The organism is Pseudoalteromonas sp. NJ631, from assembly GCF_000276645.1.
Lineage (GTDB): Bacteria > Pseudomonadota > Gammaproteobacteria > Enterobacterales > Alteromonadaceae > Pseudoalteromonas > Pseudoalteromonas piscicida.
In genome coordinates this window covers 57672-173014 of sequence record NZ_AKXJ01000003.1, presented here as the reverse complement: position 1 = coordinate 173014, position 115343 = coordinate 57672, and the positions used below count along the sequence as shown (strand labels likewise).

Sequence of the window (115343 nt, the reverse complement as noted above, 5' to 3'; positions counted from 1 at the left end):
TTTTACAAATACTAGTATTGGGGCAAGCCGTTAATGTTGTAACCGGTTCGGTTGGCTTTTTATTGCAAATGACTGGTCATGAGCGCGATATGCGCTTGGTCACACTTATTAGCGGTTTCGGTGTTTTAATAACCGTACCTATTTTTACAAAGTTATATGGGGCAATTGGGGCTGCAACAGCTACAAGCTTTTTTATAAGTTTGCAAAACTTATTAGCGGTTTATTTTGTAAAAAAACGCTTGGGTTTTAATACCTTAAAGCTTTGGCAGAAGATTTAAGTTGTAAGCTGTGAGTTAGGTATAAGGATGTTTGCATGGTTTTAGAACAATGGTTGATGGTGGTTATTTTTTTATCAACCATTGTAGGGTTAATTAAATATCAATACTTCCCTGAACGAGTATTTGCAGCGGCGAGCTTAACCTGCTTTGCAACTTCATTAGTATCTACCGAACAATTGCTTGCAAATGCCGTCAATCCAGGTTTGGTTACTTTGCTGTTACTTGTGGTGTGTGCATTTGCTTTTGAACGCACAGGTTTTTTGCGTAGGCTTGCCAATGTGCTTTTCAATGGTTCGGTAGTTAAATCCTATGTACGTACTTTACTGGCTACAGTACTGGCATCTGGTTTTTTAAATAATACTGCAGTGATAGCTACGCTTATTAGCCCAGTTAAAAACAACAAATTAATAGCCCCGAATAAACTATTATTGCCGTTGTCATATGCCGCTATTTTGGGTGGAACATTAACGCTCATCGGCACATCTACAAACTTGATCGTTAACTCAATGCTGATTGAGCGAGGTGTTGACGGGTTTGCTTTTTTTGACTTTCTTCCCATCGGTCTCACCGCTGTTGCCGCCTGTATGGTAGTTATTGGGTTTACCGTTAAGCGTTTAAATGGCAAAGTTAACGATTTTGCTGAGGTGGCTGACTATTTTGTAGAAGCACAAGTTAATAAAGGTTCTGCGCTCATTGGTAAAACAGTAGAGCAAAATGGTCTAAGAAGCTTAGAGTCATTGTTTTTAGTCGAGATTGTAAGAGAGAGTAAGTTGATATCTCCAGTTACTCCTTCGCATATTATCCGCGAAGGAGATAAGCTTATTTTTTCAGGAGATATCACTAAAATTTTAGTACTGCAGCAGTTTGAAGGGTTAACACTATTTGCAGAAAAAGACGGTTTGCTTCGTGAAAACCTAACCGAAGTGGTCGTTAAACCTGGTGCAGCGGTAGTGGGAAAAACATTAAAGACGGCTGGTTTTAGGGCCCGATTTGATGCTGCCGTCGTTGCGATTAGGCGAGAAGGTGAAAAGCTTTCAGGAAAGCTAGGTGACGTGTCGATTCAGGCTGGAGACTTTTTAGTTTTGGCCGTGGGGCCTGATTTTGCTAAACGTACTAATCTTACTAAAAACTTCTTTATACTCAATGGCGTAAAAGCAGAAAATATGCTCTCAGGCGTAAAAGAACGGATTGTTACTTGGGGGTTTGTTGTTACTCTTGGGGTAGCATTAATACTAAACATAAGTCTATTAAAGTGCTTTATTTTTTATTTAGCGATACTAATAGCGAGCAGATGCTTATCTCTTAATGAGATAAAGCGACGATTCCCTCTTGAATTGTGGCTAATAGTTATGAGTGCTCTTACCTTAGCAACAGCTTTAGATAACACGGGAATTGCTTTGTTAATAGCTGAGCAGTTTAAATCTCTTTTAACTGAGCAAAGCGCATATGTGGCTTTTATTGGTGTTTTTATTCTCACGCTGTTGTTTACAGAGCTAATTACCAATAATGCAGCTGCTGCATTAACATTTCCAATTGCCTTTGCTATTGCTCAGGGATTGGAAGTCAGCTATTTACCATTTGTATTGGCAGTAGTATTTGCTGCCAGCGGTAGTTTTATGAGCCCCTATGGCTACCAAACAAACTTAATGGTATACAATGCCGGAAACTATAAATTAAAGGACTTCGTACTGTTTGGCCTACCTGTCTCTATCACATACAGTGTGGTTGTACTGGTTTTAATTCCTATATTCTTTCCATTTTAGGGGATGAATATAGGCAATATTAATGAGTCACAGTTGCGAAATTGTAATTAAATATCATTTCAAAGAAGCTAGAATCTGGAAAAGCGATGACAGAAAACATTGTATGGCACTCTCAGACGGTATCAAAAGCACAAAAACAGGCACATAAAGGACATAAACCTGTACTGCTATGGTATACCGGGCTCAGTGGCTCTGGTAAATCAACAATTGCCAATGCAGTAGAGGCTAGATTATTTGAGTTAGGGTGCCACACTTATCTTCTTGATGGCGATAATGTGCGCTTAGGATTAAACAAAGGGTTGACTTTTAGCGATGAAGATAGAGTTGAAAATATTCGCCGGATCAGCGAAGTAGCCAAGCTTTTTGTCGATGCTGGAGTGATTGTCTCTACCGCGTTTATCTCACCATTTAAACAAGACAGAGAGCAGGCGCGTAACCTTATGGAAGAAGGTGAGTTTATTGAGGTGTTTGTCGATACTCCTTTAGAGGTCTGCGAGAGCCGGGATCCAAAAGGGCTTTATAAAAAAGCGAGAGCAGGGGAAATACCAAATTTTACTGGAATTGATTCAATATTTGATGCACCAGAAAAACCTGAGCTGCATTTAAAAACAGCAGAGCAAAGTGTTAAACAATGCGCAGAGCAAGTTATAAAGTACTTACATCAAAAGCAGATTATTACTTAAACTTTTCAAGCTAAGAGCATATATGTATTACGATATTTTTAATGGCGATGCCGATGGTATTATTGCGCTGTTACAGCTCCAACTGGCGAATCCTGTCGACAGTATAAAGATCACAGGGGTGAAGCGCGATATTGAGCTAATGAAAAAAATAACGCCAAAGGCAGGTGATAATATTCGTGTGCTTGATGTGTCTATGGAGAAGAACAAGCCGGATCTCTATCATGCGTTGTCTGTTGGTGCTCGTGTTATGTATGTGGATCATCATAGGTCTGGTACTGTTCCAGAACATTGTAACCTGTTTGCTCATATCAACCTGGATCCTGATGTATGCACGAGCTTAATTGTAAGCGATATATTAAATAGGCGCTTTCATTTATGGGCTATCACTGCAGCATACGGCGATAATTTAATTAGCAAAGCTAATAGGGAAGCTGATGTTTTGGGTTTAACAGAGCAAGAAAAGTCTAAACTAAAAGCGCTTGGCACTTATATTAATTACAATGGTTATGGTAGCGAGATAACAGACTTGCATTTTCATCCTGTAGCATTATTTAACGCTTTGCTGCCATATACATCCCCCTTCGAGCTAATTGCAGATAAACAGTCAGTCTATTATCAACTTGAAAGAGCCTATAAGGCAGATATGCTTAGTGCAGAGTCGGCGCAAGTACTTCATGAATGCCATTTTACTAAAGTGATTCTATTAGACGACAAAGCTTGGTCTCGACGAATAAGCGGTGTACTAGGCAATGAACTCGCGAATAAAACACCACACAAAGCGCATGCTGTTATTACATATAACAATAAAGGTAGTTACACTGTTAGTGTGAGAGCGCCACTAAACAACAAACAAGGGGCCGCCCATGTATGCAGCCAATTTACAACCGGTGGTGGCCGCGAGGCTGCGGCTGGTATAAATGAGTTGAAAGCGGAGCGATTAGACCTTTTTATAGAAATACTCGTAGGCTATTACAAAACCTAATCATTTACTAACGTATCTTCATCTGTGTTAGTCTAAGCCAACTTACATAGCCAAGCTTTATTTGGCGATAAAATTACAAAAACTCTTATGTGGACTAGGGATATGCTTAAATCGAACTTTATTATGCTAGGCAGCTTATCAATATGTTGCTTGCCTGCAGTGGCTAGTGAGCGTCTAGATTCTTTTCAGTCTTTTGCTGGGTATACTGGCTTATTCAATACACCAACTGCAGAAGTATTAGAGAAGGGTCACGTAGATCTTGGTTACAATAATCAGCTTTTTGATAATAGTCGTACCTTTGTTGATGGCCATAACTTTATTTTCTCCGCTGGCCTATTTGATGGTTTTGAGGTGAGTGGTTTAATTGCTACTAATACAATGCATGAAAACCTGTTTTCTAAAGGAAGTGGACAGATCAGGGATCTTTCATTTAATTTAAAATATCAAATTCCCTACGTCCCAAAAGGTTGGTTTGATTTAGCTATTGGAGCAAAAGATTTAGGAGGGGCCGTTAATTTCTATGAAACTTATTACATTGCAGGTTCTAAGGAGTGGCGTAATTTTAGGTTTTCTGCCGGGGTTTCAGCAAGTGATAGATTAAATGGTCAGATGGATGGTGTTTTTGCTGGTATAGAATGGCTGCCACTGGACTGGTTTGCATTGCAGGTTGAGCATGATGCGGATGCAGTGAATGCGGGCGTACGTTTAACTGTACCTAAGGAGTGGATTTACGATGTAGGTACACTCACGTTAACCAGCAAGTTTTACAGTAATACTGATCATGCAGAAAAGGATACCTTTTGGGGAATAAACTTTTCTATGCCGCTTTTTGAGCAGGCAAAGCTAAACGACCCTACAGAAGTGGCACCAGCACCGATTTTAGACAACCATAAAAAGCGTGAGGCTGCATTTGAAGCGCACTATCAACAGCAACGAGAATTGGCTCAAAAGCCGCTAGAAGAAGCCAAGCAAGAAGTAACTGAGCGTGATGAATACAGAAAGTCACTTACACTGCAAACTCGAGAACTTAAAAATGCACTAATCGACGACGGTTTAGAGGCGATTAGTGTGGGCTTTAATCGTGACCCACATATTGTTGTAAGCTTTGAAAACTATGTTTTTAATCGTAACGATATAGACGCTATTGGTCTTGTGTTAGGTCGTATTGCTGAACATATAGATGAGCCTGAGGCTAAATATACGATTCAGTTATTAAACCGTGGTATTCCAATGCTTTCTGTGCGTGGTGATATCGATAATTACCGTGAGTTTATCAATACCAGTAGTACGCCAGATATGGATATTCGTCGCGGTGAAATGGATCCGATTGGCAGTGTGTCTTGGGTGGGAATGCCTAAGGCCAACAGTCCATATTTTAAGCCTCGTGTAACTATAGGGCCATCATTAGACTCACACTTCGCGACTGAAGTTGGAGTTTATGACTTCTCACTCGCAATTCGAGCCGATGTAGAGTTGCCCATGTGGTATGGTGGCGGTGTAAGTATTAGTGCTGAGACTGAAGTTGCGAAAACCAGTGATTATGAGAATGGTAAAGCATATGGGCGCTTTGCAAAAGACAGTGGCGTTACGCAAGCGACAATCTATCAAACGTTAGATTTACCGTATGGAATTTATAACCAAACTCACATTGGTTTCTTCAAAGAATTTAACGACTATACCGGTATTAAAAATGAAACGACTTGGCTTAGTGAGAACGGTCGTCACCAGCTTAATGCTGAAATTGGCTATTTAGAATATGATGACTATGACTTAGATAGAGACTATCAAACGTTGTCTTATCGCTATAACTGGGTTGAGCAGGATGTGAGTTTTCATGCAACGGCAGGTCGGTTCTTTTATGAAGATAGTGGTGTAAAACTAGAAACTCGCTTCTGGTTTGGCGATAGCTATATCTCAATATTTGCCCAAGATACCGATGTACAAGTCGCAGGTATTGCATTTAGCATCCCACTTACTCCACGTAAAGATATGGCACCGATCCGTTATGGCCAGATAAAAGGGAATGAAGCTTGGCGTCATGAGGTAAGTACACGTATTGGTGATACGTTGAATTACTTGGCTATTGGACGAGCTCATTCAGTTAAAACGCCTGTGAATTTGGATAAGACATTCCTTAATCAAGGACGCTTGTCGAGTAGCTATATTTACAGCAATTTGGCAAGGTTACGAGAAGCGTATCTAACCTACAGATAACAGTAACAGCGACTTTTTGTCGCGATGTGCTTGTCGCGGGATAAACCCGCTGCTACGGGAGTTGTGTTCTGGTGCTTTTGTCGCGGGATAAACCCGCTGCTACGGGAGTTGTGTTCTGGTGCTTTTGTCGCGGGATAAACCCGCTGCTACGGGAGTTGTGTTCTGGTGCTTTTGTCGCGGGATAAACCCGCTGCTACGGGAGTTGTGTTCTGGTGCTTTTGTCGCGGGGATATGTATTCGTAGCAGCGACTTTACGTCGCGATGTGCTTGTCGCGGGATGAACCAGCTGCTACGGGAGCTGCGTTTCTATGCTTTTGTCGCGGGGTTATGTATTCGTAGCAGCGACTTTACGTCGCGATGCTCCCGTCGCGGGATGAATCCGCTGCTACGGGAGAGGCGTTTCGATGTTTTTTGTCGCGGGGTTATGTGTTCGTAGCAGCGACATTGTGTCGCGATGCTCCTGTCGCGGGATAAACCCGCAGCTACGGGAGAGGCGCTTCGGTGCACTTGCCGCGGATTATGTATTCGTAGCAGCGACTTTATGTCGAGATGCACTTGTCGCGGGATAAACCCGCAGCTACTAAAATCTGCGGGAATCATTCAACCATCTCATTCACACTCTTAAATTTATATACCTTGTTAATAAATAAGCACTATATTGCAACTTTTTGCTATAAATTTGACTTCATTCATTGTCTATTTAGTGTTCTAAAGGTATCCTACTTTCAACTTATTACAGGCGGTTGGAACTACCGCTTTTCTGTGATAAATTAAGGCAGCTAACTCCGACTATATGGTTGTTTTTCCGCTAGATTGGTAGAATAACTGAGTTGGCTTTAGTCAGGGAGCGACTTAGTTCCTGTCTGTCTTATTAAATGATTTAAAACTTAAGCTTATATTGTTCGCAATATGGCTTTTTTTATGAGTTAACGCGTCAAATCGACGTAAGTTAACAGAAGGAAAACAAGGACTAATCATGATTGCAAATAAAAAATCTCTTCTTGCGCTCTCTGTAGCGTCTGCGCTAACGCTTTCTGGCTGTTTTAGCGATGACGATAACAACGTAACTATCACGCCTCCACCAGAGCCTACTGATCCAGTAGTCGTTGCTCCGGATGCACCAGATGCACTTTCTCTAGTTGTAAATGGTAGTGTGGTTGATAAAAAATCAACTAACGTTGTTCCTGCGACAATCGCTTTCCTTGAAAACGGTGAAGCGTCTGCAAACATCGTAAACACTAAAGGCGAAGCAATCGCAACAGTAGAAACTGGTGAAGCAGGTAATTTTGTATTTTCTGTAAAAGAAGGCGCAGAGCTATCTCAAATTACAGCTGTTGTAACAGCTGACGGTTACTTCTCAAAGAGCTTTAATATTGACCTAACAACAGAAGCAGATACCGCTGAGCTTGCAGTTCAGTTGGCCCTTGTTTCTAAAGATCTAGATACAGTTGTTGAAGAAGTTGTTGAAGTGGCAGTGGAAGGCGGTGCAGTAGCAGAAGCAATCACAGCTGAAGCTGCAAAAGGCAAAGCTGGTGCTGATGTAACAATCCCTGCAGGTGTTGTATTACGCGATGCAAGTGGTGCGGCTATCACTGGTACTGATATTTCTCTAAATGTTGGTTCTGCAGATCCAACTTCATCAGATGCGGGGGCCGTACTTCCTGAAGGTCTAAACGCTGATAGCGCTGCAACTTTAGCGGCTCCTGTAGGTGTTGCTAACGTAACAATGACTGACGAGAATGGCGTTAAGATCAAACAGTTCAGCAACCCAATTTCTATTTCTATCTCAATTCCAAAAGACACAGTATTAGCATCTGAAGGCCGTGCTGTTCAAACTGGTGACGTACTAGGGCTGTCTTCTCATAACGAAGACACAGGCGTATGGACAAAAGAAGTAGACAATCAAGTAACGGTTGGCGCACTAAACGAAGCTGGCACTGCTTATAAAGCTTCTTTCATGACTGAACACCTTACATTCTTCACCGCAACTGATGAAGTTGCAGTATGTAATGCGGATGTGTCAGTTAACATTAATGGTGACGTACCAGCTGGTGGCCTATTCGTAGATGTTCAATCTTCAGACATCAACGCAACACGTTCTATCGCTGCTGGTTCAACTTCTAAAGTGATTTACACAGCTGCAAATGCGGGTAAAAACAACGTAAGTGCTGATGCAACTGCACGCATCGTTTTACGTGACGCTGAAGGTACCGTTTGGTTCGACTCGGTAGACGAAGTAGCGGTATGTGGTGAGCCAGTAAATGCAACTCTTGTGGCTCCTGAAGTTGAGTACACAACTACGTCATTTGCATTAACTGGTGTGTGTTCGAACGAAGCTGACACAGCTGTTCCTGTAGAAAACTCGGTAGTAACTTACCGTCGTGCTGGTAAGGCAACTTACCAAGCTGCAAATGCTTCAGGTACATACACACTAAACAACTTAGTTGTTGGTGAAACATACACTGTTAACATCGATACGCTAACACTTGAAGTAGCATCAGGACAAGCAACTTCATTTACATTTGAAGCGGGTACAGATGCAGCAGATCAGCAGTTACAAATGGTTTGTGAAACTGTAACAGGTGCATAATAGTCTCTAGCAAGACTTAATTTGCTTAAAAGCCGCACTTTGATGCGGCTTTTTTATACCTACCGTTTATCTGCCATTATTTGTTTTGTGGTGACGAGATCCTGTGGCTGCAACTTTATGTCGTGATTTTTTGTTGCAAAGAGCGTTAACAGATAAAGTAATTTACCAAAAAATCACAAAAAAATATTTTAATTACTAGCTGGACAATCTTTGAACTTTCTCTATATTTAAGTTTCGATGTAATAAAACGCGCGTTAGTGCCGCTTGGCACTTTCAAAAAAGGGAACAAGGACCAATCATGATTTCGAACAAAAAATCTTTACTCGCTTTATCTGTAGCTTCAGCTTTAGCACTTTCGGGCTGTTTTAGCGATGACGATAACAATGTGGTGATCACTCCGCCACCTGAGCCAACAGATCCGGTAGTTGTTGCACCAGAAACGCCTACAGCTTTAGCATTTGTTGTAAGTGGTAACGTAGTTGATGTTGATACTGTTGATATCGTTGCGCCGGCGACAATTACCTTTTTTGAAGATGGAGAGCCAACCTCAAATTTGGTTAACGTCAATGGCGACGCAATCACTCAGATCACAACAGAAGATGGTAGCTACACCTTTACTGTAAAAGAAGGTGCGAATGTTGGGGTTGTAACTGCCGTAGTAGCTGCTGATGGCTATTTTTCAAAAAGCTTTGACATCGACTTAAGTAACGAAGATTCTGCAGCAACGCTAGAAGCAGAATTAGCACTTGTGTCAAAAGGCGGTGACGAAGTTGTTGAAGCAAGCGTTTCTGAAAGTGTGGCTAATGCAACAACAGCCTCTCCTGTTACAGCTGCGGCTGCAAAAGGTAAAGCAGGTTCTGATGTAACAGTTCCTGCAGGCGTGCAACTTAGAGATGCAAGTGGTAATGCAGTTACAGGTACTTCTGTATCATTAACTGTTGGCTCTGCGGATCCTACGTCTAGCAAGATTTCGGCTGTTTTGCCAGCAGGGTTGAGTGCTGGTAGTACAACTAGCATTAAAAAGCCAGTTGGTGTAAGTAACATCGTTATGCAAGATAATAACGGAACTAAGATCAAACAATTTAGCCAAGAGATCGATGTTTCTGTTTCACTTCCTGTCGCAACCTTAGCACCATCTGGTGATAGAACAATTCAAACAGGAGACCAGTTTGATGTTTCTTCAAATAATGAAGATACTGGTAAATGGCAGTCAGAAACGAATAAAGCAACTGTTGGTGCGTTGAACGCTGAAGGTACGGCTTACAAAGCATCTTTTAAAACCGATCACCTTACGTTTTTTACACTGTCTCGCTCAGTTCCAATCTGCACGCAAGGTATTACTGTTAATGTGACTGGCGATACTGTGCCGAGTTCAGGGCTATATGTGAGTATGACCTCTGCTGATGCGAGCGTATCAAGTTATTTACGTGGTGGTACTACGTCAAAAACAGTTGTTTCAGCTAGCACTTCAGCGCGTTATGGTATTAGCTCATCAGCAACAGCACGTGTAGTTATCCGTGACGCAGCAGGTAACGTGTGGGGGAATGCTTCATCAACAAATGCTGAAGTTCAGGTATGTAATGGCCCAGTTTCGATCACGCTAGCAAATCCAATTCAAACCACTGTTAACGAAAATGTAACTGTTAGAGCTGTGTGTTCTAATGATACAACGGTAACAGAAGTTATCCCAGGTGCGATTGTAAAGTATAGATCAAGTACGACTAAGCCATTCCGCACAGCAGCGAACAATGGTGACGGTACTTTTGCATTGTCAGCACTAAACGGTGATGTTGCGTCATATGCCGTTAGCGTAGACCCTCGAATTTCAGCTCCATTTACAACGTCTATTACGCCAGATGGAACAGATGAAACTATCGATGTTTCAGTAGCTTGTGACACTGTAACGGGTAGTTAAGTACAGAATGATTAGTCCAATCAGTTAAGCCGCGGAGACGCGGCTTTTTTCTTGCCTAAATCTTAAATATTTTTATTCATAAAATCATACTTCCAGAATTAACCTTTCTTTCGTAGCTGCGACTTTACGTCGCGACTGTTTTCATGCCTTTATGCCGAGGGGCTTATGTTACGGTCTTTTTTATTGTGAATAATATGGCCATTATTGGTTTTCTATCGCGGGATAAACCCGCTGCTACGAGTTTGGCGTAGCAGCGACTTTATGTCGCGACTGTTTTTATGCATGTATGCCGAGGGGCTTATGTCACGGTCTTTTTTATTGAGAAGAACCTGGCCGTTATTGGTTTTCTATCGCGGGATAAACCCGCTGCTACAAGTTTGGCGTAGCTGCGACTTTATGTCGCGACTGTTTTCATGACTTTATGCCGAGGTTCTTTCTGTAGGCTTATGTCACGGTCTGTTTTATTGAGAAGAACCTGTGGCCGTTATTGGTTTTCTCTCGCGGGATAAACCCGCTGCTACGGATTAGGCGTAGCAGCGACTTTATGTCGCGACTCATTTTATGCCTTTATGTCGAGGTTCTTTCTGTAGGCTTATGTCACGGTCTTTTTTTATTGTGAAGATCCTGTCGCCGTTATTGGTTTTCTATCGCGGGATACACCCGCTGCTACGAATTAGGCGTAGCAGCGACTTTATGTCGCGACTGTTTTCATGCCTTTATGTCGAGATTCTTTCTATGAATTTAAGTGAAGGTAACCCCATGACGCTTCTGCTGACGGACAAGCCTGGGTCTAGGCGGGAAGGTGACTATCAAACTTCCGAAAAAGACTAAAAACCGTTAAACTTAAGATCTTTAGTATACTCAATACGTTGACTACAGTATGAAATCTCATTTAGGCCGAAGAGCATTTTCCACTATGGAGCTTCATACCTTGTTTAACGGTTATATCTACTCAGATGAAAAACTAAAGCGTGAACAGCCTAAACATTGGCATTTTTGGCTACCTTTACTGAGTTATTACACCGGTGCGTATAGTGATGAAATTGGCTCACTCACACTTGATGATGTTTACTACAAAGACCACGTTCATGTATTTCACTTTAACACCCATGGTAAAATTCAACCGCGAGTGGTGCCTATTCATCCTGCATTATGGCAAGCAGGTTTAGAGCAATATCTAGCATTAGTAAAACAACAAGAATATCGACGTCTTATGTTTGATTTACCTGCAAAAACTGGTCGTTATAGCGAGAAAGTTAGAATATGGTTTTCTGGAGAGGGTGAAAGACAAGGGTATCTACAAAAATGTGGTTTACCCAATGTTGATCAGCAAGGAATGAAAACGGCGATCAGCAGTTTACGACTAAACTTCGAGCAACAAATCAGAATATCAGCTATTCAGCTCGGGACTAAAGACAGTTTTCAATATTTATTGGGTTTAAAGCAAGATGGACATGAAGTTACGCGCCCACCTTTTCACTTGCTCAAGCAGGTTATTTCTCCGATCCGGGTTATTAATCCCAATATCACATGGCAACGCTTTTTGGAGCGGCACTAAAACGTAGTACTCAGTTACTACCACTTCTTACGTCAAGCGCATTATTATTTGCAAGATAAGTTAAGCAAGTAACACGCAGCATAGACGCCAAGTTTTTGATCTCACCATGACGTTCAATCACTTCTTGGTAAAGTAAAGAAATAAACTCGGCAAGACCCAGATCTTCCCGTTGAGCTATGGTTTCTAATACTTGCCATATTTCATTTTCTAACGCGAGGCTAGTAACAGCTCCTTGAATACGAATAGAGCGTTTGGCTACTTCGTAACGATGAGGCTCAGTTGATGCGTAGAGTTCACACATATAAATTCCGTAGGTAAAGTAATGGCAAAAATGATCCACTCAATGATCAGAGTGAAAGACGCTGATCGCTCAATTAAATTTTATCATGATGTATTTGCGTTGGTAGTGAAACGACGTATCGACTTTAATGATTTTTCTCTTATCTACCTTGGCAACAATGAAACTTCGTTTGAACTGGAGCTAACTTGGAATCATGACACCACTGTAGGTTATACAATCGGTAATGGCTATGGGCATTTGGCTTTCGCCACGGATAGCTTGCAGGCTATCTACAGCAAGGCTCAAGAGAATAGTTATTGCCCTAAAGAAATCAAAGATTTTTATAATCAAAATGTATTAATAGCAAGATTCTTTTTTATTAAAGACCCTGATGGTTATGATATTGAAGTAATTGAAAAAAGCGATGTGTATCGGTAGTAACGGGTTTATCCCGCGAACAAGGTTGGTGAGTTGTGACGTCAAATCTTACAGGATTCGTGACGCAAAGGCGTAAAAACAATCGCGACCTAAAGTCGCTGCTACGAATGTGGATAAACCCGTATCTGGGGGGGATCCCGCGACCAAGGTTGCTAATTTCGATATAAAATCGTTAAAGATGCCACGACGTAAAGGTATGAAAACAGTCGCGACGTGAAGTCGCTGCTACGAATGTACACAAATCTGTAGCAGCGGGCTTACCCTGCGACCAAGGTTGGTAATCTCGATATAAAATCGTTAAAGGTGTCACAACGTTAAGGCGTAAAAGCAATCGCGACCTGAAGTCGCTGCTACGGATGTGGATAAACCTGTAGCAGCGGGTTTATCCCGCGACCAAGGTTGGTAATTTCGATATAAAATCGTTAAAGATGCCAAGACGCAAGGGCGTGAAAACAGTCGCGACCTAAAGTCGTTGCTACGAATATGGATAAACCTGTAGCAGCGGGTTTATCCCGCGACCAAGGTCCAATTAGCTTGCCCTTAGACAAACATACTCTATTCTTTAAGTATGCAGGGTTATAAGGATATAACAGGTACAAAAGTCAAAACTTGAGGAATAAGCGGGTCTCACTCGTAAATCATTTCTATGCAATTACCTTAACGTGCAAAGATAGAAAATCGTACTTTAACTCCTTTTCGATTTGTGCCGAGGCCGCTAGGACGATCATGGCTTGTGAACAGGGGCAGCTTTTTAAAGTCATTGCTTTCGTATTAATGCCAGATCATCTTCACTTAATCATTCAATTAAATGGTTCTTCAAAGTTACCAGATTCTATTCGAGCGATAAAAGGCCGCATAGCAACCAGTCTGCGCTCTTTCGGAGTATTTGGCTTATGGCAAAAAGGTTATTATGAACATTTAATTCGAAGCGAAGACGACTTAAAAGAACAAGCAAGATATATAATTCAGAATCCAATTAGGGCTAAGCTTGTTACGCGGGTAGGTGAATATCCATATTGGTTTTGCATTTGGGTGTGATTTATTAAGGTGATTGCAGTTAAACAATCGCGATGTAAAGGCATGAAAACAGTCGCAACGTAAAGTCGCTGCTACGAATGTGGATAAACCTGTATCTGAGGGGAATCCCGCGACCACGGTTGGTAATTTCGATATAAAACCGTTAAAGATGCCACGACGTAAAGGTATGAAAACAGTCGCGACGTAAAGTCGCTGCTACGAATGTACACAAACCTGTATCTGGGGGGGATCCCGCGACCACGGTTGGTAATTTCGATATAAAATCGTTAAAGATGCCACGACGTAAAGGTATGAAAACAGTCGCGACCTAAAGTCGCTGCTACGAATGTGGATAAACCTGTAGCAGCGGGTTTATCCCGCGACCAAGGTTGGTAATTTCGATATAAAATCGTTAAAGATGCCACGATGTAAAGGCATGAAAACAGTCGCGACCTAAAGTCGCTGCTACGAATGTATACAAACCTGTAGCAGCGGGTTTATCCCGCGACAAATTAAGAAGCTAGGCTTAATTGATGAAAGCGTTTCAAAAATTGCGAAAACTCTTCACCTAATTGCTCATCACGAATCGCATATTCAACTATGGCTTTAAGGTAACCAAGCTTGTCGCCACAATCGTGCGAACGACCGCTCATATGAAAAGCCTCAACGGTTTCCTGTTCCATCAGCATATCGATAGCATCGGTTAACTGGATTTCTCCACCAGCACCGACAGGCGTTTTTCTTAGCAGCGGCCAAATATTTTTAGAAAGCACATAGCGACCAACAACTGCTAGATTAGAAGGAGCTTCTTCTATGGCTGGCTTTTCTACCATATGTTTAATGGCGCTACTTTCACCTGGGCGTAGCGACACACCGTTGATATCAGCAATACCATACTTGCAGACATCCTGCTGTGGTACAGGCTCTAACATAATTTGGCTAGCTTTCGTTTGGTTGAAACGAGATAGCATTGCAGCTAAATTTTCATTTCCCTGATCGGCTGTGTATTCATCCAAAATGACATCGGGCAGTACAACAACAAAATCATTATCCCCAACAATAGGTTGTGCGCACAAAACTGCATGGCCAAGACCTTTGGCTTCACCCTGCCGGACATGCATAATCGTAACGTCTTCAGGGCAAATCGAGCGTACTTCTTGTAAAAGTTTACGCTTAACACGCTTTTCAAGCGTTGCTTCCAATTCAAAGCTGGTATCAAAATGGTTTTCAATTGCATTTTTTGAAGAGTGAGTCACTAACACAATTTCTTTAATACCTGCAGCGACACATTCTTTGACAATATATTGAATGAGTGGCTTATCTACTAAAGGCAACATTTCTTTAGGAATGGCTTTGGTCATTGGGAGCATGCGAGTACCAAGGCCCGCGACAGGAATAACTGCTTTCATAAAAAGTCCATATTTTGACTGGTTTCCAATTTTCACCCTGCATTGTAGCGCTTCATACAAAAGTTGCAAACCAGATTAAGTTGCAATTTCTTCAATAGTATTTAAGAGTATACTCTAATACTTCATTTTACGCCGTTGCTTCGCTTTTTCGCTATTTTAGAGCTATTTGTTCAAGCCACTAGGCGAATGAAAACATCATGAACGACGAGAGCTGAATGAACACTGATTTTGTAGATTACAGCTTTGATCTTTCTACATTTTTTTATATCTCAATTGAGAGTTACTGTGCATAAGAAAGTAAACTGATTTTGTCTTGCATGTTAGGCTCTATCTAGTGAAGCATTAAATAAGGCTTAATTTTTTATTAAGTTCGACTTTACGGTAGGAATGTGGGTTGAATGTGAACGCTTAGCATAGTTATCTCACCAAACCGATGTTAGCTTGCATTACAACTGTTTTTAATCGTGATCTGTAAAAATATCATATCTATTTTATTCGGCTATTTTTAAGCTGTACTTTAAATTGGATAGTAGGAATAAAAAAGCCCCTTTCGGGGCTTAAATTAACCTTTAGATATGGAATTATTAAAAGTTAACTGTGATTTCGTTTGAGCAGATTTCACCAGATTGACATACTTTATATGTGTAGCTGGTGGCTTCTAAATCACGTGAGAAGTCTCTGAACTTACCTGTGTTTGTAACCGTTTCAAGTGCTTGACCATCACGGTAAATTGTTACTTCATCAGCACTGCTGCCTTGCCATGAAAGCTCTACGCGGATAAAGCCTAAGCGAGACTTATTTGCGCGAACTAGTGATAGCTCAACCTCATCAGTGCTAACCGCAACAGATTGAGTGGTTGTGTGGCTGTTGCCTTCACTATCAGTCACCGTTAGAGAAACGCTGTACTCACCAGATGCTGCAAATTCATGAATTGGGCTGGCGTCAGTACTGATGCTGCCATCACCAAAGTCCCATGCCCAGCTAACGATATCATCATTCGGATCACGGCTTTCATCAGTGAATGTCACGGCAAGGCCTGAAGCTGCAAAGCTAAAGCCCGCGACAGGAGGTTGAGGTGATGCTTCGCCTAGACCTGTTAGGTTTAGAGTCCAGCTGTTCAATGTACCAGTATCGATACCTGCATTATCTGAGACAGACAATGTCCAATCACCCGTTGCAACTTCACCATTAAATGCCGCAGAGTTAAAGGTTTGGTTAATGTCATCAGCACCGCCGCCTTGACGGTTATGTAGTGTTGCTACGGTTCCAGCAGGAGAAGTAAGCGTAACAATTAAGTCGCCGATGTAGGTGTGTGTAATATCCACTAAAGTATTGCTATCAAATACGGTAACGGTGTCAGCTACAGTGATCACAGAAGTAATACCTGAAGCATCGTTATCTGGAATGTCTACCGCGGTAGTATTTTCATAGCTGAAATCACTTAACCCTTGAGGTAATACATACAGTCCTACTTGCTCATGATCCGCAAGCTCGCCAGATGTTGCATTAAGCGTGAAGCTATACTCACCCCACTGAGTTGAAGCTGCAGTTGGTACAGAAAGTGTTACTGTATCGCCTGGCATTGCAGTAGTCGCAGACAGCGTTGCACCTGCAATTGGTGAAGTAACAGACAAATCAATAGTGCCCTGCCAGTCAGCGACTGAAGCAAAAGTAAATTCGTATGTTGCAGTATCGCCCGCTGTGATTTCTTGATTAGCTGGACGAGCTGATACTCTAAAGCCTGGCTCTGGATCCGCATCAATTACAGCTTGATTCACATTTAAGCGCTTACCAGACACAGTTTTATCTGTAAGATCAGCATTAACATCACCACTTTGCATCAGTAGGTTTTTAAGCTCAATTGCAGAGAGGGTTGGGTTGATAGAAAGTACTAGAGCCGCGGCACCAGCAACGTGAGGCGTCGCCATTGAAGTACCCGAGTAGCTTGAGTAACCACCACCCGGAACGGTAGATAAAATTGCGCTACCTGGTGCACCCATATCTACAGACGTTAGACCCCATTGTGAAAATGAAGACATCGCGTCAGTATGGGTTGTACTTGCGATAGAGAATACGCTGTCGTGCTCGTAGCTTGAAGGATAATGAGGGTTTACATCGTTGTCTACCGCACTGTTACCGGCCGCTGCCACAAATAAGATGTCCGCATTTTCACTTGCAGTGATCGCATCAGAGAGTGCTTGGCTAAAACCGCCGCCACCCCAACTGTTATTAGTAACGCGAACGTTGTGACCGGCATTTTTAAGCGCTACGATATAGTCAATACATTCAATCGCATCTGAAGTTGAGCCAGAGCCTGATGCATCTAGGAATTTACAGCCCACGATTGAGACTTCATGGTTCACACCAGCAACGCCTGTTGCGTCGTTGCCAGAGGCACCGATAGTACCTGAAACGTGTGTACCGTGACCTTGGTCGTCCATCGGGTCGCCACTGCCTGTGATTGCGTTGATACCGTGAACATCATCAATATAGCCGTTACCATCATTATCAATGCCATCTCCAGCGATCTCTCCTGGATTGCGCCATGCGTTTGCCGCGAGATCTGGGTGGGTATAATCAATACCCGTATCGATCACACCGACGATAACATCACGTGAGCCAACCGTAATATCCCACGCTTCAGGAGCGTCAATATCGGCATCAGCGGTACCACCAGTTTGACCTGTGTTATGCATACCCCAAAGCTCATCAAAGCGACTATCGTCAGGAATGCCAAGTGCTTTTACTTGATAGTCAGGTTCGACATATTCAATGGCCGGGTGGTTAGCTAGTTTTTCAATTGCTTGCTTTGCTGTGATGCTATCTAGTTTAAAGTTTGCTAGGCGACCTTTTAAAACATGGCGATATTTGTCGTCTACGCCATCAGCGTTCAAATCCGCCATCTTTGCTTTTACAAGGTTTCTTGCATTGGCACGAAGCGCTGCAGAAGTGTTTTCTTTAAACACAACTAAGATGCTGTCATCAGCGGTTGCTGTTGTAGTTTCGATTTGAACTGCTGCTTGAGAAGTGAAAGCAAGTACAGGAAGCAAAGCCAAAGACAATGCAGAAAGTTTAGATCTCATATTAATAACCTTTTTAATTTCAAGCGTATCCATCAATACACAATTTTTGAGTTGGTAGTTTTTTCTGGTAGTGGCTGTGGTCTTTTTGGCAACGTCTTAAAACCTAGACCCAGATATTGAGCAGTGCAATGTAAAAAAAGAGTTAACTAATAAAATCAGTTTTTTTTACTGATTTTTATTTTTTGGAATAGATTATTTGGTTCTTTTTTATGGGGTGGGTGGATATGGGTACGATTGAACTTTAGTCATACTTTTTTTGTACCTCCATATTTTATTCGTAATTTTGTGTGAGTTTATCCTTGTACTATATTGAAATTAATGAAGTATTTTTTTCATAAAATCTTCTTATTTATCTTCAGTTGTTCCCATCTTAGAGTTAAAGGTGACAAGACGTAATAAAATATATTATTTCAACATATGAATTTGCTGACTTTGATATAGATTATGTTTTTCACTAAAAATGTAACACTCTGGTAACTGGCACAGGTGGGAGCGACTCAGGAGTAATGAGTCATAACAGGACGTTAGTTAAGTGAAAAGTTGCAGTTGGCTGAGTTCGGCAACAACTCGATGCCTGCACCGATCACTTAATTGAAAAATAATATAATAAATCTCTAAGGAGAACAGTGTGAAGTTTTCAAAATCAATCGTGAGTTGCGCTATCGCGCTTGCGCTAACACATTCAGTTACAGCACATGCTGAGGCAAAATCAGATAATAAATCACTTTCAACTTCTGCACTTTCACAAGTGGAGCGTGCAAGTGGAACAAGTAACGAACTCAAACTTTCACAAACTTCAGGTAGCCAAGGCGGTAACGAGTTAGCCTCGGTGCAACTGGGTACTTCTAACCTGACAGATGTGACTACGATTGGCGACAACAATATTACTGAGGCCGATCAGAATGGTACTGGTAACGTCGCTATTATTACGACCACCGGAAATAACAATAACCAAGTATATAGCCAAGATGGCGAATCTAACGGCGCATTAACGGAAGTTACTGGCGATGATAACGCGATTGACATTCAGCAGTCAGGTAGCGGGATCCTTGGGATTAACAACGAAGCCATCAATGTCATTAATGGCGATCAAAATACGATTACAGTATCTCAAGGTTCTGGCGGCCAATGGTTCTACAACCTAAATATGCAAGGTAGCCAAAACGAAGTAACAGCGACACAAACAGGTACGTGGAACGAAGCGACACTTGAGTCAGTACAAGGTGACATGAACCAAATCACCTTAGATCAAGATGGTGTGTACAACCAATATAAAGTAGTTAGTCTACAAGGTAATGAAAACGAAATTGAATCGAGCCAAAGCGGCAACTTCAATGTTATCTCTGTAGAAACTGTGATTGGTGATGACAACCAAGTTGAGATCGAGCAATCGGAAGGTGATAGCAATACGGTTAATGTATTTGAAATTACTGGAGACAATAACGAGCTTAGTATCGATCAGGAAGGTTCAACTAACACCTTCGCGTCAGATTTATTAGTTGGTAACGACAACGAAGTGATGACTGAACAACGTGGCGACGAGAACAAAGCCCAAGCAGACGTGATCGGTGATAATAACGAATTTACTGCGATGCAGATAGGTAATGGTAACGAGATGTATCTTGGCGTTGCTGGCGAGAACAATGAATTCTCAGCAACTCAAGTAGGTGATGCGAACATCGCACACATTGCGAACTTCAACGGTAGTAATAATGATGTTGATGTTACCCAAACGGGTGATGAAAACGAGGCAGTGGTGCAGTCATCTTATCCAGACGTGAGCCTTGCAAGTAATGATAACGCAGTTGATATTTCACAAAGTGGCACAGGCAATGGTGTTGTTGTGACAATGAGCAGCGTATTTGATAGTAGCTCAAACCAAGTAGATATTGCGCAGTCTGGCGAGTTCAACGCGATTGATCTGATGCTTGAAGGTAGTCGCAATATGCTAGACATCACACAAAATGGTAGCAACAACTTTGTGATGGGTATGGGTTCTGAGGCATTCATCATCAATGGCGATGATAATGCATTTACAGTAAGTCAAATTGGTGACGGCAACTTAGTCCAAGGTGGAATTACAGGTAGTGGTCAAAACATTACCGTAACTCAGGTTGGTGACAACAACGTTGCGACTATCACTCAGCAATAACTAAGTAATTTAGATAGGGGGCAAAATCAGCCCCCATATTTTGTACTATTCAGCTAACCAAAACATCAATGTGAATCTCGTCAGCAAAGACATTCTACGCCGTGAGTAAACAAATAATGATAAGAATAATAACACTCTTAAGCGCTATGCTCGTTTCTACGTTTTCACTTAGTGCACAAGAAGATGTAGAAATTGATGGTTTAGTGATGGATCAGAGTATTAGCCGGTTTGGTCACCAGTTTTACTTTCAATTTTCACAGTTGTGGAGAGATGTTCCTAACACCTCGGGAATTAATATCACGGTTAAAGAAACGGTTTTGCCAAGAGCAGGCACGCGGTTAGAAGTATTAATGAACAGTCGCGCAGTGTACGCAACAGCAATGGGGAGAAGGGGCGGCTCCGTTGATGAACGAGTTGAAACGGCTATTTTCACCATTATGGATGCGATGGCGAGAGAACAATATCAACAAAATGGCTCTGAAGATCTAGCCGCGAGCGGGTGGTAAAATGACAACAACAAAAACAACAACAATCATGTTCGCTGGTTTAATACTACTTGGTAGTACTCATGTGGCAGCGACTGAGCTTGTATATAAACCAATTAACCCTGCATTTGGTGGTAATCCGTTAAATGCCAATATGTTACTGAGTAAAGCACAATCTCAAAATAAACATAGAGCACCTATCATAGAAAAAACCTATGACGAAAAGTTTCAAGAATCACTCGAGCGTACGTATCTCAACCGTTTGGTAAGAGAAATCACGGATGTTGCGTTTGGTGAAGATATTCAAGACAGTATCTTTAACCAAGACGCGACCTTTATGAGTGGTGACTATCAAATTCAAGTGATCACCAGTACACCCGACACCATCACGGTTAGGATCACGAATACAGCATCGGGTGAAGAAACCATTCTAGAGGTACCCAGATTTGCCTCATCTGCTGGTGGAGGATATTAAATGCTCCGCGTAATTTTATTGGTATTTTTATTACTGCTTGGCGGTTGTTCTAGCATGTCTCGCGTATTGCCACCTTCGCAAAGTGTAGCAATTGAGTTGACCAACACTGAAACTTTTGCAGAACTAAAAAACTTACCCGCACCGAAAGGGCGAATCCCCGTTTCTGTTTATTCATTTCGCGACCAAACAGGGCAATACAAACCACAAGATAATGTAAGTTCATTTTCAACAGCGGTGACTCAAGGCGCTAACTCTATTTTAATGCAGGCACTACACGAAACGGATTGGTTTATTCCGGTAGAACGTGAAGGACTGCAAAATCTGCTGACTGAGCGCAAAATTATTCGTGCAGCAAGTGATGATAATGACACAAATGCTTTGCCACCTTTAATGACTGCAAAGATCATTTTAGAAGGCGGGATCATCAGCTATGACTCTAATATCCGCACAGGCGGTTTAGGTATGGAGTATTTCGGCATAGGTGCATCCGAGCTTTATCGTGAGGATGTTATCTCTATTTATATGCGCGCAGTTGATGTTCGTACCGGGCAAGTGCTGCTTTCTGTCGCGAGTAGCAAAAAGGTGCTATCCATGGAGGTTCGGGCAGGGTTTTTCCGCTATGTGAGTTATAAACGGTTGGCTGAAGCCGAAGCGGGGTTTAGCGATAATGAACCGATGCACATTTGTGTTACCCAAGCGATAGAAAAAGCGCTGACTTTGATGGTACAACAAGGCATTGAAAAAGGCGTGTGGTCGGCCGCTACCGCATCGTAGGTCGCGCTTTAGCGCGACAAACCTTTACCACAACGCCCCTCTTTTTCATGGAGCGTACCACCAACGGTAGATCGTGCTTTAGCGCGACAAACCTTCACCACAACGCTTCCTTTTGAATGGCACGCACACACCAACCGTGTGTCGCGCTTTAGCGCGACACATCTTTACCACAACGCTTCCTTTTATATGGCACGTACATCAACCGTAGGTCGTGCTTTAGCACGACACATCTTTAAGCACGACACAACCTTGAGCACGTGCTCACACCACCCACTTTAAAATAAAGAATAATACTGGTGCATGAGATTCAACAATAAAGTCAGCCACCAATAAGCTGAGTATGTTAATCTAAACAGCAATGAAATAATAAAGAACGCTAACATCATGCACGTACATATTTTAGGGATTTGCGGTACCTTTATGGGCGGGATCGCAGCCATCGCTCAATCATTGGGGCACAAAGTCACAGGTTCAGATCTCAATGTTTACCCGCCGATGAGTACACAACTCGAATCACTCGGTATTGAATTAACTCAAGGGTACGACCCTAAGCAACTCATCGATGTTGAGCCTGATGTGGTGATCATCGGCAATGCCATGAGCCGTGGTAATCCGTGCGTTGAATATGTTTTAGAAAAAGGTATGCGTTATACCTCAGGCCCTGAATGGTTAAAAGACCATGTTTTACGCCAGTCATGGGTGCTGGCTGTGGCCGGTACGCATGGCAAAACAACCACTGCAAGCATGTTAGCGTGGTTACTCGAATACGCAGGATTGCGTCCGGGCTTTTTGATTGGTGGCATAGTGCAAAACTTTGGTGTGTCGGCGCGCACGTCAGATACGCCATTCTTTGTTATCGAAGCCGACGAATACGATACGGCGTTTTTCGATAAACGCAGCAAGTTTGTCCATTACTTACCTCGCACGTTAATACTTAATAATCTTGAATATGATCATGCTGATATTTTTCCAGATTTAAATGCCATTCAAACCCAGTTTCATCATTTAATTCGCACGCTACCCAGCCAAGGTAAAGCCGTATATCCAGCGGATGATACTGCGCTACAAAACGTTATTGAACGCGGTTTTTGGAGCGAGCAGGAATCGCTTGGTAAAGAATGGTCGTATAACTTGCTCAAGGCTGACGGCTCTCGCTTTACAGTGTTATTTGAAGGCGAAGAAAAAGGCGAAGTAAATTGGCAAGCAATTGGTTTGCATAATGTCAAAAATGCCATGATGGCGATTGCGGCGGCAAGACATGTGGGCATTCCAATCGAGGTAAGTATCGAAGCGCTGGGGCAATTTATTTCTCCCAAACGCCGTATGGAAGTTAAAGGGGAGGTCAATGGCGTTACTGTCTATGATGACTTCGCGCATCACCCCACGGCAATAGCAACGACCCTAGCAGGGCTTAGAGCCAAAGTGGGAGATGCACCTATCATTGCTATTTTAGAGCCGCGCTCAAATACGATGAAGCTGGGCATTCATCAAGAAACCTTATTGCAATCTCTTGATGTGGCAGATGAAGTGTATCTATTCGAGCCAGATGGCTTATCTTGGTCTCTTAAAGCACAAGCCGAAGCCGCAGATCGTCAGTGTTTTGCAAGCGTAGATGAGATTGTCGCACAGGTTGTGACAAATCAAGCACCAAACCAACATGTGCTGATCATGAGTAATGGTGGTTTTGGTGGCATCCACGACAAACTTTTAACTGCATTGAAAAAGTAATCATTATGTCAGAACAAACATTTAATGGGCCAATTACGCTGGCCTTTAGTGGTGCGTCGGGCGCCCCTTACGGACTGAGATTACTCGAGGTATTGGTGTCGTTAAACTATCAAGTTTACGTGCTAATCTCGAGCGCAGCCAGAGTGGTGTTGGATACTGAATCTAATTTAAAACTCTCAGGAAATGAACAAAAAGCAACGGAGCAACTACAGACGCTTTTCTGTGCTAAAGATAAGCAAATTCAGGTGTTTGGTAAAGATAACTGGTTTAGCCCTGTGGCATCTGGCTCGGCCGCACCCAAGCAGATGGTGGTGTGTCCGTGCAGTGCAGGAAGTGTGTCAGCCATTGCACTTGGAGCATCTGACAATTTGCTTGAGCGTGCAGCAGATGTGGTGATCAAAGAACGAGGCCAATTAATATTAGTGCCGCGCGAGACGCCCTTTAGTCCAATTCATCTTGAAAACATGCTCAAGCTTAGCCGCTTGGGGGTGACTATCATGCCTGCAGCGCCTGGTTTTTATCATCAGCCACAAAGTATCGACGATTTGGTCGACTTTATGGTGGCCCGTATTTTAGATCATCTACACATCGAGCATACTTTAGCTAAGCGCTGGGGTTATGGAGAATAATAAAATATGACAATAGCACTGAACATCAAAGGGTTAAAAAAAGTTTATAGTAACGGCGTCGAAGCCGTTAAAGGTATTGATCTCGAAGTTCAAGAAGGGGACTTCTTTGCGCTACTTGGTCCAAACGGGGCTGGTAAATCTACCACGATAGGGGTTATTGCCTCACTGGTGAATAAGACCCAAGGCAGTGTAGAGGTTTTTGGTCATAGTATTGATACTCATTTGGAAGACGCTAAGTCGAACTTAGGCTTAGTACCACAGGAGTTCAACTTTAGCCAATTCGAGACGCTTAACCAAATTCTAGTGACTCAGGCGGGCTATTATGGTGTGCCAAGAGACGTAGCCCACCAGCGAGCCGAGAAGTACCTCAAGCAGCTGGGATTATTTGAGAAAAAAGATAAGCAAGCCCGCACGCTATCCGGCGGTATGAAGCGTCGCTTGATGATTGCAAGAGCATTGATGCATGAGCCTAAGCTTCTTATTTTGGATGAACCTACCGCTGGTGTGGACATTGAACTACGCCGTTCTATGTGGGACTTTTTACGTGAAATTAATAAGCAAGGCGTAACGATTATACTCACAACACATTACTTAGAAGAAGCAGAGCTATTGTGCCGTAACATTGCGATTATCGATAAAGGCACGATTGTTGAACACACGACCATCAAGGCATTACTCGCTAAGTTAGACAAAGAAACGTTTGTACTTGATCTTAAGCCACCTATGCAGCCTGTGGCACTCGATGGTTACCAATTTACCACCGTTGATGACCATACTATTGAGGTAGAAGTAGCTAAGTCTCAAGGGCTCAATGGGGTATTCACACAACTCACAGAGCAAGGTAATCAAGTATTAAGTATGCGTAACAAAGCTAACCGTTTAGAAGAGTTGTTTGTTGGCTTACTGGAGCAGGGGAGAGGGGCATAATCGTGTTGAAATATGGCGTCGCGTTAAAAAGTATTTGGATAAAAGAGTGTATTCGGTTTTTACGTATTTGGGTGCAAACCTTAGTACCACCAGCGATCACCATGACACTTTATTTTGTGATATTTGGCAGTTTAATTGGTTCACGCATTGGTGATATGGGTGGCTTTAGCTACATGGAGTTTATTGTACCTGGCTTAATCATGATGTCGGTGATCACCAACTCCTATTCGAATGTTGCTTCGAGTTTTTATTCCACCAAGTTTCAAAAGAGCATTGAAGAGTTGCTCGTCGCACCTGTGCCTAACTATATTATTGTACTTGGCTATATGGGCGGTGGTATGGCGCGAGGTATGCTCGTTGGCCTTATTGTTACTATCGTCAGTCTGTTTTTTGTGGATATTCAAATTCACAACCTAGCGGTTATCGTCATCACGGTTATTTTAACGTCAGCCGTATTTGCATTAGGCGGTTTGATCAATGCGGTGTTTGCCAACAGTTTTGACGATATTAGTATTATTCCGACTTTTGTGCTGACACCTCTGACTTACCTTGGTGGTGTATTTTACTCAATCACATTACTGCCGGAGTTTTGGCAAGGTGTGTCGCAGGTAAATCCAATCATTTATATGGTAAATGCCTTCCGTTTTGGCTTTTTAGGTGTTTCGGACGTTGATATTGGCGTCGCCTTTACGGTGTTAGGTGTATTTATATGTGGTCTATTTTGGTTGTCACTGCACTTAATTAAACGCGGTGTTGGACTAAGACACTAACGTAAATAGCATTAATTTGGAAACATGGGCGCTGTCATCAATTGCGGCGCTCTTGCGTTATTTCAGGTAAAATCCTTACCATTCCCCCTTAATAATGACTGGTTATGACAGAAGCAAACTCTCGTAGTATCACCACTAATCAACAAGGGCTACACGAAAAGCTCGATGAAATCGTTACCAAGCATCTAACCGCTGAGTTTAAAAAACCCATTGCGGCACATACACAAAGTGCTTTCGATGAGGTTAACGCACGAGTGCAGGCCTTTAATGGACCGATTATTTTGGACTCATGTTGTGGTGTTGGTGAAAGTACTGCAAATTTGGCGAAGCGACATCCTGATGCCTTGGTAATTGGCATCGACAAGTCTGCGCATCGACTAGATAAACACGATGTTGAATATAAGCAAACGGAACAAGGCCAATATATTTTGGTGCAAGCCGATCTTAATGACTTTTGGCGATTAGCGCTGGAAGCCGATTGGCAGCCAACTCACCATTATTTGCTGTATCCTAATCCGTGGCCGAAAGCTAAACATATTCAAAGACGCTGGCATGGTAGCGCGGTGTTCCCTTTTATCGTTAAGTTAGGCGGCAAGTTGGAGCTGCGCAGTAATTGGGATATTTATGTACAAGAATTTGCCAGAGCTTTGGCGCTTAGCGGCGTTGATGCTGAAGTGGAAGCCTACGAAAGTGATGAAGCTATTACACCCTTTGAGCGTAAGTATTGGGCAAGTGGTCAATCAAGTACCCGCTTAGTCGTAACACTTTAATTTAATCCGGCACTTCAAGTTGATAAAAGCGGCTTAAAGATGGCCGCTTGCTTTGCCTATCCAACTCCCCTCTAATCTTGCAACGCCCGTTGCTTCCAATTGTTTTGCCTGTTTGCTGGTGGCAACACAGGGTACAATCAAGTCGATCCGCTTGGCATTACAATGACTTGCAAGATATTCAATGGAGCTCAGCAGCATCTCATCTTCATCCAAGTTTTCACAAATACTGGCTTCTAAACAAATGGCATCCAGTGGGAGTTTTAAGATCCGGTTGATGGTAAGAAAACCGCTATTCACACCCGTTACCGCAACATTTGCACCTTTTGCTTTTAACGACTGCATCATTAAGCTCATATCGCTAAAGTTTTTGAGCACATCTGTTTCATTAAACTCAAATGTGATGAGCTGCGGCTGCGGGTAACGGCGTAGGATCTGGCTGATATATTCAAAATATTCCGCATCCGCGATTTCACTGTGGCTTAATTGCATGCTCCAAGCATGGTTTGATTTACGAAAACGGGTGACGCATAACTCAAGTAGCTTCATGCTAATTTGGGCGCGGAGTTTTGGTTGCTTCATCACTGGATAAAAATGTTCAGCATCAATGATAGCGCCGCGCTCATTAAGGACGCGTGCCGTGCAGTGGTACTGAATGTCAGCATGGTCGTGACAAGCTTTACGCGGCGTAAAAAAAGGAATAATGCGGTCTGATTCACACGCGCTTTGCAGTAAGCGGGTGAGGTGGAGGTTTTTTGATTGTTGCTGGGGGTTTATTTGTAGCTGAGAATCAAAATAACACACTTGGGTATTTTGCTGTTGAGCCTGACGTAGCGCGAGAAAGGCATTTTCAAGTAACAGCGCGCAATTGCCTTTAGCAACACCCGCACACAAATTAACGTATAAATGCGGCGCGTCGTATATGGGTTTTGCACAAGGGAATGACTCGGTTAAGTTCGCCAAATAATGCTCACCATTTTCGATACTGGTAACTAGCGCAATTTTAGAGGTGGTAAGGCGATAAACTTCAAACGGATGGGTAAACTCGCTAAAGTAGCTCATGACTTTTGCCATCACGTTATCGCCGACTTCCGTGCCATAGAAGCTAATGATATCCTCAAGCTCTTTAACCCACACTACGCTTAAGCATAGGTGTTGCGATTTAGAATATTTAAGTGCTTGCTCAAGGGCGATTCGGTTGCCAAATCCGGTGCGACTATCTGTTGTTAAGGTCTTCTTGTAGTACATAAAGTACAAGCTCACGACAACCAAAAACATCACAAAGAAGAAGCTAGCGTCAATGGCGGCATCCATTACACTTTCTTGTAACCGACTTTCTAAATCGTGAATGGTTAAGTCGGCACCAGCTATATAAGTAGTGCCATCGGGTAGTACAAAAGGAATAAATACACTTTTAAAGTGACCCCATTTGTCTTTGGCGATTTCAAACACAGGTTCGGTAGAGTGAAAGGCGCTTTTTAGGGTAATCGAAGCCTCGGAATAAACATCTTGATAACGTGTAAGTCTGTTGAGTTTAAGATCTTCTCGGGTGTAACTGGACGCGGTAAAGTGCACATAAGGTGGCTTAAGCACCATGGTATAGACGTATTCAACATTTAGAGCACGGGCAAGCTCTGTGAGGGCATGACTTTTTTGCTTAAATTCGGCAGGGGTTATTTGTTCCGGTGACTCGTGATATTTTTTACCTACAATGACGTTGGCGCTGGTGGCTGCATTGACTAACTGGGCGTCGATCCTCGCCATGATATCGCGGCGCGTATCGTAATAGTTGGCGATAACATAAATCGATAGGGCCGCTAAAAAGATAAAAGAGGCTAAAACGAGCCAAGCAACTGGGAGTCGGGAAGTATAACCTGTGAGCCCTAAAAGCTGAGTTGCTTTTGCCGTAGGATGTTTTGGTTTAGCTTTGAGTGGTTGAGCTATACTCCGAGTATTCATGATAATCCTTTATCCACAATATCGTTATTTAGCAACGATAAGAATGCCAAACTGGCGCGGCTTTGCTACATAATATAAACAATACAACATAAATTGACGTCTTGAGAAGAAATAAAGCAAAAAACTTTTTCTTCAATGATCAATAAAATGCATTGTTGCGGGCAAGTCGGCAATATACCGTTTTGCTGGGTTTATGTCCCCATTTTATACCTTATTTTTGACGAGAATGTAAAATAGAAACGCCCGAATACTGAGGGATTTTTCACTGAACTTTCGTTGGGTTTTCATAAAATTGTCAATGTTTCATGAATTTTAACTAGACAATAGAAGACAATTCCCTTTCTTTACAGTAAAGTTAGCCATTTCATGTATCACAATCTCTTGTGCAATTTGTATCTACTCAATTTCTACAATGGGTAGATAGGCTACTGCACCGTTTGATGTTTAGGTAGTATTGATGGGTCCAAAGCGTTGCGCCGTTGCGTCTGAAGAAAGCTTAATGCGTATATTTACCGTGCCTGAGGCGCCTGATTCAACTTTAAGCAGAATCGAGCAAGAAATCTCGAGCAATTTGGCTGGCTTTTTAAATGAGAATATTGCGGCAATCGAAAAGCCACTGCACGAAGTTGAAAAAGACTTTCAGTCGGCGGTGATCCCCGAAGTGCCAATGTTTGTCTCAGACTATGCGCAAGATATCATGGAGCAATTAGTTGCCCACTCAGTGCATACCGCAGCCCCAAGTTTTATTGGGCATATGACCTCAGCGTTACCGCATTTCGTGTTGCCTCTGTCGAAGTTGATGGTGGGACTCAATCAGAACCTAGTCAAAATTGAAACGTCAAAAGCCTTTACTCCACTTGAACGTCAAGTGTTGGGAATGATGCATCATTTGGTTTACGGCAGTGATGATGCTTTCTACGATAAGTGGATGCATAGCGCAAAAACGTCACTTGGTGCTTTTTGTTCTGGTGGCACAATTGCCAATATAACCGCACTTTGGATTGCAAGAAACCGCTTATTAAAAGCGGATGGTGAATTTAAGGGTATTGGTGCATCGGGTATTGTGGCTGCAATGCTACATTATGGTTACCGAGGCTTAGCGGTATTAGTTTCTGAAAGAGGCCATTATTCACTAGGTAAGGCCGCAGATGTGCTAGGTATTGGCCGCGATAATTTTATATCAATCAAAACAGCTGGCAACAATAAGGTAGATGTTGATGCCATGCGAGCTAAAGCTCATGAACTTGAAGCACAAGGGATTAAAGTACTGGCTTTAGTTGGTGTTGCTGGGACGACCGAAACGGGTAATATTGACCCGTTAGAAGAGATGGCTGATTTAGCCGAAGAGCTCAATTGTCACTTTCATGTTGACGCCGCTTGGGGTGGAGCAACACTACTATCGAATAACAATCGCCACCTTCTTAAAGGGGTGGAGCGAGCAGATTCAATAACCATAGATGCGCACAAGCAAATGTATGTGCCTATGGGGGCGGGTATGGTGCTATTTAAAGACCCTGCAGCATCTGATGCAATCGAACATCACGCCGAATACATCTTACGGAAAGGCTCTAAAGATCTGGGTAGTCATACTTTAGAGGGGAGCCGCCCAGGAATGGCGATGTTAGTGCACGCATGTCTGCGTGTCATTGGTCGTCAAGGCTATGAGATGCTCATTGATAAAGGGATTGAAAAGGCACGGTATTTTGCTGAACTAATTAAACAAACCCCTGATTTTGAGCTGATCTCTGAACCTGAGCTATGTTTGCTGACTTACCGCTATGTGCCTGAGCAAATAAAAGCGGCAATCGCACAAGCGGATGAACAAGAAAAGATAGAGATTTATGCCGCACTGAACCGTTTTACTGCAAGCATGCAAAAGCGTCAGCGTGAAGCGGGCCGCTCTTTTGTTTCTCGAACACGCTTAACACCAGAGCAATATGACCGCCAACCTACGGTGGTATTCCGAGTAGTTTTAGCCAATCCTCTGACATCGGAGTCTTTGCTTAAAGAAATCATGGATGAGCAACGACAATTGGCAATGTCAGATCCGGTATTTAAAAAATACCTCGCAAAATATATTAAATAATCCAACGAATAAAGTGGCCTCGTGCCACTTTAATAAACTCAGGCTTATTACCTTTTAGCATTACCTCCTTTACGGATTGCTCTACTTATATTCTTATTTCTTACATAATCGTGTGAAAATATTCCAAAACATAGGTTAATTCTAGTATTTAAGACTATGCTTAAAAATTATGGCGCGTTATGCTAGCAGAAAAGAATAAAATCTTCGTATTATGTTGAAGAACTTTAGCAATGTCACTCAGAGGCTTCGGCGGCTCAGTTCGCAGGAGCTTGACGTATCGGGAACATTTCAAAGCTTCCTGATTGATTTACTTGATGAAGGTAAGCTTACCTTAGACGTCACTCGGGTTTCTGTTTGGTTGTTTGACGATCTCGATAAACCTTCTGAGCTTATCAATGTTGCTAACACAGATTGGCAGGGTGACGAGTTACCAGTGCAATTGCCAGCCTTAACGTATGAAAACTTTCCCGCTTATTTTTCTGCAATCAACAGTGGTCAATCGATAGATGCGAACGACGCTGCCGCCGATCCCAGAACGTCCGAATTTAAAGAATGTTATTTAACCCCAAACCACATAGTAACCATGTTAGATACGGTGATCTTTAAAAATGGTATTCCTCACGGAGTGGTGTGTTGTGAGGGGAATAACGGTGTACGTACGTGGCACAAAGATGAAATCGCTTTTGCGGAGATGATTGCGGACTGCTGCAGTCGCCGATTACTGGTTAAAGAGTTATGGCAGTTACAGCTGCAACTCACTGACATGGCGTTTAAAGATCCACTCACTGGGTTGAGTAATCGACGTTTTTTAATGGATAACGCAAAACGTGAGATCAGTCGTCATGCACGCTTTGATCATCCATTTAGTATGATGATGCTAGACATAGATCACTTTAAAAAAATCAACGATAACCATGGTCATGAAACCGGTGACTTAGTGTTAAAAAGCTTTGCTGAGATCTGTGTAAATACCTTGAGGTTAGAAGATTGTATGTGCCGCTTAGGGGGTGAAGAGTTTATTGTGCTGTTACCTAACACGCCGGTAAATTCAGCGATGGTGATCGCCGAGCGCCTGCGACAAGAAATAGAGCAATCGGTTATCTCTACGCCATCAGGGAAGATCTCCATTACATCAAGCTTTGGGGTTGCCGAAGTCAATACCAATTTGCCTTTTGGTCACTCGCTAAAAGCCGTTGATCACGCGGTGTATCAAGCCAAAGCTGCAGGCCGCAACTGCGTGATCCCCGCGCAGTAAAGGTGGTGTTGAATACACCAACCACAATCGCAGCCAAGTTGCTATTGCAGGCTCAAGTTAGTTGAAGCGTCCGGCTCTGACGCGCCTTACCCTTTGGTTTATCCAATGTCTAAAGCAGTGTGCATAGAGCCATTGCTTGATGCCAGTTAGATTTTTGTGTTGCTGATAAAGCGCATCTGGACTTGTATAAAGCCCTAAATCGCGTGTGATACTTTGCTTTTGAATATATGCACCATTTAACGAAAAACGATTATCGGGTTGCTGCAAACAGGGAGTAGAAATACCAAATCCAGTAAAGTTTTTTGCCATTGAGAACTGTTGCTGAACTTGTTTTAGATAGCCATCATCTATTATGTAACCTTCAAGCTCTACCCAGCGCTCCTCTAAATAAACCTCAACCCAACTATGGATAATACTTTTTGGGGCAAACCACGTCAGTAGGGTAGGAATTAACCCTTGCTTAAGATCGTTGGCTATCTCAAATCCATGAACTCGTGTTGGAATACCACAAGCCCTTAGCAGTGCAACCAGTAACGTTCCTTTGGTATTACACTGGCCATAGCCTTGCTTAAATACTTGGCTTGCAGTTAGTGTATCTGTTTCACTATAACCAAATTCGATGTCGTCTTTGACGAAGTTATAGATTCGCTCCGCTGCCGTGATAGCATTAAGTTGCCGCCAACCTTTTGCTTCTATTAAACTTTGGATCTCTGAATGTTGATAATCAACTAAAGGGGTAGTTACTAAAAATTGCTTCATGGTTATGCTCCTATTTTGGTAGCAGTGTGATGCAACTTAGGTAACTAAGCTTGAATAAACTGGCTAAGTTTATGGTTAGTTAATGGGTATACAATTAGGTTTTTTATTTTGTATTTAGGGAAGGAGCCTATGAGAAAAACAACAAAGATTGTTGATAAGATATGTACTGAGAAAGCACGGAAGCAGCGACCAAGTGACCGCGATGACATATCTTACGATTATGGAGGGGTTCTCGCATGAAATGGAAAGTCTTATTTTATTTCTTACTACTGACGTTTATTGCCTCAATCTATGATGCATTTACGCTGCCTGATCATTTAGCAATAGAATCAAGCATGTTTACTGGGATTGTGTTATTGGTCGCAGATCTCTTGAATGTATTTGGCGCCTTTTGCGTCGCTTATGGCAAGCGTCCTATCACAGATGTGTGGTTTTGGAGCGTGTCATTAGCACTATTTATTGCTGCCAATGTTTACATTCAGATCCAAGCATTTATTCAGTTTCGTATTGGCTACACGGTCGATGAGATGATTGTTCATTCGATTATTTTTCTCGTCGTATTAATCATATCGTCGCTACCTATGGTCAAGTTGATTGGTGAAGCTTATAAACGAGGTAACAAACAGACGGCTTAGTTTAGTCCAATTAACTTAGTCCAAAGTATTTTGTGTTTTTAATGCCTCAGTCGGTGTAATGCCAAACTGCCGTTTAAATGTTCGGCTCAAATGAGCGCTATCTGCAAACCCTGCGAGCATGGCTGCTTGTGTAAGGTTGTTGCCTTGCTGTATGGCGACAACCGAGCAGATCAGCCTGCGCCACAGCACATAAGGTCGCCATGCTATCCCCACCTGCTCGGTAAACAGGTGTAAAAAGCGACTTGGCGAGAGATAAAGTGACTCGGCAATTGTATTGGCGCTGAAGTGACTGGGTTTCAGGCAAGTTTGTGCGTTAAAGCACGCATCTAATTGCGCCAATACACGGTCAATTCGTGGATCTAAATCTGTTGTCGGGAGTTCGGTCAGCTCTACTGCGCGTAATAACTCGGCAAGCTTGGCATTGCTCTTTGGTGCGGTATTTATCTTGATTGCTGCGCAGCTATTGCCTTGTAGTTGCTTGCCATACAAGCTTTTTGGTTCGACTAATATCACCCAGCCTGAGGTCATTTTTAAGCTATGTTCTACGCCACTCGCAATTACGCTTGGGCCAGATAGCGTCTTGTCACCGATTTTCGCGATACAGTCGCTCAAGGGCAGGTTGATTTGAATTAGGTGATGTGAATGGCGCGCGGCATTCAAGTCTTTGACAAAGGAGGCGAATATACCCGGAGTGAGGTGCAGCATAAAAACAGCCGAGACTTTCGTCTCGGCGAGCAGTATTAACCAGCGAATGCGTCTTGCAATGGTGGTACAACTTGCTTTTTACGGCTCAGTACGCCGTCCAACCATACTTTGCTTGCTTCAGGCTCAACGTTGTATGCTTTTGCGATGATCGCTTCATCATCTGAAGCGATCAGCATTTGTGATCCTTCTTTCATGATATCAGTAAGTAGTAGCATCACACTGTGGCGATTACCTTCCTCTTTTAATTTCGCTATATCGGCATGTAGCTCATCTTTGATCTTATCAAATACAGCAAGATCAACCACTTCAAGCTGGCCAATACCAACAAGGTTGCCATTCATGTTAAAGTCTTTGAAATCACGCATGACCAAGTCACGAATTGGTGTGCCTTCAACTGCTGACTTCACTTTGAACATTTCCATGCCAAGCTCTTTAGCATCATCAACACCCGCGATTTTTGCAAGCGCTTCAACACATTTGATATCCGCAGTGGTACAAGTTGGTGATTTGAAGATGACTGTGTCGCTTAGGATTGCACACATCATGATACCAGCAATGTTTGCTGGGATTTCTACATCGTAGAAGTCGTACATCATTTTAATAATCGTGTTACTACAGCCAACTGGGCGGATCCAACACTCAAGCGGTGTTGAGGTTGTAAGGTCGCCTAGTTTGTGGTGATCAACTACGCCAACTACAGTTGCTTTATCGATGTCGTCTGGTGCTTGCGTTTTTTCAGTGTGGTCAACGATATACACATCTTCGCCAGCATAGCTCATCTTAAGCTCTGGTGCTTCAAAACCAAAACGGTCAAGAATAAACTGAGTCTCCGGTGAGACTTCACCCAAACGCGTAGGGATTGCTTCTTCACCAATTTGGTTTTTTAAATAAGCAAGTGCGATTGCACCGCAGATTGAATCTGAATCAGGGATCTTATGACCCACTACATACATTGCCATTGACGGAACTCCTTAAAGTTTTGCCCACATTCTAGCAAAATAACTTGTCATTTAAATAGTGTAAATGCGCAATTTGGCGTAGATAGGGTGCGGTAACGACAGATTGTTGAACTAGGCGAAATAGCCTCGGTGAGCAAGGGCTAATTGAGCATGTATAAATGCAAATTAGTATTATACACTAACCGTTCAAACGCTTAGGAGGTGGGTATGATTCAAATGAGCCGTAAGGCGTGGAATAACGTGGTGATCTTTTCCATGTTACTGATGATCTTTTTTCTCAACGGCCTCCACTATAAATTGAACCCCAGTGACGATAAAGCAAAGATACAAGCTGTGCTACCAGAGCAAAGCTTTGTCTTAACCGTGGCATTTCCTGGCTATAAAATTGAACGCATTGGCACGAGCTGGCGTATAGAGTTACCGCAAGGTTCAAACCAGACCTTTAGCGAAGATGCCTTACGCGCGCTTGTCGCCAAGTGGCAAAGTTTACAGCTATTGGTTGTTGAGGCGCCAAGGCAGTTGGAGCCTGCGCTGAGCGCTGCGCAGTTTTGGCTGGCAACTCAAGAGCTTCCCCTTAGCTACCAACTGTATCGAAGCGATAATGGCATTGTATTATTTGATAAACAGCAACAGCGTTGGTTTGAACTTGATAGCGTGCAAGCCAAAGCATTATTTCTACCGATAGAATTGTAATACCACAAACCACACAGTAATAGAGTGAATTATGCCTGAGTTACCAGAAGTCGAAGTGAGCCGTTTAGGTATTCAACCGTATTTAGAGCAACATATTATCCAAAGCGTAAAAGTACACAATGGTAAGCTGAGATGGCCTGTACCAGAAGAAGTACAATTGCTTGAAGGTGAGAAGGTGCTTGCGGTTAAGCGACGGGCAAAATATTTGCTTATCGAATCCAAGCATGGCACTGCGATTTTGCATTTGGGGATGTCAGGAAACTTGCGTGTTGTTGATAGCAAAGAGCCGCTAAAAAAGCATGATCATGTGGAGATCATTCTGGCCTCAGGTAAGTCGCTCAGATTGAACGACCCGCGTCGCTTTGGCGCCTTTTTATGGCAAGGTGCGGGCGAAGATCATAGCGTTTTTGATAAGCTGGGTCCTGAGCCGTTGACCGAGCTTTTTACAGCAGAGTACTTATTTGAAAAAAGCAGAGGCAAAAAGCAGCCGATTAAACAATTTGTTATGGATAATCATGTAGTGGTTGGTGTGGGTAATATTTATGCCAATGAATCTTTGTTTAAAGCGGGCATCCACCCCAAAAAAGAAGCAGGTAAAATTTCACTTAAACGCTACCAATTACTGACACCGATCATCAAGGAAACCTTGAGTGCAGCTATCAAACAAGGGGGAACGACACTCAAAGACTTTGCTCAAAGTGATGGTAAACCGGGTTATTTTGCTCAAGAATTACTGGTGTATGGTCGCAAAGGTGAGCCTTGCGTAAGTTGCGAAACGCCATTAAAAGAAATACGTCTAGGGCAACGCAGCACAGTGTATTGCTCTAAATGTCAGCGCTAAATAAAGTGCAGGCTAGGAGCCTGCGGTTTTAAAGTCTATTTTAACTTGGTTTTCTTGCAGTGTTGCTGAGCAAGGGGGATAACTGCGGGTTGTTTTATACACGCGGTCAAAAATATGGATTTCAACCCCTGAATGAAGCGCTTTGTTTGCTGCAAGTTTCGTGTTCTCGAGTAGATCGTGTAAGTCGTGATCAAGCTGGCTGAGCTTTTGCTCAAGGTGCTCGGCTTGTTGACAGTAGTGCATCTGTGTCGCACCAATTTTAGTTTTGAGTTGTTGCTTTTTAGCGGCGTCTTTAACTAACTCTGCTTTTTCAATCGCTTGCTGTAGTTGATCTAGGGCATCATTAGTTGCGGCAACTTCTTTGAACAGGGTGTCGGTTTCCTGGGTGATTTTAAGGCCTTTGCGTGCAAGATAAATCATCATTTTAGCACCAGACTCACTGCCAATCTCTCCTGCAACCACCATTTGTGCATCGATAATTGAGCCGCCTATCAGCTTGCCATTTGGATGATCGCCTGCGCCAACTTGTATCAGCTTTTGCGCTTTAATATCGCAGTGGTTGCTTTGCTTATTGATAATAATGTTATCGCCTTCAAGGTAAGTATATTGCCCATGGGCAATCTCAACATTGCCTTTGGCGATAAGTTTGCAAGTTAAGCCTTGCTCATTATTTTGATGGTCAACATGGCCTATCACGCCACCTCGCACTTCAATATGACCACCAGCGATAAGTTCTCCAGATTCTACCGTGCCGAGCACTGTGATATCACCTTGTGCGGTAACGCGCATACCAGGTTCTATATTATGAGTGACTATGACGCTGCCATTAAAGTCGACATGGCCACTTTTTACTGTGACATCGGCAATCGTAAATACGTCATCCACGCGCATTCCATTGGCGATATCTGAGGGGCAACCTGCGATAGTTGCGATAAGCTCTAGTGGGTTGTTGGGGTTGATCTCGGTGCCTTCACCCGCCATAAGCTGGAACGATTCGCCGGGCTTTGCTTCAATACTTTCACCGCTAACCGTAAAGCCTTCTTTACCTGGCGTTGCGGGCTTTTGAGTGACCAGTAAATCTCCCGGTGCAACGCTTGCAAGCTTACCAAAATCACGCATATCAACGGTGCCATCTTCACGCATTCTAGGCTGCTTGAGCCTTTCTTTTAAAGTTTGTACGTGCGGCAGTAATTTCGCTGACTGGCCGTCTTGTGGGGGTCGGCCTTGGGCGATTAACCCAGATGCCTCTTCACCTGGTGGAAGTTCAAATTGTTTGCGCAGGATATTTTCTAGGTAAGCTTGCTTATAGCCACGACTGACGCCTGCTTTGACAATCGCTTTTTTAGCTTCTTCTAATGATATCGCTTTACCACCACGAGCCGTTTTAAGTTGCCCGAAGGCCTGCATTTTATCGTCACTTAAGGTGACTTCAAATTCAGCATCATGTTGTTTAGCAACAACAATTTGGCTCTCGGGGAAGTCGCTTTGGAAAAAGGCATTAATCGAGTCGTGATCGATTTCGCAATCGGCAAATTGTGACTTTTCAAGGGCTTCAATCACAAACGCGGCACTGGGCGGTGAAGCAGACTTCACATCCATTAAGATATTGCCATTGTGCGCAAGCTTGAACACGATAACTGCCTCGTCGAAATTTTACCCTATAGTTTCAGCTTGCTAAATAAACATCAATTGGTCAAGTGCTTAGGCCAATTTTCTTACGTTAATATGGGTTAAGTTAAAAAACAGAAATAAATCGTGATTTTCTAATACTTTCAGGTGAATAAAAATCAGCGCGCTTAAAAATGTGCGGGCTTATCACGCGCTTCTTGCAGCAGGATTTTAATCGCTTCAGGAACAACCTTTTTCTGTGTTGAAATCGCATAAAAATACTCATAAATATTAGGTAGTTCCTGATATTGCTGTAGCACCCCTTGGGCTATTTCGTCTTTTACTACTACGGCTGGTAAAACAGCCACCGCGCCACTGTCTCGTGCCAGTAGTCGCATCATCGCCATATCGTCGACCTCTGCCAAAATGTTGGGGAAATACTGATACTGAGCGCACAGTGCATTAAATGCGGTGCGTAAATCTGAGTTGGCAGGTGGCAAGATCCAGCGTGTTTTTTCAAAGCCTTGTGGAAATGGCGTGCTTGGCTTGAGCGCAGGCGGACCAATGATCGCCAGCGGTTGCTTGGCTACTAGTTGGCACTGCCAATAGGGGTCTGAAGTATCTAGGTTTATTGTTCGATTGGTAAGCACTAAGTCCAGCTCATAATTAGTTAAGCCGTTGAGTAGCTCTGAAATACTGCCTGACTTTAACTTAAATTGTACATCGCTGCGTCGCATCAAAGGGCTAATAAAAGCTTCTACAAAATTACGTGACAGAGTGGTCAACACCCCAATAGTCACGTGGGTAGTTGACTGTACGCCTTTGCTTAGCAAGGCTTCGAGCTCTTGCCCTGTGGTAAAAATATCATCGGCATAGCTCAACACCTTTTTACCCTGATCGGTAAGCATTAGGCTGCGGCCTACACGCTCAAATAGCGATACTCCGACATTATGTTCCAACTGTTTGATTTGCGCAGAGAGCGCAGATTGCGAAACATGTAATTCTTTAGCTGCTTGAGTCAGGTTTCCGAGCTTGGCAACCTGCCAAAAGTAGTAAAGGTGGTGATAATTAAGTCGGCTCATCTATGTATAAGTAAAACAGAACGAATAGTTAAATTATATCTATTTTTATTAAATTAAAAAGGTTGGAATAATGACCTAATTCAATACTTAGGTAAGAACCATAGAAAGTGATGATTAATATCTTAGTGGTGTTGTTGCTATTACACTTTTTGATTGCGGCGTCTTTCATGAGCAAAGCGTCTCGTAGTAACGCTGGGTTATTTCGTATCGCGAACGGTTTTGCCATCGGTGTGGCAGTTTGTATCGCTCTTGGCTGGGGGTGTTGGGCAACGCAAGGTGATATTGCTAGTGGCCTGTTTGAAATAAACTTTTTACGGCTTAGCGTGGTGTCATTAATTGGCTTTATGAGCTTTATTTTACTGCGTTACTCCATTCACTATTTACATGGTGAAAAACACCGGGGCCGCTATTTTCGCTATCTACTCACCACATTACTGAGCGTGACTATTGTGGTGCTTAGTAATCACCTAATCCTATTTTGGTTGGCTTGGGTCGGCATTAGTTTGAGTCTGCATCGTCTACTGCTGTTTTATCCTAACCGCCCGAGAGCGGCATTGGCCGCACACAAAAAGTTTATTTTGGCGCGCTTGGCAGAAAGTGCATTGCTTGGGGCTTTTATTTGTATCTACCTCAGCACTGGCATGCTCCAGCTTAATGACATCACCGACTATTACTTAACTCACGCAACGACACTAACTGTGCTAGAGCAATCTGCAGCTGGCTTACTTGCAATTGTGGCGCTGATAAAGTGTGCGCAACTGCCAGTGCATGGTTGGTTGATGCAAGTGGTTGAATCGCCCACACCGGTGAGTGCTTTGCTGCATGCAGGGATCATTAATTTGGGCGGTTTTTTGGTGATGATGTTTGGCCCTTTGATTTTACGTGTAGAAGCTGCGAAATGGCTGATCTTAATCGTGGCAGGAATAACGACATTATTGGCCGCGCTTATCATGACAACGCGGATCAGTTTAAAAGTGCGCTTGGCTTGGTCAACCTGCGCACAAATGGGACTGATGCTAGTGGAGTGTGCTTTGGGACTTTATGAATTAGCGCTGCTGCACTTATTAGCGCATTCAGCCTACAAGGCCCACGCATTTTTAAACTCAAGCCAGTGGATCCATGAAGATTTGACTCGTCGCTTGAGCGACCAGCTTGAACCGCCCTTGTGGCAATGGCTCATTGCACTTTTCGTGGCAACTAGTCTAACTACAGCAGCTGCAGTTGTCATTGAATATCAAGGTCCTATCAGTATTTGGGGATTAATGGTTGGTGCATTAACGGTGTGGCTAGCGCTGCGTTTTGAGGTGCAAGCCCCTAGTAGCTATTTTAGAATTATCACCGCAGCCGTTGTGTTATTGGCAGCCTATAGTGCGCAAAAGTGGCTATTGCACTTGGTGGTCGCGCTACCAAATGAGCTCAGGGCGCAAGCACTCGATGTTGCTGATATTTGGTTGCTCAGCCTAGTAGTGGTACTCATCGTCGTAAATTATCTGCTCTATTACCGCGCACATTTGGTAACAGTGCAAAAACTCTCTCGAGTGTTGTATGCCGGGCTGTACTTAGACGAGTGGATGACGCGATTAACCATATTACTTTGGCCCGTCCATTTGCCAAGTATTAAAAAGCAGAAACACCTAGCCATTCATCGCTATGCTGCAGGGCACGAGGAGCAGAAGTAATGATAGACATACAAAATAACAAACAGACTCAGCTATCCAAGCCGCAACAGCAACAACTACTGAATGCTGAAACACGTATTGCGCCAACTTGGCCGCTCGATCAATTGATCGCAGTGAATCCATTTTGGGGAATGCGCGATCTGCCTTTTGATGCTGTGATCAATAAAATGAGTGCATTGGCACAGGTTAGAATGCTGATGCCCGTAGCATTTTATCTAGAAAAATGGCAGCAAGAGGCGATTTCAGAGCAAGCATTGCAGCAATCTGCGGCACATTATGCGGTGGATCGTAGCACCAATGCGCTACTTAATTGGCTCAAAAAAAGTCACTGCGGCGAGTTGCCACATTGGCATACATTAGCGGACTTGCTTGATCGTTATCGCTCTGAGCATAAGATGCCTTGGCAGGAGGAGATCAGCCACCAAATCAGCCAATTTTGCGCCGCGCATTATCAACAGGTACAGCCTATTCTCAAACAAACCCAAGGTGAAGAGAGACTCTGCTTGTATCGTCACTGGCATGAAACTGTATCACGAGATTTGGGAATAAGCATCGTTATGGGGGAGTCGGGCTTAGTAGATTACTTTAAGGCTTTGCCAACGTCTCCTGAGTCTTTAATTGCACTCGCTGTTGACACCTTAGGGATTGGTTTTAATGAGCTGAGTGATTATGCGCACATGCTCCTATTAGATATTAATGGTTGGGCATCTTGGGCGGCTTATGAACGCTGGCAAGCCGATCTTGCTCAGCATCCGGCTTCCGATATGCGTGCGTTATTGGCCATTCGAATGGCGTGGGAGCTGGTGATTTGGCGTTATGTGAGTGAGCGTCATCCAACGACCTTTACCCGTATTCAATACCATTGGAACAAGCAAAAGCAGCAACTTGCTGAGATTGTGCTTGAACATAAAAAAGCATTGTTGCCGCGCCTGGTATTTCAGCGGGCACTCGAGCTCAGTTATCAAGCCACTTTAGTGGGGCAGCTAAAGACTCAACAGGTAAAATCTGAGGGGGCTCGTGAGCAAGCCACACCGACCTTACAAGCGGCTTTTTGTATTGATGTGCGCTCAGAGGTGATCCGCCGTGCGCTAGAAGCTCAAAACGGAGGCATTCAAACCATAGGCTATGCTGGATTTTTTGGCCTACCGATTGATTATCATGCGACTAACTGCCGTTTTAGTCGGCCACAGTTACCCGGATTACTAAAAGCGCCAATCACCGCAATACAAACGCCCGCACCCCAGCACCTTGCCACAAAACGCCAGCAAGCTGGTCGTTGGCATAGCTGGTCTCATTCTGCTGCGGCTTCATTTTCGATGGTGGAGTCGATGGGGATGAGTTACTTTTATCAGCTATTTAGCAAAGTGTTTTCATTGCAAAAAACTCGGCACCCCGTCGATAGCCATATTGATTCAAGGAAGTGGCAGTTAAAGCAAGGCGAACACGAAGTTACTGTTTTGGAGCAAGCTAAACTCGCAGCTGGCATAGTAAAAGGGATGGGACTGACCGAATTTGCTGATACGGTCCTACTGGTTGGCCACGGAGCGCATACCACCAATAATTTACATGAAGCCGGGCTGCAATGTGGTGCATGTGGCGGGCAGTCGGGAGAAGTGAATGTTAAAGTACTTGCGCAACTTCTTAATGACCAAGCGGTACGCGCAGAGTTAATCGTGCTTGGCGTCGCTATTCCGCTGCAAACCCGTTTTGTTGCAGCGCTGCATAATACCACCACTGAAACAATTACCCCCTATGGCGAAATAGATACAGAGTTATCCCGCTGGTTAAAGCAGGCAGCGCATCTGGCTCGAGTAGAGCGCGCTCATACACTCGCGATAACTGGTAAAGAGTTATCAGAACAGCAATTAGAGCAGCGATTTATAGCCCGTACTAAAGATTGGTCTCAAGTTAGGCCGGAATGGGGCCTTGCCAACAATGCAGCATTTGTGGTCGCGCCGAGACAAGTTACGCAGGGGATTGACCTGCAAGGCCGAGTCTTTTTACACGAATACAGCGCGGAGCAAGACCAAGACTTTAGTCAGTTAACTGCTATTTTAACCGCTCCTATGCTCGTCACTAACTGGATCAATATGCAATATAACGCTTCGGTAACCGATACCCACAAATACGGCAGTGGTAACAAGGTGTTGCACAATGTAGTGGGGGGCAGAATTGGAGTGTTTGAAGGCAATGGCGGAGACTTGCGAATTGGCCTGCCAATGCAATCCGTTCACAACGGTGACAAATGGATGCATACCCCACAACGCTTGAGTGTGATCGTACAAGCACCAACCGAAGCACTAGAGCAAATCATGACAGCACACCCAATTGTAAAACAATTGGTAGAAAACGAGTGGCTTTATCTTCTGTCTATTTCGCCTAATTGTAATGAAGTTAGACGATTTGATAACAGTAAGTGGGAACTTCTTTGAATTCAAACAAAACTCGTTGCAACTTAACAAGTTATTGTGCAGAGTATTGCAGAAATTGAAAGGTGTGGCTGGACGCTACGTAAACAAGACGACCTCCTAGCCACCGACATTGGACTGTTTATACAAGGAGGCTGCTAGTGGCTTTTGATTATGGCTCTATTGATTTAGGGCTTAAAAACCCATTTAAAACGGAAGGTAAAATCACTGCTATTCGTGGTGCAATACAAACTATTGCTGGAATTGCATTACTGGTGATTGCAGCCAGCTCCGTTAAGAGCGATGCGGGTATGGGTTGGATCATCATGCTATTTGGCATGTTGATTTTAGGTCTTGGGATCACCTCTCTTGCAAAAGGAATATATGCAACGCTGCGTTTTTTTGTGGGTCGTAACCATCCTACCTCTTTAGCTTATAACTTCAGTAAATCAGAAACTTCAACCGCCCAGCAAGAAAAGGCTGATGTGGCTTACCGTGCTAAAACGCTAGAAGAAATGTTGATTGGCCGAAAGAACAGCACGTTTGTAGAGCCGAAAGGGTTCTTATCGCGTTTACTTCACAGCATTGCACCTAAATTACTCTTTCTCCCTTACCCTATCAGAAATATGAGCCAACGCTTATTTGGTGCATGGGTGAGTACATTAACCGCACTTGTGCTTTATGGTGTGGTGGCGTTTGTATCGCTTTCTGGCTTTGCCGGTGATGCTGGGGAGCTGACTTTCCCAATCTATAGCACCTTACTGATGATATATATTTTGTCATGTTGGTATAGCGCGGCTAAACCGATTTCACGCAAAGCGGAACATGCCATTGAATCTTTGGGGAGTGCGACCCTCACTAAAGTGATTTCGCTCTCTTTTGTGCTACCAATCCTGATTGGTTTAACTTTGTCTTACATCATGGATGAAGGAAAGTTAAGTAAAGCCGATATTGAGCTCTTTTTTGCGCCTTTGCCTAGTCTTCATACTTGGGCTTATCTCACGGGTGTTATCGTGCTTGCACTTGGCTGTAGCGCGATTATTGCTGTTATGCTTAAAGCGCGTTTAGACAAAGTAAACCCAGTGGTTGAAGTGTCTGAGTTAAGAGAAAACTGGCAAGAATCAGTACATCCAAACGAGATATTTATTAACTTAGACAACTTGGTGATGGCTAATCGCCGTTATAAAGAAGTACCAAACCGGGTTTATCGGGAGCTAGATCCCAGCTTGCAAGAACAAGTTGATGGTAAAGGTGGCTTTAAAGGCGAAATGATCCAAGAAGTACAACCTAAAGTTCTGCCCCTAGATTTAGGTAGATCATTCGAACGCTGTAGGTTTTTATCCTTACTTGGTGGTAACTTATTGCTGCTAGTGACTCTTGGATTAAGCGTCTTTTTTGCTTATGCCGTAGTAGATATTTACCACTATGTAACGAGCGCCAATATCAGTAATTTTTCTAGTGCTTTCAGCGAAGAGAACATCGCGTCATTCAGCGCTGTTGTGATGGTAGCCGTACATTTACTGCTAAGTGGCTTATTGATTAAATCGTTTGCGTCAATGCTAAACAATGCTGCACACGTATTCTATGCCGAGATGCAGTTTGAATCTCTGCTGGTTTATTTTAAGTGTGAAGGGACATTTACTGAGTCTAAAATATCAACAGGTACTGGTATTCACGATTCCACACGCTCTGAAAATACGCTAGTACGCAGCAGTATTACCCCTTGGGTAGTGGTGTCGAGAATTGTATCAACGACCTTCGCTGCCACGGGCATGAAAAACCTAGAGCACCCAAGACATATATTAGAAATGCATAAAGACGATGCACAGCTAAGCGACATCCGTAAAGATGTGATTAGCTTCTTAAAAGACCGAGAATCCATCGCCGCAATTACCAGCGAGCGTGATTTAGGTAACGCCTCACAAGTGTACCAACTCAATCAGCAAACGAGAGCGGTGGATCAAAACCACCAACTGCGTGCAAGTAGTGATGAAGCCGGTGCTTATCTACGCCGAGAAGAAGCACTCGAAAATAAAGAAGAGTAAAAGACAAATGCCACCCGAGGGTGGCAATCTAAACATCTAAAAATTCAAAAACTTACCGAAAAAACGGCTCAAAAATGCCTGTTTTCCCACCAAACTGCCCACCACTTGTCTATGGCTTTTACTAAATCTTAGTGGTGCTCCTTGGCTATGACTACGGAAAAACAGTGCCGTTTTTATGCTGCTGCTAGGACTTAAAAATAGCAGTTTTAAAGGGCTTTATCGAGCACTATATCTGTCGATATAGCTTTGCCATTTTTTACGCTCAAAATGCGCTGATACTATTACTATCTTTTGTCATTAACGTCATCAGTCGCGGGTGTACAAATAATTTTTCCTTACCGGAACTTATTTCTTGCAGCACACCAATATCCGCTAACTGTTTTAAATACGTTGAAGCAGTTTGGCGTTTTGCAATGTCACGTTCAACTAGATTATTGATACGGCAGTAGGGCTGTTCAAAAATAAGCTGAACAAGCTCATAGCTATATATTTTAGGTAGCTGTGTTTTTATGTAATCGGTTGTACTTTCCATCAGTGCCCTAATCGCTGTGATTTTATCACTAGTCCATATGGCAGTTTGCTCGACACCTTTTAGCATAAATAACAGCCAATCTTCCCAATTCTGATCTTTGGTCACTTGGTTCAATAGGCGATAATAGTTTTGTTTGTTATGAACGATGAAACGGTTTAAGTACAAAATAGGTAGCGTTAAAAGACCGCATTCAATAAGGTACAAAATATTTAAAATACGTCCTGTTCGACCATTCCCATCATAAAATGGGTGTATAGCTTCAAATTGATAATGGCAAACAGCCATCTTTATTAATGGATCTATATCATCGTCATCATGAAAAAATCGCTCCCAGTTAGTTAACAAGTCGCGTATAACGTTCTCTCCCGAATGCGGGGTATAGATAATTTCTCCAGTCGTCTGGTTGCCTATAAAAGTCCCCGGTACTTTACGAATATCCATTTCTGAGTGCTTTAACGTACTACATACTTCAATGGCAGTCGCTGTGCAAAGTGGTTTTCTTTCAAGTTGTATATAACCTTGATATAACGCTGTTCTATAGCGTAAAGCTTCCTTTGTTGCATGATCAGCGCCTTTATCTTCTAGCGCATACTGAAAAAGCTTATCGGTAGTGGTGACAATATTTTCAATTTCTGAACTGTCTTTTGCTTCCAGCAAAGGCAATAAGTTAATTAGCATGCTTTGGTTAGGTATGAGTTCCCCTGCCTTTTTTAATTCTGCTACAGCGGCGCGTGCAGAAATACAGGCTTTCAGAACGGTCTTCGTTTCTATGGAATCTAGATTTGGCGGTAATGTGGGTAATTGGTTGTAAGGCTGCTCTGCTTACCAGGTCATGTTTAAATTTCCAATCTAAATCGACATAAATGAACTATTAAGTCAGTTTATGCCGATTAGATCGACACATCAATTTTATGTGTCGATTTTTTGCTGTTTTTTCGACATGACTTTCTTGAGTGTCGATACACTCTACATATCAACACTTAATCCATACGTCTCACCAAAACCGAGTTTTGAGTAGAAAAATTCAAAGCAATATGCCATCCCTTCGGCTTTGGGGGGGCAGTATGGGCAAAGCCTTAACTCACGCCACTTAGTCACACACCAACCCTGCCTACTGCGTCGGTTTAACTCTTGGGGCAAACTCCTAAGAGAACTAAACAGAGCAGTGAGGCTTATTTTGGAAAAATAGAAACGATGAACCCAACTACACAATCACCCACAAACTCAGTACACCCAGCGCGTCAGCAGCGGATTAAAGGCCAAAACTAGCTTTGGCCGCAGTCCATTTATGTTCTTTGCTTGTTTGCAGAGATACTTGCAGAGAATTTCCGCGATACATTCGGATTGGCGTGCGACGTAGCTGTGACTTTAGTTGTGGTAACGCCATTATCCTTGGACGTAACTTTAAGCTTGTTTATAAATATTAAGAGCCAGATTGAAGAGCTAGCTATTAGCTTAATGCACGACTACGACCGTCTAATTGGGTTAGTTTTGAATGTGCTGGTGGTAGAGGTGTTAATGGCTAAAAAGCCCTTAAAAAATCAAACCACACTTTTAACTGAATGCGAGAGCGTGTAAATTTATCTTCATAATTAAAGGAATAGCAGTACTTATGAATCAAACCGGCATTTACGAGCAAATGATCACCAATTTGATCACGGGTCGCCTCAATAAAGAGCAATTCTACATTGGGGAGCGTGTACTTGAACAAGCCGAAGCCGCAACATGGCTATCGCGGTTTCTAAGTAGGGTGATTGAGTATGCGGTTAATTGCTTGCCTGCTGGAGACGACCAATTACAGCGTCAAATTGAGCTATCAAATCAATTGATATTATGGCTTAAAGATAGGGTTCAAGAAGATGAATTCTTCGATGAAAACTTACTAGCGGGACAAGGAAAAATACTTACGGCTTTATACGGAATTGAGAATCCTGTCGCCGCCGATTTAAAGAAGTATGTTGAAGATATATCTCCGCTAACAGGCTTAACACAAAGCGAATTATTTTGTGGCAGCAATGCAGGTTTATCTCTCGAGAGTGAGTTAAAGCGCGAAATAAAATCGTCAGACAAAATTTATTGGCTGGTCTCATTTATAAAATGGGCGGGGATCAGGATTTTCAAAAATGAGCTAGAGGAATTTACCCGCAGCGGTAAGCAGCTCAAAGTCATCACCACTTCTTACATGGGCGCAACCGATGCCAAAGCGGTTGAGTTTTTGGCTTCACTGCCCAATACAGAGGTTAAACTCAGCTACAATACTCAGCGTGAGCGACTGCATGCAAAGAGCTATTTGTTTCTTCGAGATACAGGCTTTCATACTGGTTACATTGGTTCGTCTAATTTATCGCACTCCGCTTTAACCAGTGGCCTTGAGTGGAACTTAAAGATCACGTCACAAGAAATTCCGCACATTATTGAGCGTTCAATTAATACATTTGAAGGCTACTGGAATTCGAGGGAATTTGAAGTTTTTGATGGTCAAGTTAAGGCACGAGAAAAGCTCAATATAGCGCTCAAAAATGCCAAAATGGGTGGCACTCAAGAGCCAAACCATTACTTTGAAATTAAGCCGTTTACACACCAGCAAGAAATCTTAGAGCAGTTAGAAGTTGAGCGAGCTTTACACAAGCGCTTTAAAAACCTAGTTGTGGCGGCAACAGGCACTGGTAAAACGCTCATTTCGGCGTTTGATTTTGCAAAATTTCTAAAACATAAACCCGATGCTAAATTTTTATTCATTGCCCATCGAGAAGAAATTCTTAAACAGGCTCGTCAGGCGTATCGAGGTGTTTTGAAAAACTCGACCTTCGGTGAGCTTTGGGTGAGTAACTACACGCCAGAGCGCTATGAACAATTATTTGCATCGGTGCAAACGTTAAATAACCGACTTAGCAGCTTATCCCTTTCTAGTGACTACTTTGATTATATTGTCATTGATGAAGTACATCATGTTGCAGCTAGCTCTTATCGCAGTATTTTAAATAAGTTTGCACCAAGTATTTTACTGGGTTTAACCGCAACGCCAGAGCGTCATGACGGTGCAAATATTCTTGATGACTTTTGTGGCGTAATTGCAGCTGAGATCCGCTTACCTGAAGCAATCAACCGTCGCCATTTATGTCCGTTCCAATATTTTGGCGTTGATGATGATACCGATCTCAGAAGTATCAGTTGGAGTCGTGGAAGGTACGACATAGCTGCGTTAACTAATTTATATACGCATAACCAGCAACGAGTTGAGAAAATTTATCAAACATTAAACGAGCTTATAACGTCTATGTCTTGCATGAAGGCATTGGCATTCTGCGTCAGCAAGGAGCACGCAGAATTTATGTGTAAGCAGTTTATGCTCAAAGGTATATCTTGCGATTATTTGACCAGTGATAACAGCCAAGATAGAACTCAAAAGCAGCAAGCGCTTCGTTCTGGTGATATTAACGTTTTATTTGTGGTGGATATTTTTAACGAAGGAGTCGATATTCCAGAAGTTGACACCTTACTATTTTTACGACCTACAGAAAGTTTAACGATATTCTTGCAGCAATTGGGGCGAGGCTTGCGCTTAGCCGACGGCAAAGAGGTGTGCACGATTTTAGACTTTGTCGGTAATGCCAATGCTGAATATGACTTTGCTCATAAGTTTAGAGCTTTGGTTGGCAAAACTGATAGTGCAATAAGCGATGAAATTAAAAACGGCTTTCCTCATGCGCCTTTAGGTTGCCGAATCGAGCTCTCGAAACAAACGCAAGACATGGTGCTGCGTAACATTAAGCAGGCGACCTTGAGTAGACAGAGGTTAATTGGTTTAGCTGGTTCGTTTTCTCGAGACTCAACCTTAGAAATGAACTTGGTAAATTTCATCAAGGTATACCCACAAGTTGAAGTAGAAGCTTTGTATAAAAGACTAAGCTGGACAGAGCTTTGTTTAGAAGCTGGCTTGTTAAACGATGTGGATCTTGAGCTTGTTCGTAACTTTGCTCGAATGGTAAAGACAAGGTTGCTAATGTGTGATGATCATGACTATCTAAGCAAATTAAAAGAATTCGCTACTAATGGAGCGATAACTTCAGAATCACACCAACTCATGTTGCATTATGATTTCTGGCAACAATCAGGTGAAAAGCTAGGCTTCCAAGATATAAAAGACAGTTTAAAGCGACTAGAGCTTCAGTGGTTAAAATCGGAATTAGCGAGTCTAACCTCTTTGTTAATTGACCGTATACACCATAACCAAGAAACCATGCCTATGATGGGCAATCACCCGATAAAGCTTCATGCTCGTTATGCCAGAGAGCAAATATTGGTTGGATTTGGTGTGTCTACTTTTGAAAAACAGCCTAATTCTCGAGAAGGTGTGTTTAACATTCGAGAGCAAAATATTGAGTTGTTATTCGTTACGTTGAATAAAAACGAAAAGCAGTTTTCGCCCACTACCATGTATCACGACTACGCGATAAATGAACAGCTTTTCCATTGGCAAAGTCAAAACTCAGCAAGGCCCGATAGGGGCAAAGGCTTAGACTATGTTATTCATAAAGCAAAGGGTAAGCGACTTTTTCTGTTTGTTAGAGAGCAAGCAAAAGACGAATTTGGCAAAACCATGGGGTTTGTTAATTTTGGCGAAGTTGATTATGTATCACATACTGATAGCCAGCCCATGAACATCACTTGGCAGTTGCGAAATACCATGCCAACATTTATGTGGAAACAAGCGGCTAAGTTAGCAATGGCTTAGCAGGTTGATATTGGAGCGTTAGCTTAATAAAGCGAGCATTTCCTTAATTGGCCAAATACAGTCTTTTTGTCCTTTAACCATGCAAGGGCGTTCAGCTAACCAGGCAGCAGTTCTATAAGGCGAACAATCCATGATGTTAATTTGGTCGAACCAAAGTTGATGTTCTATATCGCCTTTCATTTGATTCATCGTCCCTTGCACACTACGGTTATTGGCTTTGGCGATTGTTAGCGGGCCGAGTAATGAAGCTGCTTTTTGTAATTGCTGGTTAGTTGCACCTACTTTTAGCAAGGTATTCATAAAGCTATCAGCAAATAGAAAATCTAACTTTGCAAAATCTGGTTTGGTGAGACCAATAATAAATACCGGAAAGCGGGTTTTATTATGCATCAGGAGCACACAGTTTCTGCGTTGTATTGTGAGCAAATTAGCATGCCAATCTGACAAAGGGTGAGTGTTTGGCGTGCTTAAATCAGTCAGCTTTGCATCGGAACAAGCGGGTATAACTCCTTCATAGACAGGGAGCTTTGCAATGAGTTTTTGTGTACAGAAAAGGTTAATCATGCGGTTGCTTTTTTGTTCTAATAACAGTTGAAGTTTAGCGAAATTATGAAGGTTAATATACTCCATAAAATGAACCCAATAAAAAACCGCCGAGAGGCGGTTTTTCAAAGCTGATAGAATATCGGCGTGTTATTCAATATTCTGGATCTGCTCGCGCATTTGCTCAATTAACACTTTAAGTTCAACGGCGGCGTTGGTGATGTCGCTGTTGATTGACTTTGAGGCCAGGGTGTTAGATTCGCGGTTGAATTCTTGCATCATAAAGTCTAAACGACGGCCACAAGCGCCTCCTTTTTTGAGGATTTTGTGGGTTTCTTTGACGTGTGACTTTAGGCGGTCGAGTTCTTCTGCAACATCTTGCTTTTGCGCAAGGTAAATCAGTTCTTGCTCTAGGCGGCCTTCGTCGATGTCGGTTTTTAGTTCTTCTAACTTTTGTGAAAGTTTTTCACGTTGCCACTTAGTGACTTCAGGCATGTAGCCTTCAACGATGGCAACTTGCTCTAGAATACCTTCAAGACGAGTGGTGAGCATGGTTTCTAGGTTTTCGCCTTCACTTGCTCGTGCAGCTTTAAAGTCTTCTACAAGTTCATCAAAGCCACCCAACAGTTCGCTGTTTACGGTGTCTAAATCGACTTCTTCGGCTTCCATTACGCCTGGCCAGCGTAGAATATCTACAGGGTTAATATCACCGCCGCTTTGTGATTGTAGCCACTTTGCGCTTTCAACAAGTTGCTTTGCGAGCGATTCGTTAACGGTTAGTTGGCCAACGTGCGCAGGATTTGCGGTGAACTTTAGGAATACTTCAACTTTGCCGCGTTGTAGGTGTTTACGCAGGCGTTCACGTATTACTGGCTCTAAGCCTCTAAATTGTTCTGGTGCGCGGATAAAGGTTTCGAGGTAGCGTTGATTCACTGAACGAATTTCCCAAACCCCAGTGCCCCAGTCACCTTTCACTTCTTTGCGGGCGTAGGCGGTCATACTATGGATCATATAAAGTCCCTAAATTAGCTTGGTTTAACCGGGGCATTATAGCCGAATTTCCGCACAGCCCTAAAGTGAATTTTATTTTTAGTCGGATCGCGTGGCATAGTCTCTATGATCCCTTTATAATGTACGGCAAATTTTGATGATGGGGGAACGTGGATGCGTCCAAGCGAAAGAACTGCAAATCAGATCAGGCCGGTTACATTTACTCGTAACTATACAATGCACGCTGAAGGCTCAGTAATGGTAGAGTTTGGTAACACAAAAGTGTTATGTACGGCTTCTGTAGAAGCGGGTGTGCCACGCTTTATGAAAGGTCAAGGCAAGGGCTGGATCACCGCAGAATACGGTATGCTTCCGCGCTCTACACATACGCGTAACAACCGTGAAGCGGCACGTGGCAAACAAGGCGGCCGTACCATGGAAATTCAGCGCTTAATCGCGCGCGCATTACGTGCCGCAGTTGATTTAAAAGCGTTAGGTGAGAACACCATTACTATCGACTGTGATGTTATTCAAGCGGACGGTGGTACACGTACGGCATCAATTAGCGGTGCTTGTGTGGCATTGGTAGATGCACTAACGCACATGCGTGCCAAAGGCATGATCAATGTAAACCCGTTAAAATTTATGATAGCGGCAATCTCGGTTGGGGTTTATAAAGGTCAGCCAATTACCGATCTTGAGTATCTTGAGGATTCAGAAGCTGAGACAGACATGAATGTGATCATGACTGAAACTGGCAAGCTAATTGAAGTACAAGGGACAGCTGAAGGCGAACCGTTCTCGTTCGACGAGCTAGATGAGTTACTTGGTCTTGCGAAACACTCAATTCGTGAAATCATTGATCTACAAAAGCAAGCGTTAGCGTAATCAACACTCAGTAGGAAAAACATGAAACCGTATCAAAAAGAGTTTATTGAATTTGCCTTAGAAAAGCAGGTGCTTAAGTTTGGTGAGTTTACGTTAAAGTCTGGTCGTACTAGCCCTTATTTTTTCAATGCAGGCTTGTTTAACACAGGTCGTGATTTGGCGCGTTTAGGTCGTTTCTATGCTTCGGCATTAGAAGATGCTGGCATTGAGTTTGATGTGTTGTTTGGCCCAGCGTACAAAGGTATTCCTATTGCGACAACGACTGCCGTTGCACTTGCCGATCATCACAATAAAGATGTGCCTTACTGCTTTAATCGTAAAGAAAAGAAAGAGCACGGTGAAGGCGGTAACTTAGTAGGTTCGGCGCTTGAAGGTCGTATTATGCTTGTTGATGATGTGATCACAGCGGGTACTGCTATTCGTGAGTCGATGGAAATTATTGCTGCCAATGGTGCTGATCTTGCTGGCGTATTAATCGCATTAGATCGCCAAGAAAAAGGCAAAGCTGAGCTTTCTGCTATTCAGGAAGTTGAGCGCGACTTTAATACTCAAGTGGTGTCTATCGTGAAATTGGCTGATCTGATCACATACCTTGAGCAACAAGGCGGTATGGATGCGCACTTGGATGCAGTTAAAGCATACCGTGATAGCTACGGTGTAGCGTAAGGGTAAGACCTACGATTTTCTGCTGATGGCTAGTACCATGCTAGCCATCTATTTAACCTGAGCTGCGGATAATTAATGCCTTTCTAGCAGCCAGTTTTAGCGCTAACTGCGTTGAATTCACTTCCAATAGCCAGCTATTGGTGCGTAAATTCGCCTTGTTTTCCCTAAAACTCTCTGGCTAGACAAGGAGAAAACTAAGTTGTGCTTTAGCAACAATGAGTTGGAACATTCCTTATCCAAACCTCAGGTTATTTACTTCTCTCTCATCTCAGTTTTATTGTGTGTCTTTACACAGCTCTTAATTCAAACTCACTATTGGTATATGGCGTAGCGCCCAATTAGCAAGTTCAACTCGGTTGCGCGAATTGGTTTTTTTAAATGCGCTGTAGATATGCGTTTTAACTGTGTGACTACTGATGTTTAGTCTATCAGCGATATCTTCGTTTTTAGCACCAGCAGCAATAAGCTTGATCACAGACTTTTCTCTGCCGGTAAGCATATTTAACTCTTCATTACTTAAGATAATGTCGCTGTTAGGCAATGCTTGTGGCATCGCGGCAATCAGTTCGCTAAATGCCTCTGAGATGGCGCTGCGACAAAACCAAAGCTCGCCTTTGAGCACACTGCTTAATCCTTGAAATAACGTCTCTGGCGGAGCATTGTGATAGAGTATGCCTTTCACATTGCCAAGTAGCGCCGTTTTTTCATTAACGCTGTCTTCATTGGCATTAAAGAGCAGTACTTTGTGTTTAGCCGCCAATAGCTTTACTTCAGCACTGATAAGTTCATTGCAATCTCGATGCTCGGTATCTACCAAAAACAACGCAACCTTTTCACGTTGTGTAACTTCAGGTAGCCGAGTGTCGACTTTTACCGTATGTCCTAACGTCTCTAGCACTTTGATAAGCACAGTATAATTGGTGGAGCTGGTATTGGCTCGAGCATGAGTCAGAATAAAAAATGCTCGATCTTGCCATGCTAGCGAGTTGTTGGAATATTCCTTTGCAAACATAGAAGTATTAAATCCTTTTTTATTCCAGATTAAATTTAATATACATTTGTTTTACAAAAAATTTAAGTTATTTATTAGGCTCCAGCTAAAAAGCTGAGCCTAATACCATGCTTGTGTAAGCTAAGGTTGTTTACTTGTACAATGCACGCCATGCACAAGTACGATAGCCGTTCTTCTCAAAGAAGAAGCGATTACAGTTATCGTCATAGTTGGAGTTACCCACATCTATACGATAGCCGCTGATGTACCAGTTATGCAGCGAAATATGCCCACCGTTGTACAGTAGCGAAAAGTGAACGTGAGGGCCGGTTGATTGGCCTCCTTGGCACAATGCCGTTGCTTTATCATCCGCATAACGGCCAAGCCAAGCGCCTGCAGAAATGACATCACCAGTGTTATATTGCAAACTTTCCATATGATAATACTGAGTTGAATAACCGCTTGAGTGAGTCACGCGAATATTACAAGCTGAGTAACGAGTCACTGTGCCGCCATGCGCTGCTTGAACCCAAGGTGTATTACTTCCCCAGCCACCTGAGCCGTTATTAAAATCAAGCGATGAGTAAGGGTAACCAGAACCGGTATTTGAGTGTGCACCACCGCTATACCAAGCGTAACCGGATGGCCATGGGAAGCTCATGCTAAAGCTAGCAGCTGATACTGCTTGTGTTGACGCCTGCTCACTAAAAGCGATGCTGTTGTCCGCTTTTAATGCCAACGACTCGCCGTTAAATAACGCTTCGTATGTATTGAATAGGGCATCTGCCGATGCGTGTGTCAGATCAGCAAGTGCGACAGTTGCTTCGTTTACCGCTGGTAACTTTTTGGCTTTGCCTTCATCACGAAGTTTTTGGAATGCGTAGTATCTCGCACTTAGATTAAGCGCTACATCTTTTACTTGCGCATCAAACCCTTGTTCATGAGAAAGTTTACCAAACGGTGCTGAGAGAGAGTGTTTATCAGGATTGCTTACCACACCTGACTCAAGCTCCATTAGTGCCAGCAATAACTTAGGGTTGATACTGGCATATCCTGCATAGTGCAAGATCACTTCGAGCTTATCACTTAAATGCGGTGCCGTGCTATCAAGCACTTGCTGCCAATCAACTTGCTGTAAAGCATTGCTGAAAAGAAACCGTTCAGGGTTTACTGCCATTATACTTGAAACAGGTAAGGCACTGATGTGTTCAGCAGTAAATTCAGGCATAGCTACTGAGTCATGTTGACCAGCAGCTGTTGCCTGATGTGAGAGGAGCGCGACTAAACACGCTGATAGATAGTGGCGTTTCATGTTGTATCCTTTTTGTTTGTTTTTTGTTCAATTAAGTTATACTAAATTGTGATTATTTTGTAAAATAAAAGTTTAAAATGTGGTTTTTATTGATGTGGATCATATGTTTCTTATCCGATAAATTGGGGTTTAGTGTAAAAGCGACTATAGAAAAGAAAGTAATGTGGTGTGGAGGTTGCTATGAAAAGGCAAATTACTCTGTCTCAACTAGAAGAGTTGCTTGAAGAAAGGCAAGGTGGAGAGCGTCGAATACAACGAAGTAATGTTTTGCCTTTCGTTGAAAGGCGCAAACATGTTAGGCGAAAGTCTGATAGGCAATACTTGCACGATAGAGTTGAATAGTATCCGCTATTCCTGCTTTGTTGAGAGTCCCGCATCTGAGTACAACGCATACGGTAATTGATTTGTCTTAGCGTGGTACATGGCTTTATCTGCTTTAGCAACTAACTCTTCGGCTGATGTTGCGTCAGTTGGATAAATCACAGCGCCAATGCTTAAGTCCAGCTTTACTTCGCGGATATTTGCGCTTTCATCTTGGAGACAGTAATTATCACTGAGCAAGTCATACTTATGCTGAGCAAGTTTCCGTAACTGATTTTTTTCGGTTAGGTGAGGGGCGATAACCACGAATTCATCACCACCATAGCGTGCGACAAAGTCCGAGGCACGTTTATACATTTTAAGTTTTGCCGACAGTATTTTTAATAATTGATCGCCCGCTTGATGACCAAGCTGATCATTGACTGGTTTAAAGTTGTCGAGATCAATAAACAACACACCGAAACCATGACCATATCGCTCTGATTCACTAATTGCTCTTTCTAGTTCGCTATCAAATGCGCCACGGTTATGTAGCATAGTGAGCCTATCCATCACCACCAGGTTCTCTAGATTCCGCTGCATTTCGTAGCGTTCTTTTGAGAAGGTTATTGTACGTGCTAGCAGTGGGCCGCTCACTTCGTGTTTTGGGATATAATCTTGCGCACCAAGTTGAATGGCTTTTTCGCCAAACAGCGTTTCAGATACCCCAGTTAGCACAATTATTGGGGCGCTAATGGGCAATTGTTTTACTTTAATTAGCGTGGTAAGACCTTGGCTCTCATCGATGTTCAAATCAATAAGGATGGCTTCTGGCTTAACTGTGTTTAAGGCGGTTTCAAGTTGCTCTAAATTTTTGAAGTGTTTAACGTTAAACTTTTGTCTACCATCAGTACTTGCAAGTGTGCGCTTTACTAAGTAAGCATCTTCATCGTTATCTTCAAGTAGATAAATCAGCCATGTATTCATAGTTACCCTTGCACGACACAGTTATTGTCAAACCAATACTGCTTGATTAATTTGATCAACGACTCTAAATCACTCAAGCGTCCTGGCTTGGTAATATATGACTTAGCACCCAATTGATATGCTTTACGAATGTCACTGTGGTGAGTGGAGGTGGTATAGCATACCGTTATTAATTTATCGGCAACTTGTTCATTTTTTAAAGCTTCCATGACTTCAAAGCCACTCATTTTTGGCATATTTAAATCCAGCAAAATAACTTGGTCGTAGGTTGCGATAGAATCTAGGTAATGCAGCAGCTCATGACCGTCAGAAAAAATTTTGAGCTGTGGTGCATTGGTAATACTGCTGTATGCTCTTTTAAAAAAGTAAACATCATCTGGATCATCTTCAACTAATAACAGTTCCATTATTACTCCTTAACTTCTTTTGGCAGTATGATTTCAAATAAAGCGCCATCATCACTTTGCAGGCATTTTATTGTGCCGCCATGTAGTTTTACTATTTGTCGGCACAGCGCAAGTCCAATACCACTGCCATACTCTTGTGTGGTGCCAAAACGCCTGAACGGTTCAAAGATTTGCTGACGTCGAGATTTTGGGATCCCAAGTCCATTGTCTTTGTAATGGATCACCGTTTCATGGCCGGTTTGGCTGGCGTAAATTTGGATTACGGGCGTAACCTCTGGTGACTTAAACTTAATGCTGTTACTGATTAAGTTTTGCAGCACTTGAAGAAAAAGAGAGGGATCAAGTTCGATAGGTAAATCACCATTCTCTAGCTTAATTTCTGCGCCGCTTTCCTCGATACTAAAGCTCATCACTTCACAGATATCTTCTAACAATAAAGTGAGATTGGTTGTTTGTAGCTTCAACTCATGGGAATGCAAGCGTGATAGCTTGAGTAGGTCTTGGATCATGATCCGCATTCGTTGACTGGCATCTACCAAGCGTTCTATTTCAAACTTTGCATCGTCGTAGTCTTTTAAATCTGGCGTAATTCTTTGCGCCAAACTGTCTGAAAAAGCGGTGATTTTTCTGAGTGGCTCTTGCAAATCATGAGAAGCAATATAGGCAAAGTGCTCAAGGTGTGCGTTAGATTCTTGCAGCTGTAATAGCAATTCGGTGTGCTCGGTCATATCGACAAAAGTACCCAGCATCAACTCTGGCTCGCCATTGTGATCTCGAGTGATCACGGTATCGACAGAGTAGCACCAAACCCAATGCCCCTCTTTGTGTCTAAAGCGATACTTTATTGGGATAAGCTCACCATCTTGGCTAGCTCTCACTTCATCAATATGCTCGTAAACGAGTGCGTGTTCACTTTCATGAAAACACAGCTCTAAATTTGTGCTTTCTAATTCTTGAATTGTATAGCCAAGGAGTTGAGTATAACGCTTGTTTATCCGGGTATTCTTGTGGAGTTTTAAGTCGTAGAGATAAAGGCCGCATACCGCTGAGTCTATCATTCGCTGTAAAAAGCGCTGGTTGTCTTCCAGTTCTTTTTCTGCGAACTTTCGCGCCGTAATATCAACAGCGATACCGACTATTCGCTCGACTTGGTTTTTACCGTCTTTAAGTGGATAAAGAGTCGTTTGGTACCAATATTCTTTATTTTTGAAGGGGACCATTTCGGTATAATCTACGGGTTTTGCAATCTCAACACAAAGTTGGTAGTTTTTTTCAATCCTATCTACTAGCTCAGCCTCTAACGCTGTACCTCTGAGTTCATGGAGGGTTTTACCTAGTATTTGGTCGAGTTTTACGCCTGTGCGTTGACAGGCAAACTTATTGTACTCAAGCACTCGAAATGTTTGGTTTTCTTCTACCTTTAATAGCCAAATAGCCTGACTTGCGCCTTCGTAGATGGCATTGAGAATTTTGTTTTTTTCCGCGATTTGCAGCTCAAGAGATTTTTTCTGATGGATATTTCTTAGTGCCCCAGACATCACCACAGCTCTACCTTGGTCGTCAAATTGGCTGTTGCCAACGGCGGAAAACCACGCGTATTCTCCTTTGTTGTCTCGCCCTAAGTACTCTACAAAATATTGATCTTTGGTGGCAAAGTGATGGTCTATGGCATCTTGCACTTTGCCCTGATGGTCTGGGTGGATATGTGCAAACCAGTCGTCATAGGTGACTTTTTCGTCGTCGCGTTTACCTATCATGGTTTTTAAACGAGATGAATAGCTGACGCTGTTGTCGACAACGTTCCACTCCCAAATGCCATCTTCGGTTGCCCCGATTGCACGCTTCATTTGTTCGGTGGACTCCGCGAGTGCTTGCTCTGTGCGTTTAAGTGACGAAAGGTTATTAAACACCGCTAAAATGAGATTAGCACCGTCATGGGGTTCTTGTACTAAGCGCATCTCCATCGGGATTTGATTGCCAAATTTGTCTTTCACATGGCACAGTGCTTCTTTACTGTAATCGTTTTGGTTGAGTAGAGATTGGCTAATGGACTCTAAGCTGTCGAACGGATCATCCAAACTGACGATATCGTGTAATCTCAGTCCAATTAACGCATCTGGCGTGTCGTACCCAAGCTCGCGATAAAAATAAGGATTGCACTTACTCACGGTGAGTAGCTGGTCAAGCAGCAAGGTACTGGTGGGTAAGGCATCGAGCATAAACTCGGTGACTCTGTGTTGGTCGAGTTGCGAATGAAGTGCCTGCTTTTCATCGGTAATACGTTTGAGCCTTGCGGTCACGCCATGGAATTGATTGGGGGTTGGGATTGCGACGGCGCTTGGGATCAGTCTAAAAAGATAAACTGCTGTTACCATTGAGATAAATGCCGTGACTGCTTTTGAAATGCCATGAATACCATAAGCGCCATGCCAAACGGTATAAACGCCAATTAAGTGCGTGAGTCCACATAAGGTGATGAAGCTACAGAACAACACAAAGACCCAATTTCTACCAACGTCAGGACGTTGTTTTGCATAAACCATAATCGCCATGGGAATAGAAAAGTAGGCGGCGGCTATCAAGATATCGGAGATAACATTGGTCCATAGCAGGTGAGGTTGCCACAAATAGCAATGACCATGCGGCATGTACGCGCTATTAAAAAATGACTCAAATGAGTTCAAATCCATGTTATTTCCTTACCTCAACGTAAAGCCGATTCATATAAAAACATCCGCCGTTAAGACGGTAAAAGCGCACTCAAGCTGCGATAGTAAAATACGCTTTAAAAGTCCTAATGCTCTGCTTTAACTGTAGTATATCTATTTGAAATTTCGACAAGAGGCGTAAGAAACCTGAACTTCGGATAATTAATGCCTTTCTAGCAGCCAGTTTTAGCGCTAACTGTGTTGAATTCACTATCAATAGCCAGCTATTGGTACGTAAATTCGCCTTGCCTACAGGATGTAGGTACCAGGGCGGTAGCAGGACGCGAGAGCGGAGTTATCCCCAAAACTCTCTGGCTAGATAAGAAAATCATTTAATGTGATTTTAAAAACAAAGGGTTAGATCATTCCTTATCCTAACCTCAGGTTTGGAAATCTTTATCGCGAGGTAGGGAAGAGGCTTGTTGAGAGGTTAATAAGGTGAAGCGCGCAGCTTCACCTTATTATTCGGTGAGTCGAAGGTACTTTTCGGCTAACTGATCAAGGCTTTCTTTGTGGTTTGGATCTGGTTTGATGCAATCAATGGGACAGACACTCACACAAGTTGGTGTGTCGTAATGGCCGACGCATTCAGTGCATTTGTCAGGGTCAATTTGATAAATTTTATCGCCCATGTAAATGGCTTGATTAGGACACTCAGGGTCGCACATATCACAGTTAATACATTTATCATTAATAAGTAGTGCCATCGTTATGCCTTTTTAAAAGGATTACGAGTGTCCTCACTTTGGCCCAAATTGCGCATTAAAATGGCGTGACTTAAGTCTATGTCTTCTGGCAGTGGAATTTTGACGATATGACCAGAGCCCTTGGCGTCATCTATCGCTTCACCTTTTTTATTTTCCATGTGTTCCAGATTAAAGTGAATATTGCCCTTAGGCGTCATCAATTCCAAGCTGTGACCAGTACAGAACTTGTTTTTAACCTCAATCTCAACGAGACCATTATTAGTGCGACCTAGCACTTCACCAACAAACTGCTGTTGGTCAGACACCGAATGACCGTAGTCGTAATTTTGATAGTCTTGATGTACATGACGTTTCAAGAAGCCCTCGGTATATCCGCGGTGGGCTAGGTTTTCTAGGGTTTTCATTAGGCTTGGGTCAAATGGTTTACCCGCAACGGCATCATCAATGGCTTTACGGTAAACTTGTGCGGTGCGAGCAACATAATAGAATGACTTGGTTCGGCCTTCGATCTTAAGGCTGTGCACGCCCATGCGGGTCAGTTGATCAACATACTGGACAGCACGTAAATCTTTGGAATTCATGATGTAAGTACCATGCTCATCCTCAAATGCTGGCATGTATTCACCTGGGCGACCTTGCTCTTCGAGCATAAACACTTCGTCGGTGGGTTGACCTTCCCCTAAGGTTGGAATAATTGCTTTTGGATCGACCTTATGGACAACATCGCCAGTTTCGTTTTCTTGACCCGGTTTGACATCGTAGCTCCAGCGGCAGGCATTGGTACAAGTGCCTTGGTTTGGATCACGCTTGTTGATATAACCCGACAATAAACAGCGACCAGAATAAGCCATGCATAAGGCGCCATGAACGAACACTTCAAGCTCAGTATTTGGGCACAATGTACGAATTTCTTCTATTTCTTGTAGCGACAACTCGCGAGAAAGAATAACGCGCTCAACCCCTTGTTTGGCCCAAAATTGCACCGCCGCATAGTTAACAGCATTCGCTTGTACGGATAGGTGAATTGGCATGTCTGGCCACTTATCGCGCACCAGCATAATTAGCCCAGGATCGGACATGATAAGCGCATCTGGCTTCATCTCGATAACAGGCTCAATATCACGTAAGTAAGTTTTCACTTTGCCGTTGTGCGGCGCAATATTTGATACGACATAGAGCTTTTTGTTTTGCTGGTGGGCTTCATTAATACCGACTTCGAGGTTGTTTAGGTCAAATTCGTTATTACGTACGCGCAGACTGTATCTTGGTTGTCCGGCGTAAACAGCGTCGGCACCGTACGCAAAAGCGTAACGCATATTCTTTAAACTGCCGGCAGGAGAGAGAAGTTCTGGTACAAACATGGTTTACCTCATACATTGAACTAGGGCCTGTTGACCTTTGTTGTTTGATTTTTGTTCTCCTGAGTGTGTTTTGGTCGCGACGCTCGACTTGCCGCCTAGTAATCTAGGCAAAAGTTGAGCAACAATGAACAAAGCGCACTCAGGAGAACCCAAAGGGCAGCGCTTGATTGGCATTTCTACTGTGTTCTCGCCTGATTCACATAGAACAACTATGCTACGCAGGCTCTGCCTTGTATAAATACCAATCAAACTGCTGTAAAAACAAACTTGAAAGATAAACAGGCCCTAATTACGGGTCAGCTGTTGAGTGATTTCGCGTGCTGATTCTAAAAAGCGGCGCAGTATAGAAGAAAGCTAAGTAAGTAATTTTGATGTAGATCAGGTTTTTTGACATTGTGCAAGGAAGGGCAAGTGACCTTGCTATTAAGGCTTCTGCTGGCAATTCTGCGTATTTAATCGACAAATAATTCACCAAACTTTCGTTTCTTCGCAAAGAAAGCGGCGCGAGATAGTAGGTTTTTTCTACCAAAACACGTATAATTCGCGCCCGTTAATATTCACAATAATATTTTGGAGCAAAAAAGATGGCTTTAGAGCGCACTTTTTCAATCATCAAGCCTGATGCTGTAGCTAAAAACCACATCGGTGCTATCTACAACCGTTTTGAGTCTGCTGGTCTTAAAATCGTTGCATCAAAAATGGTTCACCTTTCTCAAGAGAAAGCTGAAGGTTTCTACGCAGAGCACAAAGAGCGTCCTTTCTTTGGTGCATTAGTTTCTTTCATGACTTCTGGTCCAGTAATGGTTCAGGTGCTTGAAGGTGAAGACGCAGTTCGTAAAAACCGCGAAATCATGGGTGCTACTAACCCTGCTGAAGCGCTAGCTGGTACACTACGTGCTGACTACGCAGACAGCATCGACGAGAACGCAGTACACGGTTCTGACGCGCCTGAGTCTGCTGCTCGCGAAATCGCTTACTTCTTCGCTGAAGAAGAAATCTGCCCACGTACTCGTTAATTCGAGACTTGGTGCCAAAGAAGGGCTTTCGAGCCCTTTTTTTGTCCCGTAGCTAAGTTGCGGGATAAGCGTGCTTTGTAAAGTAATCACACTACTTCACAAAACACGTTACATTATTTGTGATGCTTGCTGCTTTTTTGTACAATGCGTTGTTGGCAATTTAGCTGTTCTTACCGTCTTTAACCGAGGTTGTTCATGACCACTATTGAGAAAAAAATTAACTTACTTGATTTAAATCGCGAGGGGATGCGCGAGTTGTTTGCATCATATGGCGAAAAGCCGTTTCGCGCGGATCAGGTGATGAAATGGATTTATCATTTTGGTATCGACAACTTTGATGACATGAGCAATTTGAACAAAAAGTTGCGTGCGCGGTTGCAGGCTGAGTGTGAGATTAAAGCACCTGAAATTTCAGTAAAGCAGGTGGCTTCTGATGGTACCATTAAGTACGCACTAGTACTTGAAGGCGGCCAAGAAGTTGAAACTGTGTGGATCCCAGAAAAAGACCGAGCAACACTGTGTGTGTCTTCTCAGGTTGGTTGTGCTTTGGAATGTACTTTCTGCTCAACGGCGCAGCAGGGCTTTAACCGTAACTTAAAAGTGTCAGAGATCATTGGTCAGGTTTGGCGCGTGGCAACCGACATTGGTCTGCATAAGGGCGATAGCACTAAACGCCCAATTACTAACATCGTTATGATGGGGATGGGTGAGCCTCTGTTAAACCTAAATAACGTTGTACCAGCGATGGAACTGATGATGGACGATTGGGCATTTGGTTTATCCAAGCGCCGCGTTACGCTAAGTACATCGGGAGTGGTACCTGCGCTTGATATCTTGAAAGAAAAGATTGACGTGGCACTGGCGATTTCGCTACATGCACCAAACAATCCACTACGTGATGTGCTTGTACCAATCAACAAAAAGTATCCGATTGAAGAGTTCCTTGCAGCATGTCGTCGCTATATCGATGGTTCTAAAGCAAATAAAGACGTCACCATTGAGTACGTGATGCTACAAGACGTTAATGACAGTACAGATCATGCCCATGAATTAGTCGAAGTACTCAAAGGCACGCCGTCAAAAATTAACTTAATCCCATTTAACCCGTTCCCGGGTAATGAATATGGCCGCTCTAGCAACAGCCGCATCGATAGATTTTCTAAGGTGTTACAAGCTGCAGGACTGACGTGTATTGTTCGTCGCACCCGTGGCGATGACATTGACGCTGCATGTGGACAGCTAGTGGGTGATGTTGTAGACAGAACCAAACGTTTAGCTAAGAAAAAGCAGCGTGACGACAACGCCATTGCTGTCAATGTGAGCGCACAATAATATTCATGAGCTGGGTTTACCCAGCTCATTTCATCTTGACCACAGATAAGTTCTGACTATCTGGTAAAAAATAGATGAATCTCTTAGCCTTTTGGGTAATATAGGGCACACATAGAACCCAGTGGCATTCAAAGGTGAGTGATGCAATCGCGAAATTATCGCAAAACAGGATTGGCTGCATCCATTCTCGCAGGCGCGAGTTTAGTTCTGTCAGGTTGTGTGACGGAGAGTAGTTATCGCTCCGACGGGCGTCCTGTGGCCGAACAACAAGTCAATAACACCAATGCCGCAAGAACTCGTATTGCACTGGCACTTCAATATCTCAATTCAGGTAACACTACCTCAGCCAAATTTAATTTAGAGCGGGCATTACAACTAGCGCCAAAACTGGCCGAAGCCCATTATACGTTGGCGTATTATTACGAGCAGGTGGGTGAGCAACAACGTGCTGATAATGCCTATCAGGCGGCTTTGGATATTGAGCCAGATAACCCCGACACGCTAAATAACTATGGCACTTTTCTTTGCCGCGTTGGTCAGTATGACAAAGCGAGCCAATATTTTTTCAAAGCGATAGAGGTACCAAGTTATTTGCGGGTATCGGCAAGCTATGAAAACTTGGCGCTGTGTGCGCTGAAACAAAATGAGTATTCCCTAGCCGAGGAGTATCTGCAAAACGCGATTAAGCATAACGCTCAGCAGATGTCGTCGCAACTTGCGCTCGCGGGCCTATACTATGCTCGCAGTGATTTCTTAAGAGCAGAAGATGTACTTGATAATGTTGCCAAGCGTGGATTTATTTCACCAAGAAGCTTAATGCTTGGGCACTTAGTACATATGCAAATGGGGCACTTACAGAAGGCGCAAGACATCGCCACGACTTTGGTGCAAAGCTACCCTAAATCTGCTCAAGCAGGGCTCATCTTAACGAATAATATCGCTGCAAGTGAATTTGAACGGTTGCGCAATCGCTACCGAGAAGCGCAGTTAAATAAGCTTGCCGAGGCGTCGCCTAGTCATATTGTAGCGAATCCAAAAATTAAAATTAAACGTAAGAAAACGCAACCGAATTCAACGCAATCATTCACCGTTGATTCACCCGTTGAGGCCAATAATTTTGCGCCTTCGGCAAAACCTGAAGTGGTAAAAAGTACGTCTTTAGTGAACGTTAGCTCGGACTCTGAAGCTCGGGTTGAGTTTTATCAACCGGACCCATCGGAAGTTACATTTAGTCCTCGCTCACGTGAGCCTCAAGTGTTAGCGACTACCTCATCAAGCAGTTCAAGTGTACCGTTATTAAATCGTGACGTTGCGCCTCCTCAGGTACCTTTTCATACTGTGATTGCAGGTGAAAACCTATTTAGTATTTCAGTCAAATACGACATTAAAATGGTTGAATTGATGGAATATAATCAAGTGCGGGAATCTGCAAGATTGTACGCAGGTCAAAAGGTGTATCTTAACAATCCCAATGTCGTGCATGAAATTGCGGCGGGAGATACTTTGCTCAGTATTGCCGATCGATATGGTGTGTTGATCGATGAAATTATGCGATGGAATAAACTCACTCCTGATGTGGCACTGCAAGCAGGCCACGGATTATTAATTGTAGACCCAACAAATTACGTTTTATGAACCAAACAATGAAAGAGCAGGAAGCACCTGAACAAGAGCAGCCTTCACTCGGGCAAACTTTAGCAACGGCAAGACAAAATGCCGGGATCAGCTTTGCTGAAATTGAATCGCGCTTAAAGATGACCCATGCCCAACTTACCAAGCTCGAGCAGGATGACTATCAAGACCTAGGGCCTGAAACCTTTGTGCGTGGCTATATTAAAAATTACGCCGCGTTACTGGGGTTGAATCCGACGGAAGTACTGGCTCGATATCAATCTCCGGAGTTGCCGCCACAGAAAAAGCGGATGCAAAGCTTTTCTCGCCGTACTCATAAAGAAGCCCACGATAACCGCCTAATGATGGTGAGCTACATTGTGCTGGCTATCGTACTGGGGTCGTCGGCATTTTGGTTTTGGCAGACCAATAGCTCAGAGCAAGAAGTGGTGCCTGAAACGTCGGTTACTCAGCTTGAAACGCCAGTTGAAAATGTCCCAACACCAAAGATTGATGAGTTAGCATTATCTACTGAGCAAAATGATGAGGCAGTCCCGCAAAGTGAGCCGCAAGCGAGCGAAACGGAGGTTTCAGTGCCAGTTGAAGCGAAACCACAAGCGGCAAAACGAGACCCAGCATTGAGCACGGTAGTCATGCATTTCAACGAAGAAAGTTGGGTTGAAATGTTTGACGCAACACAAGAACGTGTTGCATTTGGTGTTAAAAAAGCGGGATATACCATGACAGTTGAAGGTAAGGCCCCTTTTTCTGTTATACTCGGCAAGCATCAGGCCGTAGAGGTCACGCTTGACGGTAAACCAGTGTCATTGCCTGCGTTTACTAAGAACCGTCTAGCTAAATTCAATTTACCGTTAACAGAGTAGTCAGCATGTTTTCAGAACCACCTATAAAGCGTAGAAAATCAACAAGGATCTATGTCGGTAATGTGCCTATTGGTGATGGCGCACCGATAGCTGTACAGTCTATGACGAACACCAATACTCTAGATGTTGATGCGACGGTGGCACAAATTAAAGCTATCCAAGACGCCGGAGCGGATATTGTCCGTGTTTCTGTGCCGACAATGGATGCAGCTGAAGCATTCAAAAGCATTAAAGAGCAAGTGGATATTCCACTCGTCACGGATATTCACTTCGATTATCGTATTGCATTACAAGTGGCTAAGTACGGTGCCGATTGTTTGCGGATAAATCCTGGGAATATTGGTAGTGAAGACCGTATTCGTGCAGTGATTGATGCGGCGGGTGAGCACAACATTCCAATTCGTATTGGCGTGAATGGCGGCTCACTAGAGCGCGATTTGCAAGAAAAGTATGGTGAACCAACACCTGAAGCCTTACTTGAGTCTGCGATGCGACATGTCGAAATTCTCCAGCGCCATAACTTTGATCAGTTTAAAGTCTCGGTAAAAGCTTCCGACGTATTCTTAGCCGTTGGCGCTTATCGTTTATTGGCAAAAGAAATTGATCAACCTCTGCACCTTGGGATCACCGAAGCAGGTGGTTTTAGAGCCGGTTCGGTTAAATCGGCAGTTGGTCTAGGGATGTTACTTGCTGAAGGGATTGGTGATACATTACGTGTTTCACTTGCGGCTGATCCGGTGCAAGAAATCAAAGTGGGTTTTGATATTCTAAAGTCACTGCGAATTCGTTCGCGCGGCATCAATTTTATTGCTTGTCCAAGTTGTTCACGCCAAGAGTTTGATGTAGTGAATACAATGAATCAGCTGGAAGAGCGATTAGAAGATATCGTCACACCAATTTCGGTGTCTGTGATTGGCTGCGTGGTAAATGGTCCTGGTGAAGCACTTGTCAGTGACTTGGGCCTTGCTGGCGCAAATCGTCGCTCAGGTCTTTATATCAATGGCGAGCGCCAGAAAACACGGATTGATAATGATGATATCGTCGCTCAATTAGAGTCTCAGATCCGAGAATATGTAGAGAAAAAAGAAAGTGAAGAAAAAATCGATGTAAAAATCATCGACTGACACCTGCGTAATCGTTAAGATAAGCGAATTTTCGCGCTTTCTCACGGCGTGCTAAACTGCACGACGATAAATGGCATTAAAGAAATAAAACCAATGCGATGAGGCTGTTTGAGCGCATTTAGTCAAAGACTCAAGCAGCATTAAATCGATTGGTGACAAATTTAAGTTAGGGTTTTCAGTGACTAAACAACTTCAGGCAATCCGTGGAATGAATGATTGTCTGCCAGGTGACACGCAAGTCTGGCAGAAAGTAGAATCGGTATTAAGAGAGACGGTAGCGGCATTTGGCTACCAAGAGATCCGTTTTCCAATCGTTGAGTCGACCGATCTATTTAAGCGCTCTATCGGTGAAGTAACCGATATCGTAGAAAAAGAGATGTATACCTTTGATGACCGCAATGGCGATAGCTTAACGCTACGCCCGGAAGGCACTGCTGTGTGCGTACGAGCGGGAAATCAAAATGGTTTGCTATATAACCAAGAACAGCGCCTTTGGTACATGGGGCCAATGTTCCGCCACGAAAGACCGCAAAAAGGCCGTTACCGTCAATTCCATCAATTTGGTGTTGAAACTTTTGGTATGGCAACACCAGATATTGATGCTGAAGTGATCCTAATGACGGCGCGCTTATGGCAGCAATTTGGTATTCAAGACCATGTAAAGCTTGAGCTCAATTCTTTGGGGTCAAATGAAGCGCGTGCTGAATATCGCGATGCTCTGATTGCATATCTGGAGCAACACAAAGAAGCGCTTGACGAAGACAGTTTGCGCCGTATGTATAGCAACCCACTGCGCGTGTTAGATAGCAAAAACCCAGAGGTGCAAGCTGTACTGGTTGATGCACCTAAGCTTTCTGAACACTTAGATCAGGAATCACGCGAACATTTTGCTAATTTGTGTGAACGTTTAGACGCAGCTGGCGTCGAATACCAAGTTAATGAAAAACTGGTACGAGGCCTAGATTACTACAACCGCACTGTATTTGAGTGGGTGACAACAAGCTTAGGTTCTCAAGGTACAGTATGTGCTGGCGGTCGCTACGATGGCTTGGTTGAGCAGCTTGGCGGCAAAGCAACGCCAGCCGTTGGTTTTGCTATGGGTATCGAGCGTTTAGTGTTGATGCTACAAACGCTGGAATGTGTGGGTGATATTCGTCGCAATGCTGACGTATATGTAGTTGCGATGGGTGACAAAGCGGCTATTCAAGCCCCTGTGGTTGCACAGCAATTACGAGATGATATTGCTGGCCTTCGCGTGATGGTTCATTGTGGCGGTGGCAACTTCAAGAAACAATTTAAACGTGCAGATAAAAGCGATGCTGTTATTGCGCTAGTGCTAGGCGAAGATGAACTCGCTGAAGGCAAAGTGACAGTGAAGTATCTGCGTGAAGAGAAAGAACAAATCACCTTACCACTTGCAGAAGTAAAAACGCTGTTAGCAGAGCTGGTAAGCTAAGAGGTTAGAATGGAAATTTATTCAACAGAAGAACAACAAGCAGAAGCAATAAAACGATTTTTCCGTGAAAATGGTACGACGATTGTGGTCGGTGCCGTGCTTGGTTTAGGTGGTCTGTATGGCTGGAAAGCGTATAACCAAAGCCAGATCGATAGCGCAGAAGCGGCATCGGAAGCATACACTCAGGTTGTTGAAAGTGACGATGTACTAGCAAAAAGCGACGCCTTTGTTGCTGCAAATGCAGATTCTAACTACGCCGTGTTAGCGGCTTTCGTTGCTGCTAAAGAGGCAATTGACAAAGATGATCTTAAGCTAGCTGCCGAGAAGCTAACTTGGGCGGCTGACAATGTTGCCAACGCTGAACTAAAAGCAACGGCTTTATTAAGACTTGCACGTGTACAAGCGTCTCAGTCTCAATACGAACAAGCACTTGCAACACTAGCTAAGCCTATGCCAGAAGCGTTTAAGGCACAGCTTGCTGAGATCCAAGGTGATATTTACCTTGCTCAAGGCGATAAAGATAAAGCACGTAGTGCTTATCAATCGGCATTAGAAGCAGCGGAAGGCAATAGCAACCCTATGCTGCAAATTAAACTGGATGATCTTGCACAAAAGACAACGGTTTAAGGAGTTGCCATGAAGAAGTTAACGATGGCCTCATTGGCTTTATGTGTTGCAGCACTCACCGCTGGTTGTTCTTCTAGTGATGATGAAGAAGAGTTAAAACTCCCTGAGATCAACAATCAATTCGACGCCACTGTTGTTTGGCAAGAAGGGATTGGTGACGGGGTTGAGCACTACTTTTCGCGCTTATCTCCTGTAAGCTACCAGAACACTGTTTTTGCCGCTGCCCGTGAAGGTATAGTGACAGCGTTTGATACTGAAACAGGTAAAGAAAAGTGGCGAGTTGATGTTCGTGAGAATAAGAACTTTTGGCCATGGGAAGACAATGACAGTGCGAAGCTGTCAGGTGGGATCACACAAGCTTATGGCAAACTGTATGTTGGCTCTGAGCACGGACAGGTTTTTGCGCTTGACCGTGAAACCGGCGAAATAGTTTGGCGTAAGTCGGTACCGGGTGAAGCGCTTTCTGCGCCAGCTGCAGGCGATGGTCTTCTTTACGTTAACTTAGGTTCAGGCAAGCTGGTTGCGCTACACCCAGATACAGGTGAAGAACGCTGGCACTATGAGCAAGAAGTCCCTGCGCTGACATTACGTGGTTTAAGCTCTCCGACCAGCGCGAATGGTGGCGTATTGGTTGGCGAAGAAAGTGGTAAGTTAACAGCACTTATCGCTGAAAACGGTTTCACCGCATGGAGCTCAGATGTTGCAATTGCAAAAGGGGCTTCTGAGTTTGAACGTTTGGTGGATGTTGATACTAAACCCGTAGTAAGCGGCGCATATGTGTATTCTATCGCCTATAATGGTAAACTAGTCGCCATTGATGTGCGCAGCGGTAATGTGGTGTGGGATCGTGAGTACAGTAGTTACCGAGACCTCACACTTGATCTTGACGTAATTTATTTGGTTGATAGCGATGGCGTGTTGTACGCACTAGACAAAAACTCAGGTATTGAACGTTGGACACAACCAGCTTTGCGCGGTTGGTATTTAACCGCTCCTACGGTTGCTGGCAACTACGTAGTGGTTGGCGATCAGGAAGGTAACTTACATTGGTTGGATAAGAGCTCTGGTGAGTTAGTATCGCGTACCGAGTTTGATAGTTCAGGCTTTTTTATCGAACCGATTGTGGTCGATGGCAAAGTGTTTGTTTACACGCGTGATGGTGAGCTTAGCGCAGTTCAAATTCCGCAGTAACTTTCTGAATTTTTAGATATTTTATGGGGCTTCGCTTTTGCGAAGCCTTTTGTTGTTTTTAAAAGAGGTAGTCTATGCTTCCTGTGATCGCTCTGGTTGGGCGACCTAATGTGGGTAAATCCACACTGTTTAATCGTTTAACACGTACTCGTGACGCGTTAGTTGCTGACTTTCCGGGTCTGACTCGCGACCGTAAATACGGCCAAGCAAACTATGAAGGCTACGAGTTTATTGTGGTAGACACGGGTGGTATCGATGGCTCTGAAGAAGGCATTGAAACTGAAATGGCCGAGCAATCGCTGCTTGCAATTGAAGAAGCGGATATTGTGCTATTTTTGGTGGATGCACGCGCAGGTATGACGGTTGCTGATCAAGCTATCGCGCAACACCTTCGTAAACAACAGAAAAACTGCTTTGTTGTCGCCAATAAAACGGATGGCATTGATGCTGACTCCAATTGTGCTGAGTTTTATCAGCTAGCGCTCGGTGACGTTCAACAGATCGCCGCCGCGCACGGTCGTGGTGTTACTCAATTATTAGAGTTGACGCTACAACCGATTATCGCTGAGCTTACGGCTCAAGATGAAGAGCTTGAGCATGATGATGAAGATATCGCCGAGCTTTACCTTGAAGGTGAAGAAGCCGAAGACGGCAAAACAGGTTTTGAAGACAAACCTGTTAAACTTGCGATTATCGGGCGTCCAAATGTAGGTAAGTCAACACTAACTAACCGTATTTTAGGTGAAGACCGCGTTATCGTTTACGATATGCCGGGTACGACGCGTGACTCAATTTACATTCCGATGACGCGCAATGATAGAGAGTACGTGTTAATCGACACCGCCGGTGTACGTAAGCGTAAGAAAGTCAGCGATGTCGTAGAGAAATTCTCGGTTATCAAAACACTACAAGCGATTGAAGATGCCAACGTGGTATTGCTCGTTGTAGACGCGCGCGAGGGGATCTCAGATCAAGACTTGAGCCTACTTGGTTTTGCGCTAAATGCGGGTCGCTCGTTGGTTATTGCGGTAAACAAATGGGATGGTCTTGATGATTATGTCAAAGAGCGTATCAAAACTGAGCTAGACAGACGACTGGGCTTTGTTGATTTTGCTCGTCTGCACTTTATCAGCGCATTACATGGTACAGGTGTTGGTCACTTGTTTGAGTCGATTGACGAAGCTTATGAGTCAGCGACTAAGCGAGTAAGTACAGCAATGTTACGTCGTATTATGGATATGGCTCAGGCGGATCACCAGCCACCACTGGTTCGTGGACGCCGTGTGAAGCTTAAGTACGCACACGCAGGTGGTTATAACCCGCCGCGTATTGTTATCCACGGTAATATGGTGCACGAACTGCCAGATAGCTATAAGCGCTATTTGATGAACTACTATCGTAAAGCGCTTAACGTAATGGGTACGCCGATTAAGATTGAATTCCGTGAAGGGGATAACCCTTACGCTGGTCGTTCAAACAAAATGACGCTATCGCAAAAGCGTAAGCTTCGCGCATTCGCAAAAGAAAACCGCAATAAGTCGTAAGGCTTTTTGCGAGAATTTTAGCTCGACACCATTTGGTTAGTGTGTCGAGCTAAACATAAGTTCCACACCTATCCTACCAACTTCTGTTTCCACCACCGACTATATTTAACCCCTGAATGCTCTCACTTTGTTTTACCTTGCCCAACATTTGTGCTTAAGTTATAGATAGTTACATTAGGTTTTATTGATAGTGAGGCTTAGGTGTTTGCCAAAACGGTGATTTATGTAGAAAGTGTTGAGGAAGTGCTGGATTTTTACTATCAAGCATTTGGCTTGAGTACTTTTGATATGACTGATGAAGGGGATTATGGTGAGTTAGACACAGGAGAAGTGAAACTCGCCTTTGCCAGCCACCCGTTAGCCCAATCACAGTTTAGGCAAGACTATATTCGTTGCCATCCTAAACAGCCTGCACTTGGTTTTGAAATTACCATCAGCTGTGAAAATGTGCCCGAATGCTATGATAAAGCGGTCGCCGCTGGAGCTGAGCCATTAAGTCCACCAAACCAAAAGGGTAGAGTGACGCAAGCTTATGTAAGAGCCATTGAAGGGACTTTAGTTGCTTTGGTGTCAAAGCCGGGTGAATAGCGGCACTCGCAAGGGATGAGTGCCACTTTGGTGAGGTGTGCTTTTATTCGATATCGACAAGTAGTCTCGCAAGACCAACAGGCTCGATTTCAACACAAACGTTGTCGTCATTCCAGTTCAGACCAACGAGTGCATTATCTTCTTTTAGGTCGAGTACCCATTCGTCAAGAAAACTCTCAACATCAATACTCATCGGCGAGAATTCACTCCACTCGTCGCGACATTGAGCTTGCGCTTTTTCTTCACTATCCCACAGCAATAACACATCAGTCTCATCAAACTGGTTTGAGTCAACTACAACCATACCGCCGTCATCAGAGCTAAGTGCCCAAACGCTTTCAGTATTTTTTACTTGCTCAATAAATTCACTGACTTCTGAGCCAATTTCTTCTTCATTCATCATAGGTGTTCTCAATTTCGTGGATCAGTTTGCTGGGCGATTGCTTGGCTTTGCCAACGGTCATGAAATGCCATTAGGTTGGTGTAATCGCTCAGGTCGACGAGTTCTCTAAATAGAACCCAATCAATAAGGCAGTATAAACTGATTTGGAGATAATCACAGTGTAAAAACTCTTCTGTCACACACTCTTCATTGAGATAGTGCAGGGTATGGCCTATTCGTTCCCGCTGTAGATTAAAAAATAGTTTATCTTGTTCAATATCAAAACCAGAGCGCTTACTAAGTAGCAGTTCCACCAAAGAATCATTACAGGCATTAATAAGGATCAGCCAATTTTCTTGATCCCAACTGGGAAATGGAAGTTGATGTTTTTCACGGAGATAGCGAACAATCAGATTTGAATCACAAATAAGTTGTGCATCGTCTATTAAAAATGGGATTTTACGGGCAGGATTATGGCGAATAAGTTCGTCATGGCCTGCTTCAGAAAATATATCTATATGCTGGTAGCTCATTGGGAGCTGTTTAGCCGCGGCCCACATTCTAATCCGACGGGCGTATGGACTGGTGTTCGAACCGATAAGTTTCATGCCATCATTCCTTCAACTAAGTATCTTTTCGCTCATTCAGTAAATGTAGCGAGTTGGTATTAAGGAATGATGGCGAAGTGATTAACTTTTCGCAAGCGAATTAATCGCTACGACTGGTTACCTCAAGCAAGTGAAAACCAAACTGCGTTTGCACTGGCCCTTGTACTTGATTGATTGGGGCTGAAAAAACCACTTTATCGAATTCAGGCACCATCATGCCTGGTCCGAACTCACCTAGCGCACCACCATCTTGGCCCGACGGGCAATTGGAGTACTGCTTTGCGATTTCTGCGAAATCTTCCCCTGCTGCAATGCGTTCTTTGAGCTCCATGCATTGCGCTTCACTATCTACTAGGATGTGTCTTGCACTAGCGATTGCCATAATTTCTCCGATGATTATTTATTATTCATACTTTATTCTAATCTAGGTACGTTAAAAAATCAGCTTATCTAGGCAAGAGTTTTTCAATTTCGCTAGTTAGCTCGTCAGACATAGGTTTTGTGCGACTGTTAAAACGCTTAATTGTCTTCCGATCAGCTGACACTAAGTATTTGTAAAAATTCCAATTTGGAGAACTTGTTACTTCATTCAAATGTTGGAAAATGGGGTTGGCATCCGAGCCTCGAACTTCCGATGTCGCAAACATATTGAAGGTTACACCGTAGTTGATAAAGCATACTTTTGCAGTTTCCTTTTCGTCGTCTTCTTCTTGGAAAAAGTCATCAGAGGGAAAGCCAAGAACAACAAGACCTTTATCTTGATATTTTTGATGTAGTTGCTCAAGCCCTTCAAACTGTCCGGTAAATCCACAGTTGCTGGCTGTATTTACAATGAGAAGCGGCTTGTCTTTAAATTCACATAGATTAAGTGAGTCATCAGAACGCAGTTTTCGCAGCTCAACATTGGTAAAATCATCACAGCTGGATGTCTTTGCATACGCGTTACTCGAGATTAGGAAACCAAGCGCTAAGCTCAGAATCGAAAGACTTTTTATCATCAGTGCTTTCCTTTTATTTATGTTATCTCTTATGATACGAAAATATTCGTTACCTTGATCAGCTTTCATGAATATTAGACTCGCTAAACCGCATGACCTTTGCGCCATTGTTGCCATTTACAACGAAACGATACCGAGCCGCCAAGTCACAGCGGATACGGAGCCCGTAAGCGTAGCACAAAAGCAAAGTTGGTTCGCCGCACATACGCAAAATCGCCCAATTTATGTGGTAGAGCAGACGGATGAGGTGGTTGCATGGATAAGCTTTAGCAGCTTTTATGGACGTCCAGCCTACGATGGTACGGCTGAGGTGAGTATCTATCTTGCAAAAGCGGCACAAGGCCAAGGGTTAGGTAGTAAACTCATGGATTTTGCAGAGCAGCAAGCGCCAACTCTGTTTATTACGACGTTACTTGGCTTTATTTTTTCTCATAATCTCCCCAGTATCCGCTTGTTTGAAAAACACGGTTATAAAAAGTGGGGAGAATTACCTAATGTCGCGGTCATGGATGGTAATCACTATAGCTTGACGATTTTGGGCAAATCTCTCGCATAGCTTTATACGCCGTTGGCCTTTGCTGTTTGAATTTTTTTCGCTGCGTGAGTTAGACCGCGGCGTCAAACATATCAAAATAGTGCTATTTTTTAGCGTCTTGTGATTCTTCTACTAAACTGGATCTCAGAATTATCGGTAAAGGATCTGGTTATGACGAATCGAGTGCTGATTATTGACAGCAGCAGTGTGCAAGCGATGCGAGTAAAGGTATTATTTGAGTTACTCGGTGGTGAGGTAGAGCATGTGCATTACCGGAGTCTGGAAGCAAATCTCGATTTTGATAAATTCGATGTTGTTGTTATTGCTCATGGGGTGCCCGCCAGTAAGCTCCAAGCGTTATATCAACTGAGGAATCATGATAAGTTAGTATTGCTGGCACCAAAACCCGATAATGCCGAGCACTTAAAATCTTTCAGTGAAATCAACCGCGCCTTGCCAAATGGCATTGTTATCTACCCCTTCTTTGCCAATAAAGATATTACTGGCTTACTTGAGCGACTACTGGAAATTGGTTCTACTAATACCTTAGTGTTGCCCAAAGTGTTGCTGGTTGACCATCATACGCCTCGCCTAGAGACCTTAGCTAACGGCCTACGCGGAGCACAGCTTGCGGTGACGACCGCGACGACGCTTGATGAAGCGATGCAAGTTGCCGAGCGACACCCTGTTGATCTCCTTATTTGTGACTTTAATCTAGAAAAAGACACTGGCTTAGATGTGTTTAATAAAGTTCGTCAAGTGCACCACAATTGCCGCTGCTTATTGATGACTTCTCGGGTTAATCAAGTGGATATGTTAGAAGCCGTGCGTCAAGGGGTTGAAGACATTCTGATTAAGCCGTTTGATGAGAGCGATTTATTACAAAGCCTACATAAATTATGGCAAACAGAGCTCTTAAGACGCCATAACCAAGAGTTGGTTGAGCGCCTACAGGATACGGTCGATGCCTTAATTGAACGCGATAGTCTGTTGCGTGTGATTTATAAACATACCCCGGATCCGATTATGCTGTTCAACCGTCAAGGCCATATTATTGAAGCAAATGACGCGTGTTGCGAATTGTTTGAACTGACAGAAGAAGAACTACAGCCACTCTCTATTTTTGAGCTATTTGATGAAATATCCGTGTCGCAATTACGCGATTTGATGAAGCATGTTGGTATGTTAAAGCATTTTAACTGTGAGCTGAGTCTGCCAAAAGCGGGTGAGCGCAGCATTCCTTTGATGGGAACGTTTAATGAAATCGATCATCACGGCGATATGGCATTTGCGGTCATTTTTAAAAATGTCTCAAAGCTTAAAGAGCAGCAAGAAGTATTAGAAGAAACCAAAGAGTTGCTAGAGTTTGAAGTGCAAGCTCGAACGGCACAGTTACAAAAAGCCAAAGAAGCGGCGGAAGCGGCCAACCTCTCGAAATCTGAATTTTTAGCCAATATGTCCCATGAATTGCGCACACCAATGCACTCTATATTAAGTTTTGCACGTTTCGGTTTAGATAAGTTAACTGCTCCTGAAGTGCCGGCAGACAAGCTCAAAAAGTATTTATCTCGTATCGAAACCAGTGGTGAGCGTCTATTGGTATTGCTTAACAATCTGCTTGATTTATCAAAGTTAGACGCAGGTCGCTTTCCATTTAATCCAAGCTTTCACAACCTCGTTAATGTGATCCAAAGCGGTATTGAAGATGTATCGGGCACTGCGCTTGAGAAAAAGATAAAAATCCGTTTTGAAAAGCCCGCTCAAGGCGTGATGACCTTTTGCGATCCGGAGCAAATGAATCAAGTGATCAGAAACTTATTGGGTAATGCGCTCAAGTTTAGCCCGGAGGGTAGTGAGGTGAGTGTACTGTTAAGCTGTAAAGATCAAGATATTCATATCAAGATTGCCGATCAAGGGGTTGGTATTCCGGATGACGAATTGGAACAGATCTTTGCCAAGTTTGTGCAAAGCAGTAAAACAGACAGTGGTGCTGGCGGCACGGGTTTAGGTCTTGCTATTTGTAAGGAATTTATTTTACTGCATAAAGGGCAGATTTACGCCGAGAATAACCCTGAGGGCGGAGCATGTATCAATGTGAGCCTGCCGTTAACAGAGCACCTTGAAAGTAATGCGGTGTAATTGTGGTAATTGGAAAGGCGTTGAGTAAGCGTCTATAAATAATGATAGAGCTTGTACTAATACAATCTGATTGGGAGCTGTTGAAGCACTGGTCTTAAGTTACCGTATTTTCCCCACAGTGCCTTTCCCATTGTGAATCGACGAAGGATATTCATTTATGGCTTTACGCAGAATCTTAGCAGTTGACGACGAACCATTTAATCTAGAAATCATTGAAGAGATTTTAGAAGACTTAGACTTTGAGTTAAAAACCGTTGAAAGCGGTCATGAATGTCTAGCTGTAGTCGAAGACTTTGACCCTCAAGTTATTTTACTTGATGTAAGCATGCCAAAAATGAGCGGTTATGAGGTATGTAAGGCGATTAAAGCCAATCCAAACACTCAGCATATTATCGTTATGTTTGTGTCGGCAAGGGGCTCTGTTGAAGAGCGCATGGAAGGCTACTCAATGGGAGCTGAAGATTATATTGTTAAGCCATTTGGCCAAGGTGAACTAAAAGCCAAGCTCACGCACTTGAATCAAATGCTACTAGAAAAAGATATTCTGGCTCAGCAAATTGAAGATGCAACCTCCACAGCATTTAGCGCCATGGCTAATAGCAGTGAAATGGGGCAAATCGTTACCTACATCGAGCAAATCGGTGAAATAGAAACAATCCCACGACTGGCGGAAGCTTTATGTCAATGTTTAAAGGGGCTGGGACTTAATTGTAATGTTGAGGTTCGGCTTGAGGGACAAAAGCATCACTTTGCAACTACGGGAATTTGCTCACCTATCGTCATTGAATTATTTGAGATCTTACACACCAAAGGGCGATTACATGAATTTACTAACCGCATATTGGTTAACTATCCATTTTTGAGTATTTTAATCCTCAATATGCCGGGAGACGATCCTGATAAACACGGTAGATTGCGGGATCATATTTGCTTTATTGCCAGTGTAACGGAGCAACAGTTAATTGCTATTTCCACTAAACGCAAGCTGGTACAGCAACACGAAGATTTGGAAGAAGCGATAAAAATGGTGCAAGGTAAATTTAATAGCATGGTGTCGCTGCTTGATAAAAACCGTCAAGAAAACGAAAAAGTGTTCCGCTCATTACAAGAGCTATTCGAAGAGCGCATTCCTACTATGGGTCTAGACGAAGATCAGGAGATGTTTATCTATCAAAACGTCGATAAAGCGATTCAAAGCTCAGTCGCACGGGAAGAAAGTGTGCGAGAAGTGAAAACCGCTTTCCATGATATTGAAGAAGACTTAAAACTACTCTCGCGACGCTCAGAATAGCAACCCTACTGCCAATACCGCCGTAGGTCGCGCTTTAGCGCGACTTCTTTAGCTTTTATAGCGCAGCTTTTTTATCGTGATTCTCTCAACTTATTTGACCGTAGGTCGTGCTTTAGCGCGACTTTTTTATCGCAACAAATCCGCTAAGCGTCTCGTGGCAAGCCCTTTTCAATAATGCGGATCAACCTTGCTTTCTTGCGTTCATGTTGGTCTGACTTTTGTCTTTGTTGCTCCAACGCCCAGTCGATATGCTCGATAACAAGGGGAGTTGCACTCTGACGCTTTTCCTCAAGTGCTATAACGATAGCTTCATCGTATTGTGCATTGCCAAGGCCTACGGCTAAGTTTCGCAGCCAACGTTCATGTCCAATCCGGCGAATGGGGCTACCTTCGGTGTTTTTCAAAAATGTTGCTTCATCCCAAGCAAATAAGCTCAACAATTGCTGATCTTTAAGTTGAGTTCGCGGCAAAAAGTCGGCTTCTTCCGTTATTTGACCATAGCGATTCCATGGACAAACTAACTGGCAATCATCACAACCATATATCCGATTGCCCATTTTTGCCCTAAATTCCTCTGGAATAGCGCCTTGAAGCTCTATAGTGAGATAAGAAATACAGCGTCTCGCATCGACGACATAAGGTTCTACGATGGCGCCGGTGGGGCATAAAGTTAGGCAGGCGGTACAACGGCCGCAACCTTCTTCTTGGTTTGGTTTATCAATGGGAAGAGGAATATCAACAAACAGCTCACCCAAGAAAAACCAAGAACCTGCCTGCTTATTAATCACTAGACTGTTTTTTCCACGCCAGCCAAGTCCTGCTTTTTCTGCAATTTGTCGCTCTAGTACAGGGGCTGAATCGACAAAAGGACGAAACCCTAACGTGCCGACTTCTTGCTCAATCTTTTGTCCGAGCTGCTTTAGCTTGTTGCGCATTACCTTATGATAGTCTCGACCTAATGCATAACGAGAGATGTAGGCGGTGGTTTTGTTACCAAGCGCTCTGGCAAAGCTGGCATCGGGTGGCAGGTAGTTCATTTTCACCGAAATAATGCGCTGAGTGCCAGGAACCAGCTCAGCGGGGCGGGCACGCTTCATTCCATGCGCCGCCATATACGCCATTTCACCATGATAGCCTGCGTCTAACCAGCGCTGAAGTTGCGCTTCATGATCGCGTAAATCAATGTCGGTTATACCGACTTCTGCAAAGCCAAGTTCTTGGCCCCATTGCTTAATTTGTGCTGCAAGTTCACTATAATTGATATTATCGGTCGTCACTGGAAGAAATAATGGCTAATGAATACACGGACAATTTACCACAATTTGCTTATTCAGCCCAACAAGTGCAGCAATATGAAGCAAAAGCCGCAAAGTTATCAGGCACAAACCTAAGTACCTTAATGCAACGAGCTGGGACTGCTGCATTTCGCTTTATTGAAAACAGCCAGCCAAAATCCAGCCATATCTTAGTTATCACAGGTAAAGGTAATAACGCGGGAGACGGTTTTGTCGTTGCTCAATTATGTCAGCAGGCCGGGTTTTCCGTCACCGTATTTGCGTTATTTGCACCCGAAAGCTTAATGGGCGATGCGCAGCAGGCATTTTCTCAATATCAAGGCGCATTGGTTTTTTCGTTGAACGAGGTAGAGTTAAGTCAGTTTACGGTTGTGGTTGATGGCGTGTTTGGCACCGGTTTTAGAGGTGAGCTGCCTGACCATGTTTGCCTTTGTTTTGACAAAATAAATAAACTGCCGGTGACTAGGTTGGCACTTGATGTACCGAGCGGTATAAATGCCACAACAGGAGAAGTTGCGGCCAGTGCATTTTTAGCTACCAAAACCATCACCTTTATCGCGTTAAAACAGGGCTTACTTAGCGGCTCGGCAAAGCGTTTTGTGGGAACGTTATTGTTAGCCGACTTGGACGTAGGTGAAGCATTCAAAACTCTAGTAACGCCAACATCTAATTACTTAAATCATGAAACGTTAATGGCAGCAAGGCCGCAGCGAGCACTAGATAGCTATAAAAATGCCCATGGTCATGTGTTACTTATTGGCGGTAATCGTGGCATGGCTGGGGCAATTCGATTGGCAGCAGAAGCCGCTCTGCGAGCTGGGGCTGGCCTTGTATCGGTAGCGACTCATCCTGATAATATCGCGAGCGTCTTACAGGGGCGCTTTGAATTAATGGTGCACGGTGTTGGGAGTGCGAATGAGTTATCGTCACTGATGAAAAAAGCCAGTGTGATAGTGCTTGGTCCCGGTCTTGGTCAAGACGCTTGGGCCAAAGCACTTTTTAACTGTGCGATGGTAACTGAATTGCCGATGGTTGTAGATGCTGATGGACTCAATTGTTTAGCGTATGCTCCGAGACGAAAATCAAACTGGGTGTTAACGCCTCACCTTGGTGAAGCGAGACGATTATTAAGTCACTTAGAGGCATCGCTAAATGAAAATGACCGCTTCGCGGTGGCTAAAAAAATTAGCCATGAATATGGCGCCGTTACGGTACTAAAAGGGCCGGGCAGTTTGATATCTGAAGGTGAGCGGATAAATATTAATCGTTCAGGCTGTGCTGGAATGGCGAGTGCTGGGATGGGCGATGTTTTATCTGGTATCATAGGCGGTTTAATTGCCCAAGGGATGGAAGCATTTGCTGCAACAAACCTAGCCGTGTATATTCATGGTTTAGCTGCCGAGCAGGCCGCCCATGATGGCGAAAAAGGTATGTTGGCCGGGGATTTATTCGAACATATTCGAGGTATTTTAGGGTGACGACAGGTCATATGAAATTCGATTTGGCTGATGAGCCAGCAACAGTTGCCATGGGTAATAAAATTGCCAATGTTATTCGTCAAGGTGCGGTACTTTTTTTACACGGTGATTTAGGCGCAGGTAAAACCACGCTCACTCGCGGTATTGTGCAAAGCCTTGGTCATTCAGGTAAGGTAAAAAGTCCAACTTATACCTTAGTTGAACCTTATGAACTGGATGATGTCTCAATATATCATTTTGATTTATATCGATTAGGTTCGCCTGAAGAGCTCGAATACATGGGGATCCGGGATTACTTTGCAAGTAATGCTATCTGTATTGTCGAGTGGCCTGAAAAAGGTGAAGGCTTTATTCCAAACCCAGATATAGACGTCACAATGCAGTATGCTGGTGATGGCCGTCAAATTACACTTGAGGCCAAGTCTAGCCGCGGCGAGGCACTATTAAAACAATTACAAGATTATGCGTAATCAGCCGACTACTAGTTATATTTTCATTTTTATCTGCATGCTCTTAACGAGCATGCATAGCATCGCCCAAAACGCCATCGAAAGTGTGCGTGTTTGGCCCTCTCCAGAAAGCACTCGTATTGTTTTTGATATGAGCGATAAGCCGGATTACAGCTATTTTGTGCTGAAAAATCCACTGCGCTTAGTGATCGACCTTGAAAACACTAAGCAACAAAAAGACTTTCCGAGTATTCCTGACGAACATCGAGTTGTAAACAAAGTGCGTCACAGCAAACCGAAGAATAGCAATTCTGCACGGATTGTTGTGGAGCTAAGTCGCAGCGCTACGCCAAAAATCTTTGCGTTAGCACCTACCGGTCCGTATAAAAACCGACTAGTCGTTGACTTGTATGGTAAGCAGATGAGCGCTTATGACGATACAAAAACTGCCACACCACGAAAAACACTGGCGCAAGACAGAGATATTGTCATCGCCATTGATGCTGGTCATGGCGGTGAAGATCCGGGTTCCATTGGACCTTCAGGGACTTATGAAAAGCTTGTAACCATTCAAATTGCGAAGCGTTTAGCACGTTTAGTAGATAGCCAGCCGGGGATGAGCGCAAAGCTTATTCGTACTGGTGATTATTACCTCAAGTTGAATACGAGAACCGCAAGAGCGCGCGAAAGAAAAGCGGATTTCTTTGTGTCTATTCACGCAGATGCCTTCACCAGCCCTCAACCACGTGGAGCGTCGGTCTGGGTGTTATCACTGCGCAGAGCAAATTCTGAAATAGGTAAATGGCTGGAAGACAAAGAAAAACACTCACAGTTATTAGGTGGGGCTGCCGATTTAATTAAAGATACGGCCAACGAAAAATATTTAGCCAAAGCGCTACTTGATATGTCGATGGAACATTCGATGAAAACTGGGTTTCAGGTCGCAGAAGAAGTCGTCAAAGAGCTGAAAAAAGTGGCAAAAATGCACAAAAGCAGGCCGCAAGCTGCAAACTTTGGGGTACTAAAATCACCAGATATACCTTCTATTCTGGTGGAAACTGGCTTTATTTCAAACCCTCAAGAAGAAAAACTGTTAATGTCTCCGCATTACCAAGAGCGTTTAGCTCGGGCTATTTTTAGTTCGATAAAGGGCTATTATGAAAAAAATCCACCGGATAACTCGCTCTTTGCGCGTATGCAATCCAATAAGCCGGTAACGCATAAAGTAAAAAGTGGCGAGTCATTGAGTGTGCTGGCTAGCCGTTATGGCATTACGGTCAGTGAATTGAAAAAAGCAAATAACCTGAAAAACAATACCTTGTTTATTGGGCAAGTCTTAACTATTCCAAAAGCGTAAATGATGACGATAGAAATACTTCCAGCTCGGTTGGCCAACCAAATCGCTGCCGGTGAGGTGGTGGAGCGTCCAGCATCCGTCGTGAAAGAGCTGGTGGAAAACAGTATTGATGCTGGTGCGACGCGCATTCAAATAGATATTGAGCGCGGAGGACACAAGCTTATTCGGATCCGTGATAACGGTATTGGTATTGTTAAAGACGAGCTGATGTTGGCGCTGTCTCGCCACGCGACAAGTAAACTGAAAAGCTTGGATGATCTGGAGTGTATTGCTTCGCTTGGTTTTCGAGGTGAGGCGCTGGCATCCATCAGTTCTGTATCGCGACTGACACTGAGCTCTAAGCCCCAAGCGCAAGAAACAGCTTGGCAAGCATTCGCCGAAGGGCGAGATATGGCTGTGCAGGTTCAACCTACTGCGCACCCTGACGGCACCACCATTGAAGTCAAAGATCTGTTTTTCAACACGCCAGCGCGCAGGAAATTTTTACGCACCGAAAAAACCGAGTTTAGCCATATCGATGAGCTAGTTAAGCGCATTGCATTGAGTCGTTTTGATGTTGCCATCACGCTCACTCATAACCAAAAGGTGGTTCGCCAATATCGCCCACGCACTATTGAAAAAGGTGTTGAGCGAGTTGCGCAAGTTGGTGGCAAAGCATTCTTACAGCAAGCAAGCTTTATTGACTCAGGGCATGAGGGACTGAGGTTATTTGGTTGGGTGTTACCTGCGGGGGTCAACAACGGCACACAATATACCTACGTAAACGGGCGGATGATGCGAGATAAGCTCATCTTGCATGCGATTCGCCAAGCGTTTGATGAATCAATCGGGCATGAAGAGCTTCCTGGTTTTGTCATATATCTTGAGTTAGACCCGAGACAAGTTGACGTTAATGTCCACCCCGCGAAACACGAAGTTCGCTTTCATCAAGCGCGCTTGGTTCACGACTTTATTGTACAAGCAATAAAGCAGGTCGCGACGGAGCAAATTGATTTACCTTGTGCAAGCGAGACCGAGACTCAAGTACCTGATATCGCATCGCCATTATTTAAGCCTCAAGAACAGGTAGATGAAACCTATCATCAAAGTTACCGTTCAACCTTACAGCCCGAAACGCAACCACAGGCCTATTCGGCTCCAAGTAGCTTCGGCGAGCGCTCTGAAGCATCAAGAGCAGCCTCAGGTGGCGGTCGAAGTAACTATGGCGGTGCAACAGGTGGTGGCAAAAAGCAGGTGAATGTAAACCAGCTCTATCAAGGACTATCACATCAACAGATGCAGCACTTCGATCAAATTGAAGAAGCTGCATTACCGTCAAATGAAGTAAGTAGCATCCCGATATCCGCCAGTAAATCTAGCTGGATGTTGTTGCCGCAAGGCAAAGTCATGCTTGAGCAAGACAATCAGTTGTTGTTTGGTGATTGTAGGCAAGGGCTATTGCCATATTGGCAAATGCAAATTGAGCAAGATGGCACATTGCAAGGTAAAGCGCTGCTGTTACCTGTGCGCATCAAGTTAGATAAAGCCGCACTGGAAGCATTGCAGCAGCGTGAAACTTGGTTGGCAATTTTAGGGTTTGCGATTGAAATTTTTGATGGCCATATTTTAGTTAAAAAGTTGCCAGTGTCGCTCTATAGCATAGATGTTGGTGAAATTTCTAAGCAGATGATGGAACCAAGCTCAGATGCTGAACTCCAAGATTGGTTACAGTGGCTAGAAGTGTCAACACCCAGTAGCTATTTCGATAGCCAGCATTTTGATTTAGTTAAAGAAAAATTACTTTCAAAAGCCCCATGTTTGGCTCGTATTCATAAAAGTGCGGTTACAATTGATGCCCAGAAGTTAGTCAGTTTTTTAAGTTCGCAGTAATTCGTGCCTAAGTAGGTATTAATTACCATGTACTATCAGCTATAATACGAGATTAGTGCAGTTTATTAGTAGGTTAGATGTGAACAAGTTACCTGTCATTACCCTAATGGGACCGACAGCAGCGGGCAAAACCGCATTGGCCATAGAGTTATGCCAAGCGTTAAATACCGAAATCATCAGTGTAGACTCGGCGTTAGTTTACAAAGGGATGGATATCGGTACGGCAAAACCGAGCGCACAAGAGCAAGCACAGGCACCACATCACCTAATTGATATTATTGATCCTGCACAAAGCTATTCGGTTGCTGAGTTTCGTGCTGATGCTATTAAACTAATTGATGATTTTCATCAGCGTGGCAAGGTGCCAATTTTAGTCGGTGGCACGATGATGTACTTTAAAGGCTTGATTGAAGGCCTGTCGCCATTACCAGAGGCTGATGCTGAAATCAGAGCGGTATTGGAGCGCGAAGCCGAACAAAAGGGTTGGCCTGCGCTGCATCAACAGTTAAAAGAGATTGACTCAGAAGCTGCGGCTAAAATCAGCGAAAACGATTCGCAACGCATCAACCGCGCTTTGGAAGTTTATCGCATTAGTGGTAAAACGATGACTCAATTGCAGCAAAGCAAACAGGATGCATTGCCGTATCAGTTTCATCAATTTGCGATTGCGCCAAATGACCGAAAAGTCTTACATGAACGTATAGAGAAAAGATTTAAAATAATGTTGGATGAAGGCTTTAAAAATGAAGTTTTGGCCTTATATCAACGTAAAGATTTACACCCTGATTTGCCTTCTATTCGCTGTGTCGGATATCGGCAAATGTGGGAGTATTTAGCTGGCGAGTGCGATTATAACGAAATGGTTTTCAAAGGCGTCGCAGCGACCAGACAACTGGCGAAGCGGCAATTAACTTGGCTGAGGGGGTGGCAAGATGTGACTTGGCTTGACACCGATAGTCAAGAAAACTTGCAACGTGTTCTAACTTCGCTAAGCTAATAGTAGTTGTTAAATCAGCGTGTTCTGATTAAATCAACGACCTGACATAATAACACCTAAAACGAAGGATAAGAAAATGGCAAAAGGCCAATCTTTACAAGACCCATTTTTGAATGTCTTGCGTCGTGAGCGCATTCCTGTCTCAATTTTTTTAGTGAATGGCATTAAATTACAGGGCAAAATCCAGTCATTTGACCAATTTGTGATTTTGCTTGAAAACACAGTAAACCAAATGGTTTACAAACACGCCATCTCCACTGTGGTTCCAGCTCGTGCGGTTAACTTCCAAAATGCAACCGGAAGTGAAGCGGGCGACCAAGGTGAAGAAGGTAATTATTAATTCTTATTAGTAGGAGCTTAATGCTTGTTTGACCGTTATGAAGCCGGCGAACAGGCAGTCTTGGTTCATATAGAATTTCCTCACGAAGGAGATCGCGAAGATCTACGTGAATTGGAAATGCTAGTTTCTTCTGCTGGTGTTAGTAGTGTGGCGGTTGTGCAAGGCAGCCGTCAAGCACCACATGCAAAGTTGTTTGTCGGAACGGGTAAAGCTGAAGAAATTGCCGAGATTGTCAACATCCACAACGCAGATGTCATCATATTTAACCACCAACTCAGTCCCTCACAAGAGCGCAATTTAGAACGCGTTTGTAAGTGCAGAGTGTTAGATAGGACAACGCTGATCTTAGATATTTTCGCGCAAAGAGCCCGTACCCACGAAGGTAAATTGCAGGTTGAGCTTGCTCAGCTAAGGCATATCTCTACGCGCTTAATTCGAGGATGGACGCACTTAGAAAGGCAAAAAGGGGGGATCGGCTTACGTGGTCCTGGTGAAACCCAATTAGAAACCGATAGACGGTTACTAAGAGAGCGAATTAAGAGTATTCGTAAACGATTGGACAAAGTTGCCGTTGTGCGTGAGCAAGGGCGTCGAGCGCGTAGTCGTAACGAGATCCCAACCGTTTCTCTAGTAGGATACACCAATGCGGGTAAATCGACGCTGTTTAACAAAATTACGGATGCGGATGTATATGCTGCGGACCAATTGTTCGCAACGCTTGATCCTACGTTAAGAAAGATCGAAATCGATGATGTTGGCCCCGTTATCTTAGCTGATACAGTAGGTTTTATTCGTCATTTACCTCATGACTTGGTAGCAGCATTTAAGGCGACTTTAACAGAGACTCGTGAGGCAGATTTACAGCTTCATGTCATTGATGTTGCAGATCCGAGAAGAAAAGAAAACATAGAACAGGTACAATTGGTTCTAGAGGAAATTGAAGCCAATGACATTCCTCAACTTTTAGTCTACAACAAAATTGATCTAATGGACGAAGTTGCGCCTAGAATAGATAGGGACGATGAAGGAAAACCGATCAGAGTGTGGTTAAGTGCCCACTCTGGAGAAGGGATTCCGTTGTTATTCGACGCCGTTAAAGAGTTGTTGGCAAAAACCGTTTTCACAGCTGAGCTTGCTGTCCCTCCAGCGCTTGGGCGTTTACGAGGTGCGTTATTTGAGCTCAATGCCGTGGATGAAAAAGGCTACGACGAGCAAGGCAATTGGCTTGTTTCGGTAAGAATGCCAAAAATCGAATGGGAAAAGCTCAATAAGGAATTCGGGCGAAATCTCAATGATTTGGTCGTTGGTAGTTAAAAATCGTCAATTTCGAGCGTATTTTTATATGAGAGTCGCTCGAATTTTGTTAGATTTAACCTAATTCATTTAAATAACAATGGAGTATAGCTATGGCCTGGAACGAACCGGGTAATAATGGCAATGATAACGATCCGTGGAAAAACCGCGGGGGGCGGGATCAAGGCCCACCTGATCTAGATGAAGTATTCCGTAAATTTGGTAATAAATTCGGCGGTATTTTCGGCGGTAAGCCGGGGAAAGGTGGTAATGGCGGATTAGGCGGTGCTGGTTTCGTCTTTATACTTATTATCGCAGCCATCGTATGGGCACTAAGTGGTATTTACACGGTAAAAGAAGCTGAGCGCGGCATCGTGCTGCAATTTGGTAAATTTGACCGTATTGCTGAGCCGGGTTTGCGTTGGAAAGCCACGTTTATCGAGCGTGTTATTCCTGTAGATATTGAAGCGGTACGTTCATTGTCGGCGTCAGGCTTTATGCTTACGGAAGACGAAAACGTAGTAAGCGTTGAGTTTGAAGTGCAATATCGTGTTGTTGATCCAACGCTTTATCGTTTCAGTGTGACCGATGCTGACCACAGCTTACAACAAGCGCTAGACAGTGCTCTGCGTTACGTTGTGGGTCATTCTCGCATGGATCAAGTGTTAACTACGGGTCGTGAAGTGGTTCGTCAGCGCACTTGGGAAGAGCTAAACAGTATTATCGAACCATATAACCTTGGTTTGATTGTTACTGACGTTAACTTTAAAGATTCTCGTCCGCCTGCAGAAGTAAAAGACGCATTTGATGATGCGATTGCTGCACAAGAAGACGAAGAGCGTTTCATTCGTGAAGCAGAAGCTTATGCAAGGGAAATTGAACCGCGTGCGCGTGGTCAAGTGACTCGTATGACGCAAGAAGCAGAAGCTTATCGCGAACGTATTATCCTTGAATCTCGAGGTGAAGTAGAGCGCTTTGAAAAGCTACTTCCTGAGTACCAAGCAGCAAAAGAAGTAACGCGTAAACGTTTATATATTGATGCAATGGAGCAGATTTTGGGCCGTAGCTCAAAAGTATTGGTTGATGTTGAAGGTGGTAATAACATGTTGTATCTACCACTTGATAAGATTATGCAATCCCATAACAACGCTTCGTCACCAGTACGTTTACCAAATCAGAGCGATATAGAGCAGCTTCGTAGAACGATTGAAGGTACTCAGCAGCAAAATAGTTCTGTCAATTCAGGCGGCGATAGATTTAATCGCGACAGATTTGGTAACGGGAGATAATCAATATGAAGAATTTTAGTCTACTTCTATTAGTCACTGCCGTGATCATGTCTTTCTCTGGTATCTTTGTAGTAAACGAAGGTCAAAGAGCGATCGTACTGCTATTTAGCAAGGTACAAAAAGATGAGAATGGTGATGCGTTGGTATATGAACCAGGCCTTCATCTGAAAGTACCTTTCTTTAGCCAAGTACGTAAATTAGATGCACGTATCCAAACCCTTGATGGTCAACCTGATCGCTTTGTAACCAGCGAGAAGAAAGACTTGATCGTGGATTCTTACGTGAAGTGGCGTGTGAATGATTTTAGCGCTTATTACCTACGTGCGCGTGGTGACAAACAGTATGCCGAAACGCTACTTAAGCAAAAGGTTAACAACGGTCTAAGAACAAACTTCGGCTCGCGTACTATTAAAGAGATAGTATCGGGTGAACGTAGCGAGCTAATGGAAGAAGCGTTAGTTCAGGCGTCGGAAAGCGCGAGTGAGCTTGGGATTGAAGTGCTGGATGTCCGTGTTAAGCAGATTAACTTGCCTAACGAAGTAAGCAGCTCAATCTACCAGCGTATGCGTGCTGAGCGTCAGGCTGTGGCAAAAGAGCACCGTTCAGAAGGTCAAGAGAAGGCGGAGACCATCCGTGCTGATGTTGATCGTCGAGTGACAGTCATGCTTGCAGATGCCGAGCGTAATGCTCGCGCGGTTCGCGGTCAAGGTGATGCAACGGCGGCAAACATTTACGCTAAAGCATATAATAAAGACCCTGAGTTTTTCGGGTTTGTTCGTTCGCTTGAAGCATATAAAAATACCTTTAAAGATAAGAATGACGTTATGGTGTTATCACCGGACAGCAAGTTCTTTGATTATATGAAGGATGCAAAAGCACAATAAGATGATGCTTTTGAGATAATTGTAAAACCCCGCCAGCCAGCGGGGTTTTTTATTGGCGCGATATGGTCACAACGTTAGACGATGAAATCCCACGAGTAGCCGCGATCTTTCATGCCGCAAAAAACACACCGTAGCAACGCCTTTATGTCGCTAAGAAACATACGGTAGCAGCGCCTTTATGGCGCGAAAAAACACACCGTAGCAGCAAACTTTATGTCGCGAAAAGACATGTCGTAGCAGCGACTTTATGTCGCGAAAAAACACACCGTAGCAGCGACTTTATGTCGCGAAAAAGCACATCGTAGCAGCGGACTTTATGTCGCCAAGAAACACACCGTAGCAGCGACTTTAGGTCGCGAAGAAACACACCGTAGCAGCGACTTTAGGTCGCGAAGAAACACACCGTAGCAGCGACTTTAGGTCGCGAAGAAACACACCGTAGTAGCGCCTTTATGTCGCGAAGAAACACACCGTAGCAGCGACTTTAGGTCGCGAAGAAACACACCGTAGTAGCGCCTTTATGTCGCGAAGAAACACACCGTAGCAGCGACTTTAGGTCGCGAAGAAACACACCGTAGTAGCGCCTTTATGTCGCGAAGAAACACACCGTAGCAGCGACTTTAGGTCGCGAAGAAACACACCGTAGTAGCGCCTTTATGTCGCGAAGAAACACACCGTAGCAGCGACTTTAGGTCGCGAAGAAACACACCGTAGTAGCGCCTTTATGTCGCGAAGAAACACACCGTAGCAGCGACTTTAGGTCGCGAAGAAACACACCGTAGTAGCGCCTTTATGTCGCGAAGAAACACACCGTAGCAGCGACTTTAGGTCGCGAAGAAACACACCGTAGTAGCGCCTTTATGTCGCGAAGAAACACACCGTAGCAGCGACTTTAGGTCGCGAAGAAACACACCGTAGTAGCGCCTTTATGTCGCGAAGAAACACACCGTAGCAGCGACTTTATGTCGCGAAGAAACACACCGTAGCAGCGACTTTATGTCGCGAAGAAACACACCGTAGCAGCGGACTTTATGTCGCGAAGAAACACACCGTAGCAGCGACTTTATGTCGCGACCAACAATAAAAAAGCGGCCAATAGGCCGCAGTTAGGAAGTGAATTGGTACTAGCCTATTAAAATAACAAACCCTTAAAACACGTACTTCACTGAAAGTTGTAGTCTGTCTAAATCACCTTCAAAGCCACTTTCTGTTTCCCGAGTACCCATCTTATATTCAGCACCAAAGGTAAGTTTTTTCACAGGAGAATAAAGTAGGTTTGCGCTGTAACTCATACTTGATTTTGTCGGATCGCCAGTTACTGCCAGCAAATCGCTTTCGTTATCAGCATTAAAGAAAGAGTATAAGAATGTTGAGCGGAACTGTTCATTCCAGCTATGTTGATAAGCAATAAAGCCCGACGTCGAGTCAATTGCATGTAATGAGTTACCGTCGTATACCGCACCATTAGCAACGTTCAGTCCTACATAACGACCAAGCCCTTGACCTTGGGTCAGCATAAACTTCAAGTTATTGTTGCCAAAATTAACACGACCAGATGCACTTATCCCAAATGAGCTTTCAGACTCATCAGCTCCACCGACTTTATAGGTAATTTGGCGTGCAAGTGCTGCTACCGCTATATGACCCCAATCTGCATTGTGTGTGTAACGTGCTGTGAAATCAGGCATGCTAGCGTCATCAGTGACGACACGGCCACTATCTGCAGTGGTCACTGTGCTCTCTGGGTTTTCAATAGAGAAAGACCAGTTTCCCGTGGTGTATTTAGCCATGGCTTGGCGTACGAAAACGGTGCCTTCAGCTGGGCCGACGAAATCTAAAGTCTCTGGTAGCGCACTAACATTTTGGAAGTTTGACCAAGCCTGACCGAACAAGAAGCCCTTGTAGCTCACAAAGGCTTGGCGAATACGAGGTGAGTAGGAGTTACTAACACGCTCATTGCCTCCAGATGTAGAAATAAAGTCTAGCTCGATTTTAGTTTTGATACTGCTGCCATCATCGAGCTTAGTATCGGTCCCGAAGCTAAAGCGAGATTGGCGAGCGTGCATATCAAATACAGCATCGCTATCTGAGTTAACCCCGACCGGGGTCGTACCAGGAACGTAAAAGTCTCGGCCGATATTTTGCGCCCCCAGCGCGCCGTCAGAAAAATCACTCCAAATGGCATCAAGCTTGATATAACCACCATAGTTAACTTTAGTATCGCCAATCTCAGCCGCAGTGGCAGGGAGAGTGCAGAGACTACTGATAGCAACTGCGAGCAGTTTTTTATTAATGTTATTCGTTGTCATAATCCAGTTCCTCAATAGCTGTGCTTTGCAGTTGGCAGCAGCTGACATTCATTTTAATCATCACTAACTGTTGTTTAAGGTTGGTTTTTACTCAATTACCTATTGGTCTATTAGACTAAGGTGGCATACGGTAAATGAGTGGAGGATAAGGCGATCATAACGTTTGTGTTAAAATGGGTACAATCGGTAAGTGGTATGAAACTTTTACATTTGCAGCTGCTCTACAACTAAGGTCTAATACTTAAACACCCAAGGCTGGGTGATCCTTAGGAAAAGCGTGTCTAGCAGACCTAGACCTCTAAATATAATGGAGATGACTATGTCACAGAGCATTTATCCAGTTCCTGAAAAAATCAAGAACGCAGCATTAATCAACGACGAGCAATATCAAGAACTATATCAAAAGTCGGTTGATGACCCCGCAGAGTTTTGGAAAGAGCACGGTCAACGTTTAGATTGGTTCAAACCTTACAGTAAAGTTAAAAATACCTCATTTGATAAAGGCCATATCAATATTAAATGGTATGAAGACGGCGTACTAAATGCCTCTTATAACTGTATCGATAGACACCTCGAAAAGCGAGCTGATAAAGTTGCGTTGATTTGGGAAGGTGATAACCCAGAACAAACAGAAAATATTACCTACCAACAGCTACATGATGAAGTCGCAAAGCTTGCCAATGGTCTTAAGAGTTTGGGCGTTGCAAAGGGTGACCGCGTCGCTATCTACATGCCGATGACTCCACAGGCGATTTATGCCATGCAGGCCTGTGCAAGAATTGGTGCTATCCATTCAGTTGTGTTTGGTGGCTTTTCACCTTCAGCGATTGCAGACCGTATCAAAGATTCTGGCGCCAAAGTTGTCATCACCTCAGATGAAGGTCGTCGCGGTGGTAATTGTGTGCCGCTTAAGGCAAATGTTGATGAAGCGGTAGCGCAAGCTGGCGTCACCACTATCGAGCATGTGGTTGTACACCAATTAACAGGAGGCGATGTTGAATGGAATGCTCACGATGTCTGGTGGCATGAATTAGTTGCTGATAAACCTGCCGAATGTGAACCTGAAATGATGAATGCGGAAGATCCGCTCTTTATTCTTTATACTTCGGGCTCTACCGGTCAGCCGAAAGGCGTAGTGCATACTACGGGTGGATACCTAGTGTATGCATCAATGACCCATGAGTATGTATTCGACCTTCAAGAAGATGATATTTACTGGTGTAGTGCGGATGTGGGTTGGATCACGGGTCACAGTTATATTGCTTATGGTCCACTTGTAAATGGTTGTACTCAAGTTGTATTCGAAGGTGTGCCAACTTATCCAACGTCTGGGCGTATGGGTGAAATCGTTGATAAACATGGTGTTACTATCCTTTATACTGCGCCTACCGCGATCCGTGCTTTGATGGCGAAAGGTGACGAGCCGACAGCAAGTTCTAAGCGTGATAGTTTACGTATTTTGGGTTCGGTGGGTGAGCCAATTAATCCAGAGGCTTGGTCTTGGTATTATGAGCAAATTGGTAATAGCGATTGTCCTATCGTAGATACTTGGTGGCAAACCGAAACGGGCGGCATCATGATCACGCCACTACCTGGCGCTACCGCACTTAAGCCGGGTTCTGCGACCCGTCCATTCTTTGGTATTGCTCCTGCACTATTTGACGCGGAAGGTAATACGCTGACAGGCGCAACCGAAGGTAATCTGGTGATTTTGGATAGCTGGCCTTCACAAGCCCGTACGGTTTATGGCGACCATGAGCGTTTTGAACAAACGTACTTCTCGGCTTATCCTGGCGTTTATTTTACGGGCGATGGTTGTCGCCGTGATGAAGACGGTTACTACTGGATCACAGGTCGTGTGGATGATGTACTTAACGTTTCAGGTCACCGCCTCGGTACTGCTGAAATTGAAAGTGCGCTAGTCGCTCACGAAGCGGTTGCTGAAGCTGCTGTGGTAGGCTATCCACACGACATTAAAGGCCAAGGGATCTATGTCTATATCACGCCAAATGAAGGGGTAACGGTATCTGACGAGTTAACTAAAGAGGTGAGAAATTGGGTGCGTAAAGAGCTAAGCCCAATTGCAACCCCTGACATGATCCAATGGTCTCCAGGTTTACCTAAAACCCGCTCTGGTAAAATCATGCGCCGTATTTTGCGTAAGATTGCAGCCAACGAGTATCAACAGTTAGGTGATACTTCTACACTTGCCGATCCAAGTGTGGTTGATGAATTAATCGAGAATAGATTGAATCGTTAACTGAATAACTTGAATTGCGACCTAATATAAACATACTATAACGGCTGTTATCTTTACGATAACAGCCGATTTTTTAGGAGCATAGCATGTATCAGTTTTTAATCGCGGATGATCATCCTCTATTTCGAGAGGCGCTTAAGGGGGCTCTAAAAGCGCAGTTTGAAGGACTAGAGGTATTCGAATCTGAAAACTTTGACACTACGCTCTCGGTCTTACAACAACAAGAAGAACTAGACCTACTCCTGCTCGATTTACATATGCCGGGCAATGGTGATTTATATGGACTAATTCGGATCCGTGAGGATCACCCAAGTCTTCCAGTTGTTGTGGTTTCGGGAAGCGAAGACCTCTCTATCATTTCTAAAGTGATGGGGTACGGCGCGATGGGTTTTATCCCAAAAGCGGCGTCAGTAGAACAAATTACCGAAGCCATAGAGCAAGTGCTCGAAGGTGACTCGTGGTTGCCTGAAGGCATGAAAGACAAAGTGGCTGAACTCGAAGGGGAAGACAAAGAGCTTGCCCAACAAGTGGCCTCGCTCACGCCACAGCAATATAAAGTGCTGCAATATTTACACGAAGGCTTGCTGAATAAGCAAATTGCCTATGAGCTAAATATTTCAGAGGCAACGGTGAAAGCACATATCACCGCTATCTTCAGAAAGTTGGGTGTCTATAACCGCACTCAAGCCGTATTGATTGCTTCAAAACTACAACTAGAACCTATCGAAGCGAATGACTAATTTCGCATCATTGCTTGCAAGGTGCTTACCTTGCAAGCAGCACTGCTTTAGCTCAATTCTTTAAACGCCTGACTTAGACCCTCTATTGTTAGCGGATACATGCGGTTTTGCATCAATTGATTTATTAGCTCTATTGAATGGTAATAAGACCAATAGCTTTGCGGCTGAGGATTAAGCCAAGCCACCTTACTGAAGTGATTGGTTAAACGATTCAGCCAAGTGGCGCCTGCTTCTTGATTCCAATGCTCTACGCTACCGCCGGGATAGGTGATTTCATAGGGGCCCATTGTCGCGTCACCAACAAATATTAGCCGATAGTCTGAGCCGTAACGGTTAATTAGCTGATAAGTATCAAGTAATTCGCTGTCACGACGGTCATTATCGTGCCAAACATGTTCGTACACACAATTATGAAAGTAAAAAAACTCAAGGTGCTTAAATTCACTGTGTGCGGCACTGAATAGTTGCTCACAAAGCTGGATATGGTCATCCATAGAGCCGCCAATATCGAACAGCATCAATACCTTCACAGAGTTATGTCGCTCAGGAGCCATTTTCACATCCAACATGCCGCCTTGTCTTGCGGTTGCGCGAATAGTTTCATTAAGGTCGAGCTGATCACTTGCTCCGCTGCGCGCAAATTTACGCAATTGCTTGAGTGCAAGCTTTATATTGCGGCTGCTGATGTCGGTATTACTGTCAAGATTGCGATACTGCCGTTTATCCCAGACCTTTACTGCTCGGCGATGACGGTTTCCATCTTGGCCAATGCGGATCCCTTCAGGATTATAGCCGTAAGCGCCAAAAGGCGAAGTGCCACCTGTACCAACCCATTTATTACCGCCTGCGTGACGTTTTTGTTGCTCAGCCAAGCGTGCTTTTAACGTTTCAAGGAGCTTATCGAGTCCACCCATGGCGTTCAGTTTGGCTTTTTCTTCTTCAGACAGTGATTTCTCAAACTCTTTACGCAACCAATCCTCTGGCAATTGCTGCTGTTGAAGTTGTGAGAAGAGGTCTATTGACTCTATTCCCTCAAAGTAATCAGCAAACGCACGGTCGAATTTATCAAACAAGGTCTCATCTTTCACGAAGATGGTTTTTGCCAAAAAGTAAAAGCTGTCTAGATCGGCAAAGCAAACTTCTTTATCCAGCGCCTCTAAACAGTCTAGTAATTCGCGCAGGCTCGCGTTGATACCGTAACGTCTAAGCGTGAGTACAAAATCGATGAGCATGATCAGCGGCGGCTCATAAAGGCGAGCTTCTCAACCAAAGAAACATCTTGCTCGTTTTTAAGTAGCGCACCAAATAACGGCATTAGGCCACCTTGGTTAGATTTGTCATGCAACGCGTCAGGGGAAATATCTTCAGCTAATAGTAGTTTTAACCAGTCGAGTAGCTCACTCGTACTTGGCTTTTTCTTTAGGTTTGGTGTGTCGCGTAATTGGAAAAAGCTTTCGAGTGCTCGTTGTACTAAATTTGCTTTAATATGTGGAAAATGCACGTCTACAATTTGCTGCATCTCTTCTTTGCTCGGAAAGTCGATGTAGTGGAAAAAGCAGCGGCGTAAAAAGGCATCTGGTAGCTCTTTTTCATTGTTTGAAGTGATAATTACAATTGGGCGAACTTTGGCTTTTACTTGCTCGTTAGTCTCGTAGACATGAAACTCCATTTTATCGAGCTCTAACAGCAGATCATTGGGAAACTCAATATCGGCTTTGTCGATTTCGTCAATCAACAGAACGGGACGTTTTGTGGCGGTAAACGCCTGCCACAGCTTACCTTTGATGATGTAATTACCAACGTCATTAACGCGAGGATCGCCAAGTTGACTGTCGCGTAAACGCGAGACCGCATCGTATTCGTACAGGCCTTGCTGAGCTTTGGTTGTTGACTTTATATGCCATTGGATTAGTTCGGTATCTAAACTTTTTGCCAGTTCTTCGGCGAGTAAGGTCTTGCCTGTGCCTGGCTCACCTTTAATGAGGAGGGGTTTTTCTAAAACGATGGCCGCATTCACGGCCTGTTGTAGAGCAGAGGTAGCAATATATTGATCAGTACCTTTAAACATAATTCAACTTCTTGTGGTCAGATGAGATAGGGTCATCTTGCCACAATCAGCTTTTCGCTGCCAACCCCGCTTCGGTTTCGATTAAGGTGAAGCGAGGCACCGCTTCGCCTTCGACCATAACGTCTTCTAAAAACATTTCAAGTGGTCGAACCCAAAAACTCATATCTCCATATAGGGTTTGATAAACCACTTGCTTCTCTTGCGTTTCACTGTGCGTTGCCAAGGCGTGCACTCGATATAATTTTCCTTTGTAGTGGCGGTAAATTCCAGGTGTGATATCCACTAATTCAAGCTCCAAAAAATAAAAGCCGTACGTGACGGACTGAAATGTTATAATCCGTGCCATTAAGACTGAAGGTGTTTAAAGATGAATTATATTGCGCTGGACGATTATAAGAAAGCTTGGGTTTTCAAACATAAAGATCTTCCAATCGAAGAATCCGACCTGGCATTGATAAAACCAATGTCAGCGGCGCGCGCTGCGGTGCTTTGGAGCACTATGGTAAGCAACGAAAAAGATCACCCTGATTTCTTTGATAAAACAGATTGGGTTGGTAAAGCGGACTCATGGCAAGAAACCCTCAATTGGGAGCAGCCGTGGGAAGCAGGAGAAACATTTCCTGAAACTATCGAGCAATTTCTTGATTGGCAAGCCAATACCACCGTGTATTTTTGTCTCTCTCGAGATGATGTGATCGAGACCCGCTTTGACGTGTTTAAGCGATGTTGGCAGAACTTTATGTTTTTGACTGACGGTAGTTTCTTAATAGGAAAAAAACGCAGTTCGGTAGTACAATTTATGGCTGAGGGGCAAGCAAAACTAGGAACCAAGCCGTAAGCAAGTACAACAGAGCAGTTTGCTTTGATTTGAAACATGGCTAGTGTATAAAGGATGTACACCAGTCTACTAAAGTAGATTGCATTGACGGGAGGCGTTTTGGAGCAGCAGCAAAATACAATCTGGTATGACAAAGCATCTCGCCTTGTATTTGCCGAGCTTGTAAATGTATTTTATGCCAGAGAGTTGCCGAAACTTGCTGAGCTCTCCGATCATACTCGCCTTCAGCGTTTGTTAAACAGCCTGCCGTATTATGTTGAGCGCGCGGCCACACATATTATTCATGGTGACGTCCCGCTTGAGCTAGATAGTTTCAATGGATGTTGGTTAGCAAAGCAAAAATCACAGCCTAAATGTGATGACGCTGCCAACGCAGCATTTTTTACCACTAAGGTGAAAGTGGGGCTGGTGGTTCCTATGCTATATGCAGACTCGACGGGGACAAACGTTAGGCTCGACAGTGTCGACCAAGTGAATGAGGCTGACAAACTGCACTGCAACCAATTTGGCTGGTTTAGTGTTAGTGGCAATAGCTTACAAGCAAGTGATGAAGCGTGTGTACAACTGTTAAAACCAACGAAAGCGTTAATGACAGCGGCTTGTTGTGGCCATACTTGGTATTTTGGCAAAGCGGCAATACCACGAAGGCTGACGCTAAGAGAAATGTTACTTGCCAGCGCGATTAATTGGCCACAAGTACAAAAAACAAAAATGAGTCAGTGATCCTAATCGACTCAAAAAACAGAAGTTTGGATTAAGCAATGCGATTTTTTCAGTTAGCGCTGTTGGTTTTAGCGCTATTTATTCAGTACAGACTTTGGTTCGGCCACAACGGCGTGGAGGACTACACTCGGATAAAATCCGTGGTTAAATCGCACCAAGAAACCAATGCCAACCTCAGTAAACGAAATAAATTATTAAAAGCGGATATCGAAGATTTAAAACTCGGCCTTGAAGGGGTTGAGGAGCGAGCTCGTCATGAACTCGGCATGATTAAACCCGGCGAAACTTTTATCCGTGTATTACCGAAAGTACCTCATGAAAAGAAACGATAAACTTGCAGTCGTCATCCCCGCAGCTGGGGTTGGCAGTCGTATGCAGGCGCAGATGCCTAAACAGTATATTCCACTATTAGGTAAACCGATTTTAGTACACACACTGGAAAAACTAGCTGGACTTGAATGCGTCGATCAATTTATGGTCGCCGTTTCCAAAGATGATGGATATTTTTCATCAGCGTTACTACCTGATAGCCGTTTTAGTTATTGTGAAGGTGGACAAGAACGTGCCGACTCCGTTTTACTAGCGCTAAAAGCGTTAGCACCAAGTCGCCCTGACTGGGTGTTAGTTCATGATGCAGCTCGACCTTTAGTAGCGCTGGATGATATTCATCAGCTGATTTCACAATGTATAAATCAACAGCAAGGTGGCATACTGGCTGCCAAGGTTAAAGATACCATCAAACGTGGTGCGGAGTTGGTACAGGAGACCGTACCTAGAGCGTCGTTATGGCAGGCTTTTACGCCTCAAATGTTTAGGTATGAAGAGTTATTGGCTGCGCTGGAGCTTGGGCTTTCTCAAGGTGCACATATCACAGATGAAGCATCTGCGATGGAATTACAAAATCGGCCAGTCCAACTCATTGCCGCGCGTACGGATAACATTAAGATCACGACGCCGGAGGATTTACCTCTGGCGGAGTTTATAATTCAACAACAAGGTAAACAGCATGATTAGAATTGGCCACGGATTTGATGTTCATAAATTTGGTGGAGCTGGCCCATTGACAATTTGTGGGGAAAAAATCCCTTACGAACAGGGCTTTATTGCTCACTCCGATGGTGATGTGGCAATTCATGCATTGTGTGATGCCTTGTTGGGGGCACTTGCGCTGGGAGATATTGGTAAGCACTTTCCTGATACTGCGAGTGAATTTGAAAATATCGACAGCCGCATTTTATTACGCCGCGTGATGGAACAAGTAAAAGCGCTTGGCTATCAAATAGGCAATATCGACGTCACAATTGTCGCACAAGCACCAAAAATGCGACCACATATTGATGCGATGCGCACTAACCTTGCTGCGGACTGTGAAGCGCAGCTAGGCGAGGTTAATGTTAAAGCAACCACCACCGAAAAACTGGGTTTTGAGGGACGTAAAGAAGGGATCTCAAGTCATGCTGTGGTGCTATTGGTAAAAGCATGAAGACACTCAATTATCTTTATGGTAAACCGTTATCTGACGGCGATTATAAGTCACAACCAGAAGACTTTAGAGTCGAAGAAATTTTAGATATTCCTTTTACTGGCGAAGGTGAGCATGTTTGCTTGCAGATCATTAAAAAGGGAGAAAACACTGCATTTGTCGCTAAAAAGCTTGCAGAGTTTGCCCAAATTTCACCGCGAGATGTTAGCTATGCAGGAATTAAAGACAGACACGGCGTATGTACGCAGTGGTTTAGCGTGCCGGTGCCAATTAAAAAGTCGGTAGACTTTAGTGCATTAAATAGTGACTCTATTTTTGTGGTGCAACAAATACGGCACAATCGAAAGTTAAAAACAGGTTGTCATAAGGGCAATCGTTTTGCCATTACCCTCAGAAACGTGACTGCTCCACTTGATATTCTGTCGCGTATTAATGCCGTACGCCAAGGGGTTCCTAATTATTTTGGAGAACAACGTTTTGGTCATGATGGCCACAACTTAGCCATGGCAGATAGGTTATTTGACGGTGAAAAGATCCGCGATAAAAAGCTTAGAGGGCTAGTGCTTTCAGCCGCTCGCTCTCATCTGTTCAACGAAGTTGTCAGTCGCCGTGTGGCAGAGCATGGCTTGGCAACGACTTGGCACCGTGAAATCTTTTTACTGAGCGGTAGTAACGCCTTTTTTGATTCAGAGATTGATTGCGAACTCATTGAGCGGTTACTGAATGGTGACATTTTGCTTTCGGCGCCATTGGTTGGCAAGGGTGAAAAGGGCTTATTGCCGCAAGAGCGTGAATGGTTGGCACCTTTCGCTAAATGGCACGAAGGATTAGCTGAGTTTGGGATGAAAAATGAGCGCAGAGCGCTTAGATTAATACCTGAAGCGCTTAAGGTGAGTATGGCTGACGATAGCACGCTAACTCTAGAGTTCAGTTTACCAAAAGGAACTTTTGCCACGGCGCTGCTCAGAGAGCTTGTTAATCATAAAGATGCCAGTAAAAAGTTTAATAAACACGAAGAGTCGATACAGCAGTGAGATACTCATTGTCTAACAAGAAAAAGAGGTGAAATATGAAGATCCTATTGAGTAATGACGATGGTGTTCACGCCAAGGGCATTGCTATCTTGTATCAAGCGTTATCACAAATCGCGGATGTAACTGTCATTGGTCCAGATAGAAACTGTAGTGGTGCAAGTAACTCGTTAACCTTATTAAACCCACTCAGAGCGACTACGCTAGATAATGGTTTTATCTCCGTAAATGGCACGCCAACCGACTGCGTTCACCTTGGAGTGAACAAACTGATGGATGAATTGCCGGATTTAGTCGTTGCAGGGATCAATAATGGCGCTAATCTTGGCGATGATACGTTGTACTCTGGTACTGTTGCGGCGGCTACTGAAGGTCGACATGTGGGTTTACCTGCGATTGCCGTTTCTCTTTGCTCTAAAAATGAAGCCCACTACGAAACTGCAGCACATGTCACCGTAGAAATCATTAAAAAGCTTGCAAACCACCCACTACCAAAAGACCAAATCATTAATATCAACGTCCCTGATATTCCATTAAGTGATTTAAAAGGGATTAAAGTCACTCGGTTAGGCTCACGTCATAAAGCGGATACCATGACCGAACAAATAGACCCGTGGGGCCGAAGTGTGTACTGGTATGGCACCTTAGGCCATGAAAGTGACGCAGGTGAAGGCACGGATTTTCATGCTGTAAACAACGGTTATGCCGCTATCACACCGCTCAAGGTAGATATGACGGCTTACGAAAGCTTAGATGCTGTGGCGAGCTGGTTATCTTAAGAGGCGTATGTGCTGAGTAATTATCAGGGCAGCGCTAATGCGCTAGTGGAACTGCTAAGAAAGCAAGGCGTAGAGGATGAAGTGGTACTCAATGCCATCGCTAACACGCCTAGACATATGTTTGTCGATGAAGTGCTTAAACATAAGTCATATGAAAATACAGCTCTTCCTATCGGACAAGGACAAACGATATCGCAACCTTTTATCGTTGCAAAAATGACCGAAGTATTAAAACAAGTGGGTGTTAAAGGGCGTATTTTGGAAGTGGGTACGGGCTCTGGTTATCAGACCGCCGTACTCGCGCAAGTGTTTGAACAGGTCTTTAGCATTGAACGGATCAAGTCACTGCAGTGGCAAGCGCGCAGAAGGCTGCATTTGCTGGATTTATATAATGTGACGATGAAACATGGAGACGGTTGGAAAGGCTGGGCTTCAAAAGCGCCTTTTGCAGGGATCATTGTTACTGCTGCGGCACAATCTGTTCCAGATGAGTTGTTGGCGCAACTAGAAGATGGCGGTGCTATGGTCATTCCCATTGGAGTTGAAGCGCAAACACTCACCTTGTTTGTTAAACAAGGGGAGCAGTTTATTCGTCACGCCCTCGCACCTGTACGCTTTGTACCTTTAGTCGCTGGCGAAGTCGGTTAATTTTGTAGCTTAAAAAACAACTCCATAAAATATAACTATTTTTTCCAGTTAAATGTGAAAACCAAGCAAAATTAAGTTAGATTGATATGATAGTCGTTGATAGTAGCACTGGAAAATATAAGTAATGCACAAGTCTCAGGTCATCATATCGATTTATTTAAGCGGCCTGCTTGTTGCCTGCTCATCGAATCATACGCCTGCGCCTGTAACAACTTTATACTCTGGTAAGACCACTTCGTCACATAAAATTAATATTAACGGAAGCAGTTACAAAGTAAAAAAAGGCGATACTTTATTTGCAATTGCATTTAGCGCGAACAAAGATGTAAGAACGCTCGCGAAAATCAATAAAATTAAGCCTCCGTACACGATCTACCCCAATCAGCTCATTCGTCTAGAGTATCCCAAAAATAAAAACAAAAAGAACACAAAATACACGAAAGTAAACCACAAGTCTCAGTCTTTAAAACAAAAAAGTAACAAAAGCCCCAAAAAAGAGCTTGATAAGCCAAATCAACGAGAGTATGTTCAAAGACAAGCCACACAAAAATCTAGTAGTACCAAGGCTTTGTATAATAATAAGGTACTGTGGAAATGGCCTGCTGAAGGCAAGGTGACTCGTCACTTCTCTGTTAAAGAGAATGGTTATAAGGGATTGGAGATCTCTAATAAACCGGGTACTTCAGTTAAGGCTGCTGCTGGCGGTGTAGTTGTATATGCAGGGAGTGCGTTGCGTGGGTATGGTAATTTAATCATTCTGAAACATACGGATGATTATCTAAGTGCGTATGCCCACAACGCTAAGTTACTCGTCAGAGAACAGCAAAAAGTTAAAGTTGGGGAAAAAATTGCCGAAATGGGTAGTACAGATGCTTCTAAGACGGCGCTTAGGTTTGAGATCCGTTTTAAAGGTCAAGCTGTAAACCCGGCAAAATACTTGCCATAAAGTAATGCGAGTACTTCGATTGGTTCGAGTACCCTTACTTTTATTCGCTTGGGGAGAATACTTATGGCTCACACTGCAAAATTACCTACAAAATCTACTCCAGAGTTAGACAAGTTCGAAGATGATAATATTGACGAACCGAAAGACGAATTACTTGAAGACCTCGAAGACGACGAAGAAGTTTTTGCCAAAGAAGAAGTGGTTAAAAACTTAGATGCTACTCAACTCTATTTAGGTGAAATTGGATTTTCCCCACTGCTCAGTGCAGAAGAAGAAGTTTACTTTGCGCGTAAAGCGTTAAAGGGGTGCGAAGCCTCACGTAAACGGATGATAGAGAGTAACTTGAGATTAGTGGTTAAAATCGCTCGTCGTTATAACAACCGTGGTTTGGCATTACTTGACCTCATTGAAGAAGGTAACTTAGGCCTGATCCGAGCGGTAGAAAAGTTTGATCCGGAACGTGGATTTAGGTTTTCTACTTATGCAACTTGGTGGATCCGTCAAACCATCGAACGTGCGATCATGAACCAAACTCGTACCATTCGTTTGCCTATTCATGTTGTCAAAGAGCTCAATGTTTACCTACGTACAGCACGTGAATTGACGCAAAAGCTGGATCATGAACCTACCGCAGAAGAAATCGCTGAATGTCTCGACAAACCCGTCGAAGAAGTCAGTAAAATGCTGCGTCTAAACGAAAGGATCACTTCGGTTGATACGCCTATCGGTGGTGAAAATGACAAAGCACTGCTCGATATTATCGCGGATGAAAAGGGCGGTGGTCCGGAAACCGAAGTGCAGAGCAACGATATTAACAAACACATTGTTGATTGGCTTGGAGAGTTAAATCCAAAACAGCGAGAAGTGCTCGCGAGACGCTTTGGTTTGCTTGGTTATGAGCCCTCTACGCTTGAGGATGTTGGCCGCGAAATCGGGCTAACGAGAGAGCGGGTAAGACAAATTCAAGTTGAGGCGTTGAGACGCTTAAAAGACATTTTACAACACGAAGGGTTAAGTACAGATAGCCTGTTCGAACAACAGTAAAACTTTAATCAGTTAATAAAAAAGCCGCAATATGCGGCTTTTTTAATTCTTGCAGTGGTATAAAACCAGCGAAGGTAGAAAGCGATTATAAGCTTTCTATCTTTGCTTTTTGTTCAAGTAGCTTAGTTTTTGCATCGCTAAATTCAGCTAATTTTGCTTTCTCTTTAGCAAGTACTGCTTCAGGTGCGTTACTTACAAACTTTTCGTTTGCGAGTTTCTTTTCAACTTGCTCAAGACCTTTTTCTGCTTTTTCAAGCTGCTTAGCAATACGCGCAAGTTCTGCTTCTACATCAATCAAACCTGCCATTGGGATCATGATTTCAAGGTCACCGATAAACGCAGTCGCACAAGCTGGTGCTTCGTCTTTGCTTGCAAGCAAGTCTACCGTTTCCAATTTTGCTAGAGCGCTTAAGAAAGCTTGGTTTTCTTCTAGACGACGTTTGTCATCTTCGCTTGCACCGGTAAGTAACACGTTTAGCGGCTTGCTTGGACTGATGTCCATTTCACCACGAATGTTACGGATAGCAATAATAAACTGCTTCACCCACTCAAGATCAGCCATCGCTTGCGCATCAACTTTGCTTTCGTCGAATACTGGGAACGCTTCAAGCATAATTGTCTTCGCTTCGACACCTGCAATTGGTGCTACACGTTGCCAAATTGTCTCTGTGATATAAGGCATTAATGGGTGCATCAAACGAAGTAAGCCTTCCAATACAGTGATAAGCGTATGGCGTGTACCACGCTGCTGCGCTTCATTGCCTTTAAATAAAATTGGCTTAGTTAGCTCTAGATACCAGTCACAGAATTGGTTCCATGTGAACTCATAAATAGTGTTTGCCGCAAGGTCAAAGCGATAGTTATCCAAGTGCTCAGAGAACACCTTAACCGTATTTTGGAATTGACCTAAAATCCAACGATCTGCAAGAGAATACACTTTTTCGTTATCGTTGAAGCCACAGTCTTGTTCTTCTGTGTTCATCAATACATAACGGCTAGCATTCCAAAGCTTGTTACAGAAGTTACGGTACCCTTCAAGACGGTTCATATCCCAGTTGATATCACGTCCTGTTGACGCCATTGCTGCAAGAGTGAAACGCAATGCGTCAGTACCGTGTGCTTCAATACCATCGACAAATGTTTTGCGCGTATTCTTTTCGATTTTTGCCGCAAGCTGTGGTTGCATCATGTTGCCAGTACGTTTCGTCACTAGGCTCTCAAGATCGATACCATCAATCATGTCTAGTGGATCTAACACGTTACCTTTTGACTTAGACATCTTATCGCCATTTTCATCGCGAATAAGGCCTGTCACATAAACTGTCTTAAATGGAACTTGAGGTTTACCATCTTCATCTTTGATGAAATGCATGGTCATCATGATCATGCGAGCTACCCAGAAGAAGATAATGTCGAAACCAGTAACCAAGGTATCTGACGGGTGGAATACCTTTAGATCTTCCGTGTTTTCAGGCCAACCTAACGTTGAGAAAGTCCACAGTGCAGAAGAGAACCAAGTGTCTAGTACGTCTTCATCTTGTGTCAGCGTCACATTTGCATCAAGGTTATGGTTTTGACGAACTTCTGCTTCGTCACGACCAACATATACATTACCTTCGCTGTCATACCATGCCGGGATCCTGTGGCCCCACCAAAGCTGACGTGAAATACACCAGTCTTGAACATCACGCATCCAAGAGAAGTACATGTTCTCGTATTGCTTAGGTACAAATTGAATATCACCATCTTCTACCGCTTTTACTGCAGGCTCTGCAAGAGGAGCAACGCGAACATACCACTGATCGGTAAGTAGTGGCTCGATAACTACGCCAGAGCGGTCGCCATAAGGAACGGTTAGACTGTGATCGTCGATTTTCTCAAGTAGACCAAGCTGCTCAAATTCGTCAACGATTTGCTTACGCGCATCGAAACGGTCAAGGCCGTGGAAACGCTCTGGAATTGGTGCATCCATCGCTTCAAGTGGCTTACCATCAAAAGTAAAGCACTCACCCGTATTTAGAACAGCCGCGTCTTTGTTAAACACGTTGATCATTGGCAGCTCATGGCGCTTACCAACTTCGTTATCGTTAAAGTCGTGTGCTGGCGTGATTTTTACGCAGCCCGTGCCTTTTTCCATATCCGCATGTTCATCGGCAACGATAGGAATGCGACGGTTGACGATAGGAAGTAGAATTTCTTTACCAATTAAGTCTTGATAACGTTCATCATCCGGGTTTACTGCAACACCTGTATCACCAAGCATGGTTTCTGGACGAGTGGTTGCTACGATAATGTAGTCTTTACCATCTTTAGTGGTTACGCCATCCGCAAGTGGATAACGTAAATTCCACATATGACCCTGCTTGTCTTTATTCTCAACTTCTAAATCAGAAATTGCAGTGTGTAATTTAGGATCCCAGTTAACTAGACGCTTACCACGGTAGATTAAGTCATCTTGATATAGGCGAACGAATACTTCTTTTACAGCTTCAGACAGGCCGTCATCCATCGTAAAACGTTCTCTATCCCAATCTACAGATGCACCTAAACGGCGTAACTGTTTGGTGATTGTGCCACCTGATTGCTCTTTCCATTCCCAGATTTTATTGATGAATTCGTCACGGCCTAAATCATGGCGTGATTTACCTTCTTCGGCTGCAAGCTTACGCTCAACAACCATCTGAGTGGCGATACCTGCGTGGTCAGTACCCACTTGCCATAGCGTGTTTTTGCCTTTCATACGCTGATAGCGGATCAAAGTGTCCATGATAGTGTCTTGGAACGCGTGGCCCATGTGTAGACTACCTGTGACATTCGGCGGTGGGATCATAATCGAGTATGCGTCACCATTGCCTGATGGCTTAAAGTAGCCATTTGACTCCCAGTCTTGATACAAAGACTGTTCAATATCTTGTGGATTGTAGGTTTTATCCATTACACAGAACCCTAAAAATGCTATTTCTCAATGTCTTCAGTGGAAATTGTTGCGCCAAGTGCACGAAGTTGCTTAAAGCGTTCTCGTGCGGCTTGCTTAGCGCTGGCTTCAACAGGCACAAAATCTATCACCTGTTCAAAGCGACGAATAAAGTCAGGGACGACCCGAGCCAGATTAATGAGCACGGGGCGACGAGCAGCAGGAGGCATTGTGCCAATTTCCACCGGTGCGCCGCCTTTGGGGCCTTCGCCTTGTAAGTTGTGGGGCACAAACCTGTCTGCGTCAAAGCACCAAAGGTGCTCATCGAATAAATGAGCATCGTCAGTATTATCGACGTTAACAAAGATACGGTGTCCAGCTTGATACAAGCTCGCCGCAGTTTGTGCTGCCAGATCAAAATGAGCCGGAACGCTAATCCCCGGCTCATCGTTTTGTTTTAACACGTAAAAGCGCGCTTTGATAGTCATGATAATAATACCAATTGCGAGGAGTACTGAGGTTTGCCACAGGCTCCACAGCTGCTCAATATCTGTAATCTTGTTTACCGTGATAGCGTAGACGAAGAAAATCAGTATGCGCGGCTTAGTTTAAAACTAATTATAGCGCCACTTAAATGCACATAAATAAGCCTGTATTCTGCCATATAAAGGCAATACCATCAATCAAGAAGCAAGAGAAGAAGAATAAAATATGGCAAGTGGTGGGAAGTGCTTGCAGAGGTGGTTTAGTAGCTCTGTAGTCTTAATTTGGCACGGGATATAGTCGCCGGGTAAACCCGCGGCTCCCGCTGCTACGGTTTGGTTTAACCTTGTGCAACTGCGACTTTATGTCGTGGAGTAAATCTGCTGCTACGGTTTGGGTTAATCTTGTGCAACTGCGACTTTATGTCGTGGAGTAAATCTGCTGCTACGGTTTGGGTTAATCTTGTGCAACTGCGACTTTATGTCGTGGAGTAAATCTGCTGCTACGGTTTGGGTTAATCTTGTGCAACTGCGACTTTATGTCGTGGAGTAAATCTGCTGCTACGGTTTGGGTTAACCTTGTGTAGCTGCGACTTTATGTCGTGGGGTAAATCCGCTGCTACGGTTTGGGTTAACCTTTTGCAGCTGCGACTTTAGGTCGCGGGGTAAGTCTGCTGCTACGGTTTGGGTTAACCTTGTGTAGCAGCGACTTTATGTCGCGACTTATGCTTGTTAAGCGTCGCGACTAGACTATTAGTCTTGCTGTGCGTCCGTGATATTGGCGCGGTTAAGTAAATATTGCATCAGCATAGGCACAGGACGACCTGTAGCGCCTTTGTTCTTGCCGCTGCGCCATGCAGTACCTGCGATGTCTAAATGCGCCCAGTTGTACTTTTTAGTAAATTTAGACAAGAAACACGCGGCTGTAATTGTGCCAGCTGCGCGACCACCTAAGTTCGTAAAGTCAGCAAATGGGCTTTCAAGTTGTTCTTGATAATCATCCCAAAGCGGCAGTTGCCAAGCTCTGTCGCCACTTTGCTCTGACGCTTTTAGCAAATCATGGGCAAGCGGGTTATGGTTAGATAAAAGACCTGTTGCATGGCTACCAAGCGCAACAATACATGCCCCCGTTAATGTCGCAACATCGACAACGGTTTCCGGCTCGAATGCTTCAACGTAAGTTAGCGCATCGCACAGTACTAAGCGGCCTTCGGCATCCGTATTGAGTACTTCAACGGTTTGACCGGACATGGTGGTTAAAATATCGCCCGGACGGTAAGCATCGCCCCCTGGCATATTTTCGCAGCCAGCTAATACACCAATCACATTAAGTGGCAGTTGCATTTGCACGACGGCTCGCATTAAGCCAAGTACGCCCGCGGCTCCGCCCATGTCGTATTTCATTTCATCCATCGCTTCGCCAGGCTTGATAGAAATACCACCCGAGTCAAATGTTAATCCTTTACCCACGAATACGATTGGTGCTTGGCCTTCGTCACCACCGTTATAGTGGATAACTGACATCACTGATTCGTTGCGACTACCACGGCCAACTGCTAGGTATGAGTGCATACCCAGCTCTTCCATTTCTTGTTCACCAACAAGGTTTACGGTAACGTTATCAAAGTCTTCAGCCAACAGTTGTGCTTGCTCGCCCAAATAACGAGGGTTACAGATATTTGGTGGCATATTCGCAACATCTTTACATAGCTTACTGCCAGCGGCGATAGCAAGACCGTGCTCAATCGCGCTTTCACCGATTGTTAATTCACGGCGCGTTGGTACGTTAAAGACGATTTTACGTAGCGGGCGTCTAGCCTCACTCTTTTTGCTTTTTAGTTGATTAAAGGTATACAGGCAATCTTGCGTGGTTTCGACCGCTTGGCGAACTTTCCAGTAGGTATCACGACCTTTAACATGTTGCTCAGTCAGAAAACATACCGCTTCCATTGAGCCCGTTTCATTTAACGTATTGATGGTCTTAGAGATAATTTGTTTGTATTGTTTATCGTCGAGCTCTCTTTCCTTACCACACCCCACTAACAAAACGCGTTCGCTGAGTACATTTGGTACATGATGAAGAAGTAGAACTTGTCCTGGTTTGCCTTCAAGATCACCACGTCTGAGTAAATTTGAGATATAGCCTTCGCTTATTTTATCCAGCTGTTCACCAATTGGTGAGAGACGGCGTGGCTCGTATACACCAACAACAATACATGCGCTACGCTGTTTCTCTGGACTACCACTTTTAACGCTGAATTCCATTGCGACTCCTGAGTCTTTGTCATGTCATTTTGAACTTTTTATGCCAACACACTTTCCTACATTAAAGTCATGAATATGCTTTAACCTTAGGTAGGATATTCCGGCGCATTGACATATAATAAAGTGACTAAAATAATCAGTTTACTCAATTTTTCCCACTATTCCAGTGAAACAAGACGTTTTATAGGGACGAACATTGCTTATTTTCCGCTATTTAACGGGTGAAGTGCTAAAATCTCAGGTTGCGGTTTTTCTCACCTTAATGACAATATTTTTGTCACAAAAGTTTGTACTCATTCTGAGCTCAGCGTCTGAAGGGGGTATACCGGGTAAGTTAGTACTTGCTATGCTTGCGTTAAAGCTGCCACAGTTAGCCGGTTATATTTTACCGCTTAGTCTCTTTCTTGGGATCATTTTAGCCTATAGTCGCATTTACGCCGACAGTGAAATGACGGTACTGCGCGCTTGCGGGGTCAGTGAGTGGTATGTCGTTAGGGTGACTTTAGTCTCTAGTGTATTTTTTGCATTACTGGCCGCTTGTGTGAGTATGTATATTGCACCTTGGGCGAGTGAAAAAGAGTATCAATTAAGAGAGCAAGCCGATGCGGAATCGGGACTTTCTACTCTCAGAGCTGGTAGATTTCAGCAAACGGGCAATGAAAAAGCGGTGGTATTTGTTCACGGTATTAGCGAACAAGGCCGCGAATTAGACAAAGTGTTTGTCGCGCAATTGCCTGAGAAGGACTCAAATCAAGCCGCTCGTTTAGTGTATGCGCAAAAAGGTGAAGTGATTGAGCTTGATAGTGGTGAGCAGCAATTACTCCTTCATGAAGGTAAGCGTTACGAGACTGATGGCTTCAGCCAAGCGCTTAATCGCACTGAATTTGGTACTTACCAAGTACAAATTAAAGAACAAGAAATTGAACACCAGCGTCGTAAATTAGAAGCTATTCCAAGTTTGCAGTTACTTGAAATGAATACGCCAGAAGCAAAAGCGCAATTTCAGTTGCGATTATCGGTGCCTATTTCCATTTTGTTACTCACTCTATTGGCAGTGCCACTGAGTGTGGTTAACCCAAGACAAGGCAAGTTTGCTAAGCTCGTGCCAGCAATTACGCTATATTTGGGTTATTTCATTCTACTCAACGCAGGCAAGTTTCTGTTAGCTGAAGAAAAAGTGCCAGCCTCAGTCGGTCTCTGGTGGATCCACTTAAGTGTGCTCTTTATTGGCGTTTACTTAATCGCGAAAGGAAGACCCTTTGGTGTGTGGGTTCGCTCGGTATTTATGAAACGGGAGACGACGGTATGATGAAGACGCTAGATTGGTATTTAGGGCGTAGCATCTTACAAACCACGGGTTTCGCGCTATTAGTTTTTGTGGGGATCAATACGCTTATTAAGTTTATTGAGCAACTACGCTCGGTTGGTCGTGGCAGCTATGATTTACTCGGTGCTATGCTCTATACCATTTACAGCATGCCAAGCGATATCGTCGTATTTTTCCCGATGGCTGCACTGATTGGTGGTTTGATTGGGCTTGGTGCACTTGCCTCAAGCAGTGAACTAATTGTTATGCAAGCGGCTGGGTGGTCGCGTTTTCAAATTATTATGTCGGTGATGAAAACGGCAGTGGTGCTTGCGCTACTGATGATGGCGCTTGGGGAGTGGGGGGCACCAAAAGCGGAGCAAACCGCAAAACGGTTAAAAAACGAAGCAATTTATGGCGGTGAAGTTTACAGCGCTCAGCGTGGTGTGTGGGCGAAAGACGGCGGCAATTTTATTAACATTGGTAATGTTGAAAAAAACGGTAAGCTTAAAGATATCGCAATTTATTATTTCGATGACTCACTAACACTGGCAAAAATCGTACGCGCTCAGTCGGCGCAAAGCATATCTAACGGCTGGCAATTGCAAGACGTGGAAGAAGTACATATCGATCAACAACAAATTACAACGCATTATTCAAAATCAATGCTCTACGAGTCTGAATTAAGTGAAGACAGGTTAGGTGTTGTATCGATAGAGCCAGATGCTTTGTCTTTCACAGGATTATGGTCATTTCTCGCTTATCTAAAGCAAAATGAGCAAGATTCAAGTAGCTATGAACTCGCGCTGTGGCGTAAGGTGATGCAGCCGCTGACGATTGGGGTAATGCTGCTGGTGGCTTTGTCATTTATCTTCGGGCCACTGAGAACGGTGAGCATGGGCGCGCGGATTATTATGGGCGTGGTAACAGGCTTAGCTTTCCATCTGAGTAATGAAATTTTTGGCCCTATCGTGATGGTATATCAAGTTCCACCGGTGGTTGGCGCGTTAATGCCAAGCTTGTTATTTATTGGATTGGCTATCCATCTGTTGAAGAAACAAAATTAACGTTTTTAATTAAGTAAAAATATAGGCCTCATTATGAGGCCTATATTTTTTATGGACATGGCTAATGGAATAGGCTGCTATTTGAAGCTCAGATTAGTCTAAGCTGTTATACACCTTTTTATTTTCCTCTTTGCTCAGTACCACTACCTCAGTACCACACAGCATATCCTGGAGCGATCTTTTCTTTTTAAAGTCTAACAACACTACCAGATTACCCAGTCCAAGTAGCGCGCATAGGCTACGAGCGATTGCTTTTGGCCAAGTTAACAGTGCTCCGTCGGGGGTTTGCACTTTTAGGCGCCATGCGCGCATACCGATAGTTTGACCGCTCTTAGTCCAAAAATAGGCAAAAAACAGCACCGAAACCAACACCAATAACGTGGCTCTAAGTGTATATAAGATAGGATCAGCTTGGATCAGCGCCGATACGTCTTCATGATTGCCAAGTGCGAGCATGTTAAATGAAATTAAGGCATTGATGGTTAGTAAAAATAACACGGTAGTCAGCATTGCGAACGCGACGACCACTAAGCTGTCGTATATAAGTGAAGCCAAGCGACGGCTGAAATTCGCTGGAGCAAAATGTGACATAACAACTCTCATAATTACAAGGTTGCGGAGTATTTTACACATAAACCGATAAAACGTTTACTGAATTACGTTAACTAATGGATTAGTAACATCTTGTCGTTACCGTTTTAGCAGGAATAAAGTTGACTTTAGGGTAATATTTAACTGCTTGTGCACAAATAACAGGCAGTTAACGCCTTATTGCAAAAAAATTACTTGCCGTTCTTAATCGCCTTTGTATAATGCAAAGCATAGAGACGAAGGCAAATAAAAAAAGCCTGAGCTCAAAGTGGTTTTTCTTTATTTTCTCTTGTTTTAGAAGATGAAAGAAAAATTATGCCAGTGTGATGGAATTGGTAGACATGACGGATTCAAAATCCGTTGCCTTCGGGCGTGGCGGTTCAAGTCCGCCCACTGGTACCACTTTTTATAACCCTTGCTTTTTAGCAAGGGTTTTTTTATGCCTGAATTGTAGGTCGAGATTTATCTCGACGAATTGGGCTTTTTATAACCCTTGCTTTTTAGCAGGGGTTTT

The 115343-nt window shown here is 43.7% G+C and carries 98 protein-coding genes, 1 tRNA gene and 1 pseudogene (1 of these 100 only partly in view); 68 read left to right on the top strand and 32 right to left on the bottom strand.

All coding sequences use genetic code 11. The annotated features are described in order from the left end of the window. The 8 genes from A587_RS24460 to A587_RS0107585 all read left to right on the top strand — a co-directional run. A protein-coding gene (locus A587_RS24460) for an oligosaccharide flippase family protein (protein WP_017217098.1) crosses the window boundary here: on the top strand, positions 1-278 show its 3' end. Its footprint begins 1021 nt before the window's first position; 278 of the gene's 1299 nt are visible here — the last part of the coding sequence; its start codon lies beyond the left edge, outside the window; it ends in the stop codon at positions 276-278. Between the two features lie 35 nt (positions 279-313). Then, positions 314-2041, top strand: coding sequence for an SLC13 family permease (locus A587_RS0107615; protein WP_017217097.1), 1728 nt, complete (start codon positions 314-316; stop codon positions 2039-2041). 86 nt (positions 2042-2127) lie between these two features. Continuing rightward, entirely contained in the window at positions 2128-2724 is a 597-nt protein-coding gene (gene cysC, locus A587_RS0107610) for an adenylyl-sulfate kinase (protein WP_017217096.1), read from the top strand. 22 nt (positions 2725-2746) lie between these two features. Next, on the top strand, positions 2747-3706 hold the full coding sequence (locus A587_RS0107605) for a DHHA1 domain-containing protein (protein WP_017217095.1): 960 nt from the start codon (positions 2747-2749) through the stop codon (positions 3704-3706). Between the two features lie 102 nt (positions 3707-3808). Next, the gene (locus A587_RS0107600; protein ID WP_017217094.1) at positions 3809-5920 is read left to right on the top strand and encodes a YjbH domain-containing protein; all 2112 of its coding nucleotides are present in this window, start codon (positions 3809-3811) and stop codon (positions 5918-5920) included. Positions 5921-6896: 976 nt separating this feature from the next. Next, the gene (locus A587_RS0107595; protein ID WP_017217093.1) at positions 6897-8510 is read left to right on the top strand and encodes a hypothetical protein; all 1614 of its coding nucleotides are present in this window, start codon (positions 6897-6899) and stop codon (positions 8508-8510) included. A 298-nt stretch (positions 8511-8808) separates the two neighbouring features. Further along, positions 8809-10425, top strand: coding sequence for a hypothetical protein (locus A587_RS0107590; protein ID WP_017217092.1), 1617 nt, complete (start codon positions 8809-8811; stop codon positions 10423-10425). A gap of 880 nt (positions 10426-11305) precedes the next feature. Continuing rightward, positions 11306-11983 carry a hypothetical protein gene (locus A587_RS0107585; protein ID WP_026000911.1) on the top strand — a complete coding sequence of 226 codons (678 nt, stop codon included), beginning with the start codon at positions 11306-11308 and terminating at the stop codon, positions 11981-11983. 10 nt (positions 11984-11993) lie between these two features. Here the strand turns inward: A587_RS0107585 and A587_RS0107580 are convergent, their stop codons facing one another. Continuing rightward, positions 11994-12284, bottom strand: coding sequence for a ribbon-helix-helix domain-containing protein (locus tag A587_RS0107580; RefSeq protein ID WP_017217090.1), 291 nt, complete (start codon positions 12282-12284; stop codon positions 11994-11996). A 21-nt stretch (positions 12285-12305) separates the two neighbouring features. Between A587_RS0107580 and A587_RS0107575 the strand changes: the two genes are divergently transcribed. Beyond that, positions 12306-12701: a VOC family protein gene (locus A587_RS0107575; RefSeq protein ID WP_017217089.1), complete on the top strand. Its 396-nt coding sequence runs from the start codon at positions 12306-12308 to the stop codon at positions 12699-12701. A 609-nt stretch (positions 12702-13310) separates the two neighbouring features. Further along, positions 13311-13739, top strand: coding sequence for an REP-associated tyrosine transposase (locus A587_RS0107570; RefSeq protein ID WP_083838441.1), 429 nt, complete (start codon positions 13311-13313; stop codon positions 13737-13739). A gap of 491 nt (positions 13740-14230) precedes the next feature. Here the strand turns inward: A587_RS0107570 and galU are convergent, their stop codons facing one another. Continuing rightward, positions 14231-15127, bottom strand: coding sequence for a UTP--glucose-1-phosphate uridylyltransferase GalU (gene galU / locus A587_RS0107565; protein WP_017217087.1), 897 nt, complete (start codon positions 15125-15127; stop codon positions 14231-14233). Positions 15128-15711: 584 nt separating this feature from the next. After that, a complete protein-coding gene (locus tag A587_RS0107560) occupies positions 15712-18210 on the bottom strand; it encodes a S8 family serine peptidase (RefSeq protein WP_026000910.1) in 2499 nt (832 codons plus the stop codon). A gap of 628 nt (positions 18211-18838) precedes the next feature. On the opposite strand from A587_RS0107560, the gene A587_RS0107555 reads away from it, so the two are divergent. The 9 genes from A587_RS0107555 to trmB all read left to right on the top strand — a co-directional run bounded on the left by A587_RS0107555 (position 18839) and on the right by trmB (position 26920). Next, on the top strand, positions 18839-20362 hold the full coding sequence (locus tag A587_RS0107555) for a curlin (RefSeq protein WP_017217085.1): 1524 nt from the start codon (positions 18839-18841) through the stop codon (positions 20360-20362). Between the two features lie 116 nt (positions 20363-20478). Continuing rightward, positions 20479-20868, top strand: a complete 390-nt coding sequence (locus tag A587_RS0107550) for a CsgE family curli-type amyloid fiber assembly protein (RefSeq protein ID WP_010368511.1) — start codon at positions 20479-20481, stop codon at positions 20866-20868. Between the two features lies 1 nt (position 20869). Then, positions 20870-21322: a curli production assembly/transport component CsgF gene (locus A587_RS0107545; protein ID WP_017217083.1), complete on the top strand. Its 453-nt coding sequence runs from the start codon at positions 20870-20872 to the stop codon at positions 21320-21322. Next, entirely contained in the window at positions 21323-22096 is a 774-nt protein-coding gene (locus A587_RS0107540; RefSeq protein WP_017217082.1) for a CsgG/HfaB family protein, read from the top strand. It begins immediately after the preceding gene. 384 nt (positions 22097-22480) lie between these two features. Next, positions 22481-23824 (top strand): UDP-N-acetylmuramate:L-alanyl-gamma-D-glutamyl-meso-diaminopimelate ligase, encoded by a 1344-nt coding sequence (gene mpl, locus A587_RS0107535; protein ID WP_017217081.1) that lies wholly within the window; start codon positions 22481-22483, stop codon positions 23822-23824. Positions 23825-23829: 5 nt separating this feature from the next. Further along, complete coding sequence (locus A587_RS0107530; RefSeq protein ID WP_010605733.1) at positions 23830-24453, top strand: flavin prenyltransferase UbiX; 624 nt, start codon at positions 23830-23832, stop codon at positions 24451-24453. 6 nt (positions 24454-24459) lie between these two features. Next, a complete protein-coding gene (locus tag A587_RS0107525; protein ID WP_010368501.1) occupies positions 24460-25380 on the top strand; it encodes an ABC transporter ATP-binding protein in 921 nt (306 codons plus the stop codon). Between the two features lie 2 nt (positions 25381-25382). Further along, positions 25383-26150 carry an ABC transporter permease gene (locus tag A587_RS0107520; RefSeq protein WP_010605731.1) on the top strand — a complete coding sequence of 256 codons (768 nt, stop codon included), beginning with the start codon at positions 25383-25385 and terminating at the stop codon, positions 26148-26150. A 104-nt stretch (positions 26151-26254) separates the two neighbouring features. After that, positions 26255-26920: a tRNA (guanine(46)-N(7))-methyltransferase TrmB gene (gene trmB / locus A587_RS0107515; protein WP_017217080.1), complete on the top strand. Its 666-nt coding sequence runs from the start codon at positions 26255-26257 to the stop codon at positions 26918-26920. 33 nt (positions 26921-26953) lie between these two features. Here the strand turns inward: trmB and A587_RS0107510 are convergent, their stop codons facing one another. Continuing rightward, on the bottom strand, positions 26954-28876 hold the full coding sequence (locus A587_RS0107510) for an EAL domain-containing protein (RefSeq protein ID WP_017217079.1): 1923 nt from the start codon (positions 28874-28876) through the stop codon (positions 26954-26956). A gap of 457 nt (positions 28877-29333) precedes the next feature. Between A587_RS0107510 and panP the strand changes: the two genes are divergently transcribed. Next, positions 29334-30962, top strand: a complete 1629-nt coding sequence (gene panP, locus A587_RS0107505) for a pyridoxal-dependent aspartate 1-decarboxylase PanP (protein WP_017217078.1) — start codon at positions 29334-29336, stop codon at positions 30960-30962. A gap of 211 nt (positions 30963-31173) precedes the next feature. Continuing rightward, positions 31174-32217 (top strand): sensor domain-containing diguanylate cyclase, encoded by a 1044-nt coding sequence (locus tag A587_RS0107500; RefSeq protein WP_010368493.1) that lies wholly within the window; start codon positions 31174-31176, stop codon positions 32215-32217. Positions 32218-32274: 57 nt separating this feature from the next. Here A587_RS0107500 and A587_RS0107495 read toward each other — a convergent pair whose 3' ends face one another. Next, positions 32275-32976 (bottom strand): transglutaminase-like domain-containing protein, encoded by a 702-nt coding sequence (locus tag A587_RS0107495; RefSeq protein WP_017217077.1) that lies wholly within the window; start codon positions 32974-32976, stop codon positions 32275-32277. 236 nt (positions 32977-33212) lie between these two features. Here A587_RS0107495 and A587_RS0107485 point away from each other — a divergent pair, with 236 nt between their 5' ends. Then, positions 33213-33611: a hypothetical protein gene (locus A587_RS0107485; protein ID WP_017217075.1), complete on the top strand. Its 399-nt coding sequence runs from the start codon at positions 33213-33215 to the stop codon at positions 33609-33611. Between the two features lie 15 nt (positions 33612-33626). On the opposite strand, the gene A587_RS0107480 is transcribed toward A587_RS0107485, so the two are convergent. Further along, the gene (locus A587_RS0107480) at positions 33627-34316 is read right to left on the bottom strand and encodes a helix-turn-helix transcriptional regulator (protein WP_017217074.1); all 690 of its coding nucleotides are present in this window, start codon (positions 34314-34316) and stop codon (positions 33627-33629) included. Between the two features lie 35 nt (positions 34317-34351). Continuing rightward, a complete protein-coding gene (locus tag A587_RS0107475; RefSeq protein WP_017217073.1) occupies positions 34352-35275 on the bottom strand; it encodes a manganese-dependent inorganic pyrophosphatase in 924 nt (307 codons plus the stop codon). A 207-nt stretch (positions 35276-35482) separates the two neighbouring features. On the opposite strand from A587_RS0107475, the gene A587_RS0107470 reads away from it, so the two are divergent. Both A587_RS0107470 and mutM read left to right on the top strand, forming a co-directional pair. Continuing rightward, entirely contained in the window at positions 35483-35968 is a 486-nt protein-coding gene (locus tag A587_RS0107470; protein WP_017217072.1) for a hypothetical protein, read from the top strand. A gap of 31 nt (positions 35969-35999) precedes the next feature. Further along, positions 36000-36809, top strand: coding sequence for a bifunctional DNA-formamidopyrimidine glycosylase/DNA-(apurinic or apyrimidinic site) lyase (mutM, locus tag A587_RS0107465; RefSeq protein ID WP_017217071.1), 810 nt, complete (start codon positions 36000-36002; stop codon positions 36807-36809). A gap of 12 nt (positions 36810-36821) precedes the next feature. Here the strand turns inward: mutM and A587_RS0107460 are convergent, their stop codons facing one another. Beyond that, positions 36822-38441, bottom strand: a complete 1620-nt coding sequence (locus A587_RS0107460; protein ID WP_017217070.1) for a DUF342 domain-containing protein — start codon at positions 38439-38441, stop codon at positions 36822-36824. Positions 38442-38605: 164 nt separating this feature from the next. After that, positions 38606-39499, bottom strand: a complete 894-nt coding sequence (locus A587_RS0107455) for a LysR family transcriptional regulator (RefSeq protein ID WP_010368484.1) — start codon at positions 39497-39499, stop codon at positions 38606-38608. Positions 39500-39609: 110 nt separating this feature from the next. Here A587_RS0107455 and A587_RS0107450 point away from each other — a divergent pair, with 110 nt between their 5' ends. The 3 genes from A587_RS0107450 to A587_RS0107440 all read left to right on the top strand — a co-directional run bounded on the left by A587_RS0107450 (position 39610) and on the right by A587_RS0107440 (position 45631). Then, positions 39610-41178, top strand: a complete 1569-nt coding sequence (locus A587_RS0107450; protein WP_017217069.1) for an NADH-quinone oxidoreductase subunit L — start codon at positions 39610-39612, stop codon at positions 41176-41178. Next, positions 41178-43610: a YbcC family protein gene (locus A587_RS0107445; protein ID WP_017217068.1), complete on the top strand. Its 2433-nt coding sequence runs from the start codon at positions 41178-41180 to the stop codon at positions 43608-43610. The genes A587_RS0107450 and A587_RS0107445 overlap by 1 nt, the downstream gene beginning before the upstream one ends. A gap of 137 nt (positions 43611-43747) precedes the next feature. Next, entirely contained in the window at positions 43748-45631 is a 1884-nt protein-coding gene (locus tag A587_RS0107440; protein ID WP_017217067.1) for a hypothetical protein, read from the top strand. Positions 45632-45893: 262 nt separating this feature from the next. On the opposite strand, the pseudogene fic reads toward A587_RS0107440, so the two are convergent. After that, positions 45894-46997: pseudogene (fic, locus tag A587_RS23865) on the bottom strand (protein adenylyltransferase Fic). Positions 46998-47775: 778 nt separating this feature from the next. Between fic and A587_RS0107425 the strand changes: the two are divergent. Continuing rightward, positions 47776-50898 (top strand): DUF3427 domain-containing protein, encoded by a 3123-nt coding sequence (locus A587_RS0107425; protein WP_017217064.1) that lies wholly within the window; start codon positions 47776-47778, stop codon positions 50896-50898. 18 nt (positions 50899-50916) lie between these two features. Here A587_RS0107425 and A587_RS0107420 read toward each other — a convergent pair whose 3' ends face one another. Both A587_RS0107420 and A587_RS0107415 read right to left on the bottom strand, forming a co-directional pair. Next, positions 50917-51462, bottom strand: coding sequence for a DUF6933 domain-containing protein (locus A587_RS0107420; protein WP_232288031.1), 546 nt, complete (start codon positions 51460-51462; stop codon positions 50917-50919). 129 nt (positions 51463-51591) lie between these two features. Further along, a complete protein-coding gene (locus A587_RS0107415; RefSeq protein WP_017217062.1) occupies positions 51592-52452 on the bottom strand; it encodes a YicC/YloC family endoribonuclease in 861 nt (286 codons plus the stop codon). A 153-nt stretch (positions 52453-52605) separates the two neighbouring features. Between A587_RS0107415 and rph the strand changes: the two genes are divergently transcribed. Both rph and pyrE read left to right on the top strand, forming a co-directional pair. Then, a complete protein-coding gene (rph, locus tag A587_RS0107410; RefSeq protein ID WP_010377321.1) occupies positions 52606-53319 on the top strand; it encodes a ribonuclease PH in 714 nt (237 codons plus the stop codon). Between the two features lie 21 nt (positions 53320-53340). Further along, positions 53341-53985 carry an orotate phosphoribosyltransferase gene (pyrE, locus tag A587_RS0107405; RefSeq protein ID WP_017217061.1) on the top strand — a complete coding sequence of 215 codons (645 nt, stop codon included), beginning with the start codon at positions 53341-53343 and terminating at the stop codon, positions 53983-53985. Positions 53986-54283: 298 nt separating this feature from the next. Here the strand turns inward: pyrE and A587_RS0107400 are convergent, their stop codons facing one another. Next, positions 54284-54997: a response regulator transcription factor gene (locus A587_RS0107400; RefSeq protein WP_017217060.1), complete on the bottom strand. Its 714-nt coding sequence runs from the start codon at positions 54995-54997 to the stop codon at positions 54284-54286. A 130-nt stretch (positions 54998-55127) separates the two neighbouring features. Next, positions 55128-56288 carry a M23 family metallopeptidase gene (locus A587_RS0107395; RefSeq protein ID WP_017217059.1) on the bottom strand — a complete coding sequence of 387 codons (1161 nt, stop codon included), beginning with the start codon at positions 56286-56288 and terminating at the stop codon, positions 55128-55130. A 180-nt stretch (positions 56289-56468) separates the two neighbouring features. Here A587_RS0107395 and A587_RS25140 point away from each other — a divergent pair, with 180 nt between their 5' ends. Next, positions 56469-56630, top strand: a complete 162-nt coding sequence (locus A587_RS25140; protein ID WP_017217058.1) for a hypothetical protein — start codon at positions 56469-56471, stop codon at positions 56628-56630. Positions 56631-56636: 6 nt separating this feature from the next. Here the strand turns inward: A587_RS25140 and A587_RS0107385 are convergent, their stop codons facing one another. The 5 genes from A587_RS0107385 to trhP all read right to left on the bottom strand — a co-directional run bounded on the left by A587_RS0107385 (position 56637) and on the right by trhP (position 62758). Continuing rightward, positions 56637-57575 (bottom strand): GGDEF domain-containing protein, encoded by a 939-nt coding sequence (locus tag A587_RS0107385; RefSeq protein ID WP_017217057.1) that lies wholly within the window; start codon positions 57573-57575, stop codon positions 56637-56639. A gap of 2 nt (positions 57576-57577) precedes the next feature. After that, positions 57578-57982, bottom strand: a complete 405-nt coding sequence (locus A587_RS0107380) for a response regulator (RefSeq protein WP_017217056.1) — start codon at positions 57980-57982, stop codon at positions 57578-57580. Positions 57983-57984: 2 nt separating this feature from the next. After that, complete coding sequence (locus tag A587_RS0107375) at positions 57985-60672, bottom strand: PAS domain S-box protein (protein WP_017217055.1); 2688 nt, start codon at positions 60670-60672, stop codon at positions 57985-57987. A gap of 479 nt (positions 60673-61151) precedes the next feature. After that, on the bottom strand, positions 61152-61397 hold the full coding sequence (locus tag A587_RS0107370; RefSeq protein WP_010377334.1) for a YfhL family 4Fe-4S dicluster ferredoxin: 246 nt from the start codon (positions 61395-61397) through the stop codon (positions 61152-61154). Positions 61398-61399: 2 nt separating this feature from the next. Beyond that, on the bottom strand, positions 61400-62758 hold the full coding sequence (trhP, locus tag A587_RS0107365) for a prephenate-dependent tRNA uridine(34) hydroxylase TrhP (RefSeq protein WP_017217054.1): 1359 nt from the start codon (positions 62756-62758) through the stop codon (positions 61400-61402). 584 nt (positions 62759-63342) lie between these two features. On the opposite strand from trhP, the gene ndk reads away from it, so the two are divergent. From ndk to A587_RS0107315, 10 genes are all read left to right on the top strand, one after another. Beyond that, positions 63343-63774: a nucleoside-diphosphate kinase gene (ndk, locus tag A587_RS0107360; protein WP_010377338.1), complete on the top strand. Its 432-nt coding sequence runs from the start codon at positions 63343-63345 to the stop codon at positions 63772-63774. Positions 63775-63969: 195 nt separating this feature from the next. Beyond that, a complete protein-coding gene (locus A587_RS0107355) occupies positions 63970-65106 on the top strand; it encodes a bifunctional tRNA (adenosine(37)-C2)-methyltransferase TrmG/ribosomal RNA large subunit methyltransferase RlmN (RefSeq protein ID WP_017217053.1) in 1137 nt (378 codons plus the stop codon). 141 nt (positions 65107-65247) lie between these two features. Then, a complete protein-coding gene (pilW, locus tag A587_RS0107350; RefSeq protein WP_017217052.1) occupies positions 65248-66741 on the top strand; it encodes a type IV pilus biogenesis/stability protein PilW in 1494 nt (497 codons plus the stop codon). 8 nt (positions 66742-66749) lie between these two features. Next, the gene (locus tag A587_RS0107345; RefSeq protein ID WP_232288029.1) at positions 66750-67601 is read left to right on the top strand and encodes a RodZ domain-containing protein; all 852 of its coding nucleotides are present in this window, start codon (positions 66750-66752) and stop codon (positions 67599-67601) included. A gap of 5 nt (positions 67602-67606) precedes the next feature. Then, positions 67607-68725: a flavodoxin-dependent (E)-4-hydroxy-3-methylbut-2-enyl-diphosphate synthase gene (ispG, locus tag A587_RS0107340; protein WP_017217050.1), complete on the top strand. Its 1119-nt coding sequence runs from the start codon at positions 67607-67609 to the stop codon at positions 68723-68725. 178 nt (positions 68726-68903) lie between these two features. Next, positions 68904-70181, top strand: coding sequence for a histidine--tRNA ligase (hisS, locus tag A587_RS0107335; protein ID WP_010377348.1), 1278 nt, complete (start codon positions 68904-68906; stop codon positions 70179-70181). 9 nt (positions 70182-70190) lie between these two features. Then, entirely contained in the window at positions 70191-70808 is a 618-nt protein-coding gene (locus A587_RS0107330; RefSeq protein ID WP_010605666.1) for a YfgM family protein, read from the top strand. 9 nt (positions 70809-70817) lie between these two features. Next, on the top strand, positions 70818-71999 hold the full coding sequence (gene bamB / locus A587_RS0107325) for an outer membrane protein assembly factor BamB (protein ID WP_017217048.1): 1182 nt from the start codon (positions 70818-70820) through the stop codon (positions 71997-71999). Positions 72000-72073: 74 nt separating this feature from the next. Beyond that, positions 72074-73543, top strand: a complete 1470-nt coding sequence (der, locus tag A587_RS0107320; protein ID WP_017217047.1) for a ribosome biogenesis GTPase Der — start codon at positions 72074-72076, stop codon at positions 73541-73543. Positions 73544-73744: 201 nt separating this feature from the next. Further along, entirely contained in the window at positions 73745-74131 is a 387-nt protein-coding gene (locus tag A587_RS0107315) for a VOC family protein (protein ID WP_017217046.1), read from the top strand. Positions 74132-74174: 43 nt separating this feature from the next. On the opposite strand, the gene A587_RS0107310 is transcribed toward A587_RS0107315, so the two are convergent. The 4 genes from A587_RS0107310 to A587_RS0107295 all read right to left on the bottom strand — a co-directional run bounded on the left by A587_RS0107310 (position 74175) and on the right by A587_RS0107295 (position 76119). Beyond that, positions 74175-74531, bottom strand: coding sequence for a DUF2750 domain-containing protein (locus A587_RS0107310; protein ID WP_026000908.1), 357 nt, complete (start codon positions 74529-74531; stop codon positions 74175-74177). Between the two features lie 11 nt (positions 74532-74542). Beyond that, positions 74543-75121, bottom strand: coding sequence for a glutathione S-transferase family protein (locus A587_RS0107305; RefSeq protein ID WP_017217044.1), 579 nt, complete (start codon positions 75119-75121; stop codon positions 74543-74545). Positions 75122-75221: 100 nt separating this feature from the next. Next, the gene (locus A587_RS0107300) at positions 75222-75503 is read right to left on the bottom strand and encodes a peptidylprolyl isomerase (protein WP_010377362.1); all 282 of its coding nucleotides are present in this window, start codon (positions 75501-75503) and stop codon (positions 75222-75224) included. A 64-nt stretch (positions 75504-75567) separates the two neighbouring features. Further along, positions 75568-76119 (bottom strand): glutathione peroxidase, encoded by a 552-nt coding sequence (locus tag A587_RS0107295; RefSeq protein WP_026000907.1) that lies wholly within the window; start codon positions 76117-76119, stop codon positions 75568-75570. A 67-nt stretch (positions 76120-76186) separates the two neighbouring features. Between A587_RS0107295 and A587_RS0107290 the strand changes: the two genes are divergently transcribed. From A587_RS0107290 to A587_RS0107280, 3 genes are all read left to right on the top strand, one after another. Beyond that, entirely contained in the window at positions 76187-76675 is a 489-nt protein-coding gene (locus A587_RS0107290; protein ID WP_017217042.1) for a GNAT family N-acetyltransferase, read from the top strand. A 150-nt stretch (positions 76676-76825) separates the two neighbouring features. After that, positions 76826-78793, top strand: coding sequence for a sensor histidine kinase (locus A587_RS0107285; RefSeq protein WP_010377369.1), 1968 nt, complete (start codon positions 76826-76828; stop codon positions 78791-78793). 157 nt (positions 78794-78950) lie between these two features. Further along, the gene (locus tag A587_RS0107280; RefSeq protein WP_017217041.1) at positions 78951-80084 is read left to right on the top strand and encodes a response regulator; all 1134 of its coding nucleotides are present in this window, start codon (positions 78951-78953) and stop codon (positions 80082-80084) included. Positions 80085-80227: 143 nt separating this feature from the next. Here the strand turns inward: A587_RS0107280 and queG are convergent, their stop codons facing one another. Next, positions 80228-81361, bottom strand: a complete 1134-nt coding sequence (gene queG, locus A587_RS0107275) for a tRNA epoxyqueuosine(34) reductase QueG (RefSeq protein ID WP_017217040.1) — start codon at positions 81359-81361, stop codon at positions 80228-80230. A gap of 11 nt (positions 81362-81372) precedes the next feature. On the opposite strand from queG, the gene A587_RS0107270 reads away from it, so the two are divergent. From A587_RS0107270 to hflC, 9 genes are all read left to right on the top strand, one after another. Further along, positions 81373-82857, top strand: coding sequence for a bifunctional ADP-dependent NAD(P)H-hydrate dehydratase/NAD(P)H-hydrate epimerase (locus tag A587_RS0107270; RefSeq protein ID WP_017217039.1), 1485 nt, complete (start codon positions 81373-81375; stop codon positions 82855-82857). Next, on the top strand, positions 82854-83327 hold the full coding sequence (gene tsaE, locus A587_RS0107265; protein WP_017217038.1) for a tRNA (adenosine(37)-N6)-threonylcarbamoyltransferase complex ATPase subunit type 1 TsaE: 474 nt from the start codon (positions 82854-82856) through the stop codon (positions 83325-83327). The genes A587_RS0107270 and tsaE overlap by 4 nt, the downstream gene beginning before the upstream one ends. Further along, positions 83320-84663, top strand: coding sequence for an N-acetylmuramoyl-L-alanine amidase (locus A587_RS0107260; RefSeq protein ID WP_017217037.1), 1344 nt, complete (start codon positions 83320-83322; stop codon positions 84661-84663). Before tsaE ends, A587_RS0107260 begins: the two co-directional genes overlap by 8 nt. Positions 84664-84666: 3 nt before the next feature. After that, positions 84667-86532 (top strand): DNA mismatch repair endonuclease MutL, encoded by a 1866-nt coding sequence (gene mutL / locus A587_RS0107255; RefSeq protein ID WP_026000906.1) that lies wholly within the window; start codon positions 84667-84669, stop codon positions 86530-86532. Between the two features lie 106 nt (positions 86533-86638). Continuing rightward, positions 86639-87529 (top strand): tRNA (adenosine(37)-N6)-dimethylallyltransferase MiaA, encoded by an 891-nt coding sequence (gene miaA, locus A587_RS0107250; RefSeq protein ID WP_017217035.1) that lies wholly within the window; start codon positions 86639-86641, stop codon positions 87527-87529. 76 nt (positions 87530-87605) lie between these two features. Further along, a complete protein-coding gene (gene hfq / locus A587_RS0107245; RefSeq protein ID WP_010377383.1) occupies positions 87606-87869 on the top strand; it encodes an RNA chaperone Hfq in 264 nt (87 codons plus the stop codon). 24 nt (positions 87870-87893) lie between these two features. Further along, entirely contained in the window at positions 87894-89183 is a 1290-nt protein-coding gene (gene hflX / locus A587_RS0107240; RefSeq protein ID WP_017217034.1) for a ribosome rescue GTPase HflX, read from the top strand. A gap of 92 nt (positions 89184-89275) precedes the next feature. Next, positions 89276-90451: an FtsH protease activity modulator HflK gene (hflK, locus tag A587_RS0107235; protein WP_017217033.1), complete on the top strand. Its 1176-nt coding sequence runs from the start codon at positions 89276-89278 to the stop codon at positions 90449-90451. A gap of 5 nt (positions 90452-90456) precedes the next feature. Further along, positions 90457-91335 (top strand): protease modulator HflC, encoded by an 879-nt coding sequence (hflC, locus tag A587_RS0107230; protein WP_026000905.1) that lies wholly within the window; start codon positions 90457-90459, stop codon positions 91333-91335. A gap of 1148 nt (positions 91336-92483) precedes the next feature. Here the strand turns inward: hflC and A587_RS0107225 are convergent. Next, positions 92484-93644 carry a DcaP family trimeric outer membrane transporter gene (locus tag A587_RS0107225; protein WP_017217031.1) on the bottom strand — a complete coding sequence of 387 codons (1161 nt, stop codon included), beginning with the start codon at positions 93642-93644 and terminating at the stop codon, positions 92484-92486. Between the two features lie 319 nt (positions 93645-93963). On the opposite strand from A587_RS0107225, the gene acs reads away from it, so the two are divergent. After that, entirely contained in the window at positions 93964-95904 is a 1941-nt protein-coding gene (acs, locus tag A587_RS0107220) for an acetate--CoA ligase (protein WP_017217030.1), read from the top strand. An 86-nt stretch (positions 95905-95990) separates the two neighbouring features. Then, positions 95991-96644, top strand: coding sequence for a response regulator transcription factor (locus A587_RS0107215; RefSeq protein ID WP_017217029.1), 654 nt, complete (start codon positions 95991-95993; stop codon positions 96642-96644). A 47-nt stretch (positions 96645-96691) separates the two neighbouring features. On the opposite strand, the gene A587_RS0107210 is transcribed toward A587_RS0107215, so the two are convergent. The 3 genes from A587_RS0107210 to A587_RS0107200 are packed head-to-tail and all read right to left on the bottom strand — an operon-like array spanning position 96692 to position 98995. Then, positions 96692-97876 carry a vWA domain-containing protein gene (locus A587_RS0107210; RefSeq protein ID WP_017217028.1) on the bottom strand — a complete coding sequence of 395 codons (1185 nt, stop codon included), beginning with the start codon at positions 97874-97876 and terminating at the stop codon, positions 96692-96694. A gap of 2 nt (positions 97877-97878) precedes the next feature. After that, on the bottom strand, positions 97879-98715 hold the full coding sequence (locus A587_RS0107205; protein ID WP_026000904.1) for an AAA family ATPase: 837 nt from the start codon (positions 98713-98715) through the stop codon (positions 97879-97881). A gap of 43 nt (positions 98716-98758) precedes the next feature. Further along, positions 98759-98995, bottom strand: a complete 237-nt coding sequence (locus A587_RS0107200; RefSeq protein WP_010377401.1) for a DUF1653 domain-containing protein — start codon at positions 98993-98995, stop codon at positions 98759-98761. Between the two features lie 84 nt (positions 98996-99079). Between A587_RS0107200 and A587_RS0107195 the strand changes: the two genes are divergently transcribed. The 10 genes from A587_RS0107195 (at position 99080) to rpoS (ending at position 106204) form a co-directional block, all read left to right on the top strand. Continuing rightward, positions 99080-99550: a DUF2947 domain-containing protein gene (locus tag A587_RS0107195; protein ID WP_017217027.1), complete on the top strand. Its 471-nt coding sequence runs from the start codon at positions 99080-99082 to the stop codon at positions 99548-99550. An 84-nt stretch (positions 99551-99634) separates the two neighbouring features. Beyond that, on the top strand, positions 99635-100273 hold the full coding sequence (locus A587_RS0107190) for a hypothetical protein (RefSeq protein ID WP_017217026.1): 639 nt from the start codon (positions 99635-99637) through the stop codon (positions 100271-100273). A 38-nt stretch (positions 100274-100311) separates the two neighbouring features. Next, a complete protein-coding gene (ftsB, locus tag A587_RS0107185) occupies positions 100312-100605 on the top strand; it encodes a cell division protein FtsB (RefSeq protein ID WP_010605642.1) in 294 nt (97 codons plus the stop codon). Next, complete coding sequence (gene ispD / locus A587_RS0107180; RefSeq protein ID WP_017217025.1) at positions 100589-101287, top strand: 2-C-methyl-D-erythritol 4-phosphate cytidylyltransferase; 699 nt, start codon at positions 100589-100591, stop codon at positions 101285-101287. Before ftsB ends, ispD begins: the two co-directional genes overlap by 17 nt. Continuing rightward, entirely contained in the window at positions 101280-101756 is a 477-nt protein-coding gene (ispF, locus tag A587_RS0107175; protein WP_017217024.1) for a 2-C-methyl-D-erythritol 2,4-cyclodiphosphate synthase, read from the top strand. The genes ispD and ispF overlap by 8 nt, the downstream gene beginning before the upstream one ends. After that, a complete protein-coding gene (gene truD / locus A587_RS0107170; protein WP_010377408.1) occupies positions 101753-102790 on the top strand; it encodes a tRNA pseudouridine(13) synthase TruD in 1038 nt (345 codons plus the stop codon). The genes ispF and truD overlap by 4 nt, the downstream gene beginning before the upstream one ends. Before the next feature lie 35 nt (positions 102791-102825). Continuing rightward, positions 102826-103566, top strand: coding sequence for a 5'/3'-nucleotidase SurE (gene surE / locus A587_RS0107165; RefSeq protein ID WP_010377409.1), 741 nt, complete (start codon positions 102826-102828; stop codon positions 103564-103566). A 9-nt stretch (positions 103567-103575) separates the two neighbouring features. Then, positions 103576-104214 (top strand): protein-L-isoaspartate(D-aspartate) O-methyltransferase, encoded by a 639-nt coding sequence (locus A587_RS0107160; protein ID WP_017217023.1) that lies wholly within the window; start codon positions 103576-103578, stop codon positions 104212-104214. A gap of 124 nt (positions 104215-104338) precedes the next feature. Further along, positions 104339-105160, top strand: coding sequence for a peptidoglycan DD-metalloendopeptidase family protein (locus tag A587_RS0107155; protein WP_017217022.1), 822 nt, complete (start codon positions 104339-104341; stop codon positions 105158-105160). A gap of 63 nt (positions 105161-105223) precedes the next feature. After that, positions 105224-106204 (top strand): RNA polymerase sigma factor RpoS, encoded by a 981-nt coding sequence (gene rpoS, locus A587_RS0107150; RefSeq protein WP_017217021.1) that lies wholly within the window; start codon positions 105224-105226, stop codon positions 106202-106204. Between the two features lie 85 nt (positions 106205-106289). On the opposite strand, the gene A587_RS0107145 is transcribed toward rpoS, so the two are convergent. The 3 genes from A587_RS0107145 to pepA form a co-directional block, all read right to left on the bottom strand. After that, a complete protein-coding gene (locus A587_RS0107145; protein WP_017217020.1) occupies positions 106290-109139 on the bottom strand; it encodes a valine--tRNA ligase in 2850 nt (949 codons plus the stop codon). Between the two features lie 20 nt (positions 109140-109159). Continuing rightward, positions 109160-109606 (bottom strand): DNA polymerase III subunit chi, encoded by a 447-nt coding sequence (locus A587_RS0107140; RefSeq protein WP_010377414.1) that lies wholly within the window; start codon positions 109604-109606, stop codon positions 109160-109162. Positions 109607-110353: 747 nt separating this feature from the next. After that, entirely contained in the window at positions 110354-111865 is a 1512-nt protein-coding gene (gene pepA, locus A587_RS0107135; RefSeq protein WP_017217019.1) for a leucyl aminopeptidase, read from the bottom strand. Between the two features lie 196 nt (positions 111866-112061). Between pepA and lptF the strand changes: the two genes are divergently transcribed. Together lptF and lptG are read left to right on the top strand one after the other, a co-directional pair. After that, positions 112062-113174, top strand: coding sequence for an LPS export ABC transporter permease LptF (gene lptF, locus A587_RS0107130; RefSeq protein WP_017217018.1), 1113 nt, complete (start codon positions 112062-112064; stop codon positions 113172-113174). Then, positions 113171-114238 carry an LPS export ABC transporter permease LptG gene (lptG, locus tag A587_RS0107125; RefSeq protein ID WP_017217017.1) on the top strand — a complete coding sequence of 356 codons (1068 nt, stop codon included), beginning with the start codon at positions 113171-113173 and terminating at the stop codon, positions 114236-114238. Before lptF ends, lptG begins: the two co-directional genes overlap by 4 nt. A gap of 93 nt (positions 114239-114331) precedes the next feature. Here lptG and A587_RS0107120 read toward each other — a convergent pair whose 3' ends face one another. Then, complete coding sequence (locus A587_RS0107120) at positions 114332-114829, bottom strand: RDD family protein (protein WP_017217016.1); 498 nt, start codon at positions 114827-114829, stop codon at positions 114332-114334. Between the two features lie 317 nt (positions 114830-115146). On the opposite strand from A587_RS0107120, the gene A587_RS0107115 reads away from it, so the two are divergent. Further along, positions 115147-115231 (top strand) — tRNA-Leu (locus tag A587_RS0107115). The last annotated feature ends 112 nt before the right edge of the window (positions 115232-115343 follow it).

What these genes read in the sequence shown, in the direction of transcription:
- A587_RS0107270 (WP_017217039.1), top strand. Translation starts at nt 81,373, where the DNA reads ATGGCTAATGAATACACGGACAATTTACCACAATTTGCTTATTCAGCC.
- A587_RS0107450 (WP_017217069.1), top strand. Translation starts at nt 39,610, where the DNA reads ATGATTAATATCTTAGTGGTGTTGTTGCTATTACACTTTTTGATTGCG.
- miaA (WP_017217035.1), top strand. Translation starts at nt 86,639, where the DNA reads ATGGGACCGACAGCAGCGGGCAAAACCGCATTGGCCATAGAGTTATGC.
- A587_RS0107300 (WP_010377362.1), bottom strand. Translation starts at nt 75,503, where the DNA reads ATGGCAATCGCTAGTGCAAGACACATCCTAGTAGATAGTGAAGCGCAA.
- A587_RS0107310 (WP_026000908.1), bottom strand. Translation starts at nt 74,531, where the DNA reads ATGAATGAAGAAGAAATTGGCTCAGAAGTCAGTGAATTTATTGAGCAA.
- A587_RS0107415 (WP_017217062.1), bottom strand. Translation starts at nt 52,452, where the DNA reads ATGATCCATAGTATGACCGCCTACGCCCGCAAAGAAGTGAAAGGTGAC.
- pilW (WP_017217052.1), top strand. Translation starts at nt 65,248, where the DNA reads ATGCAATCGCGAAATTATCGCAAAACAGGATTGGCTGCATCCATTCTC.
- A587_RS0107455 (WP_010368484.1), bottom strand. Translation starts at nt 39,499, where the DNA reads ATGAGCCGACTTAATTATCACCACCTTTACTACTTTTGGCAGGTTGCC.
- A587_RS0107225 (WP_017217031.1), bottom strand. Translation starts at nt 93,644, where the DNA reads ATGACAACGAATAACATTAATAAAAAACTGCTCGCAGTTGCTATCAGT.
- A587_RS0107260 (WP_017217037.1), top strand. Translation starts at nt 83,320, where the DNA reads ATGCGTAATCAGCCGACTACTAGTTATATTTTCATTTTTATCTGCATG.
- A587_RS0107285 (WP_010377369.1), top strand. Translation starts at nt 76,826, where the DNA reads ATGACGAATCGAGTGCTGATTATTGACAGCAGCAGTGTGCAAGCGATG.
- A587_RS0107420 (WP_232288031.1), bottom strand. Translation starts at nt 51,462, where the DNA reads ATGATTAACCTTTTCTGTACACAAAAACTCATTGCAAAGCTCCCTGTC.
- A587_RS0107345 (WP_232288029.1), top strand. Translation starts at nt 66,750, where the DNA reads ATGAAAGAGCAGGAAGCACCTGAACAAGAGCAGCCTTCACTCGGGCAA.
- A587_RS0107615 (WP_017217097.1), top strand. Translation starts at nt 314, where the DNA reads ATGGTTTTAGAACAATGGTTGATGGTGGTTATTTTTTTATCAACCATT.
- A587_RS0107445 (WP_017217068.1), top strand. Translation starts at nt 41,178, where the DNA reads ATGATAGACATACAAAATAACAAACAGACTCAGCTATCCAAGCCGCAA.
- A587_RS0107280 (WP_017217041.1), top strand. Translation starts at nt 78,951, where the DNA reads ATGGCTTTACGCAGAATCTTAGCAGTTGACGACGAACCATTTAATCTA.
- A587_RS0107550 (WP_010368511.1), top strand. Translation starts at nt 20,479, where the DNA reads ATGATAAGAATAATAACACTCTTAAGCGCTATGCTCGTTTCTACGTTT.
- A587_RS0107575 (WP_017217089.1), top strand. Translation starts at nt 12,306, where the DNA reads ATGGCAAAAATGATCCACTCAATGATCAGAGTGAAAGACGCTGATCGC.
- A587_RS0107195 (WP_017217027.1), top strand. Translation starts at nt 99,080, where the DNA reads ATGAATTATATTGCGCTGGACGATTATAAGAAAGCTTGGGTTTTCAAA.
- ispF (WP_017217024.1), top strand. Translation starts at nt 101,280, where the DNA reads ATGATTAGAATTGGCCACGGATTTGATGTTCATAAATTTGGTGGAGCT.
- A587_RS0107480 (WP_017217074.1), bottom strand. Translation starts at nt 34,316, where the DNA reads ATGCTGCACCTCACTCCGGGTATATTCGCCTCCTTTGTCAAAGACTTG.
- A587_RS0107585 (WP_026000911.1), top strand. Translation starts at nt 11,306, where the DNA reads ATGAAATCTCATTTAGGCCGAAGAGCATTTTCCACTATGGAGCTTCAT.
- A587_RS0107485 (WP_017217075.1), top strand. Translation starts at nt 33,213, where the DNA reads ATGAAATGGAAAGTCTTATTTTATTTCTTACTACTGACGTTTATTGCC.
- A587_RS0107470 (WP_017217072.1), top strand. Translation starts at nt 35,483, where the DNA reads ATGATTCAAATGAGCCGTAAGGCGTGGAATAACGTGGTGATCTTTTCC.
- ndk (WP_010377338.1), top strand. Translation starts at nt 63,343, where the DNA reads ATGGCTTTAGAGCGCACTTTTTCAATCATCAAGCCTGATGCTGTAGCT.
- A587_RS0107400 (WP_017217060.1), bottom strand. Translation starts at nt 54,997, where the DNA reads ATGTTTGCAAAGGAATATTCCAACAACTCGCTAGCATGGCAAGATCGA.
- acs (WP_017217030.1), top strand. Translation starts at nt 93,964, where the DNA reads ATGTCACAGAGCATTTATCCAGTTCCTGAAAAAATCAAGAACGCAGCA.
- hflC (WP_026000905.1), top strand. Translation starts at nt 90,457, where the DNA reads ATGAAGAATTTTAGTCTACTTCTATTAGTCACTGCCGTGATCATGTCT.
- A587_RS0107295 (WP_026000907.1), bottom strand. Translation starts at nt 76,119, where the DNA reads ATGATAAAAAGTCTTTCGATTCTGAGCTTAGCGCTTGGTTTCCTAATC.
- hflK (WP_017217033.1), top strand. Translation starts at nt 89,276, where the DNA reads ATGGCCTGGAACGAACCGGGTAATAATGGCAATGATAACGATCCGTGG.
- mpl (WP_017217081.1), top strand. Translation starts at nt 22,481, where the DNA reads ATGCACGTACATATTTTAGGGATTTGCGGTACCTTTATGGGCGGGATC.
- A587_RS0107540 (WP_017217082.1), top strand. Translation starts at nt 21,323, where the DNA reads ATGCTCCGCGTAATTTTATTGGTATTTTTATTACTGCTTGGCGGTTGT.
- A587_RS0107475 (WP_017217073.1), bottom strand. Translation starts at nt 35,275, where the DNA reads ATGGCAATGTATGTAGTGGGTCATAAGATCCCTGATTCAGATTCAATC.
- A587_RS0107355 (WP_017217053.1), top strand. Translation starts at nt 63,970, where the DNA reads ATGACCACTATTGAGAAAAAAATTAACTTACTTGATTTAAATCGCGAG.
- ftsB (WP_010605642.1), top strand. Translation starts at nt 100,312, where the DNA reads ATGCGATTTTTTCAGTTAGCGCTGTTGGTTTTAGCGCTATTTATTCAG.
- A587_RS0107605 (WP_017217095.1), top strand. Translation starts at nt 2,747, where the DNA reads ATGTATTACGATATTTTTAATGGCGATGCCGATGGTATTATTGCGCTG.
- A587_RS0107380 (WP_017217056.1), bottom strand. Translation starts at nt 57,982, where the DNA reads ATGGAACTGTTATTAGTTGAAGATGATCCAGATGATGTTTACTTTTTT.
- A587_RS0107305 (WP_017217044.1), bottom strand. Translation starts at nt 75,121, where the DNA reads ATGAAACTTATCGGTTCGAACACCAGTCCATACGCCCGTCGGATTAGA.
- A587_RS0107560 (WP_026000910.1), bottom strand. Translation starts at nt 18,210, where the DNA reads ATGAGATCTAAACTTTCTGCATTGTCTTTGGCTTTGCTTCCTGTACTT.
- trmB (WP_017217080.1), top strand. Translation starts at nt 26,255, where the DNA reads ATGACAGAAGCAAACTCTCGTAGTATCACCACTAATCAACAAGGGCTA.
- pyrE (WP_017217061.1), top strand. Translation starts at nt 53,341, where the DNA reads ATGAAACCGTATCAAAAAGAGTTTATTGAATTTGCCTTAGAAAAGCAG.
- der (WP_017217047.1), top strand. Translation starts at nt 72,074, where the DNA reads ATGCTTCCTGTGATCGCTCTGGTTGGGCGACCTAATGTGGGTAAATCC.
- mutM (WP_017217071.1), top strand. Translation starts at nt 36,000, where the DNA reads ATGCCTGAGTTACCAGAAGTCGAAGTGAGCCGTTTAGGTATTCAACCG.
- A587_RS0107330 (WP_010605666.1), top strand. Translation starts at nt 70,191, where the DNA reads ATGGAAATTTATTCAACAGAAGAACAACAAGCAGAAGCAATAAAACGA.
- ispG (WP_017217050.1), top strand. Translation starts at nt 67,607, where the DNA reads ATGTTTTCAGAACCACCTATAAAGCGTAGAAAATCAACAAGGATCTAT.
- A587_RS0107155 (WP_017217022.1), top strand. Translation starts at nt 104,339, where the DNA reads ATGCACAAGTCTCAGGTCATCATATCGATTTATTTAAGCGGCCTGCTT.
- mutL (WP_026000906.1), top strand. Translation starts at nt 84,667, where the DNA reads ATGACGATAGAAATACTTCCAGCTCGGTTGGCCAACCAAATCGCTGCC.
- A587_RS0107385 (WP_017217057.1), bottom strand. Translation starts at nt 57,575, where the DNA reads ATGAATACATGGCTGATTTATCTACTTGAAGATAACGATGAAGATGCT.
- panP (WP_017217078.1), top strand. Translation starts at nt 29,334, where the DNA reads ATGGGTCCAAAGCGTTGCGCCGTTGCGTCTGAAGAAAGCTTAATGCGT.
- trhP (WP_017217054.1), bottom strand. Translation starts at nt 62,758, where the DNA reads ATGTTTGTACCAGAACTTCTCTCTCCTGCCGGCAGTTTAAAGAATATG.
- A587_RS0107600 (WP_017217094.1), top strand. Translation starts at nt 3,809, where the DNA reads ATGCTTAAATCGAACTTTATTATGCTAGGCAGCTTATCAATATGTTGC.
- bamB (WP_017217048.1), top strand. Translation starts at nt 70,818, where the DNA reads ATGAAGAAGTTAACGATGGCCTCATTGGCTTTATGTGTTGCAGCACTC.
- rpoS (WP_017217021.1), top strand. Translation starts at nt 105,224, where the DNA reads ATGGCTCACACTGCAAAATTACCTACAAAATCTACTCCAGAGTTAGAC.
- A587_RS0107495 (WP_017217077.1), bottom strand. Translation starts at nt 32,976, where the DNA reads ATGAAGCAATTTTTAGTAACTACCCCTTTAGTTGATTATCAACATTCA.
- cysC (WP_017217096.1), top strand. Translation starts at nt 2,128, where the DNA reads ATGACAGAAAACATTGTATGGCACTCTCAGACGGTATCAAAAGCACAA.
- rph (WP_010377321.1), top strand. Translation starts at nt 52,606, where the DNA reads ATGCGTCCAAGCGAAAGAACTGCAAATCAGATCAGGCCGGTTACATTT.
- A587_RS0107145 (WP_017217020.1), bottom strand. Translation starts at nt 109,139, where the DNA reads ATGGATAAAACCTACAATCCACAAGATATTGAACAGTCTTTGTATCAA.
- A587_RS0107120 (WP_017217016.1), bottom strand. Translation starts at nt 114,829, where the DNA reads ATGTCACATTTTGCTCCAGCGAATTTCAGCCGTCGCTTGGCTTCACTT.
- A587_RS0107595 (WP_017217093.1), top strand. Translation starts at nt 6,897, where the DNA reads ATGATTGCAAATAAAAAATCTCTTCTTGCGCTCTCTGTAGCGTCTGCG.
- A587_RS0107425 (WP_017217064.1), top strand. Translation starts at nt 47,776, where the DNA reads ATGAATCAAACCGGCATTTACGAGCAAATGATCACCAATTTGATCACG.
- A587_RS0107375 (WP_017217055.1), bottom strand. Translation starts at nt 60,672, where the DNA reads ATGGATTTGAACTCATTTGAGTCATTTTTTAATAGCGCGTACATGCCG.
- A587_RS0107545 (WP_017217083.1), top strand. Translation starts at nt 20,870, where the DNA reads ATGACAACAACAAAAACAACAACAATCATGTTCGCTGGTTTAATACTA.
- A587_RS0107525 (WP_010368501.1), top strand. Translation starts at nt 24,460, where the DNA reads ATGACAATAGCACTGAACATCAAAGGGTTAAAAAAAGTTTATAGTAAC.
- truD (WP_010377408.1), top strand. Translation starts at nt 101,753, where the DNA reads ATGAAGACACTCAATTATCTTTATGGTAAACCGTTATCTGACGGCGAT.
- A587_RS0107530 (WP_010605733.1), top strand. Translation starts at nt 23,830, where the DNA reads ATGTCAGAACAAACATTTAATGGGCCAATTACGCTGGCCTTTAGTGGT.
- A587_RS0107590 (WP_017217092.1), top strand. Translation starts at nt 8,809, where the DNA reads ATGATTTCGAACAAAAAATCTTTACTCGCTTTATCTGTAGCTTCAGCT.
- A587_RS0107500 (WP_010368493.1), top strand. Translation starts at nt 31,174, where the DNA reads ATGTTGAAGAACTTTAGCAATGTCACTCAGAGGCTTCGGCGGCTCAGT.
- A587_RS0107510 (WP_017217079.1), bottom strand. Translation starts at nt 28,876, where the DNA reads ATGAATACTCGGAGTATAGCTCAACCACTCAAAGCTAAACCAAAACAT.
- A587_RS0107395 (WP_017217059.1), bottom strand. Translation starts at nt 56,288, where the DNA reads ATGAAACGCCACTATCTATCAGCGTGTTTAGTCGCGCTCCTCTCACAT.
- A587_RS0107290 (WP_017217042.1), top strand. Translation starts at nt 76,187, where the DNA reads ATGAATATTAGACTCGCTAAACCGCATGACCTTTGCGCCATTGTTGCC.
- surE (WP_010377409.1), top strand. Translation starts at nt 102,826, where the DNA reads ATGAAGATCCTATTGAGTAATGACGATGGTGTTCACGCCAAGGGCATT.
- A587_RS0107215 (WP_017217029.1), top strand. Translation starts at nt 95,991, where the DNA reads ATGTATCAGTTTTTAATCGCGGATGATCATCCTCTATTTCGAGAGGCG.
- hfq (WP_010377383.1), top strand. Translation starts at nt 87,606, where the DNA reads ATGGCAAAAGGCCAATCTTTACAAGACCCATTTTTGAATGTCTTGCGT.
- A587_RS0107370 (WP_010377334.1), bottom strand. Translation starts at nt 61,397, where the DNA reads ATGGCACTACTTATTAATGATAAATGTATTAACTGTGATATGTGCGAC.
- A587_RS0107140 (WP_010377414.1), bottom strand. Translation starts at nt 109,606, where the DNA reads ATGACTATCAAAGCGCGCTTTTACGTGTTAAAACAAAACGATGAGCCG.
- lptG (WP_017217017.1), top strand. Translation starts at nt 113,171, where the DNA reads ATGATGAAGACGCTAGATTGGTATTTAGGGCGTAGCATCTTACAAACC.
- A587_RS0107210 (WP_017217028.1), bottom strand. Translation starts at nt 97,876, where the DNA reads ATGCTCATCGATTTTGTACTCACGCTTAGACGTTACGGTATCAACGCG.
- pepA (WP_017217019.1), bottom strand. Translation starts at nt 111,865, where the DNA reads ATGGAATTCAGCGTTAAAAGTGGTAGTCCAGAGAAACAGCGTAGCGCA.
- A587_RS0107580 (WP_017217090.1), bottom strand. Translation starts at nt 12,284, where the DNA reads ATGTGTGAACTCTACGCATCAACTGAGCCTCATCGTTACGAAGTAGCC.
- galU (WP_017217087.1), bottom strand. Translation starts at nt 15,127, where the DNA reads ATGAAAGCAGTTATTCCTGTCGCGGGCCTTGGTACTCGCATGCTCCCA.
- ispD (WP_017217025.1), top strand. Translation starts at nt 100,589, where the DNA reads ATGAAAAGAAACGATAAACTTGCAGTCGTCATCCCCGCAGCTGGGGTT.
- A587_RS25140 (WP_017217058.1), top strand. Translation starts at nt 56,469, where the DNA reads ATGAAAAGGCAAATTACTCTGTCTCAACTAGAAGAGTTGCTTGAAGAA.